This window comes from Mycobacterium sp. Aquia_213, from assembly GCF_026625985.1.
GTDB lineage: Bacteria > Actinomycetota > Actinomycetes > Mycobacteriales > Mycobacteriaceae > Mycobacterium.
The window spans coordinates 1135435-1250777 of sequence record NZ_CP113116.1; the positions used below are offsets into that span (position 1 = coordinate 1135435).

At 66.0% G+C, this 115343-nt stretch carries 106 protein-coding genes, 2 tRNA genes and 1 pseudogene (1 of these 109 running past the window's edge); 50 read left to right on the forward strand and 59 right to left on the reverse strand.

The window, feature by feature from the left end:
* On the forward strand, positions 1–188 hold the 3' portion of the coding sequence (locus LMQ14_RS05490; protein WP_267733791.1) for a quinone oxidoreductase family protein. 757 nt of this gene lie to the left of the window's left edge; only the last 188 of its 945 coding nucleotides appear in the window; its start codon lies off the left edge, out of view; its stop codon occupies positions 186–188.
* Between the two features lie 79 nt (positions 189–267).
* Positions 268–786, forward strand: coding sequence for a nitroreductase family deazaflavin-dependent oxidoreductase (locus LMQ14_RS05495; protein WP_267733792.1), 519 nt, complete (start codon positions 268–270; stop codon positions 784–786).
* A 22-nt stretch (positions 787–808) separates the two neighbouring features.
* Here LMQ14_RS05495 and LMQ14_RS05500 read toward each other — a convergent pair whose 3' ends face one another.
* Positions 809–1774: a GlxA family transcriptional regulator gene (locus LMQ14_RS05500; protein ID WP_267733793.1), complete on the reverse strand. Its 966-nt coding sequence runs from the start codon at positions 1772–1774 to the stop codon at positions 809–811.
* Between the two features lie 161 nt (positions 1775–1935).
* On the opposite strand from LMQ14_RS05500, the gene LMQ14_RS28145 reads away from it, so the two are divergent.
* From LMQ14_RS28145 to LMQ14_RS28270, 3 genes are all read left to right on the forward strand, one after another.
* A complete protein-coding gene (locus LMQ14_RS28145) occupies positions 1936–2904 on the forward strand; it encodes an AraC family transcriptional regulator (RefSeq protein ID WP_324291107.1) in 969 nt (322 codons plus the stop codon).
* Positions 2853–3683 carry an isocitrate lyase/PEP mutase family protein gene (locus LMQ14_RS05510; RefSeq protein WP_267733794.1) on the forward strand — a complete coding sequence of 277 codons (831 nt, stop codon included), beginning with the start codon at positions 2853–2855 and terminating at the stop codon, positions 3681–3683. Before LMQ14_RS28145 ends, LMQ14_RS05510 begins: the two co-directional genes overlap by 52 nt.
* Before the next feature lie 90 nt (positions 3684–3773).
* Positions 3774–4130, forward strand: coding sequence for a PaaI family thioesterase (locus LMQ14_RS28270; RefSeq protein ID WP_420714660.1), 357 nt, complete (start codon positions 3774–3776; stop codon positions 4128–4130).
* Positions 4131–4143: 13 nt separating this feature from the next.
* Here the strand turns inward: LMQ14_RS28270 and LMQ14_RS05520 are convergent, their stop codons facing one another.
* From LMQ14_RS05520 to LMQ14_RS05535, 4 genes are all read right to left on the reverse strand, one after another.
* Entirely contained in the window at positions 4144–5178 is a 1035-nt protein-coding gene (locus tag LMQ14_RS05520; protein WP_267733796.1) for a cation diffusion facilitator family transporter, read from the reverse strand.
* The gene (locus LMQ14_RS05525; protein ID WP_267733797.1) at positions 5175–5573 is read right to left on the reverse strand and encodes an ArsR/SmtB family transcription factor; all 399 of its coding nucleotides are present in this window, start codon (positions 5571–5573) and stop codon (positions 5175–5177) included. The genes LMQ14_RS05520 and LMQ14_RS05525 overlap by 4 nt, the downstream gene beginning before the upstream one ends.
* An 82-nt stretch (positions 5574–5655) precedes the next feature.
* A complete protein-coding gene (locus tag LMQ14_RS05530) occupies positions 5656–6501 on the reverse strand; it encodes a mycofactocin-coupled SDR family oxidoreductase (protein WP_267733798.1) in 846 nt (281 codons plus the stop codon).
* Complete coding sequence (locus tag LMQ14_RS05535; RefSeq protein ID WP_267733799.1) at positions 6498–8438, reverse strand: heavy metal translocating P-type ATPase; 1941 nt, start codon at positions 8436–8438, stop codon at positions 6498–6500. Before LMQ14_RS05535 ends, LMQ14_RS05530 begins: the two co-directional genes overlap by 4 nt.
* A gap of 94 nt (positions 8439–8532) precedes the next feature.
* Here LMQ14_RS05535 and LMQ14_RS05540 point away from each other — a divergent pair, with 94 nt between their 5' ends.
* Together LMQ14_RS05540 and LMQ14_RS05545 are read left to right on the forward strand one after the other, a co-directional pair.
* Complete coding sequence (locus tag LMQ14_RS05540; protein WP_267733800.1) at positions 8533–8886, forward strand: ArsR/SmtB family transcription factor; 354 nt, start codon at positions 8533–8535, stop codon at positions 8884–8886.
* 112 nt (positions 8887–8998) lie between these two features.
* Positions 8999–9250, forward strand: a complete 252-nt coding sequence (locus LMQ14_RS05545) for a hypothetical protein (RefSeq protein ID WP_267733801.1) — start codon at positions 8999–9001, stop codon at positions 9248–9250.
* Position 9251: 1 nt separating this feature from the next.
* On the opposite strand, the gene LMQ14_RS05550 is transcribed toward LMQ14_RS05545, so the two are convergent.
* On the reverse strand, positions 9252–9992 hold the full coding sequence (locus LMQ14_RS05550; RefSeq protein ID WP_267733802.1) for a class I SAM-dependent methyltransferase: 741 nt from the start codon (positions 9990–9992) through the stop codon (positions 9252–9254).
* Positions 9993–10111: 119 nt separating this feature from the next.
* On the opposite strand from LMQ14_RS05550, the gene LMQ14_RS05555 reads away from it, so the two are divergent.
* The 5 genes from LMQ14_RS05555 (at position 10112) to LMQ14_RS05575 (ending at position 14360) form a co-directional block, all read left to right on the forward strand.
* On the forward strand, positions 10112–11107 hold the full coding sequence (locus LMQ14_RS05555; RefSeq protein WP_267733803.1) for a permease: 996 nt from the start codon (positions 10112–10114) through the stop codon (positions 11105–11107).
* Positions 11104–11811 (forward strand): TIGR03943 family putative permease subunit, encoded by a 708-nt coding sequence (locus LMQ14_RS05560; RefSeq protein WP_267733804.1) that lies wholly within the window; start codon positions 11104–11106, stop codon positions 11809–11811. Before LMQ14_RS05555 ends, LMQ14_RS05560 begins: the two co-directional genes overlap by 4 nt.
* 215 nt (positions 11812–12026) lie before the next feature.
* Positions 12027–12977 (forward strand): GNAT family N-acetyltransferase, encoded by a 951-nt coding sequence (locus LMQ14_RS05565; protein WP_267735365.1) that lies wholly within the window; start codon positions 12027–12029, stop codon positions 12975–12977.
* 26 nt (positions 12978–13003) lie between these two features.
* Positions 13004–13672, forward strand: coding sequence for a DUF5642 family protein (locus tag LMQ14_RS05570; RefSeq protein WP_267733805.1), 669 nt, complete (start codon positions 13004–13006; stop codon positions 13670–13672).
* A gap of 28 nt (positions 13673–13700) precedes the next feature.
* On the forward strand, positions 13701–14360 hold the full coding sequence (locus tag LMQ14_RS05575; protein ID WP_267733806.1) for a DUF5642 family protein: 660 nt from the start codon (positions 13701–13703) through the stop codon (positions 14358–14360).
* Here the strand turns inward: LMQ14_RS05575 and LMQ14_RS05580 are convergent.
* The gene (locus tag LMQ14_RS05580) at positions 14357–14965 is read right to left on the reverse strand and encodes an alpha-ketoglutarate-dependent dioxygenase AlkB (RefSeq protein WP_267733807.1); all 609 of its coding nucleotides are present in this window, start codon (positions 14963–14965) and stop codon (positions 14357–14359) included. The genes LMQ14_RS05575 and LMQ14_RS05580 overlap by 4 nt on opposite strands.
* A 108-nt stretch (positions 14966–15073) precedes the next feature.
* Here LMQ14_RS05580 and arcA point away from each other — a divergent pair, with 108 nt between their 5' ends.
* Positions 15074–16285, forward strand: coding sequence for an arginine deiminase (arcA, locus tag LMQ14_RS05585; RefSeq protein WP_267733808.1), 1212 nt, complete (start codon positions 15074–15076; stop codon positions 16283–16285).
* Between the two features lie 55 nt (positions 16286–16340).
* On the opposite strand, the pseudogene LMQ14_RS05590 reads toward arcA, so the two are convergent.
* Together LMQ14_RS05590 and LMQ14_RS05595 are read right to left on the reverse strand one after the other, a co-directional pair.
* Positions 16341–17193: pseudogene (locus LMQ14_RS05590) on the reverse strand (endonuclease domain-containing protein).
* 100 nt (positions 17194–17293) lie between these two features.
* Complete coding sequence (locus LMQ14_RS05595; protein ID WP_267733809.1) at positions 17294–18850, reverse strand: dolichyl-phosphate-mannose--protein mannosyltransferase; 1557 nt, start codon at positions 18848–18850, stop codon at positions 17294–17296.
* Positions 18851–18875: 25 nt separating this feature from the next.
* Between LMQ14_RS05595 and rsmI the strand changes: the two genes are divergently transcribed.
* Together rsmI and LMQ14_RS05605 are read left to right on the forward strand one after the other, a co-directional pair.
* Complete coding sequence (rsmI, locus tag LMQ14_RS05600; RefSeq protein WP_267733810.1) at positions 18876–19715, forward strand: 16S rRNA (cytidine(1402)-2'-O)-methyltransferase; 840 nt, start codon at positions 18876–18878, stop codon at positions 19713–19715.
* A gap of 108 nt (positions 19716–19823) precedes the next feature.
* Positions 19824–20804, forward strand: a complete 981-nt coding sequence (locus LMQ14_RS05605; RefSeq protein WP_267733811.1) for an IS481 family transposase — start codon at positions 19824–19826, stop codon at positions 20802–20804.
* Here the strand turns inward: LMQ14_RS05605 and LMQ14_RS05610 are convergent.
* From LMQ14_RS05610 to LMQ14_RS05625, 4 genes are all read right to left on the reverse strand, one after another.
* Positions 20801–22051: an aminodeoxychorismate synthase component I gene (locus LMQ14_RS05610; protein ID WP_267733812.1), complete on the reverse strand. Its 1251-nt coding sequence runs from the start codon at positions 22049–22051 to the stop codon at positions 20801–20803. The two genes, LMQ14_RS05605 and LMQ14_RS05610, sit on opposite strands and share 4 nt — an antisense overlap.
* 50 nt (positions 22052–22101) lie before the next feature.
* On the reverse strand, positions 22102–22998 hold the full coding sequence (locus LMQ14_RS05615) for an RNA polymerase sigma-70 factor (protein ID WP_267733813.1): 897 nt from the start codon (positions 22996–22998) through the stop codon (positions 22102–22104).
* On the reverse strand, positions 22995–24164 hold the full coding sequence (locus tag LMQ14_RS05620) for an NAD(P)/FAD-dependent oxidoreductase (RefSeq protein WP_267733814.1): 1170 nt from the start codon (positions 24162–24164) through the stop codon (positions 22995–22997). The genes LMQ14_RS05615 and LMQ14_RS05620 overlap by 4 nt, the downstream gene beginning before the upstream one ends.
* 121 nt (positions 24165–24285) lie before the next feature.
* Positions 24286–25080 (reverse strand): FkbM family methyltransferase, encoded by a 795-nt coding sequence (locus LMQ14_RS05625; protein ID WP_267733815.1) that lies wholly within the window; start codon positions 25078–25080, stop codon positions 24286–24288.
* Positions 25081–25449: 369 nt separating this feature from the next.
* Here LMQ14_RS05625 and LMQ14_RS05630 point away from each other — a divergent pair, with 369 nt between their 5' ends.
* Genes LMQ14_RS05630 through LMQ14_RS05640 form a run of 3 tightly spaced genes read left to right on the forward strand, consistent with a single transcriptional unit; the run spans position 25450 to position 30089 of the window.
* Entirely contained in the window at positions 25450–27315 is a 1866-nt protein-coding gene (locus tag LMQ14_RS05630) for a putative bifunctional diguanylate cyclase/phosphodiesterase (RefSeq protein ID WP_324291131.1), read from the forward strand.
* A gap of 52 nt (positions 27316–27367) precedes the next feature.
* The gene (locus LMQ14_RS05635) at positions 27368–29014 is read left to right on the forward strand and encodes a hypothetical protein (protein WP_267735366.1); all 1647 of its coding nucleotides are present in this window, start codon (positions 27368–27370) and stop codon (positions 29012–29014) included.
* A gap of 31 nt (positions 29015–29045) precedes the next feature.
* Positions 29046–30089 carry a glycosyltransferase family 4 protein gene (locus LMQ14_RS05640; RefSeq protein WP_267735367.1) on the forward strand — a complete coding sequence of 348 codons (1044 nt, stop codon included), beginning with the start codon at positions 29046–29048 and terminating at the stop codon, positions 30087–30089.
* An 18-nt stretch (positions 30090–30107) separates the two neighbouring features.
* Here LMQ14_RS05640 and LMQ14_RS05645 read toward each other — a convergent pair whose 3' ends face one another.
* From LMQ14_RS05645 to LMQ14_RS05690, 10 genes are all read right to left on the reverse strand, one after another.
* Positions 30108–31028, reverse strand: a complete 921-nt coding sequence (locus LMQ14_RS05645) for a WecB/TagA/CpsF family glycosyltransferase (protein ID WP_267733817.1) — start codon at positions 31026–31028, stop codon at positions 30108–30110.
* 131 nt (positions 31029–31159) lie between these two features.
* On the reverse strand, positions 31160–32734 hold the full coding sequence (locus tag LMQ14_RS05650; RefSeq protein WP_267733818.1) for an O-antigen ligase family protein: 1575 nt from the start codon (positions 32732–32734) through the stop codon (positions 31160–31162).
* Complete coding sequence (locus LMQ14_RS05655) at positions 32731–34140, reverse strand: polysaccharide biosynthesis tyrosine autokinase (RefSeq protein ID WP_267733819.1); 1410 nt, start codon at positions 34138–34140, stop codon at positions 32731–32733. The genes LMQ14_RS05650 and LMQ14_RS05655 overlap by 4 nt, the downstream gene beginning before the upstream one ends.
* Before the next feature lie 38 nt (positions 34141–34178).
* Entirely contained in the window at positions 34179–36131 is a 1953-nt protein-coding gene (locus LMQ14_RS05660) for a hypothetical protein (protein ID WP_267733820.1), read from the reverse strand.
* Between the two features lie 217 nt (positions 36132–36348).
* Positions 36349–38364 carry a glycosyltransferase gene (locus LMQ14_RS05665; RefSeq protein ID WP_267733821.1) on the reverse strand — a complete coding sequence of 672 codons (2016 nt, stop codon included), beginning with the start codon at positions 38362–38364 and terminating at the stop codon, positions 36349–36351.
* A complete protein-coding gene (locus tag LMQ14_RS05670) occupies positions 38361–39824 on the reverse strand; it encodes an oligosaccharide flippase family protein (RefSeq protein ID WP_267733822.1) in 1464 nt (487 codons plus the stop codon). Before LMQ14_RS05670 ends, LMQ14_RS05665 begins: the two co-directional genes overlap by 4 nt.
* Positions 39825–39834: 10 nt before the next feature.
* Positions 39835–41340, reverse strand: a complete 1506-nt coding sequence (locus LMQ14_RS05675; protein WP_420714661.1) for a sugar transferase — start codon at positions 41338–41340, stop codon at positions 39835–39837.
* Positions 41337–42059, reverse strand: a complete 723-nt coding sequence (locus tag LMQ14_RS05680; RefSeq protein ID WP_267733823.1) for a dTDP-4-dehydrorhamnose 3,5-epimerase family protein — start codon at positions 42057–42059, stop codon at positions 41337–41339. Before LMQ14_RS05680 ends, LMQ14_RS05675 begins: the two co-directional genes overlap by 4 nt.
* 88 nt (positions 42060–42147) lie before the next feature.
* On the reverse strand, positions 42148–43335 hold the full coding sequence (locus tag LMQ14_RS05685; RefSeq protein ID WP_324291108.1) for a PPE family protein: 1188 nt from the start codon (positions 43333–43335) through the stop codon (positions 42148–42150).
* Positions 43332–43460, reverse strand: a complete 129-nt coding sequence (locus LMQ14_RS05690) for a hypothetical protein (RefSeq protein ID WP_267733824.1) — start codon at positions 43458–43460, stop codon at positions 43332–43334. The genes LMQ14_RS05685 and LMQ14_RS05690 overlap by 4 nt, the downstream gene beginning before the upstream one ends.
* 342 nt (positions 43461–43802) lie before the next feature.
* Here LMQ14_RS05690 and LMQ14_RS05695 point away from each other — a divergent pair, with 342 nt between their 5' ends.
* Both LMQ14_RS05695 and LMQ14_RS05700 read left to right on the forward strand, forming a co-directional pair.
* On the forward strand, positions 43803–44483 hold the full coding sequence (locus LMQ14_RS05695; protein ID WP_267733825.1) for a TetR/AcrR family transcriptional regulator: 681 nt from the start codon (positions 43803–43805) through the stop codon (positions 44481–44483).
* Between the two features lie 118 nt (positions 44484–44601).
* On the forward strand, positions 44602–45285 hold the full coding sequence (locus tag LMQ14_RS05700) for a TetR/AcrR family transcriptional regulator (RefSeq protein ID WP_267733826.1): 684 nt from the start codon (positions 44602–44604) through the stop codon (positions 45283–45285).
* Between the two features lie 57 nt (positions 45286–45342).
* Here LMQ14_RS05700 and LMQ14_RS05705 read toward each other — a convergent pair whose 3' ends face one another.
* A complete protein-coding gene (locus LMQ14_RS05705) occupies positions 45343–45708 on the reverse strand; it encodes a PAS domain-containing protein (protein WP_267733827.1) in 366 nt (121 codons plus the stop codon).
* Between the two features lie 135 nt (positions 45709–45843).
* Positions 45844–47400 (reverse strand): methionine--tRNA ligase, encoded by a 1557-nt coding sequence (gene metG / locus LMQ14_RS05710; protein ID WP_267733828.1) that lies wholly within the window; start codon positions 47398–47400, stop codon positions 45844–45846.
* An 18-nt stretch (positions 47401–47418) separates the two neighbouring features.
* On the opposite strand from metG, the gene LMQ14_RS05715 reads away from it, so the two are divergent.
* The 5 genes from LMQ14_RS05715 to LMQ14_RS05735 all read left to right on the forward strand — a co-directional run bounded on the left by LMQ14_RS05715 (position 47419) and on the right by LMQ14_RS05735 (position 53449).
* Entirely contained in the window at positions 47419–48279 is an 861-nt protein-coding gene (locus LMQ14_RS05715) for a TatD family hydrolase (protein WP_267733829.1), read from the forward strand.
* 143 nt (positions 48280–48422) lie between these two features.
* Positions 48423–49550: a resuscitation-promoting factor gene (locus tag LMQ14_RS05720; protein WP_267733830.1), complete on the forward strand. Its 1128-nt coding sequence runs from the start codon at positions 48423–48425 to the stop codon at positions 49548–49550.
* The gene (gene rsmA / locus LMQ14_RS05725; protein ID WP_267733831.1) at positions 49514–50446 is read left to right on the forward strand and encodes a 16S rRNA (adenine(1518)-N(6)/adenine(1519)-N(6))-dimethyltransferase RsmA; all 933 of its coding nucleotides are present in this window, start codon (positions 49514–49516) and stop codon (positions 50444–50446) included. The genes LMQ14_RS05720 and rsmA overlap by 37 nt, the downstream gene beginning before the upstream one ends.
* A gap of 72 nt (positions 50447–50518) precedes the next feature.
* On the forward strand, positions 50519–51472 hold the full coding sequence (locus LMQ14_RS05730) for a 4-(cytidine 5'-diphospho)-2-C-methyl-D-erythritol kinase (protein WP_267733832.1): 954 nt from the start codon (positions 50519–50521) through the stop codon (positions 51470–51472).
* A gap of 339 nt (positions 51473–51811) precedes the next feature.
* Positions 51812–53449, forward strand: coding sequence for a fatty acyl-AMP ligase (locus LMQ14_RS05735; protein ID WP_267733833.1), 1638 nt, complete (start codon positions 51812–51814; stop codon positions 53447–53449).
* A 4-nt stretch (positions 53450–53453) separates the two neighbouring features.
* Here the strand turns inward: LMQ14_RS05735 and pth are convergent, their stop codons facing one another.
* The 8 genes from pth to LMQ14_RS05775 all read right to left on the reverse strand — a co-directional run bounded on the left by pth (position 53454) and on the right by LMQ14_RS05775 (position 59743).
* A complete protein-coding gene (gene pth / locus LMQ14_RS05740) occupies positions 53454–54029 on the reverse strand; it encodes an aminoacyl-tRNA hydrolase (RefSeq protein WP_267733834.1) in 576 nt (191 codons plus the stop codon).
* A gap of 12 nt (positions 54030–54041) precedes the next feature.
* Positions 54042–54701, reverse strand: a complete 660-nt coding sequence (locus LMQ14_RS05745; RefSeq protein ID WP_267733835.1) for a 50S ribosomal protein L25/general stress protein Ctc — start codon at positions 54699–54701, stop codon at positions 54042–54044.
* 352 nt (positions 54702–55053) lie between these two features.
* Complete coding sequence (locus tag LMQ14_RS05750) at positions 55054–55923, reverse strand: oxidoreductase (RefSeq protein ID WP_267733836.1); 870 nt, start codon at positions 55921–55923, stop codon at positions 55054–55056.
* Between the two features lie 54 nt (positions 55924–55977).
* Positions 55978–56589, reverse strand: a complete 612-nt coding sequence (locus LMQ14_RS05755; protein WP_267735370.1) for an LpqN/LpqT family lipoprotein — start codon at positions 56587–56589, stop codon at positions 55978–55980.
* Positions 56590–56624: 35 nt separating this feature from the next.
* Complete coding sequence (gene arsC / locus LMQ14_RS05760) at positions 56625–56993, reverse strand: arsenate reductase (glutaredoxin) (protein ID WP_267733837.1); 369 nt, start codon at positions 56991–56993, stop codon at positions 56625–56627.
* Positions 56994–57974 (reverse strand): ribose-phosphate diphosphokinase, encoded by a 981-nt coding sequence (locus tag LMQ14_RS05765; protein WP_267733838.1) that lies wholly within the window; start codon positions 57972–57974, stop codon positions 56994–56996.
* A gap of 102 nt (positions 57975–58076) precedes the next feature.
* Positions 58077–59540 (reverse strand): bifunctional UDP-N-acetylglucosamine diphosphorylase/glucosamine-1-phosphate N-acetyltransferase GlmU, encoded by a 1464-nt coding sequence (glmU, locus tag LMQ14_RS05770; RefSeq protein WP_267733839.1) that lies wholly within the window; start codon positions 59538–59540, stop codon positions 58077–58079.
* Between the two features lie 131 nt (positions 59541–59671).
* Positions 59672–59743: transfer RNA gene (locus LMQ14_RS05775), tRNA-Gln, on the reverse strand.
* Positions 59744–59914: 171 nt separating this feature from the next.
* Between LMQ14_RS05775 and LMQ14_RS05780 the strand changes: the two genes are divergently transcribed.
* On the forward strand, positions 59915–60508 hold the full coding sequence (locus tag LMQ14_RS05780) for a TetR/AcrR family transcriptional regulator (protein ID WP_267735371.1): 594 nt from the start codon (positions 59915–59917) through the stop codon (positions 60506–60508).
* Positions 60509–60525: 17 nt separating this feature from the next.
* On the opposite strand, the gene lysA is transcribed toward LMQ14_RS05780, so the two are convergent.
* Complete coding sequence (gene lysA, locus LMQ14_RS05785; RefSeq protein ID WP_267733840.1) at positions 60526–61866, reverse strand: diaminopimelate decarboxylase; 1341 nt, start codon at positions 61864–61866, stop codon at positions 60526–60528.
* A 107-nt stretch (positions 61867–61973) separates the two neighbouring features.
* On the opposite strand from lysA, the gene mfd reads away from it, so the two are divergent.
* The 7 genes from mfd (at position 61974) to LMQ14_RS05820 (ending at position 71304) form a co-directional block, all read left to right on the forward strand.
* Positions 61974–65627, forward strand: a complete 3654-nt coding sequence (gene mfd, locus LMQ14_RS05790) for a transcription-repair coupling factor (RefSeq protein WP_267733841.1) — start codon at positions 61974–61976, stop codon at positions 65625–65627.
* Complete coding sequence (locus tag LMQ14_RS05795; RefSeq protein ID WP_267733842.1) at positions 65624–66781, forward strand: nucleoside triphosphate pyrophosphohydrolase; 1158 nt, start codon at positions 65624–65626, stop codon at positions 66779–66781. Before mfd ends, LMQ14_RS05795 begins: the two co-directional genes overlap by 4 nt.
* Before the next feature lie 269 nt (positions 66782–67050).
* The gene (locus LMQ14_RS05800; RefSeq protein WP_267733843.1) at positions 67051–67782 is read left to right on the forward strand and encodes a lytic transglycosylase domain-containing protein; all 732 of its coding nucleotides are present in this window, start codon (positions 67051–67053) and stop codon (positions 67780–67782) included.
* A 79-nt stretch (positions 67783–67861) separates the two neighbouring features.
* Positions 67862–69151: a phosphopyruvate hydratase gene (eno, locus tag LMQ14_RS05805; RefSeq protein WP_267733844.1), complete on the forward strand. Its 1290-nt coding sequence runs from the start codon at positions 67862–67864 to the stop codon at positions 69149–69151.
* A gap of 35 nt (positions 69152–69186) precedes the next feature.
* Positions 69187–69885 carry an FtsB family cell division protein gene (locus LMQ14_RS05810; protein ID WP_267733845.1) on the forward strand — a complete coding sequence of 233 codons (699 nt, stop codon included), beginning with the start codon at positions 69187–69189 and terminating at the stop codon, positions 69883–69885.
* Positions 69878–70369, forward strand: a complete 492-nt coding sequence (locus LMQ14_RS05815) for a DUF501 domain-containing protein (RefSeq protein ID WP_267733846.1) — start codon at positions 69878–69880, stop codon at positions 70367–70369. The genes LMQ14_RS05810 and LMQ14_RS05815 overlap by 8 nt, the downstream gene beginning before the upstream one ends.
* Complete coding sequence (locus LMQ14_RS05820; RefSeq protein WP_267733847.1) at positions 70360–71304, forward strand: Ppx/GppA phosphatase family protein; 945 nt, start codon at positions 70360–70362, stop codon at positions 71302–71304. The genes LMQ14_RS05815 and LMQ14_RS05820 overlap by 10 nt, the downstream gene beginning before the upstream one ends.
* A gap of 73 nt (positions 71305–71377) precedes the next feature.
* Here LMQ14_RS05820 and LMQ14_RS05825 read toward each other — a convergent pair whose 3' ends face one another.
* The 8 genes from LMQ14_RS05825 to LMQ14_RS05855 all read right to left on the reverse strand — a co-directional run bounded on the left by LMQ14_RS05825 (position 71378) and on the right by LMQ14_RS05855 (position 81408).
* Positions 71378–72058: a response regulator gene (locus LMQ14_RS05825; protein WP_267733848.1), complete on the reverse strand. Its 681-nt coding sequence runs from the start codon at positions 72056–72058 to the stop codon at positions 71378–71380.
* Positions 72055–74625 carry a sensor histidine kinase gene (locus LMQ14_RS05830; protein WP_267733849.1) on the reverse strand — a complete coding sequence of 857 codons (2571 nt, stop codon included), beginning with the start codon at positions 74623–74625 and terminating at the stop codon, positions 72055–72057. Before LMQ14_RS05830 ends, LMQ14_RS05825 begins: the two co-directional genes overlap by 4 nt.
* Before the next feature lie 12 nt (positions 74626–74637).
* On the reverse strand, positions 74638–75561 hold the full coding sequence (locus LMQ14_RS05835) for a potassium-transporting ATPase subunit C (protein WP_267733850.1): 924 nt from the start codon (positions 75559–75561) through the stop codon (positions 74638–74640).
* Between the two features lies 1 nt (position 75562).
* The gene (kdpB, locus tag LMQ14_RS05840; RefSeq protein ID WP_324291109.1) at positions 75563–77713 is read right to left on the reverse strand and encodes a potassium-transporting ATPase subunit KdpB; all 2151 of its coding nucleotides are present in this window, start codon (positions 77711–77713) and stop codon (positions 75563–75565) included.
* Positions 77713–79383 carry a potassium-transporting ATPase subunit KdpA gene (gene kdpA, locus LMQ14_RS05845; RefSeq protein WP_267733851.1) on the reverse strand — a complete coding sequence of 557 codons (1671 nt, stop codon included), beginning with the start codon at positions 79381–79383 and terminating at the stop codon, positions 77713–77715. The genes kdpB and kdpA (LMQ14_RS05845) overlap by 1 nt, the downstream gene beginning before the upstream one ends.
* Positions 79383–79472: a potassium-transporting ATPase subunit F gene (locus LMQ14_RS28150; RefSeq protein ID WP_324291110.1), complete on the reverse strand. Its 90-nt coding sequence runs from the start codon at positions 79470–79472 to the stop codon at positions 79383–79385. Before LMQ14_RS28150 ends, kdpA (LMQ14_RS05845) begins: the two co-directional genes overlap by 1 nt.
* A complete protein-coding gene (locus tag LMQ14_RS05850) occupies positions 79469–79597 on the reverse strand; it encodes a hypothetical protein (protein WP_267733852.1) in 129 nt (42 codons plus the stop codon). The genes LMQ14_RS28150 and LMQ14_RS05850 overlap by 4 nt, the downstream gene beginning before the upstream one ends.
* Positions 79598–79842: 245 nt before the next feature.
* On the reverse strand, positions 79843–81408 hold the full coding sequence (locus LMQ14_RS05855; protein ID WP_267733853.1) for a DUF2254 domain-containing protein: 1566 nt from the start codon (positions 81406–81408) through the stop codon (positions 79843–79845).
* Here LMQ14_RS05855 and LMQ14_RS28155 point away from each other — a divergent pair.
* A complete protein-coding gene (locus LMQ14_RS28155; protein WP_324291111.1) occupies positions 81398–81967 on the forward strand; it encodes a DUF6611 family protein in 570 nt (189 codons plus the stop codon). The two genes, LMQ14_RS05855 and LMQ14_RS28155, sit on opposite strands and share 11 nt — an antisense overlap.
* A gap of 119 nt (positions 81968–82086) precedes the next feature.
* Here LMQ14_RS28155 and kdpA (LMQ14_RS05865) read toward each other — a convergent pair whose 3' ends face one another.
* The 7 genes from kdpA (LMQ14_RS05865) to LMQ14_RS05895 all read right to left on the reverse strand — a co-directional run bounded on the left by kdpA (LMQ14_RS05865) (position 82087) and on the right by LMQ14_RS05895 (position 89438).
* Positions 82087–83727, reverse strand: a complete 1641-nt coding sequence (gene kdpA / locus LMQ14_RS05865; RefSeq protein WP_267733855.1) for a potassium-transporting ATPase subunit KdpA — start codon at positions 83725–83727, stop codon at positions 82087–82089.
* Between the two features lie 236 nt (positions 83728–83963).
* Positions 83964–85472 carry a sensor histidine kinase gene (locus LMQ14_RS05870; RefSeq protein ID WP_267733856.1) on the reverse strand — a complete coding sequence of 503 codons (1509 nt, stop codon included), beginning with the start codon at positions 85470–85472 and terminating at the stop codon, positions 83964–83966.
* Positions 85469–86242 (reverse strand): response regulator transcription factor, encoded by a 774-nt coding sequence (locus LMQ14_RS05875; protein WP_267733857.1) that lies wholly within the window; start codon positions 86240–86242, stop codon positions 85469–85471. The genes LMQ14_RS05870 and LMQ14_RS05875 overlap by 4 nt, the downstream gene beginning before the upstream one ends.
* A gap of 249 nt (positions 86243–86491) precedes the next feature.
* A complete protein-coding gene (locus LMQ14_RS05880) occupies positions 86492–86776 on the reverse strand; it encodes a WXG100 family type VII secretion target (RefSeq protein ID WP_066824871.1) in 285 nt (94 codons plus the stop codon).
* A 48-nt stretch (positions 86777–86824) separates the two neighbouring features.
* Positions 86825–87121, reverse strand: a complete 297-nt coding sequence (locus LMQ14_RS05885) for a WXG100 family type VII secretion target (RefSeq protein ID WP_096289820.1) — start codon at positions 87119–87121, stop codon at positions 86825–86827.
* A gap of 160 nt (positions 87122–87281) precedes the next feature.
* A complete protein-coding gene (locus tag LMQ14_RS05890; protein WP_267733858.1) occupies positions 87282–88439 on the reverse strand; it encodes a PPE family protein, SVP subgroup in 1158 nt (385 codons plus the stop codon).
* A 63-nt stretch (positions 88440–88502) separates the two neighbouring features.
* Positions 88503–89438: a PE family protein gene (locus LMQ14_RS05895; protein ID WP_267733859.1), complete on the reverse strand. Its 936-nt coding sequence runs from the start codon at positions 89436–89438 to the stop codon at positions 88503–88505.
* 359 nt (positions 89439–89797) lie between these two features.
* Between LMQ14_RS05895 and LMQ14_RS05900 the strand changes: the two genes are divergently transcribed.
* Positions 89798–89871: transfer RNA gene (locus tag LMQ14_RS05900), tRNA-Leu, on the forward strand.
* Between the two features lie 21 nt (positions 89872–89892).
* Here the strand turns inward: LMQ14_RS05900 and LMQ14_RS05905 are convergent.
* From LMQ14_RS05905 to LMQ14_RS05915, 3 genes are all read right to left on the reverse strand, one after another.
* Complete coding sequence (locus LMQ14_RS05905) at positions 89893–90876, reverse strand: class I SAM-dependent methyltransferase (protein ID WP_267733860.1); 984 nt, start codon at positions 90874–90876, stop codon at positions 89893–89895.
* A 68-nt stretch (positions 90877–90944) separates the two neighbouring features.
* A complete protein-coding gene (locus LMQ14_RS05910) occupies positions 90945–91274 on the reverse strand; it encodes a DUF732 domain-containing protein (protein ID WP_267733861.1) in 330 nt (109 codons plus the stop codon).
* 142 nt (positions 91275–91416) lie between these two features.
* On the reverse strand, positions 91417–92637 hold the full coding sequence (locus tag LMQ14_RS05915; protein WP_267733862.1) for a class I SAM-dependent methyltransferase: 1221 nt from the start codon (positions 92635–92637) through the stop codon (positions 91417–91419).
* Positions 92638–92733: 96 nt separating this feature from the next.
* Here LMQ14_RS05915 and LMQ14_RS05920 point away from each other — a divergent pair, with 96 nt between their 5' ends.
* From LMQ14_RS05920 to LMQ14_RS05975, 12 genes are all read left to right on the forward strand, one after another.
* The gene (locus tag LMQ14_RS05920) at positions 92734–93528 is read left to right on the forward strand and encodes a hypothetical protein (RefSeq protein ID WP_267733863.1); all 795 of its coding nucleotides are present in this window, start codon (positions 92734–92736) and stop codon (positions 93526–93528) included.
* Between the two features lie 61 nt (positions 93529–93589).
* Entirely contained in the window at positions 93590–95173 is a 1584-nt protein-coding gene (locus tag LMQ14_RS05925; RefSeq protein WP_267733864.1) for an esterase-like activity of phytase family protein, read from the forward strand.
* 102 nt (positions 95174–95275) lie between these two features.
* Positions 95276–96031: a dienelactone hydrolase family protein gene (locus LMQ14_RS05930; protein ID WP_267733865.1), complete on the forward strand. Its 756-nt coding sequence runs from the start codon at positions 95276–95278 to the stop codon at positions 96029–96031.
* 12 nt (positions 96032–96043) lie between these two features.
* Positions 96044–96316 (forward strand): DUF6295 family protein, encoded by a 273-nt coding sequence (locus LMQ14_RS05935; RefSeq protein ID WP_267733866.1) that lies wholly within the window; start codon positions 96044–96046, stop codon positions 96314–96316.
* A gap of 7 nt (positions 96317–96323) precedes the next feature.
* Positions 96324–97094, forward strand: a complete 771-nt coding sequence (locus LMQ14_RS05940; protein WP_267733867.1) for a DUF427 domain-containing protein — start codon at positions 96324–96326, stop codon at positions 97092–97094.
* Between the two features lie 384 nt (positions 97095–97478).
* A complete protein-coding gene (locus LMQ14_RS05945) occupies positions 97479–98894 on the forward strand; it encodes an ammonium transporter (RefSeq protein WP_267733868.1) in 1416 nt (471 codons plus the stop codon).
* Positions 98895–98898: 4 nt separating this feature from the next.
* On the forward strand, positions 98899–99237 hold the full coding sequence (locus tag LMQ14_RS05950; RefSeq protein ID WP_267733869.1) for a P-II family nitrogen regulator: 339 nt from the start codon (positions 98899–98901) through the stop codon (positions 99235–99237).
* A gap of 408 nt (positions 99238–99645) precedes the next feature.
* Positions 99646–100800, forward strand: coding sequence for a YncE family protein (locus tag LMQ14_RS05955; protein WP_420714662.1), 1155 nt, complete (start codon positions 99646–99648; stop codon positions 100798–100800).
* A 132-nt stretch (positions 100801–100932) separates the two neighbouring features.
* A complete protein-coding gene (locus tag LMQ14_RS05960; RefSeq protein WP_267733871.1) occupies positions 100933–102564 on the forward strand; it encodes a long-chain fatty acid--CoA ligase in 1632 nt (543 codons plus the stop codon).
* 41 nt (positions 102565–102605) lie between these two features.
* Complete coding sequence (locus LMQ14_RS05965) at positions 102606–103079, forward strand: SRPBCC family protein (protein WP_267733872.1); 474 nt, start codon at positions 102606–102608, stop codon at positions 103077–103079.
* A 31-nt stretch (positions 103080–103110) separates the two neighbouring features.
* Positions 103111–104001, forward strand: coding sequence for a class II glutamine amidotransferase (locus LMQ14_RS05970; protein WP_267733873.1), 891 nt, complete (start codon positions 103111–103113; stop codon positions 103999–104001).
* 1 nt (position 104002) lies between these two features.
* Complete coding sequence (locus tag LMQ14_RS05975) at positions 104003–104869, forward strand: patatin-like phospholipase family protein (protein WP_267733874.1); 867 nt, start codon at positions 104003–104005, stop codon at positions 104867–104869.
* Here LMQ14_RS05975 and LMQ14_RS05980 read toward each other — a convergent pair whose 3' ends face one another.
* From LMQ14_RS05980 to LMQ14_RS05990, 3 genes are all read right to left on the reverse strand, one after another.
* A complete protein-coding gene (locus LMQ14_RS05980; protein ID WP_267733875.1) occupies positions 104870–106234 on the reverse strand; it encodes an aminotransferase class I/II-fold pyridoxal phosphate-dependent enzyme in 1365 nt (454 codons plus the stop codon).
* 237 nt (positions 106235–106471) lie between these two features.
* Positions 106472–107500 carry a patatin-like phospholipase family protein gene (locus LMQ14_RS05985; protein ID WP_267733876.1) on the reverse strand — a complete coding sequence of 343 codons (1029 nt, stop codon included), beginning with the start codon at positions 107498–107500 and terminating at the stop codon, positions 106472–106474.
* Between the two features lie 102 nt (positions 107501–107602).
* Positions 107603–108001: a lipoprotein LpqV gene (locus tag LMQ14_RS05990; protein ID WP_267733877.1), complete on the reverse strand. Its 399-nt coding sequence runs from the start codon at positions 107999–108001 to the stop codon at positions 107603–107605.
* Between the two features lie 169 nt (positions 108002–108170).
* Between LMQ14_RS05990 and LMQ14_RS05995 the strand changes: the two genes are divergently transcribed.
* Positions 108171–108770, forward strand: a complete 600-nt coding sequence (locus LMQ14_RS05995; RefSeq protein WP_267733878.1) for a cysteine dioxygenase — start codon at positions 108171–108173, stop codon at positions 108768–108770.
* The gene (locus LMQ14_RS06000; protein ID WP_267733879.1) at positions 108767–109207 is read left to right on the forward strand and encodes a rhodanese-like domain-containing protein; all 441 of its coding nucleotides are present in this window, start codon (positions 108767–108769) and stop codon (positions 109205–109207) included. Before LMQ14_RS05995 ends, LMQ14_RS06000 begins: the two co-directional genes overlap by 4 nt.
* On the opposite strand, the gene LMQ14_RS06005 is transcribed toward LMQ14_RS06000, so the two are convergent.
* From LMQ14_RS06005 to LMQ14_RS06015, 3 genes are read right to left on the reverse strand one after another with little or no spacing between them, the layout of a single operon-like run.
* Complete coding sequence (locus LMQ14_RS06005; protein WP_267733880.1) at positions 109204–110994, reverse strand: alpha/beta hydrolase; 1791 nt, start codon at positions 110992–110994, stop codon at positions 109204–109206. The genes LMQ14_RS06000 and LMQ14_RS06005 overlap by 4 nt on opposite strands.
* A 10-nt stretch (positions 110995–111004) precedes the next feature.
* A complete protein-coding gene (locus LMQ14_RS06010; RefSeq protein ID WP_267733881.1) occupies positions 111005–111790 on the reverse strand; it encodes an enoyl-CoA hydratase in 786 nt (261 codons plus the stop codon).
* A gap of 12 nt (positions 111791–111802) precedes the next feature.
* Positions 111803–112852, reverse strand: a complete 1050-nt coding sequence (locus LMQ14_RS06015) for an enoyl-CoA hydratase/isomerase family protein (protein WP_267733882.1) — start codon at positions 112850–112852, stop codon at positions 111803–111805.
* A 250-nt stretch (positions 112853–113102) separates the two neighbouring features.
* On the opposite strand from LMQ14_RS06015, the gene LMQ14_RS06020 reads away from it, so the two are divergent.
* Positions 113103–113948: a Bax inhibitor-1/YccA family protein gene (locus LMQ14_RS06020; RefSeq protein WP_267733883.1), complete on the forward strand. Its 846-nt coding sequence runs from the start codon at positions 113103–113105 to the stop codon at positions 113946–113948.
* A 156-nt stretch (positions 113949–114104) separates the two neighbouring features.
* Here LMQ14_RS06020 and LMQ14_RS06025 read toward each other — a convergent pair whose 3' ends face one another.
* Entirely contained in the window at positions 114105–115322 is a 1218-nt protein-coding gene (locus LMQ14_RS06025) for an acetyl-CoA C-acetyltransferase (RefSeq protein WP_267733884.1), read from the reverse strand.
* Positions 115323–115343: the final 21 nt, after the last annotated feature.

A 115343-nucleotide genomic window follows, 5' to 3' on the forward strand; every position in this document is an offset into this window, starting at 1 on the left:
CAATGGCGGTGGGCTACTACACGCCTGAGGAAAACCACGCCGCTTGGCGCAACCTCTTGCAACTGCTGGCGCGCTCTGGGGCACGGCCACTGGTTGACCGCCTGTTCTCGTTCGAGCAGTTGCCCCAAGCCTTCGACCGCCTGTCCGACGGCCCAATGGGCAAGGTCGTGTTGCGGGTCAAACCCTGACGGTCTACCGGCGGCCGCGGCGGTGGATACCAAAGTTGTCGATAGCAGTTCAATTATCCCTTGCGTAGCGTCGAAGTACATGAATTCGAACGGCCCGCACGGGATCAAGGATTTCTCCGAATCCAACGCGCTCAATCGCTTCATCCGGTTCTTCGCAGGAACGAGGTTAGGGGCGGCGCTGTTTCGGCCAACCGCCCACCATCTCGATGAACTCGTATCGAAGCTCAGCCGCGGCAAGCTGAGCTTTGTCGGTCTCGCCTCCGGCCTGCCCGTTGTCATCCTGACCACCCTCGGCGCTAAGTCGAGAGAGCCGCGAACCGTTGCGGTCCTCGGCATTCCCTACGCCGACGGGTTGGGCCTCATCGCATCCAACTGGGGCGACTCCAAGCACCCCGGGTGGTACCACAACCTCAAAGCCAATCCCGAAGGCACGGTCACGGTCGGCGCCGAGACATGGACGGCCGTTGCGCGACAAGCGACATCCCGCGAACGTGACGAGATCTGGGCCAAAGGTGTTGTCTTCTATCCTGCTTGGAGCAAGTACGAGGATCGAACCGGGGGACGCCACATAGAGGCGTTCGTCCTGGCCCGCAAGTGAATCCGCTGCCCGGAAAGCACTTTTAGGAACCTAGAGAAGGTTCGGGGTATTGGCTGAACCGTTGACGGTAAGCAGACGGCGGGATCCCGCGTACCCGCAGAAAAGAGCGTCGCATCGAATTAACACTTCCGAAGCCGCAGTGACCGGCGATCTCCTCCAGCGAGTCGGTCGATTCTTCGAGCCGGCGTTGGGCGGCTTCGACACGGACGTGGTCGACATAGCGGGCCGGTGTCTGATCCACCTCGCGGGTGAAGACGCGCGCGAAGTGGCGCGGACTCATGTGTGCGCGTTCGGCGAGCATCTCGACCGACAGATCAGCGTCCAGATTTTCGACCACCCACGCCTGAAGCTCGCGCAGCGGCTCGCGGTCGGCGGTTTGGGCGGCCAGCGCGGTGCTGAACTGGGATTGGCCACCCGGGCGGCGCATAAACAACACAAACTCGCGCGCGATCGACATCGCGACCTCGTGACCGCGATCTTCTTCAACCAACGCCAGGGCCAGGTCCATGCCCGCGGTGACTCCGGCGGAGGTGTAGACATTGCCCGATCGGATGTAGATGGGATCGGGATCGACGACGACCGTCGGATAGCAGGCGCGCAGTTGGTCGCTGAAGCGCCAATGCGTGGTTGCGCGACGGCCTTCCAGCAGTCCGGCGGCCGCTAGCCCAAACGCTCCGGTGCAGATCGAGCTGACCCGGCGCGACTTCTTCGCTGCCCGCCGCAAATCGCGAACAAACACCGGGTCCTCGATGGCGTTGAAGATTCCGTAGCCCCCGGCCAGGATCAGGGTGTCGATCCGGCCGCGCAGATCACCGAGCGCCACGTCGGCCGACAGTCCCAGGCCTGACTCCGCGCTAAAGCGTCCCTGCTGTGGCGCGGCTACCTGGATCCGGTAGCCGCCGGCCTCCGCGAATACTTCGTAGGGCCCGGACAAGTCTAGGGAATGCACCCCTTCAAAGCCGACGACAACCACACGTCGATCGCTCATAGTTCACTGCTCCCTCTACCTAGTGATGGCAGAAACTGCTGTATATATGTCATAGCAGACATTACCGACATCTCATAAAGTTGGCGGTACGCCGACGGGACAACCACTGCACGCACCCTTCGCGCTTCGCTGGCTCTGGGGATCAAAGGGGTGTTTGCGTCATGCCTGAGTACGACGCTCGGCTCGTGTTGCATACGGGCACAGTCACGGTGTGGGATTGCGAATGTCCTGGTTTGTGTAGGGGTAAGGCAGCCGAAGAGCATTCGCCGGGAACTCGGATCGCCTTTCCGCACCGCGGCGTATACGTGCATTCGGTCGGGAGCAAAGATCATGTAGCGGACGCGAATCAGATGGTGGTCACCAACGCCGACGAGCCGTATCGAGTAAGTCATCCGGTTACCGGGGGAGACGCGACGCTGACGCTCGCTGTCGATCCGGCGACGCTGTTGGAAGTCACGCCGGCCGAATACCGGTCTCCGCGCGCACGGCCCGCGCTCAATCGGACCTCGTTCCATATCGACGCACGCACCCAAGCTCTAGCGGCGCACTTGCGTCAACGCTTGAAGCGAGGAACGATCGGCAGCCTGGAGGCGGAGAGTCTTGCACTGCATCTCATTCGACACGCGTTGGGAAATAACACATCTCATGGTGCTCGGCGCGGCAATCGTCGCCCGGAGGAGATCGCCGACCAGGTGAAGATGCTACTGTCCGCTGATCCGTGGCGGCGCTGGACATTGACCACGATTGCCGAAGAGGTCAGTGTCACACCGGTTTATCTCACCGATGCCTTTCGTCGAGTCGAGGGCGTCCCACTCTACCGTTACCATCTGCAGTTGCGACTTGCCCTCGCATTGACTGTGCTGGCGCAGTCCGACGACCTGATGACGCTCGCCATCGAACTCGGCTTTCATAGTCACAGCCACTTCAGTGCGGCGTTCAAGAAGGCATTCGGGCAGACTCCGTCAGAGTTCAAAAGGTCCATTGCCGGCCGACGCATCGCGACGGCCGGCGACCGGGGCGGCAATGCCAAAGTTATTGACAGCGCGCGGGTGTACCTGTCGCGTAGCGTTTGCGATGGATGGCACGAAGCAGCCGACATGAGTTCGCTTCCGGCGAGTATTGTTGCCTAGCACGCGATTCCGAGGAGAATGCGATGAATCAAAAGGACAAGGCGACACAATTTGCGGGCCTTCATGTGACTGGCGAACCGCTGTTGCTCTACAACGTCTGGGATGCCGGCAGTGCCGCCACACTGGCCAACGCTGGAGCGCGGGCAATCGCTACCAGCAGTTGGTCGGTCGCCGAGGCGCAGGGGTACCGAGACGGCGAAGACATCCCCGTCGACTTCTTCAACCGGATCATCGCGCGCATCGTTGCCTCGGTCGAGCTGCCGATTTCCGCGGACTTTGAAGGCGGATATACCGAAGACGACGATCAGTTGGCGGAGAACATCTCCGGGCTGCTGGATGTGGGCATCATTGGCATTAACTTCGAGGATCGCATCGTGAACGGATCGGGACTCTATTCCATCGACCGGCAAGCTGACCGCATCGCGGTGATTCGGAGGGCGGGAGAGCAGAAGGGCATCCCGCTGTTCATCAATGCCCGCACGGACCTGTTCCTTGGGCAGGGCAACGACCCAAAGGCGGTGACCGAGGAAGCTGTTGACCGCGCCAAGGCCTACGCCGCGGCCGGCGCGTCGGGATTCTTCATCCCGGGTCTTCAGGAGAAGCCACTGATCGCCCGCATCATCGATGGCGCACCGTTGCCGGTCAACGTGATGGTCATGGACGGGGTACCGCACAACTCGGAACTAGCCGAAATAGGCGTCGCGCGGATCAGTTACGGCAACGCCCCGTACGTCGACGTGTTGAGAGCGCTAGAACAGGACTTCGTCAAACTGCACTGAAATCGAACGACGGCGGACGGCTGCATTGGAATTGCGTTGGGAAAAAAGGAAAGAACCCTCGTAGATCAACCACTGCCCGGGTTGCCCGGCATGCTCGGCATCCGGATAACTCACCTCGATGCCGGCCGTGTCGAGGCCGCTTTGGACGCTACTGATTCTCATATGGTGCCGGGTGAAAGTCATGTCCATGCCGGCGCGGTAGTGGCGCTGGCCGACACTGCCTGTGGTTACGGGTGTCGTGCAGCGCTTTCCGGCAAAGCGGGCGGATTCATCACCCTCGAACTCAACTCCAATCATCTGAAGGCCGCAATGCCCGGTGATCAGCTCGGCTGTGTGGCCACGCCGGCGCATGTTGGTCGGCGGACCCAGATTTGGGACGCGGTTGTCACCGTCGGCGCCGGGACACGGCCGATCGCACTGTTCCGTTGTACGCAACTAGTGCTGTAGGGCTGGAAGCGATTTACGTGTGACTGTGTGATTCGGCGCGATCGCGATGTTCCTGGGCGGCGTTGGTACCGCCGGCGGGGTAGGCGTGGATCATCGCGGTGGTCAGCTTGGGTACGGCGTGAATCAGGTCGTGTTCGGATTCGTGCGCGATTTGGTGTGCGGCAGCCAAACTCAGTGCGGAGTCGATGTCGAGTTCGGCATCGGCGTGCAGCCGATGTCCAATCCAGCGCATCCGCACGCTGCGCACCGAGCGCACGCCCGGCCGGGCGGCCAGCGCGGCTTCGGCCGTATCGATGAGCTTCGGATCGACGCCGTCCATCAGCCGGCGGAACACATCTCGCACCGCGGTGCGCAGCACGGCCAAGATGGCCACCGTGATCGCCAACCCGATGATCGGATCGGCAAGGGGGAAGCCCAAAGCCACGCCGCCGGCGCCGATCAGGACTGCCAGGGAGGTAAAGCCATCGGTGCGCGCGTGCAGGCCGTCGGCGACGAGCGCGGCCGAGCCGATGCGGCGTCCGACCCGGATGCGGTAGAGGGCCACGCATTCGTTTCCGATGAACCCGAGAACTCCGGCGACCGCCACCCAGCCGACGTGCTCGATGGGCCGCGGATTGATCAGCCGCTCAATCGCCTCGTACCCGGCGATGATCGCCGACAGCACGATCATCGCGACCACGAACAGTCCGGCAAGGTCTTCCGCCCGGCCGAACCCGTAGGTGTAGCGGCGGGTTGCGGCCTTGGTGCTCAACGCAAATGCGATCCACAGCGGCACGGCGGTCAGGGCGTCGGAGAAGTTGTGGATGGTGTCGGCGGCCAGCGCGATGGAGCCGGAGAGGACCACGACGACGATCTGCGCGACGGCGGTCGCGCCCAGCACCAGCAGGCTGATCTTGACTGCGCGGATGCCGTCGGCGCTGGATTCCAGCTCGCTGTCAAAGCTGTCGGCGGCATCGTGGGAATGCGGCGCAAAAATCTCCTTGATCGCGTGCCGCAGTCCATTCGGGTGATCGTGCTCGTGTCCGTGGGAGTGGTTGTGATCGCTCATCGCGCGTTGGCCTTTCGAGGCCGCCGATCGGTCGTGATGCCGCGCACGTTCGGGTCGCCGCGGTGGTGGGACGGCACACCGGGACCGGCGTGCTCGGCATTGAACACCGCATCGATGACCAATTGGCGGACGTGTTCGTTTTCCAGGCTGTAGAAGATCGTGGTCCCGGCTCGGCGGGTGCGTACCAGCCGAGCCATGCGCAGCTTGGCGAGGTGCTGGGAGACCGACGGCGCGGGTTTGTCCACCTTTTCGGCCAGGTCGTTCACCGACGACTCACCCTCGGTGAGCGCCCACAACACGCGAATACGGGTGGAATCAGCCAACATTCGAAAGATCTCGACGATCAGGCCGACCTGATCCTCGGCGAGTGGCCCTGCAGTGTTATCTGCATTCATACGTAGATAATAGCCAATATGGCCGCGGTTTGCGACCGACCATGAGGCGACTGTCGACGGCGATATCAGATGCGATATCGCATCAGAACTTCGCGACGGCCCCCGCATCGACCGGCAATGCCGCTCCAGTGATGTACTGCGCCTCGTCGGAGGCGAGAAACAGCACCGCATTGCTGACCGCACGCGCCTCGATTACCGGCACCGGCAGCATGTGGAAGTGGCCGATCACCGCAGCCGTGTCGGCCATGGTGGGCTCGGCGAGGTCCGGCCGCAGCGTGCGGTGGAACTGCTCGTTGTCGATCATCGGTGTCAGCACGTTGCCGGGGTGGATCGAATTGACTCGAATCAACTGCGGCGCAAGCTCATTCGCGAGCGAATTCATCAAGCCGACTACGCCGTGCTTCGCCGAGGCGTAGTGCGCCATATACCCGCCGCCGCGCAGTCCCAACATGGAGCTCACCAAGATGATGGATCCGCCGCGACCGTCGGACATATGCGGCACCGCCACCTTGATGGTGTGCCAGACCCCGGTGAGATTGATATCGAGCATCGTCTGCCAGGCGGCTTCTTCGATCAGCGCGGCGGGCGCGGGACTGCCGCTGATGCCGGCATTGGCAATCACCACATCGGGCCGGCCCAACTGATCGATTCCCTGCTGCAACGCATCGCGCAGGCTCGCGAGGTCTCTGACATCGGCCTTGGCGGTCACGATGCGCCGGTCTAACTTCTCGACCAGTGCTGCGGTCTCGTCGAGATCGTCCTGGGTCGCGCCCGGATAGTTGACGCCCTCGATGTCGCCACACGTATCTATGGCGATGATGTCGGCGCCCTCCTCGGCGAGGCGGACGGCGTGTTCGCGGCCTTGCCCGCGCGCAGCACCCGTGATGAACGCGACCTTGCCGGCCACCCTGCCAACGGCGTTTGTCATGCTGGACACGATATCGCTGACCGCCACGCCCGCCCGCTCAGGAGTCGCAACCCGTTGAGCGCGACGATGATTGTCGAACCTTCGTGGCCGGCCACCCCCAGCGGTAGTGGCAGGTGTCCCAGCAAGTCCCAGACGACGAGTCCGGTGATGAAGGTCGCCGCGATGGCCAGATTGGCGATGACGACCCGACGCGCGCGACGGGCCAGCGCGACGACGGCCGGAACCGTGGCGAGTTCGTCTCGGACGGTGACCGCATCGGCGGTTTCCAAGGTGAGGTCGGCTCCGTTGCGGCCCATGGCGATTGAGGAATGCGCTGCGGCCATCGCGGGTGCGTCGTTGATGCCGTCGCCGACAAACAACACTCGGTGGCCGTCGGCCTGTAGCCGGCGCACGGCGTCAACCTTCTCATCGGGCAGCAGGTCGGCGCGCACATCCGCGATCCCGACCTGCGCGGCCAGATGCTCTGCTGCCGGGCGACTATCCCCGGTCAGCAGGGCCGGCGGCCTGGAGGTGAGCGCGGCGATCGCGCGGACCACCGCGTCGGTTCCCTCGCGCACCGTGTCATCGAGTCCGAGAACACCCGTTGGCGTTCCGTCGACGATCACGAGAACGGCGGTGCTGCCCTGGCGTTCGAGGTTGCTTGCCGCGACCGGATTGCTGTGAAATGCCCGAGGGCTCAGCACTTCGATCGTCCGCCCCGCTACACACGCGCGCACGCCACGGCCCGGGAGAGCCTGGAAATCGGTGGCTTCCGCAAAGACGAGTCCGCGTGCGCGGGCGGCAGCCACGACCGCGCGCCCCAGTGGATGCTCGCTGAATTGCTCTGCGCTGGCCGCTATCCGCAGCACATCGTCGTCGCAGTAGCGATCGTCGAGCGCCGCGATGCTGGTCAGTTGCGGTGTTCCGGTCGTCAGGGTGCCGGTCTTGTCGATGGTGACCGCGGTGATATCCGCAAGGCGCTCCATCGCGACCGCCGACTTGACCAGGACACCGCGGCGCCCGGCGTTGGCGATCGCCGAGAGCAGCGGCGGCATGGTCGCCAGCACCACCGCGCACGGCGACGCCACGATCATGAACGTCATCGCCCGAAGCAGCGTCGACTGTAGCTCCGCCCCGAGGAGCAGGGGCACCGCGAACAGGGCGAGGGTCGCCACGACTACGCCCACGGAATAGCGTTGCTCGACCTTCTCAATGAACAGTTGCGTCTTCGCCTTGCTGGCCGATGCCTGCGCGACCAGGGCAACGATGCGGGCGACGACGGTGTCGGACGGGTCCTTGGTGACGCGAATGCGAAGTGCCCCAGCGCCATTGAGGGTGCCGGCGAATACCTCGTCATCGGCGGCCTTGGCGACCGGCATCGACTCCCCGGTCACCGAGGATTGGTCGACGTCGGAGGCGCCACCGACGACGACACCGTCGGCGCCGACGCGCTCACCGGGGCGCACGCTGACCAGGTCATCGACGCGAAGGTCGGCCGCGTTGACCGATTCTTCGACCCCGTCGGCGTCGATGCGGACCGCGCGATCGGGCGCGAGGTCCAGCAGTCCCGTGACCGAATCCTCGGTGCGCTTGGTCGCCGCGTCTTCCAATGCGCCGGACGTGGCGAAAATGACGATCAGCAGCGCACCGTCAAAGATCTGGCCGATGCTCGCGGCGCCGATCGCGGCGACCACCATCAGCAGATCAACGTCGAGCGTGCGAGAACGTAACGCCTGCAAGCCTTCCCAGCCCGGTGACCAGCCGCCGGTGAGGTAGCACGCCAGGTAGAAAACCCACCAACTCCACGAAGGAGCGTCAAGTAACTGGGCCACGAGTCCGGCCACAAACAGGACCAGGGCGACGGTCGCCCACCGCACCGATGCGATCGACCAGAGACCCGAGACGCTCGATCGCCGTACCAATGGCGCGTGCGTCGGCTGCACGGTGGTGCACGTCATCGAAGCCCCTCCCTCGGCAACACAATCATCTATGTATACATGTAAAGCTCTACATGTGTCATATCAGTTGGTGGATGCGTGCTTCAATTGAGAGATGGGACACGGAGTCGACGGCAGGGTGACGCCACCGGCGACGCTCGACTCGGTGTCGGCCGTCAAGATCGCCGAGACGCTGCAAGCCCTGGCTTCGCCGAATCGGCTGATGATCCTGACGAGGCTGCGGCAATCGCCGTGCTCGGTCGGCGAGCTGTCGACGGCGGTTGGGATGGAACAACCGGCGGTGTCTCACCAGCTGCGGCTATTGCGCGCCCTCGGACTTGTCGCCGGTGACCGCAACGGCCGCAGCATCGTCTACCGCCTCTACGACAATCACGTCGCGCAACTGCTCGACGAGGCGGTTTACCACATCGAGCACCTGCGTCTCGGCGCGACCGATACGACGGCGTAGGCGGTCAAGGCCTCATGCGGCCGCGACGGGGTTGGAAAAATTTAGCTGAACATTTGATAAGACTGTGTTTCGGTGCGGGATTAGATACGGTGTCGGCTCTAATGTGATGGGGATGAGCATCGAGTACTACCTGCAGAAGGTCCCGGTCGAATCCGTTCAGCCGGGCTTCTCGCTGGCCATCGGGGGAGACGGCGACTACCGGCTGTTTCAGGTCGAATGCACGCAGATGTCGCACCGGGCCGGCTTGCCGATCATGTTCAGGCTCACCTCCGAGCCCGTCAGCGGTGGCGACCCCTGGGTCCTGGAGTGTGAAGAGGGCACGCCGGTCGTCCGGATTCTCGGCGTTGCCAAGGCGGCGTCCTAGCTCAGTCAGGCTTTGCCGCGACGACGAACTGCACCGCGCGCTGCGTCTGCTGCTCGATGTCGACGAGCCCGGCCGACGAGAACAGGTCGACGAAGTCGCGCCGGCCGAACATTGTGAGCCCGATGCTGCGCGCGGTCGCCGTCATCAGATACCGCACCGCCGCCGCCTCGGGGGCATAGCTGGTCAGGATCGCGATCCGGCCGCCAGGTTTGAGCACCCGCACCATCTCGCCGGCCACCCGGAACGGCTCGGGCATCAGGTACAGCGCACCGAAACAGCAAACGGCGTCGAAGGTTTCGTCGTCGAACGGCAACATGCGGGCATCTCCGCGGACATAGCAGGTTTGCGGCCCACTGTTGTCGGCGACGGCTCGCGTCAGCATCGACTCGGAGATATCGAATCCGACCGCCACGCCGCCGTCCGGCAGTTCGGCGGCCAGGGGAGCGGTGAAATTGCCTGGGCCACAAGCAACATCGAGCAACGCATGAGCGTTCGACAGACGCAGCGCCGACGCCGCGCGGCGCTGTTCGGCCCGATGCGTGAGCCCGCTGGCCGCGTAGAAGGCGGTCGGGCGCCACAGTCGTTCGTAGACGGTCGCGACGAACGGGCTGTTCATGGCGCGCTGTGCGACGGTCGGCACCGGCGCGCTGGTCGATTCGCCCAACACGTCGAGAAAACCGTGTCGCAGCTGGGCGGTCTGGCTGATGAGGCCGCGGGTCAACTCGACCGGATCCTGGCTCATTGTGTTCCGACGTTAGTGGACCCCACCGCCACGCCGGTGGCCCGGGTACCGGCGCCGGGCTCGTCACAGTGATAATCGTTTTCATCAATGGTCATCAGATTCCAGGCTGGGTGCGTTAGATGAGGGCCGAGAGTCAACCGCGTTTCGGGTCCATGGAAGTCCTGGTCTTCGGTTTGGTGGGGTTCGCGATCGCGGGGACGTGGCTGCGCACCGTCGTCGTGAACAGCGACGCATTGGCCACCGCCGGCACCGTGTTCTGCGGCGTCTTCGTCCAGGCCCTGCCCTTCCTGGGCCTTGGGGTGGTGGTCAGCGGATTGATCGCGGTGTTCCTGCCGCCGGAACGGCTGGTGCGCTGGCTGCCGCGACGGCCCGCGGCGGCGGTCGTCGTAGCCGGTGTGGCCGGGGCCGCGCTGCCCGGCTGCGAGTGCGGCTCGGTGCCGGTGGCGCGCCGGCTCTTCGGCGACGGCGGGGCGGCCGGAGCGGCGGCGTTGACGTTCATGCTCGCCGCACCCGCCATCAACCCCGTGGTGGTGGTCGCGACGGCCGTCGCGTTCCCGGGTCAGCCCAGGATGGTCATCGCCAGGGTGGCCGCGTCATTGCTGACCGCGGTGGTGATGGGCTGGGCGTGGTCGCGGTGGGGCCGCACCGAATGGATCACCCGCCGGCTCCCGGCGCACGAGTCCCACGGTCCCGAGACGCAGTCGAAGTGGCTGCTGTTCTGCGAAGTCGCCCGGCACGACTTCCTGCAGGCGGCGGCCTACCTCGTGGTGGGAGCCGCCGCGGCGGCGGCACTACACGTGCTGGTGCCGCCGTGGATCTTCGAAAACATTGGCGCGCATTTGGTTCTCGGCGTCGTAGCCATGGCCGTGCTGGCCGTCATCCTGGCGGTGTGCTCGGAAGCCGACGCGTTCGTCGCATCCAGCCTGACGATGGTTCCGCTGGTGCCGCGGCTGGTGTTCCTGGTGGTCGGGCCAGCCGTCGACGTCAAGCTGCTGGCGATGCAGTCCGGCATGTTCGGGCGGGCGTTCGCCACTCGCTTCGCCCCCGCGACACTAGTCGTGGCCACCGCGGTGGCCACCGGAGTCGGCGTGCTGCTGCTGGGCGGTCCTCGATGAAGCGCGAAACCGAGAACACGATCCTGCTGCTGGTCGGCCTGAGCGTCGGGCTGATCCTGGCCACCGGTGTCTTCACCCGCTACGTCAAGCCCTCGCTGATGCCGTGGCTGGTGCTCACCGCTGCGCTGCTGATCGGGCTCGCATTGGTGTCCATTGTCGGCGACGTCCGCCGCGGCGGACGTGATCCCGACGACGGGCATGCCCACCGCGGCGGTGTGGTGTGGCTGCTCGCGGTGCCCATCGTGGTGCTGTGCTTCGTGTCGCCCCCGGCGTTGCGGCCCCAGGCCGCGACCGGATCGGTGGCAAATGTCTCCAATGACGTTCTGCGCGTGGCATTTCCGCCGTTACCGGCGGGGCGGGCGCCGGAGGTCTCGCTGGCGGAGGTGGTGGTGCGGGCAGCCAACGACAGCACGGGGTCGCTGAACAACCGGCTGATCACGGTCACCGGCTTCGCCCTCAACGAACCCGGCGGCGTCGACCTTGCCCGCATCGTGATCATCTGTTGTGCCGCCGACGCCCAACTGGGCCGCATCCACCTGCGCGATCACGACGGCGCCGGTACCTTCCACTTCCCCGACAACACCTGGCTGCGGGTGGAAGGCGTGGTGACGCCCGCCGAGCGCAAACCCCATACGCCGCCGATCCCGACGTTGCGGGCCGTCTCGGTCACGCCCGTCCCCGCGCCGGCCAACCCCTACGCGTAACCGCACGTCCTTGCCGCGGCGGGGAGCCACCTCCTAACCTGAGCAACATCCGACCGTGTCCAGCCGTCCAGTCTGGGCGCGGTAAACCGCAACGCAGGCGGGCTGGTCATGGCAGGTCGATCATCGCGATTCGAGGGCCGGCGCCGGCACTGCGGGATTCGGGGGTTACCGCCGTGGCCGAACTGATCGGTGCGCGGGCGGAAGAACTTGCCGCGATGGATATCTTCGAGGGATGCGCCATCGACGACCTGGAGCCGTTGGCGGCCAGCCTGCAGCCGCTGCGCGCCGCGGCCGGACAGGTCCTGATGCAGCAGGGCGAGCAGGCCGTGTCATTCCTGCTCATCTCCTCGGGCACCGCCGAGATCAGACATGTCGGTGTCGACGGCGCGGTGTCCATCGGTGCGACGGCCGCCGGCGCGATCATCGGCGAGATCGCGCTGCTGCGCGACAGCCCCCGGATCGCGACCGTCACCACGCTGGAACCGTTGACCGGCTGGATCGGCGACAACGATGCGTTCACCCGGCTGGTGCACATCCCCGGCATCATGCCCCGCTTGCTGCGGATGGTGCGCCAGCGGCTGGCCGCGTTCGTCACGCCCATCCCGATCCGGATGCGTGACGGCACCCACCTGCTGCTGCGCCCGGTGCTGCCCGGTGACGACGTGCGGACCGTGCACGGCCATATCCAGTTCTCCAGCGAGACGCTGTACCGGCGATTCATGACGGCCCGGCTGCCGTCGCCGGCGCTGATGCATTATCTGTCCGAGGTCGACTACGTCGACCACTTCGTGTGGGTAGTGACCGACGGCGACGACCCGGTGGCCGATGCGCGCTTTGTCCGGGACGAAAACGATCCGACGGTCGCCGAGATCGCGTTCACCGTCGCCGACGCCTACCAGGGCCGGGGGATCGGGAGCTTCCTGATCGGTGCGCTGTCGATCGCCGCCAAGGTCGACGGAGTCGAAAGATTCTCCGCGCGAATGCTTTCCGACAATCTACCGATGCGTACGATCATGGATCGCTACGGCGCGATCTGGCAGCGTGAAGATATCGGGGTCATCACCACTGTCATCGATGTGCCGCGCCGGCGCGACCTGGGCATCAAGCGTGAGTTGGCCGACGAGATCAAACGCGTCGCCCGTCAGGTGATCGAGGCGCTCGGCTGATCCGGCGTCTCGTGATATGAACGGGCATGCGGCCGTTCTGGTTTGGTGCGCTGCTCGCGGTGCTGGTGGTCGCATGCTCCCATGCGCCCGCGCACCGGCCGTCCGCCACGCCGTCGCCGTCGGCGCATGGCACCGCCGTCAACCCCGCCAACATCAAGCGAGTCGTCCGCGACCTGCCACCCAACTACGAGGCCACCGCCGGCATCCCGAGCTCGACCTCGCCCCGGGTGATCTGGGGTCTCGACCCGGACGCGACATCCAAGCCCGCGCCGTGCGCCGCACTCGCCGACCCCGGCAAGGGGCGCGACCAATCGGCGCAGGGCGTGTCCGCCTCGGGTCCGGGCGGCATCATCAACGTCGCGGTGGTGGCTTTGCCAGACGCTGACCTGGACCAGGACGTCGTCGACGCCTGCGGCCAGTGGGCCATGACCGCCCAGCACACCACCGCCGACGTCCGGCTCACCGACCCTCCGCACATCGATGATGCGCAAACCGTCGGCATGGTCGTCGAGATCAAATCAGCTGTCGAGGCGGGAACTGAAATCGATTCGCGGGCATACACATTCATCGCCTATTTGGGCGGCTACTACGCCTTCACCACGGTGACCACCGATCCGGGCTCGGCCCTGCCGGCATTGCCACCACAATTCGCCGCGGATCTGCTCGTCAAAACGGTGTCCACGTTGCGCAGCTGAACGTCCGGCTTTGGGTAGATTAGCCACGGTGTCCAAGCTGGTATGCGCGATCGCAGCCGTGTGCGTGCTCGCCGGTTGTTCATCAAATGCCACTACCGCCTCGACAAGCGCCGACATCGCCAAGATCGTCGGAGTGAAGTCGAGCTTCGGGCCCGAGTTCAAAGTCACCGACATCTCCGAACGGGCGATCGATCCCAAGCTGCTGTCCGCCCGCAAGCTGCCCGAGGGGCTGAAGTTCGACCCCGCCAACTGCGCGAAGTTGGCGTCGGGACCCGACATGCCGCCGGACGTGCAGGGCAACATGGCCGCGGTGTCCGCCGAGGGGAGCGGCGACCGCTACGTCGTCATCGCGGTGGAGACCTCCAAACCGCTGCCCGTCAACGACCCGGGCAAGGACTGCACCAAGGTCGCGTTCTCCGGGACCGGGGTGCGCGGCGGTCTCGAGGTCATCGACGCACCGAACATCGACGGGGCACACACGTTCGGCGTGCACCGCGTCCTGCAAGCGCTGCTGGCCGGTGGTTCCCGTACCGGCGAGTTGTACGACTACTCCGCGCAATTCGGCGACTATCAGGTGATCGTGATTGCCAATCCGCTCGTCGTACCGGACCAGCCGGTCGCCAAGGTCGACACCCAGCGGGCCCGCGACCTGCTCGTCAAGGCGGTGGCCGCAATCCGCACGTCTTAGCGCACGTCGCGCGGCCGAAACTGGATGCTGACGCGCGGGCCCTTGCGCAACGAGGTCTTCGGGACCGCGTGCTCCCAGGTGCGCTGGCAGGTTCCGCCCATCACCAGCAGGTCGCCATGCGCCTGCGGCAGCCGCAGCGACGGCCCGCCCCCGCGCCGGCGCATCGCGAATGTCCGGGTGGCGCCGAGACTGATGATCGCCACCATGGTGTCCTCGGTGCTGCTGCGGCCGATCGTGTCGCCGTGCCAGGCGACACTGTCCGACCCGTCGCGGTAACAGCACAATCCGATCGTGGTGAAGGGTTCGCCGAGCTCGCCCGCGTAGATGTCGTTGAGCCGGCGCCGCAGCCGCGCCAGCATCGGGTGGGGCGGCTCCTCGACGGTCAGGTCGTGAAAACTCACCAGCCGCGGCACGTCGACCACTCGGTCGTACATTTGGCGGCGCTCGGCCCGCCACGGCACCGTGGATAGCAGCGCGTCGAGCAGGTCTTGCGCATCGGCAGGGTCGTCGCTGAGCCAACCGGCGCGGATCTCGATGAAGGCGCCGTCGCCGAGTTGTCGTCGCTGGGTGTGCTCGAACAGCGAGCCCTGTACCGCGGTCCCCACGCCGCACAGCTTATCGCACATTCGTTCGATTGATCCGGACTCGCCGGGCTACCAGCGCGCCCTCGGGTGTGACGCGACGGTGCTGTTTCGCGCGGCTACGGTTTAGTGGTGGGTGTGATCGAGCTCAGCACGAATTCCGAGGTGGGCGCCCTGCGGATTGCGATCCTGCACCGTCCCGGCGCCGAGTTGCGGCGACTCAACCCGCGCAATAACGACCAGCTGCTCTTCGACGGGCTGCCGTGGGTGGACCGCGCGCAGGACGAGCACGACCAGTTCGCCGAGTTGTTGCGTTCCCGGGGCGTGGAAGTACTACTGCTGTCGGACCTGCTGACCGAGGCGCTCAACCACAGCGGAGCCGCCCGGATGCAGGGAGTTGCCGCCGCCGTGGACGCGCGCCGGATCGGAGTGCCGCTGGCGCAAGAGCTTTCGGCCTACCTGCGTGGCCTCGACCCGGCCAGGCTGGCGCATATCTTGATGGCCGGCATGACGTTCAACGAGCTGCCGTCGGATACCCGGACCGACGTGTCGCTGGTGCTTCGCATGCACCACGGTGCGGATTTCGTGATCGAGCCCTTGCCGAACCTGGTGTTCACCCGGGACTCGTCGATCTGGATCGGCCCGCGCGTGGTGATCCCGTCGCTGGCGCTGCGGGCCCGAGTTCGCGAGACGTCGTTGACCGACATGATCTATGCCCACCACCCGCGGTTCACCGGGGTGCGGCGCGCCTACGAATCGCGCACCGCGCCCGTCGAGGGCGGTGACGTGCTGTTGCTGTCCCCGGGCGTCGTCGCGGTCGGGGTGGGGGAGCGGACCACGCCGGCGGGTGCGGAAGCGTTGGCGCGCAGCCTCTTTGACGACGACCTGGCGCACACGGTGCTTGCCGTGCCGATCGCCCAGCGGCGCGCGCAGATGCACCTGGACACGGTGTGCACGATGGTCGACACCGACACGGTCGTGATGTACGCGAACATCGTCGACAACCTTTCGGCGTTCACGATTCAGCGCACACCAGACGGCGTGAACATCGGCGACGAGACGCCGTTTCTGGAAGCTGCGGCCAAGGCGATGGGCATCGACAAGCTGCGCGTCATCGACACCGGTCTCGATCCCGTCGTCGCCGAACGCGAACAGTGGGACGACGGCAACAACACGTTGGCGTTGGCGCCCGGCGTCGTCGTCGCCTATGAGCGCAACGGGCAGACCAACACCCGCCTGCAGGACGCGGGCATCGAGGTCTTGACGATCGCGGGCTCCGAATTGGGCACCGGGCGCGGCGGTCCGCGGTGCATGTCCTGCCCGGTCGCGCGGGATCCGCTCTAGCTCTTTTTTCGCCGAGATTGCCGTCATGGTTGTGATCGGGCGAAAATCGCAGCCCTCACGGCAATCTCGACGCCGATCGGCGCGCAAGTGCTTCGCGGGTGCGCTCAATGATGACCTTCGGCCGGTCCTCGTTTATCACCCTGATCACTCGCCAACCGGCTCGTTCCAGCATCTCGGCACGGCGGATGTCTTTCACGTACTGCTGTCGATCGCTGCGATGGTGGTCGCCGTCGTATTCGAGGGCCACCATCGGCTTTTCCCAGCCCAGGTCAAGGTAGGCGACGAGATGGCCATCGGTGACTTTGAGCTGCGTGGCCGGCCTCGGCAGGCCGGCGTCGATGAGTAGGAGCCGCAGCCAGCTCTCTTTCGGCGATTGCGCGCCGCCGTCCATCAGGGCGAGAGTCTCTCTGCACTGGCGGACGCCTCTCGCGCCGGTGTGGCGACTGACCAACGCCGCTGCATCGGAGGCAGTGATGCCCGTAGCGCGTGAGAGTGCGTCGAGATTGGTAACTGCGACACCGCGTGGCAGATGCCGCGCCCCCCAAATCGAATGCCGTCCGCGCTGGCCCAGTCACCCGGAGTCCGCTCACTTCCACGATTTCATCCGACTCGATCCGTTCGCGGCGAACGATGATGCCTGGCGGTGGATGGTTGAACGACCCGACGAGTTCAACGGGTGCGAAATCGTCGATCCATTTGGCTCCGTGGAGCGCGGCGGCGGCACGGCCGGCGATGATTCCCGTACGGCCTGACCACAGCCAGGCAGCGTAGATGTTGTCCGACAGACATCTCGGCGCATCTTTCGCCAGGTACACATCGCGATGGATTTGCCGGTAGTTCCAACGCAATTGACCACGCGTGAGCTTGCCGCGCGCTATTGCTTCGCTTCCGAGAAAAACCCCCACCACGCGCTCATGATGCGGCCACTCACCGACAATTCGCCGAGATTGCAATCAGGGTCGCGGTCGGACGGAAATCACAGCCATAGCGGCAATCTCGACGCAAAAGCTAGCGCCAGCTGGGCAGCCAGATCTCCATGTCCCAGGTCTGCTGCGAGATGGGCAGACCGGTGAGCACCGGGAACAGCCAGGCGAAGTTGGTCACCACCAGGGCGACGTAGCTGGACACCACGATGAGTCCCAGCGTCCGGCGTTCTGAGGTCTGGTTCGGGCGATAGAGAATGTCGCCGCAGATCAGCGCGATGGCCATCACTAAGAACGGCGCCATGGTCGCCGCGTAGAAGAAGTACATCTGCCGGTCGATGTCGGCGAACCACGGCAGCCATCCGGCGCAGTAGCCGACGAGTACGACGGCGTAGCGCCAGTCGCGCCGGATGGCCGATCGCCACAAGGCGTACAACAGCACCGGCACCCCTAGCCACCACATCGCGGGCGTGCCGACCAGCATCTCCGCCTTGACGCACGACTGGGCCCCGCAGCCGGTGACGTTCTGCTGATCGATCGCATAGAGCACCGGCCGCAACGACATCGGCCAGCTCCACGGCTTGGATTCCCACGGGTGGTAGTTGCCCGCCGAATTGGTCAGGCCCGCATGGAATTCCAGCGCCTTCGCGCTGTAGTGCCACAGCGAGCGCAGCGCATCGGGGATGGGCAGCACCGATGAGGGACCGATCGTCTGGCCCACCTCGTGCCGGTCGATCGCGGTCTCCGACGCGAACCACGGCGCATAGCTGGCCAGGTACACCGCGATCGGGATGATGCCGATCGCGTAGGCCGTGGGGACCAGGTCGCGCCGCAGCGTTCCCAGCCAGGGCCTGTTCACCTGATACTGCCGCCGCGCGGCCACGTCGAACGCCAGCGACATCGCGCCGAAGAACACCACGAAGTAGAGGCCGGACCACTTTGTCCCGCAAGCCAATCCGAGCAGGACGCCGGCCAGAAACCGCCACCAGCGCACACCCAACCGCGGGCCCCACTCGGTTGCGGTGTTGCGGCCTTCGAGCAGCGCGACGTGCATTCGGCGGCGCACCTCGTCGCGGTCGACGATCAGCGCGCCGAATGCCGCGACCACGAAGAAAACGAGGATGCCGTCGAGCAGCGCGGTGCGGGAGGCGACGAAGCTGACGCCGTCGCAGATGCACAGCACCCCGGCGATCGCGCCCACCAGCGTGGAGCGGCTGATCCGGCGCACGATCCGCATCACCAGCGTCACCATCACCACACCAAGCAGCGCGCCGGTGAACCGCCAGCCCACCCCGTCGTAGCCGAAGATCGCCTCGCCGACCGCGATCAGCTGCTTGCCGACCGGTGGGTGCACCACCAGACCGAACCCGGGGTTGTCCTCCACGCCGTGGTTGTGCAGCGCCTGCCAGGCCTGCGGCGCGTAGTGCTTCTCGTCGAAGATGGGGGTGCCGGCGTCGGTCGGCGAGCCCAGGTTGACGAATCGGGTGATGGTCGCGAGCAGGGCGATGATGCCGGTGACCACCCAGCCGCGGATGGTGTCGACCGGCCCGAAATCCGCGACCGGAATCAACGGCCCCGGGCTGACGACGGGCACGACGCGCTCGTCCACCGTGACGGAGGCTTCGCTGGGCGGGGCAGACATCGGTGTCGATCGTAGGCTGTCCGTCATGTCCCACGGTCGCCTATTGCTCGGTGCGACCCCGCTGGGCCAGCCGTCGGATGCCTCGCCGCGGCTGATCAAGGCGCTGGGCGACGCCGACGTGGTGGCGGCCGAGGACACCCGGCGGGTGCGAACGCTGGCCAAAGCCCTCGGCGTTGCCATCACCGGCCGGGTGGTCAGCATGTTCGATCAGGTCGAGGCCACGCGGGTGCCCGCGCTGGTCGACGAGATCAAAGCCGGTGCGACGGTGCTGGTGGTCAGCGACGCGGGAATGCCGCTGATCAGCGACCCCGGCTACCGGATGGTCGTGGCGTGTGTCGAAGCCGGCGTCCCGGTGACCTGCTTGCCCGGGCCGTCCGCGGTGACGACCGCGCTGGCTGTTTCCGGTCTGCCGTCGGAGAAGTTCTGCTTCGAGGGATTCGCGCCGCGCAAGAGCGGGGCGCGCAAAACCTGGCTGGCCTCGCTGGCCGACGAGCGGCGCAGCTGCGTGTTCTTCGAGTCGCCGCGCCGGCTGGCGGCGTGTCTGGTCGATGCCGTGGAGCAGCTTGGCGGTGGCCGCCGGGCGGCGATCTGCCGGGAGCTGACCAAGGTGCACGAGGAAGTGGTGCGCGGGACGCTCGAGGAGTTGGCGGCCTGGGCGGCCGACGGCGTGCTGGGCGAGATCACGGTCGTGTTGGCCGGCGCGAGCCCGCCCGCCGACGTGGCGTCTCTGCTGGCTCAGGTGAAAGGCCTGGTTGCCGACGGGGTTCGAGTGAAGGATGCCTGCAACGAGGTGGCCGCGGCCCATCCGGGCGTGCGCTCGCGCCAGCTGTACGACGAGGTGCTGGCGGCGCGGCGCGACGACTAGCTGTACTGACCACGGACGTTGGTGACGGCGTGGCGTGGTGACATGACGAAGACCTCCGGGTGAAGTGCGAGCTGTCTAAGGAACGCACTGCTCACCTCGGAGGTCTTCGTGTCCCACCGTAATGCCCCTTTGTCAGAAACCGGTCGGCTGCGGCTGGCTCGTTGCGTCGTTGAGAACGGTTGGCCGTTGCGGCGGGCAGCCGAACGGTTCCAGGTATCGGCCACCACTGCAGCCCGGTGGGCTAGCCGCTACCGGGAATTGGGCGAGGCCGGGATGGCCGATCGCAGTTCACGACCCCACCGCAGTCCGCATCGGACGCCGCCACGCACCGAGCGGCGGATCATCAAGGTCCGCGTGATCCGCCGGTGGGGACCGGCTCGGATCGCTTACCTGCTGGGCCTGAACGTTTCGACGGTGCATCGGGTTTTGACCCGCTACGGGCTGGCCAAACTGTGCTGGCTGGACCGAGCTACCGGCCGGGTCATCAGACGCTACGAACATCGACGGCCCGGTGACCTCGTGCACCTTGATGTCAAGAAACTGGGCAAGATCCCTGATGGCGGTGGCTGGCGCATCCACGGGCGCAGCATCGGCAAACGAAACTCCCTGGCCCACACACCCATTCGTCGCAACAATCACCCCGTGATCGGCTATCACTACCTGCACACCGCTCTCGACGACCACTCCCGCCTGGCCTACACCGAATTGCTAGCCAATGAACGCAAAGAGACCGCGGCGGCCTTTTGGCTACGCGCCCAGGCCTGGTTCGCTGAAGCCGGCATTACCGTGAGCGCTGTTTTGACGGACCGCGGTGGGTGTTACCGCTCAACACCTTTTGCCCACGCCCTAGGACCAGTGACCCACAAATGGACTCGCCCCTACCGGCCACAGACGAACGGAAAAGTGGAGAGATACCACCGCACCCTGGCCGACGAATGGGCCTACGCCCGCCCCTACCGCACCGACACTGAACGCTGCGCCGCCTTCACCGACTGGCTCCACAACTACAATCACCACCGCGGCCACACCGCACTCGGCGGCCAACCACCCGCTAGCCGCGTACCTAACCTCTCAGGGCAGTACAACTAGCCGACCGACGCCGCGGGTGTCGTGCACGGCACCCCGACGACGGGGGCGGCTTTGTGCAGGCATTCCTCCCATTCGGCGTCGGGGTTCGAATCGGCGGTGATCCCGCCGCCGACGCCCAGCACCGCGGCGCCGGCGGCGTCGAACTCCACGGTGCGGATCGCGACGTTGAGCTCGCATCCGGCGATCGGTGACGCCAAACCGACTGTGCCGCAATATATTCCGCGATGAGGCGATTCCCACTGCGAAATCAATTGGCGGGCACGGTGTTTGGGGGTGCCGGTGACCGAGGCGGGCGGGAAGGCGGCGTCCAGCAGTGCTGACATGGGCAGCTCGACGGGCACCTGCGCCGACACCGTCGACACCAGATGCCACACCCCGGGCGCGCGGCGCACGACCAGCAGCTCGGGCACTTTGACCGTGCCGGTGACCGCCACTCGACCGAGGTCATTGCGCACCAGGTCGACGATCATGATGTTCTCGGCCACCTCTTTGGGCGAGGCGCGCAGCGCCGACGGCCAGGCGTCCAGCGGCAGGGTCCCCTTGATCGGGCTCGACATCACGACCGCGCCGTGGCGGCGCAGGAACAGTTCGGGCGACAGCGACGCGACCGCACCGAAGGGGCCGGCGACATAGGCCGCGCGCGCCGGCGACGTGCGCGCGATGCCGTCGACGAAGAAGTCCAGCGAGGACCCGGTGACCGTCCCGGTGAACCGGGTACACACGCACGCCTGGTAGACCTCGCCGGCGCGAATCGCCTCCAGGCAGGCCAGCACCGCGCCGCGGTGCGCCGCGCGGTCGGCGACGTCCCACTCGATCCGGCACTCGCGCGCCGGCCCCGGCGTCGCGGCCAGCGCGGCGGTCAGCCACCCGGGCATCGGTGCCCCGGACAGGCTCTCGTACCACCACTGTCCGTCCCGGTCGCGGCGCAGCACGCAGTCGGTCCAGCCGCCGGCGGCCTCGGGGATGCGATGCGGGCGCCCGTCGGCGCCGGCGTCCGGATACGACAGGTAACCGACCCAGCCGCCACCGACTACGGACTGCTCGGTCTGCGAGCCCAGCGCGACAGCGAACGCGTCGGCCGGATCCACCGGACGCACCGCCAGGCTCGGCGCGATGACCGCCAGCGCGCCGAACCACTCGCCGGTCAGCGCCGCCGGCGGTGGCAACCCGAGCCGGCGGGCGGCATCACCGATCGCGCGCAGCACACCGGGTGCCTCGCCGAGGTTGCCGAGCCGGTCAATTCGCACTGCCCTAGCTTGACAGAAGGGTGAATATTCGCACCCCAGACCTCCGGAGCTCAGCCGCGGCTGATGTCGCGCGCGGTCGCGAGGGCCGCCAGCTTGTCGGGGTTTCGCATCACGTAGAAGTTGGTGATCAAGGCGTCGGCGATCTCGAGTGTGACCACCATCGCGAGCTCGTCGTCGAGGTAGAACAACACCGCCGGGGCACTGTTGCAGGTCACCAGCTCGACGCGCATTCCGGTGCCGGCCTTGCGCACCAGCCCGGTGATGGCCCGGGCCACCTTGTCCGCGCCCACCACCGGCCGCCGGGCCGCGGACACCTTGCCGCCACTGTCGGCCATCCAGGTCGCATCCGGCGCGAGCATCGCCATCAGCGCCTCCACGTCGCCGCTGGCCGCGGTGGCCAGGAACTGGGCGGTGATCGCGGCGTTGCGCTCCGGGTCGACGTGGTCGAAGCGCTTGCGGCGCGCCCGGACGTGTTCGCGGGCCCGGTGGGCGACCTGGCGGACCGTCGGCGCCGGCTTGCCCACCGCGTCGGCGATCTCGCCGTAGTCGAAACCGAACACCTCGCGCAGCACGAACACCGCGCGCTCGTCGGGGCTCAGCGTCTCCAACAGCACCAGCATGGCCATCGAAACCGATTCCGCCAGAACGACATCGGTTGACGGATCCTGGTCGTCGAGCAGCAGCGGTTCGGGCAGCCACGGCCCCACGTACTCTTCGCGGCGACGGGCGCCGGCCCGCAACGCGTTGAGCGCCTGGCGGGTCACCAGCTGGGCCAGATACGACTTGGTGTCGTGCACCGTCGACAGGTCGACGTCCGCCCACCGCAGATAGCTGTCCTGCAATACGTCGTCGGACTCGGTGGCCGAGCCGAGAATTTCGTAGGCAATGGTGAACAGCAACGGGCGCAGCAGCGTGAACCGTTCCGCGTGCTCGCCGGTCGCGATCATTTGATCGCGACCTGCTCGTCGGCGGATTCGGTCGGCCGGCTGCCGCCCTTGAGCCAAAAGTACGAGCCCGGTTTGGCGGCCTCGCGCCGGATGGCCCACAGCGTGCCCCGGCAGATCCTTTCCTTGATCGCTGCGGTGGTTCGCCCGCCGAGGGACATGTTCACCGGGGTGTCGTCGGTGCGCGCGAACTGCAGGGTGCCGCGGGTGCGGCCGATGCTGATGCACTGGCCGACGAACGCCTGGTTGAGCGCCGCGGGGGTGTCCCCGGCAATGCGGGCGAGCACGGTTTCGGCGGCCTGGGCGCCCAACGGCTCGGCGGCCTGGCAGCTCATCCGCAACGGCTGACCCGACGGCGCGGCGGCGTCACCGGCGGCGACGATGCGATCGTCGTCGACGCTGGTCAGCGTCTCGTCGGTGAGCAGCCGGCCCCGCTCGTCGGTGCGCAACCCGCTGCGGGCGGCCAGATCCGGCACGGCGAACCCGGCCGTCCACACGGTCGCCCCGCTGGGCAGCACCGCGCCGTCGCTGAGCACCACGCTGTCCCAGCGGACCTCGCTGGCGGCGACGGATTCCAGGACGGTGACCTCGAGCTGGCGCAGCTGCTTGGCCACCGACCGCCGGCCCCGCTTGCTCAGCGACGTCCCGAGCGTGCCACCGCACACCAGGGTCACCGGGCGGCCCTGCTCGGCCAGCTCGGAGGCCGTTTCGATGCCGGTCAATCCACCGCCGACCACGGTGACGGGCGCGGCCATCGGCAGGTCGGCGAGCGCGTAGCGCAGCCGCTGCGCGCTTTCCAGGTCGGAGATCGAATGGGCGAACTCGGCGGCACCGGGCGTCGCGGGCACCGCGCCTGTGCTGCCGACGGCGTAGATCAGGTAGTCGTAGTCCAGCGCGGTGCCGGAGGTCAGCACCAGGCGCTGGGCAGCGGCGTCGATCCGCTCGACGGCGTCGACGACCAGCTGGATTCCGTCGCCCAGCAGCGATCCGTAGTCGGCGGTCGCGGCGCCGGTGTCGGCGACCAACTGGTGCAAGCGGATTCGCTCGACGAAGACCGGACGGGGATTCACCAGCGTGATCTCGAGGTCCGGTCGCTGCCGCAGGCGATTGGCCGCCAGGGTGCCGGCGTATCCGCCGCCGATGACCACGACGTGAGTGTTCTTAGTCATTGCTGTCTCCTACTCTCTTGGGACTTGTGCCCTTGAGACACCGCAGGACGGCCAGGCGTGACAGTTCGGCCCGTAATTGTGAGCTGCATCACCGGATGGGCCAATCGGGCGGAGCTGCCGCTCACACCCCGTTGGGCAGGAACACGAAGTTATTGACGTAGCCGCCGTCGGCTACCCAGCCGTCCTCGCCGCTGCTGATGCTGGCCGGGTTCTGATGGTGGGTGGGGTTGAATTCTTCGATCGGCCGCCGACTCCCGTCGAGATCGAAGTAGCCCGCGTAGCCGAGCCCGGCCAGCAGCTTGGTGATGTCGGCAACGGCATTGGGGTGATGACGTTCTTCGGCTTCCACCACCAGCGCCGGCTGGTTGCGCACGAGTGTGTCTGTGGCGCCGAGCAACACCGCCAGTTCGTGGCCCTCCACGTCGATCTTGATCAGGCCGACGCCGTCCAGGTGCAGATCGTCGAGGCGCTTGACCGGCACGTCGATGCTCTGGACGGCGCCGCCGTCCACGTCGCCCAGTACGTTGTCGGTGTCGATCGTGCTGCGCCCCGGCTCCGACTCGACCACTCGCATGGTCGTCACGCCAGGCTTGTCCGACAGCGCCACCGCTTCCACCTTGACCGGAACGCCGACCGCGTCGAACATCGACGTCAGATCGCGGGCCTGGGCGGGCCGTGGTTCGAACGAGATCACCGATCGCGACGTCGCGAGCATCCCGATCGTGAATTCGCCTACATCGGCCCCGATGTCCAAAGAGATGCGGTTGGGGTCACACAGCGACGCGACCAACCGCACGTCCGCGCGGGTTTCTCCCAGCTGTTGCAGAATGCGGTATTTCCGGCGCCAGAACAGGCGTGGTGCGACAGCCTTTACCGTCGGGGCGAGCCATTGTCTGGCCGAACGTGCGACGGGCATCTTCGGTGCCTCCAGCGGTGTGTTTCCCGGGGATCGCTAGCTCGGCAGAGCCGGATGCAGCTGGTCGCGAGCGGTGCGTTTCAAGAGTCACAGCGTAGTTGACGCCGCTGCGCGCGAACGTTTGCGGGACTCTCGTCCGGAGCGCGTTGAGGATGGCGTTGAGATCCCGCCTGGTCCGAGTGCTGCGTGTTAAGCTGCGCTAACGCCAATTCGTGGCCTGCCACCGGCCGAGATTTCAGCCAGACAAGCCGCGGATTATGGAGTTCGCCAGTGCGCATTTGGCGTGCATTGAAAGAGGCAAGCCTGAAGACGACCGCCTGCTTGGGCTAGGCGCCCAGCTGGGACATGAGCCCCGTATCGGAGGAGCCCGTGCCACGCAGCAGCCTGGACTTGGTCGTCACCTCCGTGGCAGCTCAGCTGATGGAGGCAACGGCGTCCACGGCGACTCAGGTAAGCGAAAAGGTCCTCGCGCAGCTGGTCGAGCAGTTCGGTCTTGACGCCAGTTTCCTGCGGCACCGCGACGAGATTTCCCGCGCCTCGGTGCTGATCGCGGAGTGGCCGCCGCGCATCGAGCTTCCGGATCCGGATCCGATGGCCGTTGCCCAAAAAAGCGAGGACGCCCTGCTCGCCCAATGCGAGCAAGGCAGGAAACCGGTGCTGATATCGCCCGGTCAGCCCCGCCGCTCCTGGTGGCGTCCGCTGGCGCGACCCCAGCAACCTGCGGCTCCCTCGGTGGCGGTGGCGCCCCTGGTATCGGGCGAGGTGACCACCGGTTTGCTCGGGTTCGTCAAATTCGGCGTCCGGAAATGGAAGCAAGCCGAGATCAATACGCTTGAGGTGGTCGCGGCCCTGTTCGCGCAGCTGCAAGCCCGTATCGCGGCGGAGGAGAAGCTTCGCTATCTGGCCGAGCATGACGATCTGACCGGTCTGTACAACCGTCGGGCGCTGGTCGCGCACTTGTCCGAACGGCTCGCTGTCGGAAAGCCGGGACCCGTTGCGGTGCTGTATCTCGACCTCGACCGGTTGAAGCCGATCAACGACTATTTGGGCCATACCGCGGGCGACTGGTTCATCAGGGTCTTCGCGCAACGCATTCAGGTCTGCGCCGGAAGTCAGGCCATGATCGCCCGGCTGGGTGGCGACGAGTTCGTCGTCGTGCCCGAGCAGTCGATGTCGCCGGAGACCGCGGAGTCGTTCGCCCGTCGCTTGTCGAAAATGCTCTGCGAGCGCCTGGCCATCGGCGGGCACATGATCAGCCGCACCGTGAGCATCGGACTGGCGGTCGGGATGCCGGAGCGCGACAACTGCACCGCCTTGTTGCGCCGCGCCGACGAAGCGGTGCTGACCGCCAAGCGCGCCGGCGGCAACCAGATCGCGGTTTTCACCGACGACATGTCGTTGAAAAGCGCCTTCCGCAACGACATTGAGTTGCATCTGCAGGGCGATATCGGCAACGAGGCGCTGCTGCTGCACTATCTGCCCGAGGTCGACTTGTGGACCGGCGCGGTGGTGGCCGCCGAGGCGCTGGTCCGCTGGCGGCACCCGATCTGGGGCCTGCTGCTGCCCGACGCCTTCATCGGGGTGGCCGAATCGACGAACCTGGCCGGCGAGCTGGGCCGCTGGGTGATGCGCACCGCCTGCGCGGAGTTCAGCCGGTGGCGTGCCAACGGCGTGGGGCAGGGCGCGGTCTTGCGCATCAATGTGTCACCCGTGCAGCTGATCACCCGCGGCTTCGTTCGCAGCGTCGCGGAGACGATCGAAGAGTTCGGCATCGACGCCGCATCGTTGTGCCTGGAGATCACCGAGCGCGCCGTCGTGCACGACATCGAAACCACCCGCAATACCCTCGCGGAGCTCAAAGAGGTCGGTGTGCAGTTGGCGATCGACGACTTCGGTACCGGTTATGCGGTGCTGTCGCACCTGAAGTCGCTGCCGGTCGACATGCTGAAGATCGATGCCGGATTCGTGCGCGACTTGGGGACCAACGCCGGCGACCTGGCCATCGTTCGCGCGATCATCGGGCTCGCCGAGGCATTCGGTCTGCAAGTCGTAGCCGAGGGAGTCGAGACACCCGCTGCCGCACTCACTTTGATGCAGCACGGGTGCCACCGCGCGCAAGGGTTCTTGTTGTCGAGACCCGTCCCCGGCGATGCGATGGAGGCATTGTTGTCGGCACGCTGGATGCCGATGCCATTCCTCGCCGATCGCGAGGCGCTGTCACTCGGCGTGATTTAACTCAAGAAAGAGAATGGTCGAAAAAATTAGCAAGAAAGCACTGGCTATTGCCATGTTCGCAATGTTGGTACTCAACGGCTGTGGCGGTCAGAAGCAGAGCGGTCCGATGAGCGCGATGGTCAGCCCGGCCATCCCGTCGAACACGCAGGAGATCCCCAACCCGCTGCGCGGCCAGTACGAAGACCTGTTGCAACCGCTTTTCCCACAAGGCAATCCGGCACAGCAGCGGTATCCGGCTTGGCCGGCGTCGAACGATGCGAGCCTGCGTGTTTCGTGGCGCCAGATCCAGCCCGTCGACCCGCACACGTTGCCACCCGATGCTCCCGACGATCGCAAGTACGATTTCAGTGCGATCGACGATGTGCTGGCCAAGCTGGGCGATCGCGGCATGCGGATGACGCTTCGGGTGATGGCCTACAGCTCGTGCTGCGACGACTCGTATCCGAACAACACGAACATCAGCGTTCCCGACTGGGTGCGCGCGCTGCCGGGCGCTACGACCAACTACCCCAATCCACCGACTGGTCCGGCGGCCGGGGTGATGCAGGTGGTGCCGAACTGGAACGATCCCAACTACTTAAGCGCATTTCAGGATCTGCTTGCTGCGCTCGGCAGGCGCTACGACCGTGATGAGCGGCTGAGTGTGTTCGAGTTTTCCGGCTACGGGGATTTCAGCGAGAACCACATCGCGTATTTGCGCGACGTGCTCGGCGCGCCGGGCCCCGACCCCGACAGCAGCGTCGCAAAGCTGGGCTATTACAGCCAGTTTCGTGATCAGAGCATCACCACCGCGTCGATCAAACAGCTGGTCGCCGCGAACGTGAACGCCTTTCCGCATACCCAATTGGTGACCGCGCCGGATAATCCGGAGATCGTGCGCGAACTGCTCGCCGACGACGTCACCAAGAAGCTGTCGGCGCCGGTCGGTATCCGCGCGGACTGTCTCGGTGTCTACTCGCCGTTGCCAACGTGGGCCGAGTCCAACGACTCGCAATACGTGCGGTCCAACGATGCGGTCGTCAATGCGATCAAGCAGCGCTTGTCCTCGGCGCTGCTGATCACCGAATGGTGCCAGCTGCCCAGCGGGACCAACCCCCGGACCTATTACGAAAAAGGTCTGCACGACGTTGTCAGATACCACGTGTCGATGACGTCGAGCTTCAATTTCCCTGACCGGGAATCGAATTCGGCAATGGACCCCAAGCTGTACGTGCTGTGGGCTCAGGCCAACGCGTCCGCCGGCTATCGGTATTCGGTCGAGGCCCGCTCCGGATCGCAATCGCAGCAGGGCAAGGTGGCGACCATCTTGGCGGTATGGACGAATTACGGAGCCGCGGCCGCCACCGAGAATTGGGTGCCGAGTTACAAGCTCGTGGATTTCACCGGAACCGTGGTGCGGACGATCCCGGCAACGGTCAACCTCAAATCGCTGGTGTCCGACGACACCAGCCAATCGCGCGAGCAGGCGGTGCCGACGTCGGCCACCGAGACGGTTCACGTCGACTTGGGTGGCTTGGCGCCGGGGCACTACACGGTGCGCGCATCCGTCGAGTGGCAGCAGCACAAGCCGGACGCGACGCACCTGGTGAACTATCCGCCCATGCAGCTGGCGCGCGATGGCCGGGACAACTCAGGGTTGTATCCGATTGCGACACTGGATGTTCCGCGCGACTCACTGATCTCCGACCTGGGTAAGTAGCGTGTCGAACTCCCCAGGCGCGGGCCTTCGGGTGCTGTGGCTTTCGCCCTGGATGCGGCCGTTGGCGCGCGTCCAGGCGGAGGCGTTGCAACGGCGCGGCGCCGACGTGTTGTTGGTGACCTGTGACCTGCACCCGGAGTCCGACACGCCCCGCGATTACGAGTTGGTGCTCGATCCGCGGTTTCGCACGCCGGCGACCTGGCCCGCGAGCGTCGCGGCATGGCGGCGCATTCGCAAGTTTCGGCCCGACGTCGTCGTCGCCGAGCTGGTTCGCGATCCACGGTGGATCGCGTTGGCCGGGCGGGTTCCGCGCGTTCAGCTGGTGCACGACGACCGTCCCCACGATGCGATCGAAGAACGGCCGGCGTACGAGCGCGCGGTATTCGACCGTTGGGGCGCCCACTCGGCGGCCACGGTTGCCTACAGCGACTATGTCGCGGCGGCCATCGCCGACCGGCATGACGTGCTCGGTACCCGCGTTCACGTGTTGCCACTGACCAGCGACCTCGATCCGGTTCTGGTTCCCCCGCTGGTGGATCCCGACGGACGCCGCGACTTCGTGATGATCGGGCGGCTGCACCCCTACAAGAACATCGAGCTGGTCCTCGACGCTTGGCATCAACACGTGGCCGGCGGCGGCTGGCGCGGTGACGACCTGGTGCTCATCGGTGACGGATCATTTGATCCGGGCACGCTGCCCGAACATGCACGGCGACGCACCGGCAGTTACCGCTATTCCGACATCGTTGCGACGCTGGCCGCCGCGAAGGGCTCGATCGCGCATTACCGGCGCGCTTCGCAGAGCGGGGTGCAGGTGCTGTCGATGCAGCTGGGCGTCACACCGATCGTGTCCATGGCGGGCGGCCTGCCCGAATACCAACCGCCGGGCTGCCCGGCGGTTGGTGTCGATGATGTCGCCGGGCTGGTTACCGCATTCGACGAGCTCGCCGATCCGGTCATCGCGGCGCAGCGCGGAGCGGCGGCGGCGGCTCACTACGCGCAGCGATGCACCGTCGACTGCGTTGCGGATCGCTTGTTGGGCGTGCTCACCGAGGCGGCGGGTAGTCGGCGCTGACCGAGACGCGCCGCGGGATCAGACCGCGATGTCGTTGAGGCCTAGTTCCAGCGGCTCGTCGAACGCCGGGACGTAGGTGTTGCGGATCCGGTTGATTCGGCTCAGGAACACCACATTGCCCGTGACGTACCGGTGAAACAGCCGCGTCGGCTCGTTCAGCAGGCGGAAGGCCCACTCCAGGTGAGCCCGGCGCATCCACATCGGGGCCCGCTTGGCCTTGCCGCCGATGAAGTCGATCAGCGCACCCGCATTGATGATCAGCGGGTTGTAGGTGACGTTGTCCTTCAGGTATGCGGCGACGAGTTCCTGCTTGGGCATGCCCATCCCGAGGACGATGATCCTCGGGCGGTGCTGCTCGACCAGTGCCAGGTACGTCGCCTCGTCCTGGAAACCGTCCTTGCTCACGATCACGTTGTGGCCGGCCTGGGTGAGCTGGTCGACCGCGGTGGACAGGTACGGGTCGGCGGTGCCCAGGATCCCGACCGTCTGGCCTTTGGCGCTGTCCAGCAGGCGCGGGATGAAGTCGGTGCCGTTCATGTTCAGCCCGGCGTCGATGTTCAACGCCTGGAAGAGCAACTGCATGCCGATGCCGTCACGCAAAATGACGTCCGACCGCAGCAGGGCGTCGGCAAACTCGGGGTGCCGGTTGCACAGGTTGAAGGCGTGCGCATTGACGAAAGAGATGATCCGACTGGTGGGGGAAGCGAGGCACTCCCGAATCAGGTCGTCGGCGTCGTCGTGGTCGTGGACCAGGGTGATGCTGTTGATGATTTCGGTCGTCACTTCGCGGTCGTGCGTGGTCGGTGCGACTTTCGCCGGCGCGAGGGGCGTGACCGCTGCAAACTGCGGCAGGGTGAGGGTTTCGCCGTACTGCCCAGCGGTGTCCTCGAGACGAATGACGTCGAGGATCGTGACGGGGGCCGAACTGAAAGCCTGCATAGAAGAGATAATACATGCCATAGGTATGCACTTACTACAGAAACAGACTGTGAGTTAGGTAATAACTTGCGACCTCGGTCAGAGAGGAATTCGCGTCGGGGCGGCGCAGTACCCGCGGTATGAAATCGGCGTCAGAGTGACCGTGAGGCGTGCTTGGGCGTCGCGGCAACCACGGCCGGGCCTCCTACCAGCAGCGGGATCGGCTCGGTTATCGCGCTGTCGGCGGCGGTGCCGTCATCAAGATCGGCGCTGACGGGTTCATCCGGCCGCCTACGCGCCACGTTGGCGAACCCCATCGCCGAACCGAGCACCATACCGAACACCACGGAATCGGGGGTGTCTTCGATGTTTGGACCGATAATGTTCAAAACCAGCAGGCCAGCGCTGACGGCACCGGCGATCTTCGCCGGCTTCGACGCGGTGCGCAGCGCCCGGATCACCGGCCGGAGTGCAAACCACGCGAACGCCGCCATGCCCACCGCCCCGGCCTTGACGAGCCACCACAGATAGAAGTTGTGTGCGTAGGTGGTGCCCAGCAGCACGGTGAAGCTGTCGAACCCGAACTGGTCGCTCCCCGAGCCCTCGTCTCCGAAGGGCAGTCGGTAGGCGTAGCCGATTCCATGGCCGAACACGGGTGCTTTGGCAATTTCACGGGTCAGGTCGGCGTTTTCGACCAGCCGGTACTTCGTCGAGTCGTCCACGGCGAGCGAACTGGCCTTAACGCCGCCGAGGACGCGGTAGCTGAAGCCGGCGAACTGATGGCCCAGCCATTCTCCGGCCTTCGAATGTTGCAGCAGGAACAGCGCCCCCGGCACCATGGCCGCCAACACGACCACGCTGGTGACGGCAAAGCTGGCCGAGCGCCGCAGCGCCTGCCAGCCCGGGTTGGCAAAGAACGCGACGACGGCGGCCACTGCGATCGCGATCAGGGTGCCGCGCGAAAAAGCCAGCAACGAAATGATCAATGAGGGCACGCCCATCGCGAAAAACGTCGCGGGCCTGACCCGGCCGAGCACCTGGGCGGCGACCAGCGCGGCCAGCACTGCGACGGCCGGCGCCGTGGTGGGGATGATCAAGCGGGTGACTGAGCCGCCGGTGGTCGACTCGCCGATGGTTTCAAAACGGCCGGTCAGGCGCAGCCCCAACGACGAGCTCACGATGGCCATCGCCGCCGAAACCCACAGCGTCAACACGAGCGTCTGCGTCGCCCCCTTGATGTAATTGCCGTAGACGATCAGCAGTGCCAGCAGGTACCCCGCGACCATCTCGAACAGGCAGGTCATTTCGTGGAGTATCGCCTCGGGGGAGTGCCCATCCGCGAACCCGACCCCGGTGAAAAACAGCACCGTCAACACGAAGATGCCCGGCGGTATGTAATCCGAGAACTGCGGTCGCACCAGTTGGATCAGGTACAAGATCGCTAATAACACCACGACGTGCCAGACGTAGATTGTCGTCGGGCCGACGACCTTGCCGATATACAAACCAATGGGCAGCGCGCCGAAGGTGTAGAACAACGCGATCCACACCATCGCCTCGGGTCGTGCCCAGTACACGACCAGGCTGAACATCGCGCCGACCAGCACGGCACCTTCGTACGGGTCACGAACCGAGGCCACACCGAAGGCGAAACACCCAAACAGGAACATCGCCACGACCACCGCGGCCAACACCAGGCGGTGGCGATATCGGAGGTACCGGATCACGCCGATCCGCCGAGCTTCGCCCGGTAGCTCCGGGCGGCAGCCCTGGTGTGGCGGGCGACTTTGGCGTCGGTCAGCACCGTGCCGATGACGCGGGCCCCGGCCGCGTTCAGCGCGGTCAAGGCGTCGGCAAGTTCTTCCTCGGTGGTGCGCCGCGCCCGGACTACCAACACCGTGGCGTGTACGGCGCCGGCCAGCATGCCCGAGTCGGCCGTCGCCAGCACCGGCGGGCCGTCGACTACCGTCCGGGTAAACGTGGCCGAGAGCTCCTGCATCACGTTGTCCAGCACCTCCGGTGGGTACGCGCTGCAGGGCAGGGTGTCCCGGCGGGCTGCGCGTGGCGCAAGCATGAACAGCTTGGCAATCGGGGTCGGCTTGACAACTTCGACCGCGATTTCGGGGTTGGCCAGTGCGCTGGCCAGTCCTTCGCCCGATTCGACCTTGAGCAAGCCGGCGATCACCGGCCGACGGGTGTCGCCCTCGACGAGCAGGACATCCTCGCCGGCTTCGGCGGATGCCTTCGCCAGGTTCAGCGCCGTGGTCGTGGTTCCCTCGCCGCCGAAGGGTGCCGTGACCACCAGCCGGCTTACTCCGGGTCCGGCCGCCCTGAGCAGACGTGCGCGCAGGCCTCGGACCGCATCGTCGAATGAGATGTCGGTGCCGAATCGTGGTGCGGTGCCGCGTTTTCCGGGCAGCTCGGCCAATGTCGGCAGCTTGGAAAGCCGTTCCAGCTTCTCGCGATCGCGAAAGGTGTGATCGGTGGCCTCGCGGGTCAACGCCACCCCGACGCCGAGGAGCACGCCGGCCACCAGCCCCAGCGCCATGTTGCGCGTTGGCACCGGGCTGATCGGGTGGCGCGATGCACGGGCCGGCTCGACCACCGTCGCCCTGGTCGGGATTGCCTCGATCGTCTGGGGTTGCGGCGCAGGTTGGCCGTCGGCGGTCGGCGGCGGCGGGAGCGTCCCTTTCGGATTCACGCCCAACGTCCCGACGACCTCGACGAACTCGTCGGCCATCCCCTTCGTCAGCGCCGCCGCCCGATTCGGATCGGTGTCGGTGACGGTGATGGTGAACATCAACGACTTCGGGATGTACTGGACATTGGTCTTGCTGACCAGGGCCTCGGCGCTGATCGGGAGGTCGTAATGCGCGACCGCGCGCTCTGCTATCGAGCGCCCTCCGGCAATCGCCGCGTACGACGGCAGCCGATCCTGTGCGGCTTGCGTGCCGTAGTACAGCTGGGACGGGTCGGTCTGACCGGGAAAGGAGATCAGCACGGTGGCCGACGACTCGTAGGCCTTCGTCTGGAACATCGTGATCGCCGCTGCGCCGGCGAGACAGGCCAGTAACGCGCCGACCAACAGCTTCCAGTGGACGGTCAGCGTCCGGGCAAAGGTGCGGAAATCCATCGGGTGATACCTCTCTATGCCCTACCAGGGCATACTTTTCAGACTGAGTTTCTGCGGGCCCGGTAGAACAGCACGCCGCCGCCGATAGCGGCAACCACCACCCAAACGCCGGCGACCCACCACACCCACGTGTAGTCGTCTTCCTGCGTCGACGGTTTCGCGGTGATGTCGCTGGGCGGATTGGCAACCGTGATCGGCTCAGTGCCCGGGACGGAGATGACCATTCGGCCGTCCAGCCCGAACCACCGGCCCGGCTCCGCGGCCAACCACCGCAGCAATTCGTCGAGTTGCCCGGGAGCCCCGTTGGAGGTCGCGATCAGGATCGAGCGGTGACCGTCGAACACGGTCTGCAGCGAGCCGAAGTGCACCGATGGATCGAGGGTCAGGGTGGTGGACTCGCCCCCGGCATCCAAGCCCTCGATCGTGATGCTGCCATTTTCTGCGTTGAAGGGCAGCGCGATCGTCTGGACCGGCCAGGCGCCCGCAGAGATCAGGACCGCCGGGTCATGGCTGTCGACCGCCTGCTTGAGGCTGGTCACCTTGGTCGGCAACGGCACCGCGCTCAGCTGTTGCAGGCCCACCGCGATCTGGACGGCGCGCACGGTGTCGTTGTATATGTCGTCGCTGACGCCGAATTCAATCCGCGGCATCAGCGACTGCGGCAGTGACGGAAAGCCTTTCGGGATGGGCGGATTGGCGCGACCGGTCTGGACCTCGGTCTTGGGGTCGATCTTCAGGGTGATCGGAAGATACTCGCCGCAATGTCCGGCGTCCCCGGTGGTGTGCACCTTGATCGAGAGGCTGGTGGCACGGGACAGCAGTCGATCCGGAATGTCCACCCAGTGATCGATCGTGCCGTTGGCCTCGGCCGGCCATCGGTTGATCGTCTGCCCGGCGACCGACGCGAGCACTTCACCGCCGAAATTGTTGGGCAGCGGTGTGTGCGAACCGAGCACGTGCACTCGGATGTGGTCGAGCGAATGGCCCCATCGGGTCTGTTCCAGGCTGATGCCGACATCGGGCCACAGGTCCTCCGCGCTGAGGTTGGTCTGATTCAGCTGTTCCAGCGTGGTGGTATCGGCGGCCAGCTTCTGCTTGTTGGGCAGCGGCCCGGCAACCGCGGTGGCGCCGTATGCGAACTTCACCGAAGGATCCGTCAGCAGGCGAGTCTGGTTGGTGAGGTCGTCACCGGTCCCCGAGATGACTAGTGCGGGAACGCCGGTGGTGCCCTGCAGCGCAAGGCCCTTGTCCGGACCCTCTCTGATGATGATCTGTCGTTCCAGGGGGAGCGACGGATCCACCGCGGTGCTCCCGCGGTCGTACAGGGCTTCGACGGCGATCTGCGGATTCTGCCCTCCGTAGCGATCTTCCAGCGCGGCGGCCAATTGCACCGCCGCGTCGGTCTCCTGCTGCGTCGGTTTCGGCGGTACGACGATGGTCAGCTTTCGGACCACCGGGGGCAGGAAGTCCGCGATGGTCTTCGGTGCGACTTCGCCGCCGGCAAACGTGATCGACCCGTTGACGAGCCGGATCGGCGTCAGGGGATCCCAGCAATAGTTTTCCAGCGGAAGCACCGTCGCGGTCAGGGTGAGGCTTACCGAGTTACCGGTGACCTTCGTTCCGGCCAGGGGAATGACCATCGGCGTCTGGTCCTTGGTCGGCAACTCCAACCGACTGATCGTGCGATCGTCCTGTGTCACCGTCAGATTGCCGAACCGGAGATTGACCGGTAATTCGAGCGTCGCGTTCAACGAGGCCGGGGTCAGTCCTTCGGGCACCGAAAGCGTCAGACCGGTGATCGAGAGCTCGCGGTGCGGATAGAACTCGATCGTGCTCTGCGCGCCCAGGTTCTGCAGCGGGATGGTCGGAGCCTCGATCAGGGCCCCGCCGACGCTGGGCGGCGGGTCCGCCATTGCCGGCGGCGCCACCAAGACAAGCATCGCGATGACCCCGGCAAGTGCTCCGAGCCGGCGCGGCAGGCTCCGTTTCATCGCTGCATTGTAGGCAGTCGAGTCACGCCGATTCGGCGCGATGTTATCGAGCCGCGGGGACGTGGGGGCAACGGGTCGTTGATGAGCGTCGCGGCCGGACTCCAGCTCGCGAATCTGCTTGTCGCTGATCTTAATTCCCTCCGGCTACGCGGTTGGCACAAGGCGAAACCGTCTTCATTTCCGTCGCTATCGATGAAAGGCGTTGCGGCACTTACGTTCATAGGATTGCGTCTATCGCGTCGAGGTAGGCATCGGTCATCGCTTCCACGGTGTAGTGCTTGCGCATGCGTTCGAAGCCCTGCATCCCCACCGCTTGCAGCGCGGCGGGGTCTGCCAGTATCTCGGCCAAGCGTTCTCGCCAGCCCTGCGCTGACGGCGGATCGACGAGGAAGCCGGCCTTTCCGAAATCCAGCATTTCCGGGACCGCGCAGACCGCCGACGCGGCCACCGGTATCGCCCGGGCCATCGCCTCGAGTATTGACAACGGGAACGCCTCTAAGCGGCTGGGCAGACACAACAGGTCGGCCTCGGCCAGCGCGTGCGCCGGACCGGGCGACCAGCCGCGCCACTGCACCCGGTCGCGCAGCGCGGCAGGAGTGCGGGCCTCGAGTTTCGCCCGATCCGGGCCGTCGCCGAATATCGATAGCGTCCACGGCAATTCCGTCAGGCCGCTGAGCGCTTCGACCAGCAGGTGGGGGTTCTTGTGCTCGACGATCCGCGACAGCACCACCAAATGCACCGGGGCATCGGCCGAGCGGATCCGTTGGCGCGGCTGGTCCTCCTGGGTGACGCCGTTGGGTGCCACGAAGCGCCGTCCGGTCAACCGATGGTGAGCGGCCAGCATTTCCCAATGTCGTTGCGCCAGAACAATAAAACCGTCCGCTCGGGACATTGCGGCGGCAAGTGGCCGCGAGTAGATCGGCCCGTCCTCCTCCGGCGGCGTGTGCGGGGCGACCAGCCAGCGCCGCTCGCGGCCGGCGGCCCGCCACAGCGTGCCAAACCCCGTCTCGGTGTTGGTGTCGCCGCTGATCAATACCGCCGGGCCATCGCGTAGGTCGACGGCCGGTGCCCACCACGGTTGGCGCACCACCCGCACGTTGTTCGGAATCTCCTCGATCATCGGGCCGAACCGTTGCACGCAGACGATGGTCACCGGGTAGCCGCGGCGAGCCAATTCGGCTGCCAGCAATGCCTTCTGCCGCTCGGCTCCGCCGTGCACCAGACGATTGGTGGCGATTACGATCTCCGGCAGACCGTGGCTCCAATGGTGCCGCGCCCTGCGGCGCGCGGCGCGCTTCGGGGGCTGTATACGATCCAAAAGCGTTGTCCCGACCAGGTATACATCCGCGTGGTGAACGCTGCGCTGGTGCTCGAGCACCAACGCGGTATTGGCCCGCAGCAAGTCGTGATCGCGGCGGTGTTCGTCGGCCGAGACGTCTCCGCCCGGCAATGCGTCGGCGCCGAGCGCACCGAAGTCGGCCACCGCACTACCGCGATCGAAGCCGAGTTCGTTGGCGAGCAGAATGCGCCAGCCCGCCGCGCGGGCGCGGGTTTGCCAGTCGACGTCCACCCCGTAGCCGAAGAACTCCTCGTCGAAGCCGCCGACGGTGTTCCAGGCCGCGCGGCTGATCGCTAGGCAGCCACCGTCGACATAGCCGTCGATGGTCTCGGATTCGTCGGGCTGGTGGGCATACCGGGGTGAAATCGCTGTTCCGCGTAGGGCATTCGAGTGGCCGGTGGCCGCCACCAGTGCGCGCAGCAGGGTGGGGCGGCGCATCGCGAGGTCCCACGGGACCCGCTCGGATGCGGCCGCGGCACCCGCCATCGGCGATACCGCCGCCACCCGCGGTTCTCGCAGTAACTCCCTGGTGCGCGTCAACGGTCCCCGCAGCTCTGCGGCGGGGTTCAAGAGCAGTAGATCGGCGTCGCCGGGCACCTGCTCGGCCAATGCGTTGAATGCCTCGCCGACGCCGAGGCTTGCCGACCCCAGCACCCAATGGACCGCCGGATGCCGGGCGGCCAGCTCCTCGCGACCGGGATATCCGGCACCGCTGTTCTCATAGACATAGACGGGCAGCTCGGGTAGCTGTGCGGCGACGCTGGTCAGACATCTCTCTACCAGGACGTGGTTCTTGTCGGTCACGATCAGCACCGCGAGCGGCCGCGCGGATGGCAGCGCGTGAGTGTCACCGACCGGGCGCTTCAGGTAGGCACGATCCCTTTGCCGGGTCATGCCGGCGCCGCTTTCCGGGTGAGCGATGTCAACATCGACCAGTTGACGGGCCCGATCGCCATGTTGACAGCCAGGTAGACGGCGGCCGCAATGGCGAGCACCAACACCACGTGGAGACCGGGGAGCAGCAGCACGACCGCGACACTGGCCGCCGTCGGCACGAGCACCCGCAGCAGGAACTTCACCGGCGCGCGGTAGCCGCACCGGCGTCGCAGCTGCCAGCTCGCGGCCGCCGTGCCGAACAGCTCCGTGCACACCAACGTCACCCCCGCACCGACGGCCCCGAACCGGCCGGCCAGCACGAGATTCAGCGCGATGTTGAGCACCAGCGTGACGACCCAGACCCGGAACAGGAACCGCTGTTGATGTGAGGCGAACAATCCCTGGCCGAGGGTGCTGGCGATGCACCGCAGCGCGGCCGCGGCCAGCAGCAGTGCCAGCGTCGGGGTTCCGCGAGCGACGAAGGCCTGGTCGCCGAGCAATCCGATCAGCGGCCCGGCCAGTAACCCGCCGACCACCGCGACCGGCACCATCAGGAAATACATCAGTTCGACGCTGCGGCGCAGGAAGTCGGCGAAAGCGCCGACATCGCGTGCGAACAGCTCCGTCGCGGTCGATAGCGACGACTTCAGGAAGAAAAGCGCCAACACCTCGGTGTTGAACGCGAGCGTGTAGGCCAACCCGTAGACGCCGACCTCGGATTGAGTGCTCAGCAAGGACAGGATGACGCCGTCGGCGCGCCAGTACACGAGGGCGACCACCATGACACCCATCAGCGGCAGGCTTTCCCGCATCAAATCAGCGGCCTCTCGCAGCGCGAAGATGGGGCGAAGCGAGATTTGTCGCGCCGCGGCCGTGCCTTGGATCAACAGTTGCAGGGCCGGCGGGATGAGCTGGACCACCGCGAACCAGACCACGTCCGCTCGGCTGGTCACCAGCCAGCAGACCGCGGCCAGCACGGCCAGCCGGCTGGCAACGTCGGAGATGGCCACCGCAGAGAACTTGACGGTGGCCATGAAGACCGGCTCGAACCGAGTGGTCATCGTCATCATCAGCAGCTGGCCGGACAGGACGACGAGCATCATGCGCACGTCGGCATCGTGATACACGAGCAGCCCGGTGCCTGCCGCCGCGACGGCCAGCGGCAGGCAATACAGCAGGGACAGGCCACTGTTGACCCGGACGAGCCGCTCCAGATCGCCCTGGCCGGACGTGACGCGTCGGACGATGACGGTTCCAATGCCGAGATCGGCCAGGCTGGACCACATCCCGATGAACACGACCGCGATCGTGAGCTGCCCATAGAGCCCGGGGCCCAGGTAGTGGGCAGTCATCGCCACCGAAACGACGGACGCCACCATCCCCAGTGCTCGGCAGACCAGCTGGATAGCGTAAGCGTGAGCGATCTGCGAGAGCGGCACCGTCGGCCCGACTACAGGGTCGACCACCGGTTCAGTCATCGCAGTGTCATCAGTAGGCCCCATCGCCTACCAGGACGACCTTGATCGTCTTAGCGACGATCATCAGGTCCCCTGCCATTGACCAGTTATCGACATAGGACAGATCCAACCGGACGGAATCTTCCCAGGAAAGGTCTGAACGGCCGCTGACTTGCCACAATCCGGTGACGCCCGGCTTCACCAGCAACCGGCGTTTGGCTTCGACGTCGTACATCTCCACCTCGCGTCGCAGCGGCGGCCGTGGTCCGACGACGCTCATGTCCTGCTTCAGCACATTGATGAATTGCGGCAACTCGTCGATGCTGAGCTTGCGCAGCACCCGCCCGACCGGTGTGATGCGGGGGTCCTGGCGAATCTTGAACAGCATGCCCCCGGCGCCCTCGTTGTGCGCCAGCAGCTGTGCGACCTGCCGGTCGGCGCCGTCCACCATGGTGCGGAATTTGAGCATCGTGAACGCCTTGCCCTCGAGGCCAATGCGTTCGGCCCGGTAAAAGACCGGTCCCTTGCTCGTCAGCTTGATTGCGATGGCGCAGGCGATCATGACCGGCGTCGTCGCTACGACGGCGGCCAGTGCGAAACAGAAGTCGAAGGCCCGTTTCTGAAAGCGGTTGGTCTCTTCGTATTGGGGCTTTTCCACGTGCAGCAGCGGGAAGCCCGCGTAGGGCCGCAGGGTCAATCGTGCGTTGGCGACGTCCATTACCCCGGGCGACACCACAAGGTCGATGTCCTTGGTTTCCAACTGCCACATCAGTTCTCGGATGCGCTGCACGCCCAAGTGCTCCGTGCGGGCCACCGCCACGGTGTCCGCACCGCAACCCTCGACGGCGGGCGCCGCATAGCTGTCGTCGCCGAGAACCGGGATCGCGTGGCCATGAACCTCGAGCGTCTCGCCGCGGGGCGCTCCATATCCCGGTATGCATACGCCGACCACGACGTAGCCGTTCTTCGGGTTGCGCTCCAGTTCGAGCGCCAGGTGCTGCACCCCGGACCGGTCTCCGATCGCCAATACCTTCGTCAGGTATTCGCCGTCGGCGCGCTTGCGGCCGACATACCGGCGCCACAGGTTGCGGCTCACCAGCAATCCCAGCGTGCCGACCGGAAGCGCGACCGCCAGGTAGCCGCGCGCCAGCTCGATCTTGGCGAGCAGCGTGATGATCGCGATGATCCCGAACGTCTGGAACGACGCGTGGGCGATGCGCCGGTACTCGTCGATTCCCGCGCCGATGACTCGCGTTGACCGCGTCTGAAATATTTCGAGCGACGATAGCCAAAGCGCCGCGAAGATCACCGAGAACATCGTCATAACCCCGCCGGCGTAACCGGAGGCGGATGGCGAGCCGCCGAACCGGACAAACTGTGCCAGGGTCACCGATCCGGCCACGATCGCCGCATCGGTGATGCGCACGCGGTTGGCATACTTGCGTTGCCAGCGACGGAGGTTGCGGCTGCCGGTCGTTGGCAAGGGAAGCGCGGGTGCGGGCGCGCTGCGAATCCGGGTGTGTTGCAAGGTGGTTATGCCGACCCGCTCTCTTGGTGATGCGGCCACACGTCAGTGCTGAACCTCGTTCCGGATGGCGTGGCGCACTCGCTGAGATGGACGGGCCGGCGTGCGGGGGCAATACGCGCCGGGACAGCGGACGAGTCATAGGTTGACCGTTCGGCCAGTAGCCGGTCGACGTCCATCATCACGATGACGTCGCCGTCGACGCTCTCCAGCTTCGGCCAGGTGGCGTCCGCTTCGGAAATGACGGTCACCGGCAGCGGCCATTCAATTCCGAATTCCGGTTCGTTGAACCGGAATCCCTCTTCGCCGGCAGCCGTAACGGAACCGCTGACCTGGCAGCTGACTTCGGTCTTGTCCCTCAGGGTCTGAAAGCCGTGGGCGACATACGGCGGTACGAACAGCGACCGGTGGTTGTCGGCGCTCAACTCGACCATGACGTGCTTGCCGTAGGTCGGCGACTCGGGTCGGACGTCCACGACGACGTCGGCAATTGCGCCGCGAGTGCAGCGAACCAGTTTGGCCTCGGCGTGCGGCGGCGCCTGACGATGCAAGCCCCGCACCGTGCCTCGGGTGTGGTTGAAGGAGATTTGCGTCTGCACGACATCGGCGATCAGCCCGATTTCGGCGAATTCCTGGGCGGAGAAGGACTGGGAGACGAAGCCGCGGTGGTCGGAGGTGGGCTCGATGTCGACGATCGTGACCCCCGCAATGCTGGTAGGCGTGTACTTCACTAACGTCTCCTTCCGGAATAGACGCGCTGGTAGGGGTCGGGTAGTCGTCTTTGCTGCGGAGGCCGTAGCCGCCGCACATTCGGTGTGGTTATCCGTATCCGGCCGACGGCGGCTGGGCCATGACGGTGGGCACCAGGCCGTATCGCGGACCGGGGGTGGGTCCCGAGCCGGAACCTGGCGGCCGTAATGGCACGCCGCCCAACATGCTTGGTGTGGAAGGCGCACCGCCGGCAACGGCGTTGGGTAGCCCCGAGAAGGCGCCCGGTGACGGCGGAACCACGCTGGTCCATCCCGGCGGTATCGACAACGGCCCCAACGAGTTAGCCGCGCCCATGCTGCCCAGCACGCCCGCGTTTCCGAGCCCAGCCGCGCCGGTCGCGGCCTCGGCTGCGCCCGTCGCTGCCGCCGCTCCGAGGTCGGTACCGACGGAAGCCGCGGCCATTCCCATCGACTGGCTGCTCTGCGCGATTCCGAAAAGGCTGGACAGCGCGTACAGCGGCGTGGGCAACGCCATGATCCAGATCGCCGCCACGTTGCTGATCAGGGAAATGTTGTCCGCGCTGAACAAGCTCCCCAATCCGGTGGACGAGTCTGCGACCAGACTTGACGACGCGAGTCCGGTCGGCGTCGACAGCGCCTCCAACGTCGGCGAAACGGTGGAAACCAGATTCTGCAAGGCGGATTGGGTGCCGGCCGACATGCCGGTGGCCTTGGCGACCGCGATCTCCTGCGCGGACACTCCGCTGTCGTCGGTCACGTTCGGCGCCGGGGTGAACGGCGTCACGTCGGTCGCGATCGCCGAATTCGCTGCGTACTGGTACATCGCCGAAGCGTCCTGCGCCCACATCTCGCCGTATTGGGCCTCGTTCATCGCGATCGCCGGCGAATTCTGGCCGAAGAAGTTGGTGGCGGTCAGCGAGGCGAGTTGGGTCCGATTGGCGAAGACCGCCGGTGGCGGGACGGTCATCGCGAAGGCGGCTTCATAGGCCTCCACGGCAAGCCGGGCCTGACCCGCGGACTCGGCGGCCCGCGCGGCCGCCCCGGTGGTCCATGCGACGTATGGCCCGAACGCGGATGCCATGGACAGTGAGGAAGGTCCCAGCCACCGTCCGGTGGTCAATCCCGCGATCACTGTTCGGTAGGAACTTGCCACGAAATGCAGTTCGGAAGCCAGGTTTTCCCAGGCAACCGCGGCGGCCGAGAGCGATAGCGGGCCGGGACCGGCATACATCCGCGTCGAGTTCACCTCGGGGGGCAAGGCGCCAAAATCGATCACTTCGAACCCGCGCTTGAGTCGACCGGGACCGCGGCGGCGGTGCGTGAGCTGGACAGGAATCCGTCGGCCGATGGTGTGCAGGCCAACGCGGCCCGGTATCCGGGTCGCATGGTGACCAGCGACATGTACTTCCCCCTTTGGCGGCCGACGTACCAAACTGACTCCCCCATAATAGCGCACAAACCATACTTTTAGTTCTCATCTAAGGTATGATCTTTACTACAGGTATCTAACGCTCCGGCTCGCGGACTCAAGGATGGGTCCTCCGGCGGCTGCTAACCTCAGTAGTGGCCAAATGTCGCTTGGGGCACTCGGTGAGTGTTCGCTCTGGACCGCGGAAGAAGCGAGGTGCGTGCCCTGCTTGACGGCATCGAAATCGTGGGGTCGATACACCACACGCACCCTGGACGCTGGCGTCGCCGGCTATCTGCGACGCGCGGGATCGCGAAGGTGAGTTCGCCGAACCGATGACTTCTCAATCCCACGATGGCCGCGCCGACGCGACGCGGCGACAGATTTTGCGAGCTGCCTCGCATCAGTTCGCGCGACGGCCCTACCACGACGTCGGTCTCGACGACATCCTCGCCGAAGCCGAACTGACCAAGGGGGCCATGTACTTCCATTTCAAGTCGAAGCACGCGTTGGCCGTCGCGATCATCGAAAGGCAGACCACCTCGGGCACCAGCGCCGTGCAAGATCTGATGAAGCGCGGACTTTCGGGCCTCGAGACCCTCATCGACTTCTCCTACCTCATTGCTGTCGGCGACATCACGACCGACGCCGTGCGGGCGGGCCTCAACCTCATCGAGTCGGTCGGACGGACGCAGGGACTGCAGGAGAAGTTGTTGGACAACTGGGTCAAAGCGTTGGCCGGCGTTGTCGAGCAAGCCATTGCCGAAGGCGACATCGATCCACGGAATGATCCGCATGATGTCGGACGCCTGTTGGTGTCCTTACATATGGGGCTGCGACAAACCAGCACTCTGGATCAACCGGAACGATTCCTGCTCGACGTGGAGAAGTGTTGGACCTTCATCCTGACCGGCATCCTGCAGCCGGACCGGTTCGAGTACTTCGGCCAATTCCTCAAGCGGCGTGCGACGCTCGCGATCAACGCTACTTCCACTGACACGGACTCGCCGCAATAGGAGTGGGGCGGGCTGGTCGATCGGTTTATGTGTAGCGGCTGTTAATCTGCTTGCGAGGCAATGTGAGACGGGATCAACAGAACCTGCGCAGCGACGACAGTCCGGAGGCATAACGGCAATGGCGCGCCAGGTTCGCTCCGAAGCGACTCGCCGAAAGATCCTCACCGCCGCAATCGAAGTTTTCGGCGAGGTCGGATATCCGGCCGCCGGATGGAGTGCGATCATCGAGCGCACCGGAATGACCAAGGGCGCCCTCTACCATCACTTCGATTCGAAAGAAATGTTGGCGTCAGCCATCATTGAAGAAGGCTCCGACCGGCTGCTCAGCGCTTTTCGGGGCGTGTGCGGGCCGTCATCGCCGGGGCTGGAGAACTTGCTGCACGGCACCTTTACGATCGTCAAAGTGCTGAGCTCAGACGAAATCGCCAGCGCGGCTGAGCATTTGATCGCTGCGCTGGGTGGGTTCAACCCGGCTGCCGGGCGTTTCTGCACGGACCTGGTTGCGCTGGTGGCAGCCGAGGCGCAACGGGCAATCTCCGAAGGAGACCTGCGCAACGACCAGGATCCGGCGGTGATCGGCGAGTCGATCGTCGGCGCCATCTTCGGAATGCGCTTGCTGTCCAACGCGATATCTGGGCCCGAGAGCAAACGGCCCATTGATGGCATCAAGCGTCTGACTCAGATCTGGGAGCTTCTTCTCCCCGGCATGGTCTCCGAAGCGTCGCAGGCTTACTTCGGGCAATTCCTTAGTCGCGAAGCAATGCGCCATGCGCGGGCCGACGCAACGACATTGGATAGCTAGCTAGCCTCAGGCATACATACCTTTGGTATCGATCAACGCTATTTTCAAACCCGCGGTTTAATGCTCTTCGTCCCATAACTGCTCGGTCAAATCTTGGAACGTCGCCAGGGCGAATCGGTCGTCGGCCCGCATTCCCACGGACTTGCTCATCAGCGCGCGCACGACCGAGCCGTCTTTGTGCGCCAGTTCGACGACCTCGTTCGCCAGGGCATGAACGACCGACAGCAGCGAGGATTCCGAGTCGGGGGCCTGGTGGAAAACCTCACCGAAGCGCAGCGCCAAGACCTCGTCCGACTCGTAGCCCACCATTTCCGCGAATGCGGTGTTGGTGAACAAGATCGCGCCGTCGTCGCCGACCGCCAGCACCGGGACCGGAATCCGCTCCAGCACCACCAGGGCAGGCAGCTGCTTCAACGTGGTCATCGGAGATTGATTGTGCTGGTGCCGATTCTGTCGTCGCTCCACAGCCCGATTATGGTCTATGCCAGAGGTCATGTTGGACATATTTCCTAACGCGTGCGCTGACGGCGGTTTGCTGCCACTTCTTTTCGCTGTTGCTTACTCGTCTTCGGAAGCTGGCTGATACCGGGGGAACACGCCGGTGGGGGCTGGCAATTCCGAGCCAGGGATTAGCCGCGCGGCGATCGCCGCAAACGTCCGCTGGTCGTCGGCCTGACCGAGCAGGTCCAGCAGCTTGCCCGCCGACTCCGGCATGACCGGCGCAACCAGCAGCGCCGCGATACGGACCGCCTCGCACGTCGTGTAGAGGACGGTGCGGAAGCGCACCTGATCCGCCTCGGATTCGCTCTTGCGCAACACCCATGGCTGCTGGGCCGAAAAGTATTTGTTCGCCTCGCCCAGCATCAGCCAGATCGCCTCGAGCGCCAAGTGCATCGCCTGCTCGTCGAAGCTGGCGCGCACCCGCTCCAACAACGCGTCGGCCGTCTTGAGCAGCTCGGCATCGGCGGCGGTGAATTCGCCGGGTTCGGGCATCACCCCGCCGAGATTTTTGGCGATCATCGACAACGACCGTTGCGCCAGGTTCCCCAACTCGTTGGCCAGATCGGTGTTGATCCGGTTGATGATGGCCTCTTCGCTGTAGCTGCCGTCCTGGCCGAACGGCACCTCGCGCAGCAGGAAATAGCGCAGCTGGTCCACGCCGAACGCGTCGACCAGCGCCACCGGGTCGATGGTGTTGCCCACTGACTTGCTCATCTTCTCGCCGCGGTTGTGCAAGAAACCGTGCGCGAAAACCCTTCGCGGAAGCTCGATTCCGGCCGACATCAAAAACGCCGGCCAGTAGACCGCATGGAACCTGATGATGTCCTTGCCGATCATGTGTAGATCGGCGGGCCAGTAGCGGCGGAACAGCTCCGAGTCCGTGTCGGGGAATCCGGCGCCGGTGAGGTAGTTGGTCAGCGCGTCGACCCAGACGTACATGACGTGGTCGGGGTGCTCGGGCACCTGCACGCCCCAGTCGAACGTGGTTCGCGAGATCGAGAAATCGGTCAGCCCACCGGAGACGAAGCTGACGACCTCGTTGCGCCGCACCTCGGGCCCGATGAAGTCGGGGTTGGCTTCGTAGTGGGCCAGCAGCTTGTCGGCGTACGCCGAGAGCCGGAAGAAGAAGGTCTGCTCCTTCTCGCTCCAGGTCACCGGTGCGCCGGTCTCGGTGGCGATGCGGGTGCCGTCGACCACCTCGGTCTCCGAGTCGCTGAAGTACCGCTCGTCGCGCACCGAATACCACCCGGAATAGGTAGCCAGATAGATGTCTCCGGCGGCCTCCATGCGCCGCCAGATCTCCTTGGACGCCTCGTGGTGGTCGGCGTCGGTGGTGCGGATAAAGCGGCTGAACGAGATGTTCAGCGCCTCCTGCATGCGTTGGAACACATCGGAATTGCGCCGGGCCAGCTCGGCGGTCGGCACGCCCGCGGCGGCCGCGGTTTCGGCGACCTTCTGGCCGTGCTCGTCGGTTCCGGTCAGGAAGCGCACGTCGAAACCGTCGAGCCGCTTGAAGCGGGCGATCGCGTCGGTCGCGATGTATTCGTAGGCGTGACCCACGTGCGGCGCACCGTTTGGATACGCGATCGCAGTGGTGACGTAATAGGGCCTCATCGAGATTCACCCTATTGTGTGCGCGTGAGCTCCAGCCGACCTGGTAAACGAGAAGCGCCGCCCGCCCCGGAGCCGCTGGCGCCGCTGATCGATGCGCACACTCACCTCGACGCATGCGGCGCCCGCGACGCCGCCGATGTGGTGGCCATCCTCGAGCGTGCCGCGGCGGTCGGAGTCGGCGCGGTCGTCACGATCGCCGACGATCTGGACTCGGCGCGCTGGGTGACCCGGGCGGCCGGCTGGGACCCGCGCGTGTACGCCGCCGTCGCGTTGCACCCGACGCGCGCGGACGCCCTCGACGACGACGCCCGCGCCGAGATCGAGCGGCTGGTGGCCGACCCCCGCGTGGTGGCCGTCGGGGAGACGGGCATGGATCTGTACTGGCCCGGCCGGTTGGACGGCTGCGCCGCGCCCGAGGTGCAGCGGGAGGCCTTCGCTTGGCATATCGACCTGGCCAAGCGGTGCGGCAAACCGCTGATGATTCACAACCGGGATGCCGACGCCGCGGTGCTCGACGTGCTGGACGCCGAGGGCGCGCCCGACGTCGTGATCTTCCACTGCTTTTCGTCGGACAGCGCAATGGCCCGCCGCTGCGTCGACGCCGGGTGGTTTATCAGCCTGTCCGGGACGGTGAGCTTCCGTAACGCTCGCGCGCTGCGCGAGGCCGTGCCGTTGATTCCGGCCGAACAGCTGCTGGTGGAAACTGATGCGCCCTTTTTGACACCGCATCCTTATCGTGGCGCACCCAATGAGCCCTATTGCCTTCCTTATACTGTTCGTGCGATCACGGAACTGCTCGATCGCCCGGCGGAAGAACTAGCCCGAATCACCACGAGCAATGCCGGGCGGGTCTACGGACTCGTCGAATCGGGCGGGTGATTTCCACAACACATTCGTGCCGGAGTTGCTCCAGGTTGACCGGTTCGTTACCGTCTTGTGATCGAATCGTTGGTTTATTGCACCGTTGTCGAATACTGCCGGGTAGGTCGTTAAGTGGTTGCTGAGGTCGGGGTAGAAGCGCGTTGACTGTACTGAGAAGACTTCATCAGACCCCATCACCGATGTTGCGGCTGGTAGCCGCAGGACTGCTGTTAGTACTCGCGTTCGCCGGCGGTTTCGCGGTCTCGGTATCCAAGACGGTGACGTTGACCGTCGACGGCATCGCGATGCGGGTGACGACGATGAAATCGCGCGTGCTCGACATCGTCGAAGAGAACGGCTACGTCGTCGATAAGCGCGACGATCTGTACCCCGCCGCTGATGTCCAGATTCACAATGCCGACAAGATCACGCTGCGGCGCAGCCGGCCGCTGCAGATCTCGCTGGACGGCAGCGACACCAAGCAGGTGTGGACGACGGCTTCCACCGTCGACGAGGCGCTGGCTCAGCTCGCGATGACCGACACCGCCCCCGCCGCCGCCTCGCGCGGCAGCCGGGTTCCGCTGGCCGGAATGGCCCTGCCGGTCGTCAGCGCCAAGACCGTCCAGATCAACGACGGCGGCACGATCCGCATGGTGCACCTGCCGGCGCCGAACGTCGCGGGCCTGCTGAATGCCGCCGGCGTGCCCCTGCAGGACAGCGACCAGGTGGCGCCCGCCGCGACCGCGCCGATCGTCGACGGCATGCAGATCCAGGTGACGCGTAACCGCATCGAGAAGGTCACCGAGCGAATCCCGTTGGCGCCCAACGCGCGCAAGGTCGAAGACCCCGACATGAACATGAGCCGCCAGGTTGTCGAAGACCCGGGTAGCCCGGGCACGCAGGACGTCACCTATGCGGTGGCGACGGTCAACGGCGTGGAGACCGGACGGCTGCCGATCGCGAACATCGTGATCGCGCCGGCCCGCGACTCCGTGGTGCGGGTGGGCACCAAACCCGGCACCGAGGTGCCCCCGGTGACCGACGGATCCATCTGGGATGCGATCGCGGGCTGCGAGGCCGGTGGAAACTGGGCGATCAACACCGGCAACGGCTATTACGGCGGCGTGCAATTCGACCAAAGCACCTGGGAGCGCAACGGCGGGTTGCGATTTGCCCCCCGTGCCGATCTCGCCAGCCGCGACGAGCAGATCACCGTCGCCGAGGTGACCAGGGAGCGCCAGGGTTGGGGCGCGTGGCCAGTGTGCAGCGGAAGAGCCGGTGCACACTGACGATCCAGCTGCTCGGACGCACCGATATCAGGCGGCTGGCCAAAGAACTTGAATTTCGGCCACGAAAATCGTTGGGCCAGAATTTCGTCCACGACGCCAACACGGTCCGGCGGATAGTTTCGATCTCCGGAATCGGTCGCGCGGATCATGTGCTGGAGGTCGGCCCGGGTCTCGGCTCGCTCACGCTGGCGCTGCTTGACCGCGGCGCCACGGTCACCGCCATCGAAATCGACCCGGTGCTCGCCGAGCGGCTCCCGCAGACCGTCAGCGAGCACTCACACAGCGAGATCCAGCGCCTGACGGTGTGCAACCGCGACGTGTTGAACCTCAGGCGAGACGAGCTGGCCTTTGCACATGGCCAAGCGCCGACCGCCGTCGTCGCCAATCTGCCCTACAACGTCGCCGTGCCGGCATTGCTGCATCTGCTCGCCGAATTTCCGTCCATCGCGACCCTCACCGTGATGGTGCAGGCAGAGGTCGCCGAGCGGCTTGCGGCCGAGCCGGGCGGCAAGGAGTACGGCGTGCCCAGCGTCAAGGCGCGTTTCTTCGGACGGGTCCGTCGGTGCGGCATGGTCTCGCCGACCGTGTTCTGGCCGGTGCCCCGCGTCTATTCCGGGCTGGTCCGCATCGACCGGTACGACGCGGCGCCGTGGCCCACCGATGACGCCTTCCGGCGCCAGGTATTCAAACTGATCGATATCGCGTTTGCCCAACGGCGCAAGACGTCTCGCAACGCGTTTCTGGAGTGGGCGGGCTCGGGCAACGAGTCGGCAAATCGATTGCTGGCGGCCAGCATTGATCCCGCCCGCCGCGGCGAGACGCTGTCCATCGACGACTTCGTGCGGCTGTTGCGTCGCTCCGGCGACCCGACACAATCGCAGGCCTCCGGCAGCTGACCCCGGCACCGTTGCGTGTAGAAGGCTGCCCGCAGCGATAGTCTGCTGCGGTGGCTGGCTGGGAGACCGAGGATGTCTAACGGCAACACCGCTGCGCAGTGGGTGCCCACCGGGTCAGTCACGGTTCGGGTGCCCGGCAAGGTCAACTTGTACCTGTCCGTCGGCGATCGCCGCGACGACGGCTATCACGAGCTGACGACGGTGTTTCAGGCCGTCTCGCTGCTCGACGAGCTGACGGTGCGCAATGCCGACGTCTTGTCGCTCGAGCTGGTCGGCGAGGGGGCCGACAAGCTGCCCACCGACGAACGCAACCTGGCCTGGCAGGCCGCCGAGCTAATGGCCGAACACGTCGGCCGCGCGCCCGACGTCTCGATCATGATCGACAAATCCATTCCGGTGGCCGGTGGTATGGCGGGTGGCAGCGCGGACGCCGCCGCGGTGCTGGTCGCGATCAATTCGCTGTGGGAACTCAACGTGCCGCGCCGCGATCTGCGCATGCTGGCCGCGCAGCTGGGCAGCGACGTGCCGTTCGCCCTGCACGGGGGCACGGCGCTGGGCACCGGGCGGGGCGAGGAGCTGGCCACGGTGCTGTCCCGGAACACCTTCCACTGGGTGCTGGCGTTCGCTTACGGCGAGCTGCTCACCCCGGCCGTGTTCGGCGAGCTTGACCGGATCCGGGAAACCGCGGACTCGCCGCGGCTCGCCGAGCCCGGGCCGGTGCTGGCCGCGTTGGCCGCCGGCGATCCCGAGCAGCTGGCGCCGCTGCTGGGCAATGAATTGCAGGACGCGGCGGTCAGCCTCAATCCGGCGCTGCGGCGCACGCTGCGCGCCGGCGAGGAGGCGGGTGCGCTGGCCGGCATCGTGTCCGGTTCGGGCCCGACGTGCGCGTTTCTGTGCACTTCAGCGGCCTCGGCGGTCGATATGGGCACGCAGCTGTCCGGGGCCGGTGTGTGCCGCACGGTGCGCGTCGCGAGCGGTCCGGTGCCCGGCGCCCGCGTGGTGCCGACGCCGATGACCGACGACTGAACATGCTGTGAAATCCGACTCAAATTGCCGAAATGGTGGGTTGTTACTTAAGAGGAGTTTAAGATAACTCGCGGTGACGACTATCGAGCAACTCGAGCATTCGGTCCGGCCGTCCGCCGGCAGTCGCGGTGGACGGCTTCTTGATCGACGCTGGCCGGGCTTACCGGTTCGGAGTCGTCGTGCCGATCGGGCAACCGGACACGGGGTTGCTGATCAATCACTATTCCGAGATCTAACCGCTTCCCAACTGTGCTCGCGCGCCTGCTGCAAAGTGTTGCCCGGCGAGCGGAACATGAAAATCCGGGTCTTGGGGATAACGCCGGAACCTAGGAGGTTTGCGTGAGCAGGTTTACCGAGAAGATGGTCCACAATGCCCACATTTCGAAGAAGGGCATGGTCACCGGTGATCCCCACGCACCTGTCCGGCACACCTGGGGCGAGGTCCACGAGCGCGCTCGCTGCATCGCGGGCGGCCTGGCCGCCGCCGGTATCGGGCTCGGCGACGCCGTCGGTGTGCTGGCCGGCTTCCCGGTAGAGATCGCCCCGACGGCGCAGGGCCTGTGGCTGCGCGGGGCCAGCCTGACCATGCTGCACCAGCCCACCCCACGCACCGACCTGGCCGTGTGGGCCGAGGACACCATGAACGTCATCGGCATGATCGAGGCCAAGGTCGTCATCGTCTCCGAGCCCTTCCTGGTCGCCATCCCGGTGCTGGAAGAAAAGGGCATCAAAGTCCTCACCGTCGCCGACCTGCTGGCGTCGGAACCGATCGACCCCGTCGAGGTCGGCGAGGACGACCTGGCGCTGATGCAGCTGACGTCCGGCTCGACCGGCTCGCCGAAGGCCGTCCAGATCACCCATCGCAACATCTACTCCAACGCCGAGGCCATGTTCATCGGCGCCCAGTACGACATCGACAAAGACGTGATGGTCAGCTGGCTGCCCTGCTTCCACGACATGGGCATGGTCGGCTTCCTCACCATCCCGATGTATTTCGGCGCCGAGCTGGTCAAGGTCACGCCGATGGACTTCCTGCGCGACGCGCTGCTGTGGGCCAAGCTGATCGACAAGTACAAGGGCACCATGACCGCGGCGCCCAACTTCGCGTATGCGCTGCTGGCCAAGCGGTTGCGCCGCAACGCCAAGCCCGGCGACTTCGACCTGTCGACCCTGCGCTTCGCGCTGTCCGGCGCCGAGCCGGTCGAGCCCGCCGACGTCGAGGACCTGCTCGACGCGGGCAAGCCGTTCGGCCTGCGGTCCTCGGCGATCCTGCCGGCTTACGGCATGGCCGAGACGACGCTGGCCGTGTCGTTCTCGGAGTGCAACGCCGGGCTCGTCGTCGACGAGGTGGACGCCGACCTGCTGGCCGCGCTGCGCCGGGCCGTGCCCGCGACCAAGGGCAACACCCGCCGGCTGGCCACGCTCGGCCCGCTGCTGAAGGACCTCGAGGCCCGCATCATCGACGAGCAGGGCAACGTGATGGCCCCGCGCGGTGTCGGCGTGATCGAGCTGCGCGGCGAGTCGCTGACGCCCGGCTACCTGACGATGGGTGGCTTCATCTCGGCCCAGGACGAGCACGGCTGGTACGACACCGGCGACCTCGGCTACATAGACGAGAACGGCCACATCGTGGTCTGCGGCCGCGTCAAGGACGTCATCATCATGGCCGGCCGCAACATCTACCCGACCGACATCGAGCGGGCTGCCTGCCGCGTCGACGGTGTTCGCCCCGGCTGCGCGGTGGCGGTCCGCCTGGACGCCGGCCACTCGCGCGAGACGTTCGCGGTCGCGGTCGAGTCCAACGCCTTCCAGGACCCGGCCGAGGTGCGCCGGATGGAACACGAGGTCGCCCGCGAGGTGCTCAAAGAGGTCGACATGCGTCCCCGCAACGTCGTGGTGCTCGGTCCCGGGACCATTCCGAAGACGCCGTCGGGCAAGCTGCGCCGGTCCAACTCGGTCACCCTGGTCACCAGGTAGCGCACTACCAGGCGTGCACGCGGTTCTGCGCGGGCTCTAGCCCCAGTTCGATCAGCAATTCGGTGGCGTCGGCCGCCTGCTCGCAGATCGTGGGAACCTCGGGCCGCTCGGCGGCGGTGAACGTCTCCAGCACGAACGCCGCCGGGTCTTTACGTCCGGGCGGACGCCCGATCCCGATGCGCACCCGCTGAAAATCCTTGGTGCCCAGCGCTGAGGCCACCGAACGCAGCCCGTTGTGGCCGCCTTCGCCGCCGCCGATCTTGAGCCGGATGCGACCGAAGTCGAGGTCAAGTTCATCGTGGATGACGATGATGTCGGCCGGCGCCACGGAGTAGAACTTGGCCAGCGGGCCGACCTGGCGGCCGGACTCGTTCATGTAGCAGCGCGGCTTGGCCACCAGCACCGAGTGCCCGGCGAGCCGGCCGCTGACCACTTCGGCGCCGGAGCGCTTGTGCACCTTGAACTTTGAGCCCAGTCGGGCGGCGAGCAGGTCGGCAACCAGGAACCCGAGGTTGTGCCGGGTACGGGCGTAGTTGTCTCCGGGATTGCCCAGGCCGACCACCAGGAGCGGTTCGGCCATGTCGGCGGCCGCCTACTCGGACTCTTCTTCGGAGGCCTCGGCTTCGCCGGCCTCGTCCTCGGCGGCTTCGGCGGCTTCGCCGGTCTCGCCCGCGCCCTCTTCCTCGAGGTCTTGGGCGGTGGGTGCGTTCACCACGTTGACGACGAGCATCTCGGGGTCGGAAATCAGGTTGACGCCCGACGGCAGCGTGATCTGTCCGGCGGTGAACTGAGTGCCGGGCGCGGCACCCTCGACCGACACGGTCAACTGCTCGGGAATCGACAGGGCCTCGGCCTCGATCTCGATGGTGCTGGTCTCCTGGGTGACCAGGGTGTCTGGCCCGGCCTCGCCCTCGATCACGACGGTGACCTCGACGTTGACCTTCTCGCCGCGACGCACGACCAGCAGGTCGGCGTGCTGAATGGTGCGGCGGATCGGGTGGATGTCGAGCACTTTGGTCAGCGCGAACTGCTCTTTGCCGGCGATATCCAGGGTCAGCACCGCGTTGGTGCCGGAGTGGCGCAGCACCGCCGCGAAGTCGCGCCCGGGCAGCTCGAGGTGCTGCGGGTCGGCGCCGTGACCGTACAGGACGGCGGGAATCTTGCCGTCGCGGCGGGCGCGCCGGGACGCGCCCTTGCCGGTCTCGGCTCGTACCGTGGCGGTGATTTGGTTGGCTGCAGATTTTTTAGCCATCGTGTCGCTCCTGTGTGCTCGTTACCCAAGTGTGAAGGCACGGCCAGGATCGCGACATTATGTCGGTCTCCGTCGATAACGGTGCTGGCTAGCCGCCTACCACCCTCGCCGTGACGCCCGGCAAGGTTAGCGCATCGGCACCTCAGAGCGGAAATTTGGAACCTCTCGCGGCTGGCGACCGTCACATCAGCCCCAGGGCCCTCTCGCCCGGGAACAGTCGATGTGCCCGCCTCCCAGCGACAAACCGAGTGACGCTGCAGCGGAAGCCCGTTGTCGCTCAGAGGCGGGCAAAACGTCACGCGATTCCAGATGAGGCGGGTGTGGCAGGTGGCCGCGTTGGTGCGGACTGGCCTCAGAGCGGAAATTTGGTGCCGGTGAGCTGCTCGGACAGGTCCCAGAGCGCGGTCGCGGTGGTCGGATCTTGCGCGTGCCGACTGCGGCTGACGGGTTGGGTTCGACCGATCCAGCCGAATTTCGGGCCGATGAACGTGTCGCCGGGCAGGTCCTGGGATGCGGCGTAGAGCGTTTGCTGGGCGCCGAAATCGGCGCTGGTGCCAACCACCCGGGTGGCGGCCAACATCAGCGCGTCGCCCAGCTTGCGGCCGGTGGCGCCTTGCAGGTTGGTGTGCGAGTAGCCGGGATGGGCCGCCACCGCACGCAGCGGTGAACCGGCCAACTTCAGGCGGCGCTGCAGCTCGCTGGTGAACAGCAGGTTGGCCAGCTTCGACTGGCTGTAGGCCAGCCAGGCCGAATACCGCTTGTTCTTCCAGTTGATGTCGTCGAAGTCGATCCGGCCGGGCCAGTGCGCCATCGACGACAGCGTCACCACCCGGTCGGTGAGCTTGGGGAGCAACAGGTTGGTCAGCGCGAAATGACCGAAGTGGTTGGTGCCCATCTGGCTCTCGAAGCCGTCGGCGGTCAGTGCGAACGGGGCGGCCATGATGCCGGCGTTGTTGATCAGCAGGTCGGCGCCGGCGATGCCGTCGGCGAATCGGTGTATCGACGCCAGGTCCTGTAGATCCAGCTGGCGCACCTTGACGTCGCCGGTCATGGAAGCGGCGGCGTCCTCGCCCTTGCTCGGGGTGCGCACGGCCAGGATGACTTGGGCGCCGGCGCGGGCCAGCTCGCGGGCGGTGATCGCACCCAGCCCGCTGTTGGCGCCGGTGATGATCGCGGTGCGCCCGGCGAATGACGGTAGATCGGCGGCGGTCCAGTCGGTCATGGCTGATAACCCTAGCCAACTGTCGCGCCGTCTCAATCAGGCCGCCACGCCTGATTACTTCGCCGCGACGACGAATCCGTGGATGATCGTGTCGACGTCGGTCGACTGTGCGGCGGCCTGGTCGGCCAGGCCGGTGATGGTCAACTGAACGAAGTAGCGCTGCTTGGCCGGCGGCGACCCGGTCGGCAGCACGATCCGGTTCCAGCTGTGCAGCCGGGTGCCGTTCTCGCTGTTGTAGCTGCCCTGGATCATCGACGAGGGGAACCCGTTGTACGGCGCCATCGAGGCGTCCAATTGCTTGAAGTTCTCGAACAATTGGGCATCGTCGTTGCCATGCTTGATGACTTGCGCCGGGTCGAAGTCGCCGCTGAGGGCGAACACCACGAGCCGCGCGGTCGGGTACTTCTTGTCCTTGGCCAGTATTACGGTCTCCGGCGCGATATGCGGATCGGTGAACGGCGCCCAGCCCGGCGGCGTCGGTATCGACACCTTCAGATCGGTCAGCGCGCTGGGCGCCACCTGGTGCCCGGTCACGCCGATGCTGTTCAGGTACTGCGACAGGGGGACAGGCTTCTCGACCGTCGTAGCGGCCGTGGTCGTAGAACTCGTCGTCCAGACCGACTGGTAATCAGGAGTTTTGGGTCCACAAGCAGTCGCGCACACCATCGACACGGCGATCGCGACAGCGGCTGCGAGCCGTCTCACAGAATCTCGTGGACCGCGTCGATCGGACGGGCCAGCCGGGTGCCCTTCGCCGTGACGACGAACGGGCGCTCGATCAGAATCGGATGCTCGGCCATCGCGTCGAGCTGGGGGCACCTCCCGCTTGCGGGGGATTGATCATCCGACGCGTCGGCCAGTTTGAGTTCGGTATACAGCGATTCACGCTTACGTACCGCGGTGCGCACATCGATACCTGCGTCGCGGATCATCTTCACCAGCTCGGCGCGCGCCGGCGGAGTCTTCAGGTACTGGATTACGGTGGGCTCTAAACCGTTGTCCCGCAACATATCCAACGTCTTGCGGGAGGTGCTGCACTTGGGGTTGTGGTAGATGACAGCTTCGGCCATCTAGGCGTCTCCATCGAATAGCCCTGTGACAGAGCCATTTTCGAAGACGGCGCGAATTGTGCTGGCCAGCAACGGCGCGATCGACAACACCGTGAGCTGAGGGAAGCGCTTCTCCTCGCCGATCGGCAGCGTGTTCGTGACGATCACCTCTCGCGCGCCACAGTTGGCCAGCCGCTCGGCGGCCGGCTCCGACAGCACACCGTGGGTCGCCGCGACGATCACGTCGGTCGCTCCATCTTGGAGCAGGAGCTTGACCGCGCCGGCAATCGTGCCGCCGGTGTCGATCATGTCGTCGATCAGCACGCAGGTGCGGCCCTCGACCTCACCGACGACGCGATTGGAGACGACCTGGTTGGGCACCCGCGGGTCCCGGGTCTTGTGAATGAAGGCCAGCGGGACGCCGCCCAACGAGTCGGCCCACTTCTCGGCGATGCGCACCCGGCCGGAGTCGGGGGAGACCACGACCATGTTGCCGTCGGGGTAGTTGTCCTTGATGTAGGTGGTCAGCAGGGTCTGGCCGCGCATGTGGTCGACGGGCCCGTCGAAGAAACCCTGGATCTGGTCGGTGTGCAGGTCGACGGTCACGATCCGGTCGGCCCCCGCGGTCTTGAGCAGGTCGGCGACCAGCCGGGCCGAGATCGGCTCGCGGCCCCGATGCTTCTTGTCCTGGCGCGCGTAGGGATAGAACGGCATGACGGCGGTGATCCGTTTGGCGCTGCCTCGCTTGAGCGCGTCGATCATGATCAGCTGTTCCATCAGCCAGTTGTTCACCGGCGCCGGATTCGATTGCAGGACGAAGGCGTCGCACCCGCGCACCGACTCGTGGAAGCGCACGAAGATCTCGCCGTTGGCGAACTCGCGCGCGGTCTGCGCGGTGACGTGAACGTCGAGTTCCTTGGCGACCTGCTCGGCCAGCTCGGGATGCGCCCGGCCGGAGAACAGCATCAGATTTTTGCGATTATCGGTCCAGTCGTGGCTCACCGTGCTGCCCCCGCCGTATCGGGATCGAAATGGAAGTGCTCATCGTACGTAGCGAATCGTACGGAACGATGGCCGGGTTGCCAGACACCAAATTCATGGTGTCTATTCGGATTCCGGCTGCGAAGCTTGCTGGGCGGCCTTGTCCGCGGCTTCCGCGGCGGCGCTGCCTGGACGTTTCCGTTGCACCCAGTTCTCGATGTTGCGTTGCGGGCCCGCGGAAACCGCCAGCGCCCCCGGCGGCACGTCGTCACGCAACACGGTGCCCGCCCCGGTGTAGGCCCCGTCACCGACGGTCACCGGTGCCACGAACATGGTGTCCGAACCGGTGCGGACATGCGAGCCGACGGTGGTGCGCCGCTTGGTCGTGCCGTCGTAGTTGACGAACACGCTGGACGCGCCGATGTTGCTGTGCTCGCCGATGTCGGCGTCGCCGACGTAGGTCAGATGCGGCACCTTGGTGCCGGTCCCGATGTTGGAGTTCTTGACCTCGACGAACGCACCCAGCTTGCCGTCGGCTCCCAGCACCGTGCCGGGCCGCAGGTAGGTGTACGGGCCGACCGTGGCGCCGCTACCGATCGCCGCCGACTCGCCGTGCGTCCGGATCACGGAGGCGCCGTCGGCGACGGTGACGTCGGCGAGTGTGGTGTCCGGTCCGACGACGCAGCCGCCGCCGATCTGGGTGCGGCCGAGCAGCTGGGTACCCGGGTGCACGACGGTGTCGCGACCGATCGTCACGTCGACGTCGATCCAGGTGGTGGCCGGATCGATCACGGTTACCCCGGCCATCTGGTGGGCGGCGACGATGCGGCGGTTGAGTTCGGCGCCGAGCTGGGCGAGCTGGACGCGGTTGTTCACGCCGGCCACCAGCGCGCTGTCGTCGACGTGCCGGGCATGCACGGGCCGGCCGTCGCCGCGCAGGATGGCGATGACGTCGGTGAGGTAGAGCTCCTGCTGGGCGTTGTTGGAGCTCAGCCGGCCCAGCGCCGACCGCAAAGCGGTGACGTCGAAGGCGTAGACGCCGGCATTGACCTCGCCGATCTTGCGCTGCGAGGCGGTCGCGTCGGCTTCCTCGACGATCGCCATCACTTCGTCGTCCTGGGTGCGCAGGATGCGGCCGTAGCCGAAGGGATCGTGCAGCGTGGTGGTCAGCACCGTCGCCGCGGCCGACATCGCGTTGTGCGTCGCGATCAGGTCGGCGAGAGTGTCGGAATCCAGCAGCGGGGTGTCGCCCGAGGTGATCACGACGACGCCGGCGTAGTCCTCCGGCAGCGCGGACAGGCCGCAGAGTGCGGCATGGCCGGTGCCGCGGGGACGGTCCTGCAGGGCGACGTCGATGGGACGGCCGAGAGTGTCGGCGAGGTCGGCGACGATCGGCGCGATGCGCTCGTGCTCATGGCCCAGCACCACGACCAGACGCTGTGGTGCCACCTTGGTGATCGCGTGCAGCGAATGCGACAACATGCTGCGGCCGGCCAGGGTGTGCAGCACCTTCGGGGTGTCCGAGCGCATCCGGGTGCCGGGCCCGGCCGCTAACACCAGGACCGCAGTGTCACCGCCAAACGACATCGACTCTCCTCGTGCTGTATCCCACGCGAGGCGGAACGCCGAAGCGCCGCCACGTCGTCAAGACTGTCATTTCACCTGCACCGGTGGCAAAAATCCTCTACCCCGTGCCCTGGTAAGACAAGCAACCGAAGCTCCGTCGCCAGGACTCGAACCTGAACTATCTGAACCAAAATCAGAGGTGCTGCCGATTACACCACGACGGACTGCAGATCTCGGCCGACGGCGGCTAACCGCCAACCGCGCCACCAAGACTTTAGACGGTGCGGAAGTCATTAGCGGCCCGCAGGGAAACCCGGGCAATTTCACCAGGCCAAACCGATACCCTGGTTGACGTGGCAGCCCCGGATAAAGAAGTCCGCGCGCCGCGCGCCCGGATGACCGGCAGCGAGCGCCGACACCAGCTGATCGGCATCGCGCGCTCGCTATTCGCCGAACGCGGCTACGAGGGCGCCTCGATCGAGGAGATCGCGCAGCGGGCCAACGTGTCCAAGCCGGTCGTCTACGAGCATTTCGGCGGCAAGGAGGGCCTGTACGCCGTCGTCGTCGACCGCGAGATGTCGGCGCTGCTGGACGGCATCACCTCGTCGCTGACCAACAACCGGTCCCGGGTGCGGGTCGAGCGCGTCGCGCTGGCATTGCTCACCTACGTCGAGGAACGCACCGACGGCTTCCGGATCATGATCCGCGACTCGCCGGCCTCGATCAGCGCCGGCACGTATTCCAGCCTGCTCAACGACGCCGTCAGCCAGGTCAGTTCGATCCTGGCCGGCGACTTCGCCCGCCGCGGCCTGGATCCGGACCTGGCGCCGCTGTACGCCCAGGCGTTGGTGGGCTCGGTGTCGATGACCGCGCAGTGGTGGCTCGACACCCGGGAGCCCAAGAAGGAGGTCGTGGCCGCGCACCTGGTCAACCTGATGTGGAACGGCCTGACTCATCTGGAATCCGACCCCCGACTGCAAGACGAATAGGCCCCGAGGGGCCGAATTCAACCGCAGTCGCGCGACAGCAGGTCGGCGACCGTCTCCCGGCGAATCAGTTGGCGGACCCGTCCGTCCTTGACGGCCACCAGCGGCGGCCGGCACACCATGTTGTAGTTCGACGCCATGCTGTGGTGATAGGAGCCGGTGCACGCCACGGCCAGCAGGTCGCCGGGATGCAGGTCCACCGGCAGCTCGATATCGCGGGCGATCTCGTCGCCCGCCTCACAGTGCCGGCCGGCGACCGTGACCCGCTGCTTGGGCCCCACGGAATGACGGTTGGCCAACGTGACCGTGTACTGCGCGCCGTACAACGACACCCGCGGGTTGTCGCTCATCCCGCCGTCGACCGCGACGAAGGTGCGCCCACCCGGCTGCGTCTTGACCGAGCAGACGCGATATAGCGTCACGCCGGCCCGGCCGCTGATGGCGCGACCGGGTTCCACCACCAGGGTCGGCCGCGGGAAGTGCTCGGCGGCGCAGGCCTCGTCCAGCGCGTCTTCGATGACGACGGCCAGGTCATCGATGTTGAGTTCGCGATCGCTCGGGATATAGGGGATGGCGTGGCCACCGCCGATGTTCAGCTCGGTGAGGATGACGCCGTGCCGGGCGCGGATATCGGCCATCGCGGCGATCATCCGGTGGATGGCCTCGCCGTACAGGGCGGGGTCGGTGACCTGCGAGCCGATATGGCAGTGCAGCCCGACCAGGTCGAGGATCGGGTGCGCCAGCACCCGCTTCACCGCCTCGGCGGCGTGGTCCTCGGCGAGGGTGAAGCCGAATTTCTGGTCGCTGATGCCGGTGGTGACCGCGCGGTGCCCGTGGATGTCGATGTCCGGGGTCACCCGGATCAGCACCGGCTGGCTCTTGCGGGCGCATCCCGCCAAGTAGGCGATCTCGATGCAGGAATCCAGCACGATGCGACCGACCCCGGCGTTAACCGCGTCCTGCAACTCGTCGGGTGATTTCGCGTTGCCGTGCATGATGATCCGGGCCGGGTCCACACCGCCGGCCAACGCGACGGCCAGCTCACCGGCCGAGCAGACGTCGACGCCCAGGCCTTCTTCGCGGGCCCAGCGTGCCACCGCCGTTGTCAGCAGCGACTTACCGGCGTAGACGATCTCGACGCCGCGCAACACCTTGCGGTAGCGACGGGCACGGTAGCGGAAGTCGGTTTCGTCGATGACGTAGGTGGGGGTGTGGAACTCGTCGGCGATGTCCGACAGGGGAATGTCGCCGATGCAGAGCCGGCCTTCCTCGTCGGAATGTGTAGTGACAGGCCAGATCGCGGGATCCAGCCGTCGGGGTGCCGCCCGACCAATGGAGGGCAGCATGTCAAGCAATGTCATGACTTCAAAGTGCGCCCGGCCAGCACCGGATGGCGCGATCCTTACGATCCTTTGACGGCCCCAGGGGCAAAATTGACGATGTTCGGCGCACCTAGAATGGGTGCATCATGACCGCACCGGGGCCTGCTCGCCCAGAAACCCCGATCGCGGGGCTCGTTGATCTAGCGCTGACGGCGCCCACCTTCCAGCAGCTCGTCGAGAACGCGTCTGCTCGGCCCGCCGAAATGAACCTGGTTGGCCCGGCCGGCGCCCGCTTGTTCGTGGCCAGCGCGCTGGCGCAGCAGGGTTCCCTGCTGGTGGTCACCGCCACCGGGCGCGAAGCCGACGACCTCGCCGCCGAACTGCGCGGCGTCTTCGGCACTGCGGTGGCCGTCTTCCCGTCCTGGGAGACGCTGCCGCATGAGCGGCTCTCGCCCGGCGTCGACACGGTGGGCACTCGCCTGATGGTGCTGCGCCGGCTGGCGTACCCCGACGACACCCGGCTGGGCCCGCCGCTACGGGTAGTGGTGACCGCGGCGCGCTCGCTGCTGCAGCCAATGGCCCCGCGGCTGGGCCATCAGGAGCCGGTCACCCTGCGCGCCGGTCAGGAGATCGGCTTCGAGGAAGTGATCGCCCGGCTGGTCGCGCTGGCCTACACCCGGGTCGACATGGTCGGCAGGCGCGGCGAATTCGCCGTGCGCGGCGGCATTCTCGACGTCTTCGCGCCCACCGCCGAACACCCGGTGCGCATCGAGTTCTGGGGCGACGAGGTCAGCGAGATGCGGATGTTCTCGGTCGCCGATCAGCGCTCGATCCCCGAGGTCGAGATCGAGACGCTCGTCGCAGTCGCCTGCCGCGAATTGCTGCTGACCGACGACGTGCGGGCTCGCGCCGCCGAGTTGGTCGCACAACACCCGACCGGCGAGAACGCGATCACCGGCAGCGTCTCCGAGATGCTGGCCAAGCTGGCCGAAGGCATCCCGGTCGACGGGATGGAGGCGCTGCTTCCCGTCCTGAAGCCCGACGACCACGCGCTGCTGGTCGAACAGCTGGCCGAGGGGACGCCGGTGTTGTTGTGTGACCCGGAAAAGGTGCGGACCAGGGCCGCCGATCTGATCAAGACCGGCCGTGAATTCCTGGAGGCGTCCTGGTCGGTGGCCGCGATGGGGACTGACGCTCCCGTCGATGTCGAGCAGCTGGGCGGGTCGGGCTTCGCGGAGTTGGACGACGTACAGGCCGCCGCGGACCGGTCCGGGCATCCGTGGTGGACGCTGAGCCAGCTGTCCGACGAGGCGGCGGTGGAGCTGGACGTCCGGGCGGCGCCGTCGGCGCGTGGACATCAGCACGACATCGAGGGCATCTTCGCGATGCTGCGCGCCCACGTCTTGACCGGCGGATACGGCGTGATCGTCGCGCCGGGCACCGGCACCGCACACCGTGTCGTGGAGCGGCTGGCCGAATCCGACACCCCGGCCGCGATGCTGGAATGCGGCGCGGCGCCCAAGCCCGGCGTTGTCGGGGTGCTCAAGGGTCCGCTGCATGGCGGCGTGGTCATACCGGGCGCCAACCTGGTCGTCATCACCGAAGCCGACCTGACCGGCAGCCGGGCCACTGCCGTCGACGGTAAGCGCCTGGCGGCCAAGCGGCGCAACACCGTCGACCCGCTGGCGCTGACCGCGGACGACCTGGTGGTGCACGACCAGCACGGCATCGGGCGGTTCGTGGAGATGGTCGAGCGCACCGTCGGCGGCGCCCGGCGCGAATACCTGGTGCTGGAATACGCCTCGAGTAAGCGGGGGCAACAGGCCGACAAGCTGTACGTCCCGATGGACTCGCTCGACCAGCTGTCCCGGTATGTCGGCGGTCAAGCACCGGCGCTGAGCCGGCTGGGCGGCAGCGATTGGACCAACACCAAGACCAAGGCGCGGCGCGCCGTGCGTGAGATCGCCGGCGAGCTGGTGTCGCTGTACGCCAAGCGGCAGGCCAGCGCGGGACACGCGTTCGCGCCGGACACCCCCTGGCAGGCCGAGATGGAAGACGCGTTCGGTTTCACCGAGACCGTCGACCAGCTGACCGCGATCACCGAGGTCAAGGCCGACATGGAAAAGCCGATCCCGATGGACCGGGTGATCTGTGGCGACGTCGGCTACGGCAAGACCGAGATCGCGGTGCGGGCGGCGTTCAAGGCGGTGCAGGACGGCAAGCAGGTCGCCGTCCTGGTGCCCACCACGCTGCTGGCCGACCAGCATCTGCAGACGTTCACCGACCGGATGGCCGGCTTCCCGGTGACGGTCAAGGGGCTGTCCCGGTTCACCGACACGACCGAGTCCCGCACCGTGATCGACGGCCTGGCCGACGGGTCGGTGGACGTCGTGATCGGCACGCACCGGCTGCTGCAGACCGGGGTGCGGTGGAAGGACCTGGGGCTGGTGGTGGTCGACGAGGAGCAGCGCTTCGGCGTCGAGCATAAGGAGCACATCAAGTCGCTGCGCACCCATGTCGACGTGCTGACCATGAGCGCCACGCCGATCCCGCGCACCCTGGAGATGAGCCTGGCCGGGATCCGCGAGATGTCGACGATCCTGACGCCGCCCGAGGAGCGCTATCCGGTGCTGACCTACGTCGGCCCGCAGGAGGAAAAGCAGATCGCCGCCGCGCTGCGCCGTGAGCTGCTGCGCGACGGGCAGGCCTTCTATGTGCACAACCGGGTCAGCTCCATCGACGCGACCGCTGCCCGGGTGCGCGAGCTGGTGCCCGAGGCGCGCGTCGTCGTCGCGCACGGGCAGATGCCCGAGGACCTGTTGGAACGCACCGTCGAGGGGTTCTGGAACCGCGAACACGACGTCCTGGTCTGCACCACGATCGTGGAGACCGGCCTGGACATCTCCAACGCGAACACCCTGATCGTGGAGCGCGCCGACACCTTCGGGCTCTCCCAGCTGCACCAGCTGCGGGGCCGGGTCGGCCGCAGCCGCGAACGGGGCTACGCCTACTTCCTCTATCCGCCGCAGGTGCCGCTGACCGAGACGGCCTACGACCGGTTGGCGACCATCGCGCAGAACAACGAACTGGGCGCCGGCATGGCGGTCGCGCTGAAGGACCTCGAGATCCGCGGCGCCGGCAACGTGCTGGGTGTCGAGCAGTCCGGGCACGTCGCCGGGGTGGGCTTCGACCTGTACGTGAGGTTGGTGGGCGAGGCCGTCGAGGCGTACCGGGCCGCGGCCGATGGCCAAACCGTCCTCAGCCCCGAAGAGCCCAAGGATGTGCGCATCGACCTTCCGGTGGACGCACACCTGCCACCGGACTACATCGCCAGTGACCGGCTCCGGCTGGAGGGTTATCGGCGCCTGGCCGGCGCGGCCGACGACGCGGCCGTCGACGCCGTCGTGGAGGAGCTCACCGATCGCTACGGGGCGTTGCCCGAACCGGCCCTGCGACTGGTGGCCGTGGCGCGCTTGCGGCTGCTGTGCCGCGCCTTCGGCATCACCGAAGTATCGGCCCCATCTGCGGCGACGGTGCGGCTGTCGCCGGTCACGCTGCTAGATTCTGCCCAGGTGCGGCTCAAGCGGATGTACCCGGCCGCTAACTACCGCGCCACGACGTCCACGGTGCAGGTTCCGATTCCGCGAGCCGGCGGCGTGGGCGCACCGCGGCTTCGCGATGTCGAGTTGGTGCAGATGGTGGCCAACTTGGTGACGGCCCTGCAAGGGAAACCGCAGCAAGAAATTGGTATAACGAGTGCACCCGCACCGACGTCGAGGGAGGAGCGGCAAGCGCGATGATCGTCGTCTTGTTCGACCCGCGCCGTCCGTCGCTGGTGCCGCTGCAGGCGATCGAGTACCTCACCGGCGAGATTCAATACACCGAGGAGATGCCCGTCGCGGTGCCCTGGTCGCTGTCCTCCGCGCGCCCGGTCGACACCGGGGACGACGCGCCGGTGTTGCTGTCGTCGGACCCCGACCACCCCGCGGTGACCGCGCGGTTGGCCGCGGGAGCCCGGTTGATCTCGGCGCCGGACACGCCGCGCGGTGAACGTCTGGTGGATGCCGTCGCGATGATGGACAAACTGCGCACCGCCGGACCGTGGGAAAGCGAGCAAACCCACGACTCGCTGCGCCGGTTCCTGCTCGAGGAGACCTACGAGCTGCTGGACGCGGTCCGCAGCGGCAATGCCGACCAGCTGTGCGAGGAACTCGGCGATGTGTTGCTGCAGGTCCTGTTCCACGCCCGGATCGCCGAGGAGGCGCGGCAATTCCCGTTCGACATCGACGACGTCGCCGCCACGCTGATGCGCAAGCTGGGCAATCGGGTGCCGGGAGTGCTTGCGGGCCAATCGATTTCGCTCGAAGAACAACTGGCTCAATGGGAAGAGCGTAAGGCTGCCGAGAAACCCCGCAATTCGGTGATGGATGACGTCCATACCGGTCAGCCGGCGTTAGCGTTGGCGCAGAAGGTGATTCAGCGCGCGCACGCGGCCGGGCTGCCCACCGACCTGATCCCCGACGAGATCACCGTGATCTCCGTATTGGCCGACGTCGATGCGGAAAACTTCTTGCGCACAGCGGTTTTGGAGTTCGTGGACACGGTCCGCGCGGTGGAGAGGTCGATAGCCGCCACACGCCGCGGGGACAGCGTGCCGGAAGAACTCGACGTGGCTCCGCTGGGCGAGGTCACCGAGGGGGAGTGGCGCGAGCACTGGCCATCCGACGTGGCCGACGACGTCGAGCCGGGGGAATCCGACGATTCCGGTGCGGCGGACGCGGTCGCCGAGGACGCCGACGCCGAGGACTCCGAAGACAACTCGGAAGACGATTCGGACGACGACGAGTCCGACGATGACGAGTCCGACGACGATGAACCCGAGGACGTCGGTGCGGCCGGCAAGGAGTCCAAGAGGTCCGGCAAAAACTCCAAGCGGGATCGAGACCGAGGCTGATCCCGATTTAGATCGCGCTCGCGGGTTTGCCGACCGGCGCTCGCCGCGATGTTTGCCGTTTTGCGTGGTCACGACAGGTAATGTGGCTCGTGAGTTGGTGAATCCCACTGGTCGGCATCGCTCGCGCTTTGCTAGCCACGGTAGGCAGCAGCTAATCGATACATTGGCTGAAACCGGGTGTGCCGGCTCGACGTAACCGGTCACGGCGAAAGGGCATGGGACGATAATCATTGGGTGACGTTGATGTAGGGGAAGTTGAGGGGAACGTGGTGTCGCCGAGGCGTTGGGTGCGCGCGGCCGCCGTGATCGGCGCGACCGCGATGCTTCTGGCGTCCAGCTGCACCTGGCAGCTCAGTCTCTTCATCCCCGCGGGCGTGCCGCCGCCGTTCGGAGATCCCGTACCGGCGGTGAACACCCATGCCAGCGGTCGGCCCGCGGACCAGTTACGAGCCTGGGCGCTGCCACGCGCAGCGGCCCTGGAGATCCCGGTCATCGCATTGGAGGCCTACGCGTATGCCGCCCGAGTCGCCGAGGTGGAAAACCCGAAGTGCCATATCGCCTGGACCACGCTGGCGGGCATCGGCCAGGTCGAAAGCCACCACGGCACCTACCGGGGCTCGACGCTGGCGCCGAATGGGGATGTGAGCCCACCCATCCGGGGTGTGCAGCTGGACGGCAGCGGCGGCAACCTGCGCATCGTCGACGCCGCGCAAGACACCACCGACAGTCAGCCCGCGGTAGCGCGCGCGATGGGCCCGATGCAATTCATCCCGGAGACGTGGCGCTTGTACGGGGTCGACGCCCACAACGACGGTCGGCTGAGCCCGGACAACATCGACGACGCTGCCCTGGCGGCGGCGGGTTACTTGTGTTGGCGCGGAAAGGATCTCGCGACGGCCCGGGGATGGGTCACCGCGCTGCGGGCCTACAACAACTCCGGCGTCTACGCGCGCGCCGTCCGCGACTGGGCGACCGCCTATGCGGCGGGTCACCCGCTGTAGCAGGATGAATCGCTGACCCAGGCTTTAGGCTAAAGGCCGGCCCGGAGCGCGCCATCAGCTACGACGCAAGGAGATCCTAGTGCCGATTATCGAGCAGGTCGGGGCCCGCGAGATCCTCGATTCCCGAGGTAACCCGACCGTCGAGGTCGAGATAGCCCTGATCGACGGAACCTTTGCCCGCGCGGCGGTGCCGTCCGGCGCGTCGACCGGGGAGCACGAGGCCGTCGAGCTGCGCGACGGCGGCGAGCGTTACGGCGGCAAGGGCGTGGACAAGGCGGTACAGGCCGTGCTCGACGAGATCGGCCCGGCCGTGATCGGGCTCAACGCCGACGACCAGCGCCTGGTCGACCAGGCGCTGGTGGATCTCGACGGCACCCCGGACAAGTCGCGGCTCGGTGCCAACTCGATTCTGGGTGTGTCGCTGGCCGTCGCCAAGGCGGCCGCCGATTCGGCCGAGCTGCCGCTGTTCCGCTACCTCGGCGGGCCGAACGCGCACATCCTGCCGGTGCCGATGATGAACATCCTCAACGGCGGCGCGCATGCCGACACCGGGGTCGATGTCCAGGAGTTCATGGTCGCGCCGATCGGCGCGCCGAGCTTCAAGGAGGCGCTGCGCTGGGGGGCCGAGGTTTACCACTCGCTGAAGTCGGTGCTCAAGAAGCAGGGCCTGAGCACCGGTCTCGGCGACGAGGGCGGTTTCGCGCCCGATGTGGCCGGCACCAAGGCGGCGCTCGACCTGATCCTGTCGGCCATCGAAGCGACGGGCTTCAAGGCGGGGACCGACGTGGCGCTGGCCCTCGATGTGGCTGCGACCGAATTCTTCACCGAGGGACAGGGTTACAGCTTCGAGAAGGAGACCCGCAGCGCCGAGCAGATGTCCGAGTTCTACGCGGGACTGCTGGACTCCTACCCGCTGGTCTCCCTCGAGGATCCGCTTTCCGAGGACGACTGGGACGGCTGGGTGGCGCTGACGACGGCCATCGGTGACCGAGTCCAGGTGGTCGGCGACGACCTGTTCGTCACCAACCCGGAGCGCCTGGAAGAAGGCATCGAACGCGGCGCCGCCAATGCGCTTCTGGTCAAGGTGAATCAAATCGGCACGCTGACCGAGACGCTGGACGCCGTCGCGCTGGCTCACCACAGCGGGTACCGCACGATGATGAGCCACCGCAGCGGCGAGACCGAGGACACCACGATCGCCGACCTGGCGGTCGCCGTCGGCAGCGGACAGATCAAGACCGGCGCGCCCGCCCGCAGCGAGCGGGTCGCCAAATACAACCAGCTGCTGCGCATCGAGGAAGCCCTCGGCGACGCGGCCCGCTATGCCGGCGATCTGGCCTTCCCGCGCTACGCACTGGATGTGAAATAGCTTGACAGTCAACGGGAAACGCGGCTAGGTCGACGATGCCCGACGCGAAACGCCCAGATCCGAAGCGCCGCTCCCCGGCATCGCGCCCGGGGAAAGCCGGCGATTCGGTTCGGCGCGGTCGGGCCGCCAAACCGTCGTCCAAGCCGTCGTCGCGCGCGTCGAAACTCGCGCAGAACGCCGCCGCTGCCCGGACGACGGCCGAGCACATCGTCGAACCCATCAAGCGGCAGATCGCCGAGTCCGTCGAACAACGGTCCGAGCAGCGGATGGGTTTCACCGCCCGGCGCGCGGCGGTGCTGGCCGCGGTGGTCTGCGTGCTGACGTTGACGATCGCGGGCCCGGTGCGTACTTATTTCGCGCAGCGCACCGAGATGTCTCAGCTGACGGCCAGCGAAGCCGCGCTGCGCCGTCAGATCGCCGACCTCGAGCAGAAGAAGGTCAAGCTCGGCGACCCGGCCTATATCGCGGCGCAGGCCCGCGAACGCCTGGGGTTCGTGATGCCCGGGGACACGCCGTTCCAGGTCCAGCTGCCGGCGGCCGCGGCGGCGTCTCCGCAGCCGGGCGCCGAGACGGCGAAACCGGCGAACAACGCGCCGTGGTACTCCTCGCTGTGGCATACCATCGCCGACGCCCCGCACCTGCCGCCCGCCAATGCCCCGGCCCCCCCGCCGGCCGAGCCCGGGCAGCCCGCCCCGCCGCCGGAATCACCGAAGCCCACGACTCCCGGTGGTTGATCGTGCCGACCTGGAAGCGGTGGCACGCCAGCTCGGTCGCGAGCCCCGCGGTGTGCTGGAAATCGCCTACCGATGCCCCAACGGCGAGCCCGGCGTGGTGAAGACCGCGCCGAAACTTCCTGACGGAACCCCGTTTCCGACGTTGTACTACCTGACGCATCCGGCGCTCACCGCGGCCGCGAGCAGGCTGGAGACGACCGGACTGATGCGGGAGATGACCGAGCGTTTGGGGACCGACGCCGAACTGGCCGCCGCCTATCGGCGGGCTCACGAGTCGTATCTGGCCGAGCGCGACGCGATCGAACCGCTCGGGACCACGTTCTCCGGCGGCGGCATGCCGGACCGGGTCAAGTGCCTGCACGTGCTGATCGCGCATTCGCTGGCCAAGGGGCCGGGGGTCAATCCTTTCGGTGACGAGGCGGTGGCGCTGCTTGCCGCCGAGCCGGCCATGGCCGGGGTGCTGGATGGTGAGTTGTGGCGCTGAGGGCGGCCGGTGTCGACTGTGGCACCAACTCGATTCGGTTGCTGATCGCCGACGTCTCGGACGGGCGGCTGCGCGACGTGCACCGCGAGACGCGGATCGTGCGCCTGGGCCAGGGCGTCGACGCCACGGGTCAGTTTGCGCCGGAGGCAATCGAGCGGACCAGGGCCGCGCTGGTCGACTACGCGGACCTGATGAGAACCCATGGCGTCGAGTGGGTTCGGATGGTTGCCACCTCGGCCGCCCGCGACGTCAGCAATCGCGATGTCTTCTTCGCGATGACGGCCGACGTGCTGGGCGGTGTGCTGCCCGGCGCGGTGGCCGAGGTGATTACCGGAGCCGAGGAGGCCGGGCTGTCCTTTCGCGGCGCGGTGGGCGAATTAGACAGCGCCCGTGGACCTTTCGTCGTCGTAGACTTGGGCGGCGGGTCAACCGAGATCGTGCTGGGCGTCGACCAGGTCGTGGCGAGCTACTCGGCCGACATCGGCTGCGTGCGCTTGACCGAGCGCTGCCTGCACTCCGACCCGCCGACACCTGAGGAAGTGGACGCGGCGCGTCAGTTCGTGCGCCAGCGGCTCGAGCCCGCGCTGCGCGCCGTGCCCGTTGAGGGAGCCCGGACCTGGGTCGGACTGGCCGGCACGATGACCACGTTGTCGGCGCTGGCACACAATATGACGACGTACGATGTTGCGGCCATTCACCTTTCGCGGGTCACCGGCGATGATTTGATGTCGGTGTGCGAGACGCTGATCGGCATGACGCGATCCCAGCGTTTGGCGCTGCCCCCGATGCACGAGGGCCGCGCCGATGTGATCGGCGGCGGCGCCATCGTGGTGCAGGAGCTGGCGCGTGAGTTGCGCGCCCGGGCAGGCATCGACGAGCTGACGGTCAGCGAGCACGACATCCTCGACGGCATCGTGCTGTCGATCGCGCACTAGCACCGTTGTGCGCCGGCGGTCGAGTGTGCGCTGATGTCGACCTGGTCGCACACTCGACGCCCTGGGTGCACACTCAGGCCTCGAAGCGGTAGCCCATACCCGATTCGGTCAGCAGGTGTTTGGGATGCGACGGGTCGTCTTCGAGTTTGCGCCGCAGCTGAGCGAGATATACACGCAGATAATGGGTTTCGGTGGCATACGCCGGGCCCCACACCTCTTTGAGTAATTCCTCGCGGCCGACCAGCTTGCCGCGATTGCGCACCAGCACCTCGAGCATGCCCCATTCGGTCGGGGTGAGGTGCACCTCGGCGCCGTTCTTGGTGACCTTCTTGGCGGCCAGGTCGACGGTGAAAGCATCGGTTTCGATCACCGGCTCGTCCATCTCGGAGGCGGCGGCATTACGGCGCACCGCGGCCCGCAGCCGAGCCAGAAACTCGTCCATCCCAAACGGTTTCGTGACATAGTCGTCGGCCCCGGCGTCCAGCGCCTCGACCTTGTCGGAGGAATCGGTGCGCGCGGACAATACGATCACCGGCGCCGTCAGCCACCCGCGTAGACCGGCGAGCACCTCGATACCCGAGATGTCGGGCAGCCCCAGATCGAGGATCACCACGTCGGGTTTGTGTTCGGCCGCGGCGCGCAGGGCGCCGGCACCGGTTGCGGCGGTGACGACCTCGTAGCCGCGCACCGACAAGTTGATACGCAGCGCACGCAGGATGTGCGGCTCGTCATCGATCACCAAGACCCGGGTCATCGGACCCCAATCGGTTGCGGCGGCGCGGCCAAGTCCACGACGACGGTGAGTCCACCCCCCGGCGTATCGCCGGCCGCGATGGTGCCTCCCATGGCTTCGACGAAGCCGCGCGCCACCGACATTCCCAGGCCCACGCCAGTGGTGTTGTCGTGATCGCCGAGCCGCTGGAAGGCTTCGAAGATCCCATCCTCGGCCCCCTTGGGGATTCCGGGACCTTCATCGATGACGTTGACCAGGACTCGATCACCCACCCTTCCCGCATTGACCCGAACTACGCAATTGGGTGCGTAGCGCAACGCGTTGTCTATCAGGTTAGCGAGAACCCGTTCGAGTAGGCCCGCGTCAGCCATCACCACCGCATCACCGACATCGACCTTGACGCGGTCAATCGCGGATCGATAAAAGCCGGTGGCGCCCTTGCCAATACTGACCAGCGCACGTTGCACAGTCTCCTCCAGATACACCGGGCTCAGATCCGGGCGCACCACGCCGGCGGCCAGACGCGAGGAGTCGAGCAGGTTGCCAACCAGCGCGGTGAGCTGGTCGATCGATTCCTCAATGGTGGCCAGCAATTCCGCGGTGTCTTCGGGGGAGAACGCGACGTCGTCGGCCCGCAAGCTGGAGACCGCGACCTTGGCCGCCGCCAGCGGTGTGCGCAGGTCATGGCTGACCGCCGAGAGCAGCGAGCGTCGCAGCTCGTCGGCCCGCCCGATCGCTTCGGCCCGGCTGGCTTCCTCTGCCAGTTGGCCCTGCCGGATCAGGCCCACGGCTTGCTTGGCGACCGCGGTGAGCACCCGGCGATCACGGGCGGACAGCTTCCTTCCCGCCATCAGCATCCAGAACTCGTCGTCGCCGACCTCGATCGCGGTATCGGCGGAATCGACTGTCACACAAGGATCTTTGCCCACGCAGGCGACGATGTAGCCCTTCCTGCCGGCGGCGCGGTCCTCCTCGTCGGGCTCGCGCACCATGCTGACCGCGCGCTGTGAGTAGGTCTCGCGCACCCGCTCGAGCAGCGTCTCCAGGTCGGCGCCACGCAGCACCGATCCCGCGAACAGCGTCAGCAGTTCGGCCTCTTGGGAGGCGCGTCGCGCTTCTCGGGTGCGTTTCGTGGCGCCGTCGACAAGGACCGCGACGGCAACGGCAATCAGCAACAGCACCAATTCGGTGATGGCGCTGTTGGGTTCGGCGATCGTGAAGCTGTGTCGCGGAGCGATCAGGTAGTAGTTCAGCAGGAGCCCGGACAGCACCGCCGAAAGAGCTGCCGGGGCAACGCCTCCCAGCAGTCCCACCAGCAGGACGCCCACGAAGAACAACGCGCTCTCGCCGCCGGTGTCCAGATAGGAGTCGAGCATGGTCACCGTGACGGCGCAGATTACCGACGGGACGATAAAAGCCGCGCACCACGACGCGACGCGCCGCTCTCGGGGCGCGAGTGCGCCTAGGTGAAAGCCGCGTTTGGATTCATCATGCGTGACGATGTGCACGTCGATCTTGCCCGATTGCTGGACAACGGTCGTGCCGATGCCCTCCTCGAATATCCGCGCCCACCGCGACCGGCGGGAAGTTCCGATGACCAACTGGGTCGCGTTCATCTCGCGGGCGAAGTCGAGCAGCGCCGTGGGTACATCGTCGCCGACGACGGTGTGCACCGAGGCGTCCAAGCTGCTAGCCAGCTCGCGAATCTTGGCCATCCGGGGCTCCGACAGACCCGCTAGCCCGTCACCGCGTATGACGTGCACTACCATCAGCTCGGCGCTGGATTTCGACGCGATTCGCGATGCTCGTCGCACCAGCGTTTCCGATTCCGGGCCACCGGTGACGGCCACGACGACCCGCTCGCGCGCCTCCCACATATCGGTGATCTTGTTCTCCGCGCGGTACTTAGCCAGCGCGGTGTCCACCTGATCGGCCAGCCATAGGAGCGCTAATTCCCTTAGCGCAGTGAGGTTTCCGCGGCGAAAGTAATTCGAGAGCGCAGCGTCGATCCGCTCCGGCGCATAGACGTTGCCGTGGGATAGCCTGCGCTGCAGCGCCTCCGGCGTGATGTCGATGAGCTCGACCTGGGCCGCCTGGCGGACGATCGAATCCGGTATCGTCTCTTGCTGTTCGATACCGGTGATTTGTGCGACGACGTCGTTGAGGCTCTCCAGGTGCTGGATGTTGACAGTGGAGATCACCGTGATGCCGGCATCGAGCAGCTCCTCGACGTCCTGCCACCTTTTGTGATTCTTGCTGCCGGGCGTGTTGGTGTGAGCTAGCTCGTCGACCAGGACCACCTGCGGATGCCTGGCCAGCACGGCCGGCACGTCGAGTTCGGGGAAACTGCCACCGCGATATTCGATATAGCGGGTGGGGATGACTTCGATGCCCTGCAGCATCTCAGCGGTTTTCGCTCGCCCATGGGTCTCGACGACGGCCGCCACCAGGTCGGTGCCGCGGTCCAAGCGGCGGTGCGCCTCGCCGAGCATCGCGTACGTCTTGCCGACCCCCGGTGCCGCACCAAGGTAAATGCGTAGCTCACCGCGTTTGGGATGGTGGTCGTGGACGCTCACGTCAACCATCATCCCCCTCTGTCATTAGCTCGATACCGGATATTTGCGGTCGAGTTGCAGATTGAGCTGCAGCACGTTGACCGTGGGTTCGCCGAGAAATCCCAGGGCACGGCCGTCGCGGTACGCGGCGAGGACCGCCCGAATCTGATCGGGGCTGACATGGCGAGCTTTGGCCACGCGGGCGATCTGGATATCGGCGTAGGCCGGCGAGATATTCGGGTCCAGACCGCTGCCGCTAGCGGTGACCGCGTCGGCGGGCACGGCCGGGCTGGCAGGTGCCGCCCCGCGGATGGGCACAATCTGGCCGAGCGAATAGTCCTCGCCGTACTTCGCGCATTCGACCCGAACGCCCTGGTAGCTGGTCAAGAACGGCGTCTGCGTCGTCTGGCATGGCTCGTTGATGCTGATCACCTGGGTCGGGTGACTGACGTTTCCGCGGGCGTCGCGGGAACCGATCACCGCGAGCACCGCACCCACGCCGCCGCCGGTGCAGAACGGACGCGAACCGTCCACACCCTCCAGCTGACCCACGGCGGCGCTGCGCGTGCACACCTGCGTCAGCAGGCCTGGCTTGAATCCGGCGTCCGAGGCGGACTTGCCGGCAGCCAGCTGTGCCGGATCGGCGGGTGTGTCGACGACGCTTTCCGGCCCAAGGTTGCTCGCGCTCGTCGAGGTCGGGTCGTAGCCGGTGCCGGCCGCCGAGGGGCGGCTCTGGAAGTACTGCGGCAGTGGGTTGCCGTCCTTGTCGGTGAACAGCTGACCGATCAGCTTGCTGCCGACCGGTTTGCCGTTGGCGGTCAGAATCGATCCTTCGGCTTTGTCGTGCAAGCCGGGGATCTGTGCGACCAGCCAGATGAGGACCGGATAGGCCAGTCCCGTGATGACGGTCATCACCAGCAGCGCACGGAAGGCCGCCCAGTGCACGCGGAGGAAATTCGAAAACTTCATGTCAGGACATCCCTGGGACGAATTGGATGATCAAGTCGATGAGCTTGATCCCGATGAATGGGGCGACGATGCCGCCAAGCCCGTAGATATATAGGTTGCGGCTCAACAGTTTTGACGCACTGCTCGGCGTGTAGCGCACACCCCGCAGCGACAACGGGATCAGGGCGACGATGACGACCGCGTTGAAAATCACCGCGGACAGGATCGCCGACTGTGGGCTGTGCAACCGCATCACGTTGATCAGATCCAGCCCGGGGAACAGTGCCACGAACATTGCCGGAATGATCGCGAAGTACTTCGCGATGTCGTTGGCGATCGAAAAGGTGGTCAGCGCTCCGCGGGTGATCAGCAACTGCTTACCGATCTCGACGATCTCGATGAGCTTGGTGGGGTCGGAGTCGAGATCGACCATGTTGCCGGCCTCTTTGGCGGCCGAGGTGCCGGTGTTCATCGCCACGCCCACATCGGCCTGAGCCAGAGCCGGCGCGTCATTGGTGCCGTCACCGGTCATCGCGACCAGTTTGCCGCCCGCTTGTTCGCGCTTGATCAGCGCGAGTTTGTCCTCGGGCGTCGCCTCGGCGAGGAAGTCGTCGACCCCGGCCTCGTCGGCAATTGCTTTGGCGGTCAATGGGTTATCGCCGGTGATCATCACCGTCCGGATACCCATCTTGCGCATCTCGTCGAAGCGCTCACGCATCCCTTGCTTGACGACGTCCTTGAGGTGGATTACTCCCAGCACGGCCGCCTCGCCGTCGCGGATTTCCCCGACGACCAGCGGGGTGCCGCCGCTGGCCGAGATACCGTCGACGATCTCGCCGAGTTGGTGTGATACCTCACCGCCGTTGCCGCGTACCCATTCCGCGACCGAATTGGCCGCGCCCTTGCGGAGCAGATGACCGTCCAGGTCGACGCCGGACATCCTTGTCGTGGCGGAGAATTCAACCCAGTGGGCATGTGCGAGCTCGCCGGGTGTGCGTGCGCGCAGCCCGAAGTGCTGTTTGGCGAACACGACGACCGAACGGCCTTCCGGCGTCTCGTCGGCCAGGCTGGACAGCTGCGCGGCATCGGCCAGCTGCTCATTGGTGACGCCGTCGACGGGGATGAAGGCGGCAGCTTGCCGGTTACCCAGCGTGATGGTGCCCGTCTTGTCGAGCAGCAGTGTGTTCACGTCGCCGGCGGCTTCCACCGCACGCCCGGACATCGCCAGCACGTTGCGTTGCACGAGCCGGTCCATGCCGGCGATGCCGATCGCGGACAGCAGTGCGCCGATCGTGGTCGGGATCAGGCAGACCAGCAGTGCCACCATCACGATTCCGGTGACGCCGTTTGTGTTGAGCGCCTCGGTGTTTGGCACACCCGGGTTGTTCATCTTGGAGTAGATCGCCAGCGGCTGCAGGGTCGCGACGGCAAAGACGAAGATGATTGTCAACGCGGCCAGCAGGATGTTCAGTGCGATCTCGTTGGGGGTCTTCTGCCGGTTGGCGCCCTCGACGAGCGCGATCATCCGGTCGATGAAGCTTTCCCCGGGTTTTTGGGTGATTTTCACGACGATCCGGTCGCTCAGCACGGTGGTGCCGCCGGTGACCGCCGAGCGGTCGCCGCCGGATTCGCGAATGACGGGCGCCGACTCGCCGGTGATCGCCGATTCATCCACCGACGCAATGCCTTCCACCACATCGCCGTCACCGGGTATCACCTGCCCGGCCTCCACGACGACAACGTCGCCTTGCTGCAGCAGCGGTGCGGCCACTTCTTCCTCGACACCCGGAGTGCCGGCTTGCCAATTCCTGAGCCGCCGGGCCACCGTGTCGCTCTTGGCCTTGCGCAGCGTTTCGGCCTGCGCCTTGCCGCGGCCCTCGGCCACCGCTTCCGCGAGATTGGCGAACAGCACGGTCAGCCAGAGCCAGATCACGGTCAACCACGCGAACCAGGTCGGGCTGACGATCGCCAGCACGGTGCTCCAGGCTGCGCCGATTTCGACGATGAACATCACCGGGTTGCGCCACAGTGTGCGCGGGTCGAGTTTGCGCAACGCATCCGGCGTTGACTTCCACAGCATCTTCGGGTCGAGCAAGCCGCCCTGCACCCGTTTCGTACTGACGGGGGTCGCGGCCTGCGTTTCGGCAGCCGAATCGGGGGTGATCACGGTCATCAGTGGATTCCTTCAGCGAGAGGCCCGAGCGCGAGCATGGGCAGGAAGGTGAGGGCAACGAGAATCAGCGTGACGCCGGCGACCATTCCGACGAACTGTGGCCGGTGGGTGGGCAGGGTGCCTGCCGATTCCGGCGTAGTGCCCTGCTTGGCCAGCGAGCCGGCCAGCGCGAGCACCAGCACGATGGGCAGGAACCTGCCGAACACCATGGCCAGCCCCAGGGCGGTGTTGTACCAGTCGGTATTGACGGTGATTCCGGCGAATGCCGACCCGTTGTTGTTGGCGGCGGAAGTGAAGGCGTACAGGACCTCTGACAGCCCATGCGGGCCGGTGTTCAGCATGCCTGCGCGTTCGCCCGGCAATGCCATCGCAATCGCGGTTCCAGTCAGCACGATCAGCGGTGTGACGAGGAAATAGCTTGCGGCCAACTTGATTTCGCGCGGGTTTATCTTCTTCCCGAGGTATTCAGGAGTGCGCCCGACCATCAGGCCCGCGACGAAGACTGTGATCACGGCCAGGATCAACATGCCGTACAGGCCAGATCCGGTGCCGCCGGGGGCGACCTCACCGAGCTGCATGTTGAACATCGTGATCATGCCGCCGAGGCTGGTGTAGGAGTCGTGGAACGAGTCGACCGCGCCAGTCGAGGTGAGCGTCGTCGCGTCGGCGAACACCGCCGAATCGGCGACGCCGAACCGCTGCTCGACTCCCTCCATAGCGGTTCCGACGGAGGTCGGCACGGTGCCATGATGCTGCAACTGGAACCACAGCATGAACGTCACGCTGATGAGAGCCAGCGAGGCCATCACCGAGGCGATCGCATAGCCCTGCTTCTTGCTGCCCACCATGCGCCCAAACGTGCGCGGCAGCGAGAAGCTGATCACCAGTAGCAGGAAGATTTCCAGCCAGTTCGTCCACGCATTCGGGTTCTCAAACGGGTGCGCGGAATTGGCGTTGTAGAAGCCGCCGCCGTTGGTGCCGAGCTCCTTGATGGCTTCCTGGCTGGCCACCGGGCCGCCGGTAATCGTCTGTTGGGTGCCGTTGAGGGTGTTCACCACCTGGTCGTGGAGGTGGAAGTTCTGGATCGCTCCTCCGGCGACCAGCACGATCGCGCCGATGATCGCGATCGGCAGCAGGATGCGCAGGGTGCCGCGCACCAGGTCGACCCAGAAGTTCCCCAGATCCCCGGTGCGTCTGCGGACGAATCCGCGCACCAACGCCACTGCCACTGCCATGCCGACGGCCGCCGAGACGAAGTTCTGCACCGCCAGCCCGGCCATCTGCACCAGATGCCCCTGCGTTGATTCGCCGGAGTAAGCCTGCCAGTTGGTGTTGGTGACGAAGCTGACAGCGGTGTTCCACGCCAGCGCCGGCGTCATCTTGGTGGCCGGATCGTGCAGATGCAACGGCAACTTGTCCTGCACGAGTTGGAACACGAACAGAAAGAGAATGCTGATCGACGAGAACGCCAACACACTTCGGGCGTAGGCACCCCACGTCTGCTCGGAGCGGGAATCGACACCGATCAGCCGGTAGATCAGGCGCTCGACGGAGGAATCCTTCTCGGCCGCGTACACCCGATACATGTAGTCGCCCAACGGCACATGTACCGCCACCAGTGCCGCGACGAGAAGGAGGAGGAAGATCAGTCCCGCTGCCGTTGTGCTCACTAGAACCTCTCCGGGAACAACAGGGCGCACCCCAGAAACAGGGCGAGAACGATGGAAAGTACCAAGCCGATTATGTTTTCGTAGCTCACAGCCGCTCGACCAACTTCTGCACCAGACCCAGCACGGCGAATACCGCCACCGTGAGCACGATGAATATCAACACGCCCATCTTGTCTCCGTTCCGCGCGACCGCGTGCATACGAAAAGACCTCATCGAGTTAGCCACAGCGCAGTCCTCGGAGGCAAGGTCAGCTTGAACCTAAGTGGCGCCAGTTCGGAAGGGCCTTTGGTTGACGCTTTCCTAACGGCGCGGCAGTGCACCTTTGCGTTTCTTTTACGCCACTATGTTCGAACCGGATGCCTTTGCTCAGGCGTGGGATCGCTTCCCCACGCGCCGTGTGGCCTCGCCCCGCTCGACCGCCGTCAGAGCGAACCGCCACGCGCGGTCCGTCGTACCAATCACGAATCGCGACAGAGCTTTTCGTGAATGCCCAGCAATGCGACGTAACGGCGTTCGACGTCGGCGCGGTCAGACTGTTCGGGAACCGATTCCACGTTCACACGCTGGATCATGGCTGCTTGATCCATTAGGACTTCGGCACGTTGCGGGTCGATCGTTTGTTCCATGATTGTCGTTAACGCATCGAGTTGGCGGATCAGCACCGCTGGCATGCCGCGGCCGGCCTGCCGGATCTTCTCGAACGATCGTTGCACCAGCCGCTCGTAGCTCACTTGATCGGAGATGACACGAATGACTCCGCGGCGGTCGCGATGAACTTGGGTCGGCGCCCAAATCGGTGCGATCTTGCACAAACAGTCGCCGAGCCAGTCGATGCACGTCAGTGCGGTGAAGGTGTCGTTGACGGCCGGCGATAGTGCGCGGATCGCGATCTCGACGAGCTGATCGACGCCGAAGGCGACGTCCTGGGTCAGCGTGCGATGCGGCCCGGTTGCCTGGGCCCGCGCCAGATAGTCGGCCACTTGCTCGGCGGCGCTCGCAGGCCACACGCTGGCCAGCTCACGGCCTTCAACCAGGAAATGTCCCGGGCGATATGGGAGCCGGATCACCGCGTCGGCTTGGGCGGCGACGCGGACCAGCGTCTGATGCCGGATGAATTGCAGATAGCCGCTCTTGGGCGTGGGTATGACGCTGCCGGCGGTTTCAATCCTGCCGAGCAGTTCATCGAGCGAAGGGCCTTCCGCAGGATTTCGCGTCGCGAATTTCGGTTGGTCCTCACTCTGTATCGCCACCGCACGCGCGAGATCTTTGGCGATACCGGCGATTACCTGCGGCAGCTGGATCTGGGTGGCGATGTGGTGAATGAAGTAGATCAGAACCATGACATCGATGAGAACCAGGCCGAAAGCAGTTGTGATCGAGATGTGGGGCACGAATTCGCCGCGATCTCCGAGTCCGATCGACACCAGCGTCACGATGCAATAAACGAACGTTGCCACGAACGCTCCCAGCGTGAGCTGGGTGCCGCGGTCGCGGATGAAGTTTCGCAGCATCCGCGGACCGAACTGCGTCGACGCGAGCGTCAAGGTCACGATTGTGATTGAAAAGACGATGCCGACGACGGTGATCACCGACGCGGCAATAGAGGTCAAAATCTGACGCGCGGCATCGGCCGTCCCGCTGATTACCCAACCCGGAGGCCGGAATTCACCCTGGTAAGCGGTCCGGTCCAACCACAGCGTCAGCCCGAAAAGGCCGATCGCTCCGAGTATCACCATCGCCGGGACCAACCACAAATTGGTCCGCAGCTCTTCTCGCCGCCACTCTGGCCACACCAGACGCGGGCTCGGCATCACATCACGCGCAGCCGCTGGCGAACGCACAGCGCAGCGTTCACTCCCACGGCGGTTATCTAACTGACCAGCCCCGATAAACGCAAATTCCAGCGCCGCCGGGTCGACTGTTCGAAAAAGTTCCGTAAATGTCTGCGCAACGCGCGTATGGATGCTGTTTGGACCAAAGCGCGCTCCGTGCGGAAGGCGTACATCTGGCTTTATGCACGACACGCGCGACCGAATTGCTCAACCCGCTACGGTCCCGACGACAAAAGCGGAACTTTCAACGCCGAGGTGGTGGTCGCGGCTGCTCGGCGGCGCCCACCCGTGGGGATCGTTTGTTGCCACGGTCGGCCGATATGGGGTTCAGCACTTTCGGTTGGTCATCTACCCGCCCGGAAGCAGCGTCGCCGATCGGCAGTTGGCTCAGCTATGGCGGGGATGGCCGATAAGTGGCGCCGCGCTCGGGTTGGTCGCGATGGTGCTGCTCGGCTACGTGGCCGCCTCGCCCGACACGGTGCTTGCGTTCGCCGTCGCCTGCTACGTAACCATCGGGGCTTTGCTTTTCCTGGCGGCCGGACCGACCCGCGTGCAAGTCAGGTCGCTGTCGATCGCCCTGATGCCCCAAGCTGCCGACGCTCGTGAACTACACGGGTATGTCGAAGGTCTAACGCTCGTCGCCATGCTGACCCGCGCCGACCGGTTGCTTAGGGCGGGTGCGATCTCATCGGGCGAGCATGAGGCGATTTGGCGGGAAGCCTACGAGCGTCTCGAGGCGATCCATGTCTGATGTGCTGTCGCAGATTTCCGACGCCGACGGCATTTCACGGCACCTTGCGGCGCACTCTCGGCGGGACCGCAGCCCGTTGTCACGGGGCCGCGTCATCAATGGGGATTGGTTGTAATCGCTTATCTCAGCACTGCGTCAGCCGCAGGGCCGAGCGCCAGCGCGGGCAGATACTCCAGCCCGACGATGATCAAGGTCGCTCCGACGATGAGGAAAACAAACGTCGGAGTATGCGTGCCAAGTGTTCCCGCGGTGATGACGCCGGCCCGCTGGGCCGCGAAGGTCCCGGCGATCGCGAGCACGACGATGATTGGCAAGAACCGGCCGATGGCCATTGCCAGGGCCAGGGCGATGTTGTACCAGATAGTGTTGCCGGAAAAGCCGGCGAAGGCGCTGCCGTTGTTGGCCGCGGCGCTCGTGAACGCGTATAGCACCTCAGAGAGCCCGTGGGGCCCTGCATTGAGCATGGCGGCGCGCTCACCGGGAAGCGCCATGGCCACCGCGGTTCCCGTAAGAACCACCGCGGGCAGCGTCAATATGTAGAAGCCGATGAGCTTCATGTGACGAGAATCTAGCCGCTGCTTGAGGTATTCCGGTGTCCGTCCGATCATCAGGCCGCCGAGGAACACTGCGAGCAGGGTCATCATCAGCAGGCCGTAAAGCCCGCTTCCCGCACCGCCGGGTGCGACTTCGCCAAGCATCATGTTCAGCATCAGCACCGCTCCGCCCACGCTCGCGTAACTGTCGTACGAGGAGTTGGCTGCACCGTCGCCGGTGGCGGTCGCCACCTGGCCGAACATGGCACTGCCCGGCACGCCGAAGCGGGCCTCGGTGCCTTCAGTCGCGGCTCCAACGGCGTGAATCACGGTGCCGTTTGTCACGACATCCGCAACGATGAGCGCGGCGGTGCCAATCGCGAATAATATTGCTGCTGAGGCAAATAGCGCCCAACCCTGTCTCTTGTCGCCGACCATCACCCCAAAAGTTCTGATGAATGAGACCGGAATCAGCAGCATCGCAACGACTTCCACGACGTTGGTCAGCGGTGTTGGATTCTCGAACGGGTGGGCGCTGTTGACATTGAAAGCGCCACCCCCGTCACCCGACATCAGTTTGATGGACTCCCAGGTGGCCACCGGGCCGCCGCGAAGGATCTGGCTGTTGCCCGCCAGCGTCGTGATGCCTTGTGCGCCATGCAAATTGTTGACCACCCCGAGCGTAAGCAGGAGCACCGTGACGAAGATCGACAGTGGAATCAGGATGCGCACGACAGTGCGCACCAGGTCGGCCCAGAAGTTGCCGATTTCCTCGCTCCGGTAGCGCGAAAGTCCTCGGATCAACACCACCGCGACACACATTCCGACAGCGCAGCTGGCGAACGCCTGGACGACTAGTCCGGCGAGCAACCCGACGTGGCCGAGTGTGGCTTCGCCGGAATAGTTCTGCCAACTGGTGTTGGTGACAAACGAGATTGCGGTGTTGAACGCCAGCGCGGGCGTCATGCCCTTGTGCCCCCACGGCTCGGGCAGCCGCGTCTGCACGAGCAGCAGTCCGTACAGGAACAGCACGCTGATGGCGGAGAACGCCAGAACAGATGTGCAATATTTCGTCCACCGCTGCTGGTCGTCTGGTTCTGCCCCAATGAGCCGGTAGCACAACTTTTCGAGACGCCAATGCCGGGCATCGGCATAGACCCTGGCCATGTAGTCGCCTAGAGGAACGTGCAGGATCACGACCAAGACGGCAACGGTCGCCGCCTGCATCCAGGCCGCCATTGGCCACTGGGATGGATTACCGATGGCACGCTCCTTAGTTCAGAGCCGGGCTCTCGGAGGAGAAGATACAGCGCGTGGTGGCCAAGAGATGCCGGCCTTTTACGCAATTCCTACGTCATCGTGGCCCTCGTTGACGACATCTTGATCGATTTTCGCGCCGGCGGTCACGGAAACATTCGTTTTCGAACGGACGCAAGGAGACTCGCGATCCGGCCGGTTAACCGCTACCCGGTGCCCGGACTATCGATCATCGGCAGCCGCACCCGGAAGACCGTTCGGCCGTTGGCGGATTCGGCACTGACCGAGCCGTGATGGGCCTTGACGATCGAACTGACGATGGCCAGGCCCAGTCCGATGCCGGACCCGTCGGACCGGGAGGTGTTCGCACGGACGAATCGCTCGAACAGCCGGGGGAGCAGATCCGCGTCGATGCCGGGTCCGTCATCAGCAACGGTCAGTTCGACATGCGGTGCGCTGGGATCGCTGCGGTGGCAGGTGATTGCGGTGGTCACCGTGACGCCGGGCGGCGTGTGTAACCCGGCATTGCTGTGCAGATTGCTAACCAGTTGATGCAGCCGGGCATGATCCCCGCGGACCCAGACCGGTTCCTCCGGCAGGTCTTTGAGCCAATGGTGCGTCGGCGCCGCGACCGCGGCGTCGTTCACCGCGTTGATGACCAGGTCGGCCAGGTCGACGTCTTCGTTCTGCAGGTCCTCACCCTCGCCCAGGCGCGAGAGCAGCAGCAGCTCCTCGACGAGCAAGGCCATCCGGCGTGCCTCGGACTCGATGCGTGCCAGGGCGTACTCGGTAGTCGGTGGTAACGCCGAACTGTCCTGGCGGGTCAGCTCGGCATAGCCCTGAATCGCCGCCAGCGGCGTTCTCAGCTCGTGGCTGGCGTCGGCGAGGAACTGCCGCATGCGCATGTCGGAATCGACACGATGCGCCAGCGCGCTATCTACGTTGTCCAGCAACCGATTCAGCGTGTGTCCGACGATCCCGACCTCGTTGTCGGGGTCGGTGTCCTCCTGCCGGACCCGGACGTGGATCCGGTGGTCGTCGCCAGTGAGTGGCATCGCGGCGACTTCCGCGGCGGTCGCTGCGACCCGGCGCAACGGCCGAAGTGTGTAGCCGACCACCCAGACGGTGAGCCCGGCGGTGATCACCAGGGCGGCCGCGATCAGCAGGCTGGTGGTGACGTATTTGCGGGCCATGATCTGGTCGGCCAGCTTCACCGACATCCCGACGATCAGCACGTCGGCTCCTTCGGTGCGGCTGTCGACGCGGTAGGCGCCCAGGCTGCCGAGCCGTACGGTACGAGGTGGCGCGTCGGCCCAGGGCAGCGATTCGATCGCGTGGATGACGTCGGGCGGGGCGGGTTTCGGTTGGTCCTCGGAGAACACCGCGGTGCCGATCACGGTGCCGTTGTGCACCACGGCGATCAGGTTGCCCGGTGTTTGCCCGGTGAATTCCAGCATCGCCTGGTCTATCGGTGGAGTGCCACGGTGCGCCGAGGTGTGCTCGCCGTTGCGGTATCGGGTGTATGAGTTGCTCAACGCATCGAGGGATTCGGCGACATCGGCGTCGCTGAGCGCGGTGACGTAGCCGCGCAGGCTGAGCACCGAGACCACGCCGACGGACACCAATACCACTGTGACAACACCCAATACGCCTATCAGCAATTGGCGGCGCAGCGACCGGGGCAACCAGAAAGGCGTGTTGCGCTGGTCCGTCATTCCAGCGGCCGCAGCATGTATCCAACACCTCGGACGGTGTGGATCATCGGCTCCCGGCCGGAGTCGATCTTCTTTCGCAGATACGAGATGTAGAGGTCGACGATGCTGGTGCGCCCGGCAAAGTCGTAATTCCAGACGCGGTCCAGGATTTCGGTGCGGCTCAGCGCGCGGCGCGGATTGCGCATCAGGAAACGCAGCAATTCGAACTCGGTCGACGACAGCGATATCGGCGTGCCGTCACGGGTGACTTCGCGGCTGGCGGTGTCCAGTCGAAGATCGCCAACCTTGAGCGCCTCGGCGGCCGGCGGGGACAACTGGCTGGACCGGCGCAGCAACCCGCGGAGTCGGGCGACCAGTTCCTCGAGGCTGAACGGCTTGGTCATGTAGTCATCGGCGCCCGCGGTGAGGCCGGTGACCCGGTCCATGACCGAATCGCGCGCGGTCAAAAACAGGGTGGGGGTATAGACATCGGATTCGCGGATCCGCTGCAGAATACGCAGGCCATCCATGTCGGGAAGCATGATGTCGAGGACCAGCACGTCGGGCGTGACCCGGTCGAACTTGGCCAGCGCTTCGCGTCCGTTGTGGGCGATCTCCACGACCCAGCCCTCGTAGTGCAGAGCCATTTTGACCAGATTGGTCAGCGCCGGCTCGTCGTCCACCAGCAAAACCCGGATCGGTGACCCGTCGGCACGGTAGATTCTGGGCAGCTGCCCAAGGATGGCTTGACGCGGTCGCTGGCTACCGGCGTATCCCGACATTACGGTCATGTTCTTGAATTCTCGCAAAGCACATATGCGGTTGTCACGGAGTTCATAGACTTCTCAAATCTTCCGAAGCCTCGGATCCGGTGCCGCGCGGACGTGGTCGCAAATATTGCTGTGCTCCAACGATTTTCGTTCGCGCAATGACGCGGGCACAAAATCAGGGTGACGAAAAGGGCGCCACGGCAGCTGGTCCCGCACATGCAACGGGGCCGCACACCAATCGGTGTGCGGCCCCGTTTGAAACGAGGGGTGTCAGGCCCAGCTGGACCCGACGGCGCTGTCAGTGCTGGCCATGTTGTTGCCCGCGGACTGCACCTTCTGCCCGTGCTGGTTGGCCTGCTCGTAGATCACCTGGAAGTTACGACCCAACTGGGTGATGAACTCCTGGCACGCCACCGAACCGGCGCCACCCCAGAAGTCACCGGCAGCCAGCACATCGCGAACGATGGCCTGGTGCTCGGCTTCCAACGAAGCGGCCTGGGCGCGGATGAGGGCGCCGTGCGCGTCCACATCTCCGAACTGGTAATTGATCGACATTGTCTGATTCCTCCCTTAAAAGTTTTGGGTTGCTTTGGTTTTTCGCGGCTACTGGCTGAGGATCTGCTGCGAGTGCTGCTCTTGCGTCTCGTAGTTGTTGGCGTCACGGATGAGCCCGTCACGCACGCCGTGGAGCATGTTGACAATGTTGTTGAACGCCTGGTTCATCTGACCCATCGTGTCGTAAGACGTCGCCTGAGCCTGACCACTCCAGCCCGCACCGGCGATGTTCATCGACGACGCCCACATCTTGCGAGCCTCATCCGACACCGTCTGCGCGTGCATCTCAAAACGGCCCGCCATCGCACGCATCGCGTGCGGGTCGGTCATAAAACGTGTTGCCATGTTGCCTTTCTCCTTTTTTCGGGTGACGCCTTCAATTTCGATTTGATGGAAGTTTTGGTGATTGGTCTGGGCGCGGTGGTAGCCGCGCAGCGGATAGATTACGGCCTAGCGGTTAACTGCCAGCCTCCAACGCGTGACATGTGACCCCTATTTTGGCCTGTCACACCACAACCTGTTTGGGCATGACGATCGGCTTGAAGCCGTACCGCGGCCCGGCGTAGGCGCCGGCGCCCTTGGCTCCCGCCACCATTCCGGGCATGCCGGGCGCACCCATGACCGAGGCTTCCTCGGTCGCGGCGGTCCAGCCCGAGCCCTCGAGCGGTGCGGTCGCTGCCGCCAGCTCTGTCGCCGGGGCAGCGTTCGCCGCCCAGCTGGCCGGCACCGAGAGACGGCTGACGGTGGACGCCCCACCGAGGCTCGCCCGCGCCGCGCTGCCCAAGCCACCCGCGCCCGCACCCGCCATCGGCGACACCGAGCTGACCACGGAGCCTTCGATGACGCCGCCGGCACCGGCGGGCACCACGTCGCTGACCGCGGCCGCGGGCACCGCGGCGCCGGCAAACACGTGGCCCAGCGAAACAGCCGTCGGGATGGTGATCATGCTGAACCACGCCGCGGTGTTGACCGCACCGTTGATCGCGTTGAAGACGGCCGGGGTGCCGAGGAAGCCATCGATCGACTGGAAGATGTTGTTGCTGGCAAAGGGCGGTCCGGTGATCTGTAGCGCGTCGGCCAATGACTGCAAATCCGCCGCCTGGAACAGGCTGTTGGCGTCCTCCAGGGCAGGACCCGCCGGGTCGACGGTCGACGCCAGCGGTGTCACCGGCTGCAAGATCCCCGCCGCCGCATCCGAGGCGGCCTGGTACGCGCTCATGGCGGTGGCGTCTTGCACCCACATTTCGTTGTACTCGACCTCCAACTCCATGAGCTGCGGGAGGCTGAACGGGACCGCCGCGAGTGCGGCGGCGAACTCCGCGCGGTTGGTGAAGACGAGCGCCGGGCTCACCACCCCGGCATACGCCGCCTCGAAAGCTGCCGCCGACGATGCGGCCGCGGAGCTCGCCTGCTCGAGGGCGGCCGCCGTGTCGGTCAGGTACGTCACGATCGGCTGTGCCGCGGTCGCGGCCGCGGACGACCCACCACCCGTCCATGCATCGGTCGTCAGCGTCGTGATGATCGATTCCCACGACGTTGCCGTGGTGCTCACCTCGGCGGCCAGGTTGGCGTACGCGGTTGCGGCGGCCATCAACGGTGCCGAGCCCGGGCCGGTCCACACGAGCGTCGAGGTGATCTCCGGAGGTAATGCTGCAAAGTCCATAACCATTTTTTGTGTCCGCTCCTCTAATCGGTTCGAATGTGTGAGTTGGGTCGGTGCCGCGGTCTAGACGGCCGTCAATTTCGGCATGACGATCGGCTTGACGCCGTAGCGCGGCGCACCGAAGCCGCTGGAGGCGCGTCCCGCGCCCGTGACCATGCCGGGCATGCCGGCCATGGGTGTGCCCGTGGCGGCCTGCGGCGCAGCGCCGGTCCAGCCCACGGTGTGCAGCGGCGTGGCGGTGGCGCCCACCACCGGGGTGACTTGACCGCCGACCCAACTCGGCGGCACGGCCAGGTTGCCGACCAGGGTGCCCTGGCCGAGGCCCGCGGTCACCGGCATCACGCCACCCATTCCGGCCATGCCGGCCGGCATGGGGGAAGTCGAGGCGGCGAGGTCCGCGGCGCCCGCGGCGGCGGCGGCGTCGCCGATCGTGTCGGCACCGGCGGGAAGCAGACCACCACCGGCCATACCGACCAGGTTCGATGCGGCCGAAGCCCAGTTGCCGGCACCGATGTTCAAGATGTTGGCACTGTTACCGGACAGGCCGAAGATCCCACCGAGCATCGTCGGGTTGGTGTAGTTACCGGTGCCACCGAGCAGGTATTGCAGCCAGTCGAGGGCGGTGCTGCCCGGGCCGGGAGCCTGGACTTGCGAAATCGGATCCGCCAGAAGGCTCATCTGCGACGGGTCGGCCGACTGCAGCAGGGCCTGGGAAGCGTTGGTCGCCTCGGCGTCGCTGTAGCTGTTGGAGCTCGTGCCCAGGTTGGTCGTGTACGTCTCCAGCTGGGTCTGAGCCTCGCCGGCGGTCGTCTGATACGAGGTGCCGAACGCCGAGAAAATCGCCGCTTGCTGAAGCGAAACCGAATCGGCGCCGGCCGGAGCGACGACCGTGGTCGCGGCCGCGGCGCCCGCGTTTTGAGCCGCCAGGTTGGCGTTGATCCCTTCCAGCTGACCCTGTGCGGCAAGCAACTCTTCAGTCACTGTTGTCAGGAATGACATCCATTGCTCCTCTGGTGTTCGAAACATGTCGACCCAATGTGCTGAGTCGACCCTGTGTGGTGGCGTACGAGCCCCTGTGTACTGGCGTAAGGCTAATTTCCCCACTGACCAACTTCCCGATCGAAAGGGCGTGGGTGACGGGCGTTTACGGCGTTTTAACGCCGACGCCGGCAGTTTTAACAAGGTCCTAGTGGCCGACATGGCCGTGTCATCTGCGGCTGAGGGCCGAACAGCGCTAAGGCGCGCGGCGCGCGGATCTTACGCGAAGTGTGGCTCGCGCGCACGCCCCGAACTCGGCCACATTCGGGTGGGACGCGGTGTCCCGGACCTCGATCCCGCGCGCTAGATTCGCCGCCGGGGCCCCCATAGCCCAATTGGCAGAGGCAGCGGACTTAAAATCCGCCCAGTGTCGGTTCGAGTCCGACTGGGGGCACGGTACGTCGGCCGGCGTTCGTCAGTCTCGATCGTCGGGGGGGATTCCCGCCATCCCGCCCTGGTAGTAGTCGATGATGTCGGCCTCGGTGATCGAGGTCTCGCTCCTGCGGCCGAGGAAGAACACGCTGCAGGCGCCGTCGATCGTGTGCCGCGGGTCGAGCATGCGGTCCGTCCAGCTGAGCCAGAAGAAGCAGAGCATCGCGAGCCTGCCGAGCCGGCGGGACCGAGTCAGGGCCCGGACGAAATAGTCGATCGACCATCGCAACGCGGTGCCCGCACCGGCCACACTCCCGGAGTCGATGCGTTCGAACCAGCGGAATAAGTAGCGCTGCCCGCTGTCGGTGAAACGCGTCAAGTCGTACGGGCCCTCGCAGATCTGCTGGATGAATGGCGAGTCGGCGTACACGATTCCCCGGCTACTCAGCACCCGGTGGATCTCCTTTGCCACCACCGTGGGCTCGAGCAGGTACTGCAGTACCGCCTGGATGACAACGCCATCGACGGAGCCGTCGGCCAGCGGGATCGCATGGCCGTCGCCGATGAACTGGACCGACGGGCTGGCGTAGATGTCGAAGGAGATGAGATCGACATCCGGATCCGCGTAGAGCTCCGCCAAGCCGTCGCCCTTCGAGCCGCCCCCGATCACCAGAATCCGGGGCCGCCGCCCGGTCGTGGCAGCGTCGGCCCGCAGCAGCTCCCGCATCCGAGCCACACTGGCGGCAGCGGTGGTGTTCGCCGGGTGTACCAGCGCGCGCAATGCGCGGTTGAGTCCCCACCGGCGGACGTTCGAAGCGCCCTCGGAAGCCCGCAACCGGCCGGCATCGACCACGCTGTGCTCGAAATCGACCAGGGCCGGTACCCCGGCCACGACCGGGAATGGCTCGTCGGCGTACCGACAGGATGCGTTGGCGCATCGCCACGAACCGGCTTCGGAGCGCACCGAGTGGGCGCAGCGCGGACAGATGAAAAGATTTTCGCGGACCATCGAGTCCAGGGCGAGCACAAGTTCACCTTAGCCCGCAGCCGTCCGGCGGAAGTGGGATTACGTCCCCGTGATTGCCGGTTGGCTGCCTACTCTTTGCTGCGGTTTCCCGGACAGTAGACGTTGATCGCCGTACCGATGATGCTGCCCGCGCCCGTGTTGCTCACCCCGAGCGCCTTCTTCACATCGTCGACGGTTTGGGCCATCGTGTCCCCGGCATCGAAGTCCTGACACACCGCGTGGCCGGCATTGATCATCATCTGGTCCTGGCCGGCGGGCCAGGACAGCCCACGCGCCTGCAGCGCGTGCAGGAACGTGTCATCTGCCCCGTCGGCGTTCGCGATCGGGGCGGCGGCGATGGCAACAAAACCGGTCACCACGGCAGCGATCGGGCCCGCCAACCATGCCGTGTTCTTCATTCGTCGACTCCTTGTTGTGCATCGTGCAGGACCAAAAGCCTAACTTCCTCGTGACATTATGTCTCGGCAACGGATTTACCGGTATCCGCCGGTGCCAAACTTCCTCCGGCTTTTGGCACGAGATACGGCTCAGCGCAACCCATTACGTTTCATGCTCACTCGCGCCGAGGGCCATCGCGAGGAAGTCCAGCCGCCACAGTTCCTGAAAAAGCTTGCGCGCGAAGTCCTCCGCCTCGCCGGTGCTGCCACCGCCGCGCTGCGCAACGCCGGCGGCGATCTCCCGGATGCTGCGACGGCCGTCGACGAGCTGCGCGAAGGGCAGCTGAGCCGGGCCGAGCCGCACCCGATAGCCGGGCCCCAGGAGGTCGGCTTCGGACAACTGGCACGCGGTGCGCGACATCGGGACGTAGTCAAGAGCCTGGTTGGTGCTGAAATCGATCGTGTACTGCTCTTTCGGACGGTCCGGACGACAGGCCAGGAAGAAATGTGTCGCATTCACGGTCTGCAGCCGTTCCATCACCGACCACAATTCGGGTTCGGCCAATTTCGCCAGATAGTTTCCGAATTTGCTTGCTGGCGTGAAGATTTCGTGCGGATAATACGGCGACTTGTGGAACCATCCCTGAAATGTGAGCCCCGCCGCGGCGACGAGATCGAGGCAGTCGTCGACGGTGTAGCTGCGCTGGCGACCGTGCAGGAAGGTATCGACGAGCGCGCCGTCGGTCTGTAGATCGCGGGCCACCGCCAAGTAACTTCGGACGGGATGATCCGCGGGCAGCACCGCGATGATGTCCTTGACCGCTTGGACCGACGCGTCGTCCTGGGACAGTCCTAGGTCACGAAAGACCGACTCGAGCAGGTCGACCCCGATCCGGCCGTATTTGGCGTACAGCATGACCCCCATCGCACCCTCGCGTCGCAGGCAGCTCGCCAGCGCCGTCATGCCGGTCAACGGATCGGCCATGTGATGCAGCACACCGGTGGACACGATCAGGTCGAAGTCGCGGCCCAGCGCCGACACCTCTTCGATCGGAAGTAAGCGCAATTCCAGGTTGTCCAGGCTGTGCTTGTCCTTCAGATACTGCTGATGGTCCAGTGCCGATTGGCTGACATCGATCGCCACGACTTTGGCGGCACGGTTGGTAAAGGCGAACACCGCGGCCTGGTTGGCGCCGCACCCCGCGATCAGAATGTCCAGGTCGGGCCGGTAGGCCCGGTCCGGCCACAACACCCGGTGCGCCCAGTACGGGTCGAACCACTCCCAGTTGTTCTTCGAGTAGGCCTCGAGGTCGTCAATGGGGGGCGGGTACTGCCACCGATCGTATTGCCGGGAGACCACGTCGTCGCGCGGATCGTCGTTCACTACAGACGCAATGTAATGGCTTTGCTGGGTTGCCGCACGACGCGATGCGGTGGTGCGCGCGATCGTAGAAGGCGGCAACTCATACACTGGCCCACCGTGGGCATGCTCTTTGGATTCGCGCCGTGGCTTATCTACTGGGTGCTGGTTGGCAACGTTCCTTTCAAGACCGCGGTGGTGGTCGCGCTTGCGATAGCCGTCGCCGCGTTTCTGATCGGGCGCGCACTGGGTAAGTCGGGCGGCACCCTGGAGATCGGGGCGGTAGCCACTTTCGCGGTGCTGACGGTTCTGACGTTCACGCTCAGCGAGACGTTCATGCGCCAGTGGATACAGCCGCTGAGTAGCTGCGGGATCTTCCTGGTGGCCCTCGTCGGGCAGCTGGTCGGCAAGTCGTTCGTGCGCGAATTCGCCGCGGCCGAGCAGCCTCCTGATGTGGTCAAGACCCCGCTGTTCGACCGGATCACCGACGTGTTGTCCTGGATCTGGATCGCCGCGTTCGCCGGCATGACGGTATCGTCCGCGATTCCGCCGGTCCTGGAGGAGTTCGGGGGACAAGCGGCCACCATCCTCGACACCAAGACCCCGCTGCTGTTCATCTGCTACTGGGTCATTCCGTACTCATTGCTGGGTGCGGCGGCGCTGGCGTCACGGTATGTCCCGGATCGGATGCTCGAAGGGATCGACGACCTCGCCCGGGAAACCTCGTTCGTCGCCTACGACGAAGCAACCATCGATGAGCTGTACTACCTTGCCCAGGAACACGCCAATCGCGAGGTCGGCCCGGGCAAGGAGGCGTACAACGTGAAGGTCGGGGGGATGGGAACCCCGCTGACCGGCGACGAGTCGCGCAAGTCGTGGCCCTCGTCGTACAAGGTGCGCGATAAGAAGGGTTAGCGCGACGGCTGCTCGCGTGACATTCACCAACGAGACAACTTCCACTTGTTAGGTCGATTGCATGGCATCCAAGAGGATCTGGCCAGTCGCTGCCGTCACCGTGCTCGTCACGGTGGCGGCCTGCTCGTCGGGCCATTCCGGGTCAGGCGCTAAGCCGGAGTTCAGCACGCCCGCCGGCAAGGCGCTGACCATCACCCCGGATCAGATGCTGGCCGCGACGGAGGGCGATACGCCGGTGGCGTACGCCAAGCCCGAGCACGGCACCATCACCTACGGCGCCAACGGCGCGATGATCTACACCCCGGATGCCGGGTTCACCGGCACCGACCAGCTCCACCTCACCAGCACCCCCAGCGTCAAGCTCTATACCGAGAACCTGCCGCCCCTGACCACCATCGGAGGTGTTGCCATCCAGGCCAACGCGCATGGTTCGGCAATCGCCCCGGTTCCCGGTAGCTCCAACGAGATTTACGGCCTGACCGACCGCGGTCCCAACGTTGCAGGGCGGACACCGAACGAAATCGTCTTTCCCATACCGGATTTCCACCCACAGATCGCCAAGCTGAAGCTCGACAACGGGGTGGCGTCGGTGGAGCGGATCATCACGCTGGCGGGCAAGGACGGGGTGCCCTTGGTCGGGCTGTCCCCCCCGCTGGCCAGCTTCGGGGAGTCCGCGGTCGACATCAACGGCGCGCCGTTACCGCCGTCCGATCACGGCCTGGACGGCGAAGGCTTGGTCGCCTTGCCCGACGGCACGTTCTGGGTTTCCGACGAATACGGCCCGTTCATCGTCCACTTCGACGCCAACGGCAAAGAGCTGGAACGCCTTTCGCCGTTCGACGGAACGCTGCCCAAGGAGCTGTCGCTGCGCAGCCCGAACCAGGGGCTGGAGGGCCTGACCCTGACCCCCGACGGCACGACGCTGGTCGCCGTCATGCAATCTGCGCTGCAGACTCCGGGACTGGTCGGTCCGTCGACCTCGGTCCCGATCACCCGCATCGTGACGATCAGACTCGGCAACCGCAGCGACGTGCACGAGTACCTCTACCCGCTGGCCAACCCACAGCAGACCAAGGTCGCGGTCTCGGAAATCACCGCGGTCAGCAACACCACGTTCCTGATCGACGAGCTGGACGGCGAGCCGCAGCCCAATGGCAATAAGAAGATCTACCTGGCCGACATCTCCGGAGCCACCGATGTCGGCCCCAGGGCGAAGGTGTCCGGGACGAGCTATCAGGCCGACCGCGGCGGCCTGCTGATCAACAATGTTCCGATCGAAACCTTTGTCGGGATCAGTGGGGTCGAGGCGGCCACCGACAAACTCAGCGGCGCCGGGATCACGGTCACCGGCAAGAAGCTCAAGCTTGATCTCACCGACCTGCTGGGTTCGCTCTCGGCCGCCGGCAGCTTCTTCGGTCACGCGAAGCTCGAAGGCATCATCACCCCGGACGGCGGAAAGACGCTATTCATTGCCAACGACAGCGATTTCGGGCTGGACGGGCTGGCTTCCACCACTCCGCCGTTTGCGCTCAAGCCCAAGTTGCAGCCCAACGGCGCTCAGGACAGCGGCGAGATTCTGACGGTCGACATGGGAAAGCTGCCCCCCACAATGGAAGCCGAGACGATCCCGATCAAGGTCGGCTGAGCCCCGAGCCGAAGTTCGGATACGTTGGTTTCCGGCGGGCGCACACCCCCGACAAGCCGCACGCGCTCCGCACTCGATTGCGGCCCAGCAAGGAGCATCTCGATGAATGCGGTCAGCCCTGATGCCATTCGCGCGGAGACGATCACCATCACCGGCCACGGCGGAGATGAGATCGAGGCCTATCGCGCGATGCCACTCGCCGACGGATCGCGAGGTGCAGTCGTCTGGATCCATCACATGCCCGGATACGACCGGGAAACCAAGGAGTTCGTTCGCCGGCTTGCGGTGAGCGGCTACCACACGGTGGCGCCGAACCTGTACTCCCGGGAGGCGCCGGGCGCCGCTCCCGACGACGCCGCCGCGGCGGTGCGCGCGGCGGGCGGAGTGCCCGATGAGCGCTTGGTCGGCGACGTCGCGGGCGCCGTCGAGCACCTGCGGTCGTTGCCCGGCGCCAATGGAAAGTTCGGCGTCATCGGTCACTGTTCGGGTGGGCGGCATGCCTACCTGGCCGCCTGCTCGCTGCCGTTCGACGCCGCGGTGGACTGCTATGGCGGCCGCGTCGTCGAGGATGTCCGGGAGGGAATGCCCAAGGCCATGAAACCGATCCTGCACCTGGCGCCGAACCTGAGCTGCCCGCTGCTGGGCCTGTTCGGGGCCGACGACGTGTTCCCGACGCCCGCCGGGGTGGCCGCGCTGGACGCCGAGCTGACCAAGCTGGACAAGCCGCACGAGTTCCACACCTACGACGGTGCGGGCCACGCGTTCTTCTCGGTCGATCGGCCTGCGTATCGGCCCGAGGCCGCGGTGGACGGCTGGCGCCGCATCGACGAGTTCTTCGCTACTCATCTGAAAGGCTAGGTGCAGCAAGCCATGTGCACACATCTCACCGAGCACGTCGAGATCGACGGCAGCGGCAAGGGCCCGGCGGGGTGGTTCGGCGCCCACCGTGCGACCGTCTACGTCGACCACGCCGTGCACGCGCCCTACACCCACACGGTCAATATCGACGTGATCAATCCGGAGCTCGGTCCGTCGGCGCGGGTCGCGCTGGAACTCACCGAGGAAAGTGCGCTGGCGTTGGCCGACGCCATCCACAAGGCGATCGCGAACGCGCCGGCCGGTCTCGCGTCCAAGGACCAGTAGGCGAGCCATGACGACCGAGCATGACTACCCTCAGACGGCCGCGGAGCGGGGCCGCGTCGAGCCCGTGCCGCGACGGGTCCGGGGTTTCCTGGGCGACGAGCTGGTCTTCGATACGACCGCGGCTCGCTATGTGTGGGAAATCCCTTATTACCCGGCGTATTACGTGCCGCTGGCCGATATACGGCCCGAGTTTCTGCGCGACGAAAACCACCCGCAGAAGGTGCAGTTCGGTCCGTCGCGGCTGCACTCCCTGGTCGGCGCCGGACAGACGCACGCGGCGGCCGCGCGGGTGTTCGATGCCGGCAGCGACAGCCCCGTCGCGGGCACGGTGCGCTTCGAATGGGATGCGTTGCGCTGGTTCGAGGAAGACGAGCCCATCTACGTGCACCCGCGCAACCCGTACTCCCGGGTCGACGCGCTGCGCTCGCACCGGCACATCCGGGTCGAGCTGGACGGCGTCGTGCTGGCCGACACCGGATCGCCGGTGCTGCTCTTCGAAACCGGTTTGCCGACAAGGTATTACATCGATCCCACCGACGTTTCCTTCGCACATCTCGAGCCCAGCCCAACTCAGACCCAATGCCCGTACAAGGGGGTGACCTCCGGCTACTGGTCGGTGCGCATCGGCGACACCGTGCATGCGGATCTCGCGTGGACGTATCACTTTCCGCTGCCGGCGGTCAGCCAGATCGCGGGCCTGGTGGCGTTCTACAACGAGAAACTCGACATCGCCGTCGACGGTGTGAGCCTCGCCCGACCCAACACGCAGTTCAGCTAGCCGCCGAGTGGGCTGGATCCGCCGTCCTTAGCCGCGGCGGCATCGCCTGATGCAAATGCAGAAGTCAACTCGGATTCGTAGCAAAGCAGCTAAGCTAATTAGCTAGTCGGTAGTGCCGGACTGCTTATTCGCAGCGATATTCCAGCCAAATTACAGGTGACCGCCAGTCATTTCTCAATTTGGTCACCCGCTGCCGGTCGAGTTGGGTTGAAATCGGCTTCCACCAGGGGCGATTGCCCGTGCTGAGCGTAATGAAATGAATATTTAAACCATTGAATACGCCACTGAAACATTCAGGTTCGACGCTTCCACCCGTTATGACGTGATACGCACGGCAGCTGATTCCAATGGGCCGGCTGGCTCGAATTGGGGTGTGTCTGAATCATGGTGCCCTATCCAGATTGGTTAAATCCCGGAGACAACGCCTGGCAGTTGGTGGCGGCGACCCTCGTCGGCCTGATGAGCCTTCCCGGCATCGCCGTCCTGTACGGCGGGATCGTCCAGAAGAAGTGGGCCGTCAACACCATGCTGATGGCCTTCACCGGCTTTTCGCTGGTGCTCGTCGTGTGGGTGCTGTGGGGCTTCAAGATGGGTTTTGGTCAGCCGCTGAAGCTCGGCCCCGGCATCCTGCGCGCGGCGATCGGAATCCCTCGTACGATCCTCGGCACCAACAACCAAGAGCAAGCCGTGATCCCGCTGCTGGACGGCACCATGCCGAAATTCCGCTTCTCGGAGACCACGCTGGCGTACTTCCAGTTCGTGTTCGCCGCCATTACTCCATTGCTGTTTCTGGGCAGCGTGATCGGTCGGATCAACTTCAAGGTGTGGCTGATCTTCGTGCCGCTGTGGTCGACGTTCGCCTACTCGGTCAACGCATTCCTGCTCTGGGGCGGCGGCTGGTGGTCGCAGGCAGGCGCCCTGGACTACAGCGGCGGGTACGTGATCCATCTCGCCGCCGGCACAACCGGATTCGTCGCTGCCGCGGTGATCGGTCCGAGGCTAGCGCGTGACCGGGAACGCGCTGTGCCGAACAACCTTCCGATGGCGGCGGTCGGTGCCGGCGTCCTGTGGTTGGGCTGGAATGGGTTCAACGGCGGGGACCCCTACTTCTCGGGCGCCGACGCATCGCTGGCGGTGATCAATACCAACCTCACCACCGCCGTGGCGCTACTCACCTGGGTGCTCTGGGACATCTTCGCGAGCAAGCAGCGCAAGCCGACGTTCCTCGGCGCCATTAACGGGATGATCACCGGGCTTGTCGCGATCACCCCGGCGGCCGGTTATGTCAACACCTTCGGCGCGATGATCATCGGTGTCGTCGCCTCGTCGCTCGTCTGGATGTCGTGGAATTGGCTTGGCAGGACAAGGCTGTTCCAGAAAGTCGATGACACCCTCGGCGTGTTCCATACCCACGGCGTGGCGGGTTTGGCGGGCGGCCTGCTCGTCGGGGTGCTCGCCGACCCCAAGGTCGTTGTGTACCTCGGTGGGGCCGGGGGGCAGGACGTGACCTACTCCGGTTGGCTGTGGGGGCATCACCCGAAGCAGGTATTGATCCAGGCGGGTGCCGCGGCCACGGTGATCGTCTGGGATGCACTCGTCACCTTCGTCATCTTGAAAGTCCTTGGGCTCTTCATGAAATTGCGGTTGCCCGACGAGGTCCTGGAAACGGGCGACATCGGAGTGCACGACGAGGAGGCCTACCCCGACGAAGCGCTCGTCACCGGACGCCGGGTCGATTCGCTCGTGGCATCTCGGGCGCAAGCGGTGGCCTCCGAGTCCGCTGAGCCAGTGGATGGTTGACGTCATGAAGCTGATCACCGCGATCGTCAAGCCGTTCACGATCAATGACGTCAGACATGCCGTTGAGTCCGCCGGCGTGCTTGGTTTGACCGTCACCGAGGTCCAGGGCTACGGCAGGCAACGCGGGCACACGGAGGTCTATCGCGGAGCCGAGTACGCGGTCGATTTCGTCCCCAAGGCCCGTGTCGAGGTGGTGGTCGACGACGAGGTTGTCCCCCGAGTCGTTGATGCCATCATCGGCGTCGCCCGCACCGGAAAGATCGGCGACGGCAAGGTCTGGGTTTCTCCGGTCGAGAGCGTGGTCCGTATCCGGACCGGCGAACGCGACCACAACGCGCTTTGAGCAACCAATTCCGCCGCCGACACGGTCAATTGAAAAGATGTGACATTTCCCTCTTTTTCCCGGTGAACCTAATAAATTCTTACCCTGCTTTTCACTCGATGTTTGCTACAAGGTTAGCTGTAGCCAACATTGATCAAGCTAAACAGCAGTAGCGTTGTTAGCTAGAGGGTGGCCGTGTATATACTCGGTAACTGTCACCTGAGCGGATCCTGAGGCCGCACGGTGATTTAGCCGACAGTGCCGATTTAGATGCTTTTGTGCCGAAATTCGGCCGGTAAAATTTCGTGCAGACCAGCGCATTTTTTGGGTGCTGAAGTGCGGTCATCCCGCAGCCGCCGGTGTCGCATCGTGAGTCAAGGCGACCGGCGCACGCGGATGGCCGACATCTATACCGAAGGCGGTTCGAACGTGAGCGAAACCAACGGCCGGGAGGCCGCCCGCGAGATCATCGAGGTTGACGCGACGTCGATAGCCCCGGTGGCCGTCGAGATTTCCGTCGACAACGGCCCGATCACCGGCATCGCGATCAGTCGTGACGGCAGCCGCCTGGTGGCGACCCACTACGGAGCCGACAGCGTCTCGGTGATCGACACCGACACCTTCCGGGTCGTCGACATGATCGACGGCGTCGACGAGCCGTTCGCGATTGCGATGGGCGGCGGCCGCGCCTACGTCAGCACGGTGTCGGCGGCCTACGACTCGATCCAGGTCATCGACGTGTCCACCAACACGGTGGTCGCGGCGCATCCGCTGGCGCTGAACGTGAGCGATCTGGCGGTCGATTCCGCCGGGCGGCAGGTGTACGCCAGCCGCAACGCAGCCGGTGTCGCCGACGTTGCCGTGCTGGACACCGCGACCGCAAAGGTCCACGCGATCAAGGTCGCGGACGCCGCCGCGGCGCCGGGGACCACCACGGAATGCGTGCGCGTCAGCCCCGACGGATCGCGGGCGTACGTGGGTGTCAACGGGCCGGCCGGCGGGCGGCTTGTCGTGCTCGGGACGAAAGCGCAGCCGGACGAGGCCGCGGGCCGGGCATCCTGGCGGAAGAAGCGCACCACGGTCCAGCAGACCGCGTTGCGGGTGATCGGAACCGTGGAGATCGGTTTGCCCGTCCGTGACGTCGCGGTGAGCCCCAACGGTGCGATCGCCTACGTGGCGAGCTCTGCGCCCGAGGTGGGAGTCGTGCTCGACGTGATCGACACCCGGACCAATAAGATCACCAACACGCGCAAGGTCGGCGAGATCGGCGGCATTCTGACCGGGATGACGCTGTCCGCCGACGGTGATCGCGTCTACCTGGTCAGCGATGACAACGTCACCGTGCTGTGCACGCTGACCCATGACGTCATCGCCACGCTCGGGGCGGGAACGCAGCCGTCGTGCGTGGTGGAAAGCCCGGATGGCAATCGCCTCTACATCGCCGGCTACTCGGGCACGGTCAGCGTCACGCCGATCGCGTCGGCCACCCCGCTGGCCATCGAGAGCGCCGCGGTCGATAGTGCGCTGTCGACGACCGGTTGGCTGGTGCCTGACCTGGTGCCGCACGAGCCCGTACTCGCCTGATTTTCGGCCGGTCCGGCCGTGGTACAACACGCTTTGTCAGGGGAATCGCGTTCCCATGATGTAGCGCGGCGATACCATTCGCCCGACCGACCATGAGGCGGTGCCGCGCCGAGACGGTAAGGCGGTAGCTCGATGGACAGCACGATGCAGGACTTTCCGTTGACCATTACCGCAATCATGCGGCACGGCTGCGGTGTCCACGGCGCGCGCACGGTGGCGACCGCGACCGGCGACGGCTACCGCCACACCACCTATCGCGAATTGGGTCAGCAGGCCGCCCAGCTGGCGAACGCGCTGCGCGGCCTGGGCGTGACCGGGGACCAGCGCGTCGCGACGTTCATGTGGAACAACGCCGAGCACCTCACGGCGTATCTCGCCGCCCCGTCGATGGGCGCGGTCCTGCACACCCTCAACATCCGGCTCTTCCCCGAGCAGATCGCCTACGTCGCCAACGAGGCCGAAGACCAGGTCGTGCTGGTGGATATGTCACTGGTCAAGCTGCTCGCCCCGGTACTGCCCGAACTCGAAACGGTGCACACCGTGATCGCGGTCGGTGACGGCGACATCGCCGCGCTGCAGGAGTCGGGTAAGACGGTATTGCGCTACGCGGAGTTACTCGAGGGCGAGTCGACCGAATTCGACTGGCCGCGCATCGACGAGAACTCCGCCGCCGCGATGTGCTACACGAGTGGCACCACGGGTAACCCGAAAGGTGTTGTCTACAGCCATCGTTCGAGCTTCCTGCACACGATGGGCACGTGCAGCACCAACGGGATCGGAGTGGGGGCGTGCGACCGGGTACTGCCCATCGTGCCGATGTTTCACGCCAATGCGTGGGGACTGCCGTATGCGGCGTTGATGGCGGGCGCCGACCTGGTGCTCCCCGATTGCCATCCGGACGCCCGGTCGGTGATCGACATGATCGAGAAGCTGCGGCCCACCCTGGCCGGCGCGGTGCCGACCATCTGGAACGACGTGATGCACTTCCTCGAAAAAGACCCCGACCACGACATCTCGTCGCTGCGACTGGTGGCGTGCGGCGGCTCGGCGGTGCCCGTGTCCATGATGCGCACCTTCGAAGACAAGTACAACGTCCAGATCCGGCAGTTGTGGGGCATGACCGAAACGTCGCCGCTGGCCACCATGGCCTGGCCACCGCCAGGCACCCCGGACGACCGGCACTGGGCCTACCGAGCGACCGTGGGCCAGCCGATCTGCGGCGTGGAGATGCGCACCGTCGACGACGACGGCACGGTGCTGCCCAACGACGGCCAGGCCGTCGGGGAGGTGGAAGTCCGTGGCCCGTGGATCACCGGCGCCTACTACCTCGGGCGCGACGACTCTAAATTCGACTCGGGCTGGTTGCGCACCGGCGATGTCGGGCGCATCGACGAGGAGGGCTTCCTCACCCTGACCGACCGCGCCAAGGACGTGATCAAATCCGGCGGCGAGTGGATCTCCTCGGTCGAGTTGGAGAACTGCCTGATCGGTCACCCGGACGTGCTGGAGGCGGCCGTCGTCGGAGTTCCCGACGAACGCTGGCAGGAACGCCCGCTTGCCGTCGTCGTCCTCAACGAAGGTGCGTCGGTCAGCGCCGCCGAGTTGCGAATGTTCCTCTCGGACAAGGTCGTTCGTTGGTGGCTGCCCGAGCGGTGGGCGTTTGCCGACGAGATTCCGCGCACCAGCGTCGGCAAGTACGACAAGAAGACCATCCGATCCCGGCACGCGGACAACGCGTACCAGGTCACCGAGGCGCGCGACTGAATCGGGTGCCCACTTGAGCACCGACGGAAAGGCTTGAGCCCATGGCACATTCGCGTGTTGTCTCCGAGTCGCTGGTGATACCGGTTCCGGTCGAACAGGCCTTTCACCGCACGCTGCCGGTGCCGCTTACGGAGGTCTTCAGCCGCCGGCACGGGCTGTTTCCGCCGATCAAGGAGGTGCGCGAGCAGACCGGTGCGTGGGACGCCGCGGGCCAGGCCCGCACCGTGGTGATGGCCGGCGGTGGCAGCACGCGCGAAGAACTCACCAGTGTTGACCCGCCGCGATCGTTCGGCTACCGACTCGGCGACGTCACCGGCCCGATGGCGCTGCTGGTCGACCATGTGCTGGGCGAGTGGACCTTCACCCCGGCCGCCGGCGGCACCGAGGTCACCTGGCGCTGGGACATTCACCCGCGCTCGGCGCTGACCGCGTTGGCGCTCCCGGTGTTCGGCCGGATGTGGCAGGGCTACGCGCGCCAGGCGCTGCGCGATCTGTCGGGGATCCTGACGCGCTGAGGGCGCAACCGTATTCGGTACCGTCGAGCCCATGTGTCGACTCTTTGGCCTGCACGCCGGGACGCACGCTTGCACCGCGACCTTCTGGCTGCTGGACGCGCCGGACAGTCTGTCCGAGCAGAGCCGGCGCAATCCGGACGGCACCGGCCTGGGTGTCTTCGAAGCGAATGGCCAACCGCGGCTGTACAAGGAGCCGATAGCGGCGTGGCAGGACGCGGCGTTCGCCACCGAAGCACACCGCAAGACCGGCACGACGTTCATCGCCCATGTGCGCTACGCGACGACCGGATCGCTCGACGTCCGCAACACCCACCCCTTCCTGCAGGACGGCCGGATCTTCGCGCACAACGGCGTGCTCGAGGGACTGGAGATTCTCGACGAGCGGCTGCGCGAGGTCGGCGCCGACGAACTGGTGCTCGGTCAAACCGATTCGGAACGGGTGTTCGCGTTGATGACCGCCGCGATCCGCGCGGCCGGTGGCGACGTCTCGGCCGGCATCGCCGACGCGATGACCTGGCTTGCGGAGAACGTGCCGATCTATGCGGTCAACGTGCTGCTCTGCACGGCCACGGACATGTGGGCGATGCGCTACCCGGCAACCCACCAGCTCTGCCTGCTGGACCGGCGCGACGAGTCCGCGCAAACGCCCGACCCGGAGTTTGATTTGCGCTCCAAGCGAATACACGCCCAGTCCGACGTGCTGTGCACGCGACCGTCGGTGGTGCTGGCCACCGAACCGATGGACGACGACAAGCGCTGGCGGCTGTTGCACCCCGGCGAGCTGGTACACGTCGACGGCTCCCTGCAGATCAACCGAACGATGATCCTGCCGGACCCGCCCCGGCACCTGCTGCGTCGGGAGGATCTGAGCGTGCCGGTCGAAGACGCGCAGCACGCGCTGCCCAACACCCGGAAGTTGTGACATGACGAGACGCGCACTTGTGCTGGCCGGCGGAGGAATAGCCGGAATCGCTTGGGAGACAGGTGTTTTGCACGGCATTGCCGACGAGTCGCCGGCCGCGGCGCGGCTGCTGCTGGATTCGGAGGTGCTGGTCGGAACGTCGGCGGGTTCGGCGGTCGCGGCCCAGATCGGCAGCGGCAGCACGCTGGAAGCGCTGTTCGATCGCCAAATCGCCGAGACGTCAGGCGAAATCGATTCCGGTGTCGACTTCGAGACCATCACTGAGCTGTTCCTGGCCGCCCTCGGCGAGCCGTACGACGACTCGCTGGGCCGGACGCGTCAGCAGATGCAGCGGATCGGCGCCGTCGCCCTGGACACCAAGACCGTTTCCGAACCCGTCCGTCGCCAGGTGATCGCGCAGCGGCTACCGTCGCACGACTGGCCGCACCGCGTGCTGCGCATCACCGCGATCGACACGGCCACCGGCGAATTGGTGGTCTTCGACTCCGAATCGCAGGTGGAGCTCGTCGATGCAGTGGCGGCCAGTTGCGCGGTGCCGGGGGCGTGGCCGCCGGTGACGGTCGGGGGCCGGCGGTACATGGACGGTGGGGTGGCCAGCTCGGTGAACCTCGATGTCGCCCGCGACTGCGACGCGGCCGTGGTGCTGGTGCCCGCGGCGGCCGACGCTCCATCGCCGTTCGGCGGCGGGCCGGCCGCCGAGATCGCGGCGTTTCACGGCACGGTATTCGGGGTGTTCGCCGACTCCGAGTCGTTGAAAGCATTCGGGCCCAACCTGTTAGACCCGCGCTGTCGCGTCAGCTCGGCCGTGGCCGGACGAGAACAGGGCCGCCGCGAAGCGCGCGCCGTCGCCCGGTTCTTGGGTGTCTGATCAGCTCGCGAAGTCTTCGAACACCGGGACGGCCTGCAGTCCGTTCAGCTCGCGGCGCGCGGCGCGGTAACCCTCGGCGATCTTGTCGACGGCGCCGGCGATGTCACATTCTCTGTGGTTGGCCATCACCTGCAGCCGGAAGCGCGCCTGCCCGCTGGCCACGGCCGGGTACTCAACGAGGTTGGCTACCAACCCGTTTCGATGCAGCTGCCGGCTGACCAATCGGGCCACGCTTTCGCTGCCCATCTTGACGCACACGATCGGTGAGGGCTCGCCGTAGACATCGAAGCCCGCGTCGGCCAGGCGCGCCCGTAGCTGCAGGATGTTGGTCATGCACTTGCGCCTGAGCTCCGCGCCTTCCGGGCTGTCGACGATGTCGAAGGCCTTTCCCACGATGGCAGCCTGGATCGGGGACAGGGCGTTGGAGAAGGTGTTCGGCGAGGAGTAGTAGCGCAGGTATTCCGTCACCCGGCGATGCTTGGTGGCGACGAATCCTCCATTGGAGGCAAAGGTTTTGGAGAACGATCCCATCACGAGGTCGACCTTGCCCATCATGCCCTGCAGGCCGATATGGCCGCGGCCGTCGGGGCCGATCGAGCCCAGATCGTGTGCGACATCGACCACCAGCGTCGCCTTGAATTCGCGTGCCAGGTCTTGCAGTTGAGCGATGTCCGGGGTGTCCGAGTTCATCGAGAACAGCGACTCGGTCACGACCATGATGCCGTTGTCGCGGTCCTGCGATCGAATCGCTTCCAGCGTCGTGCGAGCGTCGGCGATGTCGTTGTGCTTGAACAGATGCACGTTGCGCGTCGCGGCGGCGGCGCCCTCCTGCAGGCAGGCGTGCGCGAGCCGGTCCATGACGATGTGGTCGTCGGGCCGCACCAGCCCCTTGACCACCCCGTAGCCGGCCGCCCATCCGGTGGAGAACAGGCTGACGTACTCGGCGTCGAGGAAATCCGCGATCTTGTGCTCCAGCGCGAGTGACACCGACGTGTTGCCCACCAGAGCCGGGGAACCGGCGCTGTGGACTCCGTAGTCGTCGATCGCGGCCCACGCCGCGGCTTTGATTTCGGGGTGGCCGGAGAGCGAAAGATAGTCCTGCGAAGCGAAATTCACGCCCGACATGGTCCGGCCGCCGTCGTCGTGCACGGTGGCGTGGCGCCGTGGGCCGGCCTCGGTGGCCCGGCCGAATGGCCACAGGCCGTGCTCGCGCCGGCAGTCCTGCCATTGGTAGAAGCCGTCGACCCGCGCAATGATGTCGTCGCCGCGCAGCGCGCGGAAGTCCTGCATGCTGCCGTCCAGCGCCGCCGGGTCAGTTGCCTCGACAACCGATACCGGTTCGGGGATGCCCGTAGTGAGAGTCACTGCGCTCCTTGGGATTTGATCTTGACGACCGGCGAGGGTGCGGTGCGCTCAGATTACTGGGCTCGTGTTGAATAGCTTGTGAATCGCGCAGTAATTGACTTTTAACAGTGCCGGTCGCAGGTCTGAAAGCTCTAGGAGTCGGTCAAAAGTCCCACGCGGCGGCGGCGGGACGCTAAGATGCCACAACCACGGTCCGGGCGGGGGAGTTACCAACCGCCCCAACGGCTCTCGTTGCGATCAGCCCTCGATCGCGGGCGGTTCCTCGGAAACACGTTCGAGCGAATCCAGGGCCTGGTCGGCCAGTAGCCTGCCGACGTCGATCACCTCGGCTGCCCGGTGAAAATCCAGGCTGCGGCACGTCGAACGGGGTACCTCGATCAACAGATCCGGTGGGTAGGCCGACAGCATGTGGCGGGTGAGTGCCGACTGGGCGATGTCGAAGGCCCGGTACATCACCTCAAAGCTGCCCAGTTTCGGCACTCCGGGCGCCTCCACGAGTTCGTCGGCGTCCTCGCCCGGGTCCTCCGCGTCGGTATCCGCGGCGAATCGGCTCAACACGGCTCGCGCGGTGGGCCGGTCGAGCAGCGACCGCACGGCCGACGTGTCGAGCAGCGCAGTAGTGCTGCGCACCATGCGGTTCAGCAACTCGACGGTGGCGCCGGGCTCGGGTTCTCGTTTCGCGATCACCTCGCTGCCGCTGACGCCCACGGCGATCGTCAGGTCGGCGTTGACCGCGGCGAGCGGGGCCATCGGCAGCGGATCGAGGATGCCGCCGTCGGCGAGCAGCCGTCCGCCGACTTCGTGCGGAGGGATCACCCCCGGAATCGCGATGGATGCCCGGATCGCCTCGTCGAGCGGACCGTGCTGAAACCACACCGACTTGCCGGCCAGCAGGTCGGTTGCGACCGCGGTGAAGGGGATCGGTAGTTCCTCGATGGTGACCGGCCCGAGGATGTCGCGCACCGCCTCCAGGATTTTCTCGGCCCGCATCACCCCCGCCGCGCTGATCGACGGGTCAAGCAGCCGCAGGATGGTGCGTTGGTTCAGCGACTTCGCCCAGTCGGCGAACTCGTCGAGTCGCCCGGCGGCCTGCAGTCCGCCAATCATCGCGCCCATCGACGAGCCGGTGATCCCGACGATCTCGAAACCGCGCGCATGCAGCGCCTCGATCACCCCGATGTGGGCGTAGCCCCGGGCGCCACCGCTCCCGAGTGCGACGGCGACCCGGGGACGTGATGCTCGACGCTCGACGGCTTCGCCAGACACCCCTACATTTTGCGTGCCGCACCGGTCGCTCGCCGGGGCGGGCGGCACTTTTTTCATCCGTGATCGCAATTGCGCAGGAGTTCGAAGCGCAGCCCTCGGAAGCTACCCGCATTCGTCGTTGGCGGCCGCCCGCGCGGCGGTGATCACCGCCGCCTGCCGGGCCGGCGTCAGGTCCGCCCACCTGGTGTTCCAGCTGCCCGCGGTGGCCGTCGGCGAGGTCTGGACCATCGCCAAATAGGGCTCGAACTGCGATTCCCCGGTCTTGGGCCGCGCCTCCATCCACACTTTTGCGGCATGACAGGCCTGGTAGTACTCCTCTTCGGTCGACTCCGCGGGGACATCGACCTTGGTCGTCACCCCGGCGGGGGACAGGCCGATCACCCCCGGCGGTGCCGACGTCGGGAGCTGCCGGCCGGGCGACGACTGCGCGGACGACGATGTGATCTGCCCCGCGGGGGCCCCGCCCGACGAGCACCCCGCGACCGAAAGCGGAACGATCACACCAGCCGCCACAACGACTGCGCCCCATGGCCGGGGGCGATGACTGCACCAGCGCACGGCGTTCAATCTATGCAACACTGGCGCCGTGATGGAGCGCTTCGGATTTTGGGAGTGTTGTCGGCCCTAACGCGCCGCCCTTGCCCAATCCGATCCCTTGTGGAGCTCTCCCATGTCAGTGCCTGTCGCCAATTCCGTTGCGTTGCGTTCACCGACCATCGCGTCGCCCTCCGCGGGGCCGACGCGGCTGCGGGTTCCCGACCTGCTGCACGCCACCGACCAAGCCGCCGACGATGTGCTCAGCGGCCGGTGCGACCACCTGCTGCCCGCCGGCGGTGTACCGGACTCCAAGCGCTGGTTCACCCGCATCCACGGCGACGACGAACTCGACGTCTGGCTGATCAGCTGGGTTCCCGGTCACGCCACCGAATTGCACGACCACGGTGGGTCGCTGGGCGCGTTGACGGTGGTGTCCGGGTCGCTCAACGAATTCCGTTGGGACGGAAGGAAATTACGTCGCCGTCGGCTCGATGCCGGTGATCAGGCCGGTTTTCCGCTGGGCTGGGTGCACGACGTGGTGTGGGCGCGCAGGCCTGTTCCCAGCCCGCTCCCGGGTACCGTCACTCCGATCAAGTCACCGGTTGCGCCGACGCTGAGCGTGCACGCGTATTCGCCGCCGCTGAGCGCGATGTCGTACTACGAGGTCACCGAGAACACCCGGTTGCGACGCCAGCGCACCGAACTGACCGACCAACCGGAGGGGACGCAATGAGCCGTATCGATGTGGTCTTGAGATCGGCGCGACGCCGTTTTCGCCGGCTTCCAGCCGCCGAGGTGCCCGATGCACTGCGGCGCGGGGCGGTGCTCGTCGACATCCGGCCGCAGGCACAGCGATTCCGCGAGGGCGAGGTGCCGGGCGCGCTGGTGATCGAACGCAATGTGCTGGAATGGCGTTGCGACCCGACCAGCGACGCCCGCCTGCCGGAAGCCGTCGGCGACGACGTCGAGTGGGTGATCCTGTGTTCGGAGGGCTACACGTCCAGCCTGGCGGCAGCCGCGCTGCTCGACATCGGCCTGCTCCGGGCCACCGACGTCGTCGGCGGCTTTCACGCGCTGGCCGGCGCCGGGGTGCTCGCCGAGTTGGCCGGCGAGCCCGTCGATGCGGCAGCGCTGGCGAATACCGGCGCGAGCGGCCGTCGCTGGCTTTAATCGTTGGCGTGCAACAGCGGTCGCAGCCGCTCGGTCTTCTCCGGTGTCCACCCGGGCGGTGACAACACCGCGGCCCAGCCGTTGGCGACGTCGGCGACGTAGCGGTGGCCATGCCCGTCGGGCACATCCACCGCGACTGCCATATCCGCCGACACCTGCAGGAACGTCACCACCGGGATCCAATTCGTCTGCGGCAGTACGTCATAGCCTCGCCGTTCGCGCAGCCAATCCGGTTCGCTGAACAGCAGATCCGGTGTCCACCAGGCGATCGGGTCGGAGGCGTGCTGTAAATACACCACCCGCGGCGCCCCCCACGGATCCTTGGGGCGGTCCAAATTTGTTGGGCGAGCGATGAATCGGACGTTGAGGCCGTCGTTGTAGATGGGCAGCCATTCGGGCGAACCGCCGTCTCGGGTCGCGGTCAGGTCCGTCCAGATGGTGTTGTTGAACGTCGGCCCGCTGAACAGGGCGCCGTCGGTGCGGGCCACGACGTTGTTGAGGCTCATAAACGGCGCCTCCCCGCCGAACGAGCCCAGGCTCTCGCCGAACACCACCAGCTTCGGGCGGTGTCCCTCGGGCAGTTGCCGGATCAGTTTGTCGACGGCCTCGAACAGCGCCTGGCCGGCGTGCCGGGCGTTCTCCTTGTCCACCAGAAACGACAGCCAGCTCGGCAAGAATGAGTACTGCATGCTGACGATTGCGGTGTTGCCGTTGTACATGTACTCCAGCGCCGACGCCTCGGCTTCGTTGATCCAGCCGGTCCCGGTAGTCGTTGCGACCGCGACGATCTCGCGCTGTAAGCCGCCTTCGCGTTGCAGTTCGCGCGCCGCCAGCTCGGCGGTCGCGGTGATGCCGTCGGCGGACTTCAGGCCGGCATAGGCGCGGATCGGTTCGGTGGCCGGGGCTCCGCTGAAACGGGTCAGCTCTTCGGTTGACGGGCCGCCGTTGACGAAGATGCGGCCCTGGTGGCCCAGCGATTCCCACGAGACCAGCGACTGCGGACCGCCGGATCGTTGCGGGGTTTTCGGCGGCACGATCTCGGGATTCATCTCATTGTTGACCGAGGCGAAGGTGTTGTTCAGGGTGCGCATCGTGAACTTGACGACCACACCGTTGAGCAGCGTGATCGTCAGCACCACCAGCGCCACCACCACGATGGTGGCCGAGACGCGAAACGGCGCGATCCGATCGAGTTTTCCCACCAGGAAACTGACCAATATGCGGATGGCCTGGCCGATTTCGACGACCGTGAACAGCACGATGAACGACAGGATCGCGGTCAGCGGGTAGTCGTACCACTGCAGATGCGGGACACCCATCAGGTTGCGCACGTCGTCTTGCCACACGTGAAACCAGATGGCCATCAGCACCTGGCCGACGACGGCGACCGGGATCAGCACTTTCCACGCCCAGCGCGGTGGCGGCGGGGAGGACTCCTTGGAGCGCATGTAGCGGACCAGCCAGACCGAGAAGACGCCCAACCCGTAGCCGATGGCGCCGGAGAACCCGCTGACCAGCGCCTGGAACAGCGGGCCGCGGGGTAGTAGCGACGGCGTCAACGAGAACCAGATGAAGATCAGGCCGACCGTGGTGCCGGTGAAGGTGTAGTGGCGAACCCAGAACGGCTTGGTGGCGATCTCCACGAGGTCGTCGGCGCCGGCGTTTTCCGGTTCCGCTTCGGGTTTGGTGGCGACGCCCGTCGGTGGGGCGTCTTGCGAGCCCGCGAGTTTGTCTGCGCCGACGGCTGATTCGTCGTCGGTGCCGGTCACAGAACCAGGCTCACTCACTTCGGGGATCTTACCGATGCGTGAAGTTGGGAGCCCGCTTTTCGACGAATGCCGCCATCCCTTCGGACTGATCCTCCGTCGCGAAAGTCGAATGGAACAGCCGGCGCTCGTAGAGAAGTCCCTCGGCCAGGGTGGACTCGAAGGCGCGGTTGACGGCCTCTTTGGCCATCCGGGATGCCGAGAGCGACATCTGCGAAATCGTGGTGGCGACTGCTTTGGCCTCGCTGAGCAGATCGTCGGCCGGCACCACCCGTGACACCAGGCCGCTGCGTTCGGCTTCCTCGGCGCCGATGGTGCGCCCGGTGAGGATCAGGTCCATCGCCTTGGCCTTGCCGATGGCGCGGGTGAGCCGCTGCGATCCGCCCATCCCCGGCAGCACACCGAGTTTGATCTCGGGCTGGCCGAACTTCGCGGTGTCGGCGGCGATCAGCAGATCGCACATCATCGCGAGCTCGCAGCCACCGCCGAGCGCGTATCCGGCCACCGCCGCGATCGTCGGGGTGCGCACGGCGGCCAGCTTGCCCCAGGTGGCGAAGAAGTCGGAGCCGAACGCGTCGGCGAACGTCAAGGCCGCCATCTCCTTGATGTCGGCCCCGGCGGCGAAGGCCTTGCCGCCCGAACCGGTGATGATGATCGCCCCGATGCCCGGGTCGCTGTCGAATGCAATTGCCGCACTGGTGACTTCGTTCATCACCTGGCTGTTGAGCGCGTTGAGCGCCTGCGGCCGGTTCAGCGTGATGGTCCCGACTCGCTCGTCGCGCTCGGTCAGGATGGTTTCGTACGTTGTGTCGCTCACCAATTCGCCTTTCTAGAAATTCAAGTCGTCGTCGACCGGCGCGAAGTACGCGTCGATGTCGGCCGCGGAGACCGCGGCGAAGTTCGCCGGCGACCATTTCGGGTTGCGATCTTTGTCGATGAGCTGTGCGCGAATGCCTTCCACCAGATCGTGGGAGCGCGCCGACGCCGACGACACTCGATAGTCTTGGACCAGAACATCTTCCAGCGTTTCCATCTTCGCGGCCCGACGCACCGCCTGGAGCGTGACCGATACCGCGATCGGGGAGCGGGTCTCGATCAGGTTGGCGGCCTCTTGCGCCGGCTCGGCGTCATGCTCGCGCAGCGCCGCGATGATGTCCTCCACCGTGTCGCCGGAAAAGCACTCGTCGATCCAATCACTTTGTGCGACAAGATCACTGGGCGGCGGCTCGACGGCATGGGCGGCCAGTGCCGCCTCGATGCCGTCGTCGACGATCGCTTGGCTGAACGCGTCGAGCTTGTCGTGCGCGACGTAATGGTCGGCGAATCCCAACGCGATCGCGTCGGCTCCGGAGAACGGGGCTCCGGTCAGGGCGGCATACATTCCGAGCGCCCCCGGCGCCCGGGACAGCAGGAATGCTCCGCCGACGTCGGGGATGAACCCGATACCGACCTCTGGCATTGCCACCTTTGAGGTTTCGGTCACCACGCGGACACTGCCGTGCGCGCTGACGCCAACCCCGCCGCCCATCACGATCCCGTCCATCAACGACACGTACGGCTTGGCGAACCGGCCGATCTGACCGTTCAGCAGATACTCGTCGCGCCAGAACTTTCGCGTCTCGACGCCGTCCTTGCGGGCGCTGTGATAGACCGCGACCACGTCGCCGCCGGCGCACAACCCGCGCTCGCCGGCCCCGGAGAGCACCACCGCGCGCACCGCATCGTCGTTTTCCCAGCGTGCCAGCAGCGGGCTCAGCACGTCGACCATCGTCTGATTGAGCGAGTTGATTGCCTTGGGGCGGTTGAGCGTGATCAGGCCGACGCCATTGTCGACACGGGCCAAAATCTCGTCGGATTCCTCAGTCGCGCCTTCGGTCACGCCCCAGCCTCTCGTCGTCGCAATGTGTGCCCAGAGTGTCGTCGCGATGACTTCTGGGCCTTGACCAGCAATCTAGATCGTGACAACCGGCGCAATGCCCGCGGGTAAGGATTATGTTTGAGTCGGCGACAGTCACGCAGCGCGGATATACCCTGAACACACCGGTTCCGTTGGGAACTTGGCAAGCCGACTGATCGTTGAGCAAGTGTTCGCACGGCTCGAAGCCACAGTCTTAAGAGAGGAACCGACGGTGCGGGAGACCAGCAACCCGGTATTTCGTTCGCTGCCCAAGCAGAGCGGCGGATATGCGCAATTCGGCACTGGCGCGGCCCAGATGCAGCAGGGGTACCACCAAGCTGACCCCTACGCGGCTCCATACCAGCAGGCCAAGGCCACCCGTCCGGTGACCATCGACGACGTCGTCACCAAGACGGGCATCACGCTGGGCCTGTTGACCGTGACGGCGATCGTCTCCTACTTCCTGGTGGCGAGCAATCTCGCCCTGGCGATGCCGCTGACCCTGGTTGGGGCGCTGGGCGGTTTCGTGCTGGTGATGATCGCGACGTTCGGCCGCAAGCAGGACAACCCGGCGATCGTGCTCAGCTACGCCGTCCTCGAGGGCCTGTTCCTCGGCGCGGTGTCGTTCGTTTTCGCCAACTTGACGGTGTCGCACGTCAGTGCCGGCGCGCTGATTTTGCAGGCTGTGCTGGGCACCCTAGGGGTGTTCTTCGGCATGCTCGTCGTCTACAAGACCGGCGCCATCCGGGTGACTCCCAAGTTCACCCGCTGGGTGGTCGGCGCGCTGTTCGGCGCAGTGGCGTTGATGCTCGGCAACTTCGTGCTGGCCATGTTCGGCGTCGGCGGCGGTGCGGGTCTCGGCCTGCGCAGCGGTGGACCGATCGCGATCCTGTTCTCGCTGGTGATGATCGGTATCGCGGCGTTCAGCTTCCTGATCGACTTCGACGCGGCCGACCAGATGATCCGCGCCGGAGCCCCCGAGAAGGCGGCCTGGGGCATCGCGCTCGGCCTGACCGTGACGCTGGTCTGGCTGTACCTCGAGATCCTGCGTCTGCTCAGTTATCTGCAGAACGATTAGCTTTATCCACGGAAAAAGCCGGCACGCCCACGGGCGTGCCGGCTTTTGTCTGCTCCAGGGCGGTCCCAAGAAGCGTCGAGTGTGCAGCTACGCCGCCCTGGACGCACACTCACCGCCCTGGACGCACACTCAACGCCCTGGACGCACAGCGACGAGCTAGTTGAGCCGCTCGAGCACCATCGCCATGCCCTGGCCGCCGCCGACGCACATGGTCTCCAGACCGAACGTCTTGTCGTACGTCTGCAGGTTGTTGATCAGCGTCGCGGCGATGCGGGCGCCGGTCATCCCGAACGGGTGGCCCAGCGCGATCGCGCCACCGGAGACGTTCAGCTTCTCCTCGTCCATGCCCAGCTCGCGGGCCGAGCCCAGCACCTGGACCGCGAAGGCCTCGTTGATCTCGTAGAGGTCGATGTCGCTGATCGACATGCCGGCCCGCGCCAGCGCCTTCTTGGACGCCTCGATCGGGCCCAGGCCCATGATCTCCGGCGAGAGGCCGCTGACGCCGGTCGACACGATGCGGGCCAGCGGCGTCAGGCCCAACTCCTTGGCCTTGGTGTCGCTCATGATCACCAGCGCCGCCGCGCCGTCGTTGAGCGGGCAGGCGTTGCCCGCGGTCACCGTGCCGTTGGGCCGAAAGACCGGCTTGAGCTCGCTGATCTTCTCGTACGTGGTGCCGGGCCGCGGGCCGTCGTCGGTGCTCACCGTGGTGCCGTCGGGCAGTTTCACCGGCGTGATCTCCCGCTCGAAGAACCCGCTCTTGATCGCTTCCTCGGCGCGGTTCTGGCTGCGTACGCCCCAGTGATCCTGGTCTTCGCGGCTGACGCCGGTCAGCAGTGCGACGTTCTCCGCCGTCTGCCCCATCGCGATGTAGACGTCGGGCAGGTTGTCGTCGGAACGGGGGTCGTGCCACTCGTCGGCGCCACCGGCCGCGGCAGTGGAGCGCTCCTGCGCCTCGTTGAACAGCTCATTCTTGGTGTCCGGCCATGAGTCGGCGCTGCCCTTGGCGAAGCGGGACACGGTCTCCACACCCGCCGAGATGAACACGTCGCCCTCGCCCGCCTTGATCGCGTGGAACGCCATCCGGCTGGTCTGCAGCGACGACGAGCAATACCGGTTGACCGTGGTGCCGGGCAGGAAGTCGTAGCCCAGTTCAACGGCAACCACGCGTGCCAAGTTGAATCCGGCCTCACCGCCGGGCTGGCCGCAACCCAGGATCAGGTCGTCGATCTGGTGCGGGTTGAGCGCGGGGACCTTGTCGAGTGCGGCGCGCACCATCTGGGCGGCCAGGTCGTCGGGCCGCATGCTGACCAGCGACCCCTTCATGGCGCGCCCGATCGGCGAGCGGGCGGCGGAGACGATGACGGCTTCGGGCATGACAGTTCCCTCCAAGATGCG

What these genes read in the sequence shown, in the direction of transcription:
- LMQ14_RS05495 (WP_267733792.1), top strand. Translation starts at nt 268, where the DNA reads ATGAATTCGAACGGCCCGCACGGGATCAAGGATTTCTCCGAATCCAAC.
- LMQ14_RS05500 (WP_267733793.1), bottom strand. Translation starts at nt 1,774, where the DNA reads ATGAGCGATCGACGTGTGGTTGTCGTCGGCTTTGAAGGGGTGCATTCC.
- LMQ14_RS28145 (WP_324291107.1), top strand. Translation starts at nt 1,936, where the DNA reads ATGCCTGAGTACGACGCTCGGCTCGTGTTGCATACGGGCACAGTCACG.
- LMQ14_RS05510 (WP_267733794.1), top strand. Translation starts at nt 2,853, where the DNA reads ATGGCACGAAGCAGCCGACATGAGTTCGCTTCCGGCGAGTATTGTTGC.
- LMQ14_RS28270 (WP_420714660.1), top strand. Translation starts at nt 3,774, where the DNA reads ATGCTCGGCATCCGGATAACTCACCTCGATGCCGGCCGTGTCGAGGCC.
- LMQ14_RS05520 (WP_267733796.1), bottom strand. Translation starts at nt 5,178, where the DNA reads ATGAGCGATCACAACCACTCCCACGGACACGAGCACGATCACCCGAAT.
- LMQ14_RS05525 (WP_267733797.1), bottom strand. Translation starts at nt 5,573, where the DNA reads ATGAATGCAGATAACACTGCAGGGCCACTCGCCGAGGATCAGGTCGGC.
- LMQ14_RS05530 (WP_267733798.1), bottom strand. Translation starts at nt 6,501, where the DNA reads ATGACAAACGCCGTTGGCAGGGTGGCCGGCAAGGTCGCGTTCATCACG.
- LMQ14_RS05535 (WP_267733799.1), bottom strand. Translation starts at nt 8,438, where the DNA reads ATGACGTGCACCACCGTGCAGCCGACGCACGCGCCATTGGTACGGCGA.
- LMQ14_RS05540 (WP_267733800.1), top strand. Translation starts at nt 8,533, where the DNA reads ATGGGACACGGAGTCGACGGCAGGGTGACGCCACCGGCGACGCTCGAC.
- LMQ14_RS05545 (WP_267733801.1), top strand. Translation starts at nt 8,999, where the DNA reads ATGAGCATCGAGTACTACCTGCAGAAGGTCCCGGTCGAATCCGTTCAG.
- LMQ14_RS05550 (WP_267733802.1), bottom strand. Translation starts at nt 9,992, where the DNA reads ATGAGCCAGGATCCGGTCGAGTTGACCCGCGGCCTCATCAGCCAGACC.
- LMQ14_RS05555 (WP_267733803.1), top strand. Translation starts at nt 10,112, where the DNA reads ATGAGGGCCGAGAGTCAACCGCGTTTCGGGTCCATGGAAGTCCTGGTC.
- LMQ14_RS05560 (WP_267733804.1), top strand. Translation starts at nt 11,104, where the DNA reads ATGAAGCGCGAAACCGAGAACACGATCCTGCTGCTGGTCGGCCTGAGC.
- LMQ14_RS05565 (WP_267735365.1), top strand. Translation starts at nt 12,027, where the DNA reads ATGGATATCTTCGAGGGATGCGCCATCGACGACCTGGAGCCGTTGGCG.
- LMQ14_RS05570 (WP_267733805.1), top strand. Translation starts at nt 13,004, where the DNA reads ATGCGGCCGTTCTGGTTTGGTGCGCTGCTCGCGGTGCTGGTGGTCGCA.
- LMQ14_RS05595 (WP_267733809.1), bottom strand. Translation starts at nt 18,850, where the DNA reads ATGTCTGCCCCGCCCAGCGAAGCCTCCGTCACGGTGGACGAGCGCGTC.
- rsmI (WP_267733810.1), top strand. Translation starts at nt 18,876, where the DNA reads ATGTCCCACGGTCGCCTATTGCTCGGTGCGACCCCGCTGGGCCAGCCG.
- LMQ14_RS05615 (WP_267733813.1), bottom strand. Translation starts at nt 22,998, where the DNA reads ATGATCGCGACCGGCGAGCACGCGGAACGGTTCACGCTGCTGCGCCCG.
- LMQ14_RS05620 (WP_267733814.1), bottom strand. Translation starts at nt 24,164, where the DNA reads ATGACTAAGAACACTCACGTCGTGGTCATCGGCGGCGGATACGCCGGC.
- LMQ14_RS05625 (WP_267733815.1), bottom strand. Translation starts at nt 25,080, where the DNA reads ATGCCCGTCGCACGTTCGGCCAGACAATGGCTCGCCCCGACGGTAAAG.
- LMQ14_RS05635 (WP_267735366.1), top strand. Translation starts at nt 27,368, where the DNA reads ATGTTCGCAATGTTGGTACTCAACGGCTGTGGCGGTCAGAAGCAGAGC.
- LMQ14_RS05645 (WP_267733817.1), bottom strand. Translation starts at nt 31,028, where the DNA reads ATGCAGGCTTTCAGTTCGGCCCCCGTCACGATCCTCGACGTCATTCGT.
- LMQ14_RS05655 (WP_267733819.1), bottom strand. Translation starts at nt 34,140, where the DNA reads ATGGATTTCCGCACCTTTGCCCGGACGCTGACCGTCCACTGGAAGCTG.
- LMQ14_RS05660 (WP_267733820.1), bottom strand. Translation starts at nt 36,131, where the DNA reads ATGAAACGGAGCCTGCCGCGCCGGCTCGGAGCACTTGCCGGGGTCATC.
- LMQ14_RS05665 (WP_267733821.1), bottom strand. Translation starts at nt 38,364, where the DNA reads ATGACCCGGCAAAGGGATCGTGCCTACCTGAAGCGCCCGGTCGGTGAC.
- LMQ14_RS05670 (WP_267733822.1), bottom strand. Translation starts at nt 39,824, where the DNA reads ATGACTGAACCGGTGGTCGACCCTGTAGTCGGGCCGACGGTGCCGCTC.
- LMQ14_RS05690 (WP_267733824.1), bottom strand. Translation starts at nt 43,460, where the DNA reads ATGTCGCTGGTCACCATGCGACCCGGATACCGGGCCGCGTTGGCCTGC.
- LMQ14_RS05695 (WP_267733825.1), top strand. Translation starts at nt 43,803, where the DNA reads ATGACTTCTCAATCCCACGATGGCCGCGCCGACGCGACGCGGCGACAG.
- LMQ14_RS05700 (WP_267733826.1), top strand. Translation starts at nt 44,602, where the DNA reads ATGGCGCGCCAGGTTCGCTCCGAAGCGACTCGCCGAAAGATCCTCACC.
- LMQ14_RS05705 (WP_267733827.1), bottom strand. Translation starts at nt 45,708, where the DNA reads ATGACCACGTTGAAGCAGCTGCCTGCCCTGGTGGTGCTGGAGCGGATT.
- metG (WP_267733828.1), bottom strand. Translation starts at nt 47,400, where the DNA reads ATGAGGCCCTATTACGTCACCACTGCGATCGCGTATCCAAACGGTGCG.
- LMQ14_RS05730 (WP_267733832.1), top strand. Translation starts at nt 50,519, where the DNA reads ATGTCTAACGGCAACACCGCTGCGCAGTGGGTGCCCACCGGGTCAGTC.
- pth (WP_267733834.1), bottom strand. Translation starts at nt 54,029, where the DNA reads ATGGCCGAACCGCTCCTGGTGGTCGGCCTGGGCAATCCCGGAGACAAC.
- LMQ14_RS05745 (WP_267733835.1), bottom strand. Translation starts at nt 54,701, where the DNA reads ATGGCTAAAAAATCTGCAGCCAACCAAATCACCGCCACGGTACGAGCC.
- LMQ14_RS05750 (WP_267733836.1), bottom strand. Translation starts at nt 55,923, where the DNA reads ATGACCGACTGGACCGCCGCCGATCTACCGTCATTCGCCGGGCGCACC.
- LMQ14_RS05755 (WP_267735370.1), bottom strand. Translation starts at nt 56,589, where the DNA reads ATGGTGTGCGCGACTGCTTGTGGACCCAAAACTCCTGATTACCAGTCG.
- arsC (WP_267733837.1), bottom strand. Translation starts at nt 56,993, where the DNA reads ATGGCCGAAGCTGTCATCTACCACAACCCCAAGTGCAGCACCTCCCGC.
- glmU (WP_267733839.1), bottom strand. Translation starts at nt 59,540, where the DNA reads ATGTCGTTTGGCGGTGACACTGCGGTCCTGGTGTTAGCGGCCGGGCCC.
- LMQ14_RS05780 (WP_267735371.1), top strand. Translation starts at nt 59,915, where the DNA reads ATGACCGGCAGCGAGCGCCGACACCAGCTGATCGGCATCGCGCGCTCG.
- lysA (WP_267733840.1), bottom strand. Translation starts at nt 61,866, where the DNA reads ATGACATTGCTTGACATGCTGCCCTCCATTGGTCGGGCGGCACCCCGA.
- mfd (WP_267733841.1), top strand. Translation starts at nt 61,974, where the DNA reads ATGACCGCACCGGGGCCTGCTCGCCCAGAAACCCCGATCGCGGGGCTC.
- LMQ14_RS05795 (WP_267733842.1), top strand. Translation starts at nt 65,624, where the DNA reads ATGATCGTCGTCTTGTTCGACCCGCGCCGTCCGTCGCTGGTGCCGCTG.
- LMQ14_RS05810 (WP_267733845.1), top strand. Translation starts at nt 69,187, where the DNA reads ATGCCCGACGCGAAACGCCCAGATCCGAAGCGCCGCTCCCCGGCATCG.
- LMQ14_RS05825 (WP_267733848.1), bottom strand. Translation starts at nt 72,058, where the DNA reads ATGACCCGGGTCTTGGTGATCGATGACGAGCCGCACATCCTGCGTGCG.
- LMQ14_RS05830 (WP_267733849.1), bottom strand. Translation starts at nt 74,625, where the DNA reads ATGATGGTTGACGTGAGCGTCCACGACCACCATCCCAAACGCGGTGAG.
- LMQ14_RS05835 (WP_267733850.1), bottom strand. Translation starts at nt 75,561, where the DNA reads ATGAAGTTTTCGAATTTCCTCCGCGTGCACTGGGCGGCCTTCCGTGCG.
- kdpB (WP_324291109.1), bottom strand. Translation starts at nt 77,713, where the DNA reads ATGACCGTGATCACCCCCGATTCGGCTGCCGAAACGCAGGCCGCGACC.
- LMQ14_RS05850 (WP_267733852.1), bottom strand. Translation starts at nt 79,597, where the DNA reads ATGAGGTCTTTTCGTATGCACGCGGTCGCGCGGAACGGAGACAAGATG.
- LMQ14_RS28155 (WP_324291111.1), top strand. Translation starts at nt 81,398, where the DNA reads ATGCACGACACGCGCGACCGAATTGCTCAACCCGCTACGGTCCCGACG.
- kdpA (WP_267733855.1), bottom strand. Translation starts at nt 83,727, where the DNA reads ATGCAGGCGGCGACCGTTGCCGTCTTGGTCGTGATCCTGCACGTTCCT.
- LMQ14_RS05870 (WP_267733856.1), bottom strand. Translation starts at nt 85,472, where the DNA reads ATGACGGACCAGCGCAACACGCCTTTCTGGTTGCCCCGGTCGCTGCGC.
- LMQ14_RS05875 (WP_267733857.1), bottom strand. Translation starts at nt 86,242, where the DNA reads ATGACCGTAATGTCGGGATACGCCGGTAGCCAGCGACCGCGTCAAGCC.
- LMQ14_RS05880 (WP_066824871.1), bottom strand. Translation starts at nt 86,776, where the DNA reads ATGTCGATCAATTACCAGTTCGGAGATGTGGACGCGCACGGCGCCCTC.
- LMQ14_RS05885 (WP_096289820.1), bottom strand. Translation starts at nt 87,121, where the DNA reads ATGGCAACACGTTTTATGACCGACCCGCACGCGATGCGTGCGATGGCG.
- LMQ14_RS05890 (WP_267733858.1), bottom strand. Translation starts at nt 88,439, where the DNA reads ATGGACTTTGCAGCATTACCTCCGGAGATCACCTCGACGCTCGTGTGG.
- LMQ14_RS05895 (WP_267733859.1), bottom strand. Translation starts at nt 89,438, where the DNA reads ATGTCATTCCTGACAACAGTGACTGAAGAGTTGCTTGCCGCACAGGGT.
- LMQ14_RS05910 (WP_267733861.1), bottom strand. Translation starts at nt 91,274, where the DNA reads ATGAAGAACACGGCATGGTTGGCGGGCCCGATCGCTGCCGTGGTGACC.
- LMQ14_RS05925 (WP_267733864.1), top strand. Translation starts at nt 93,590, where the DNA reads ATGGCATCCAAGAGGATCTGGCCAGTCGCTGCCGTCACCGTGCTCGTC.
- LMQ14_RS05930 (WP_267733865.1), top strand. Translation starts at nt 95,276, where the DNA reads ATGAATGCGGTCAGCCCTGATGCCATTCGCGCGGAGACGATCACCATC.
- LMQ14_RS05935 (WP_267733866.1), top strand. Translation starts at nt 96,044, where the DNA reads ATGTGCACACATCTCACCGAGCACGTCGAGATCGACGGCAGCGGCAAG.
- LMQ14_RS05940 (WP_267733867.1), top strand. Translation starts at nt 96,324, where the DNA reads ATGACGACCGAGCATGACTACCCTCAGACGGCCGCGGAGCGGGGCCGC.
- LMQ14_RS05945 (WP_267733868.1), top strand. Translation starts at nt 97,479, where the DNA reads ATGGTGCCCTATCCAGATTGGTTAAATCCCGGAGACAACGCCTGGCAG.
- LMQ14_RS05950 (WP_267733869.1), top strand. Translation starts at nt 98,899, where the DNA reads ATGAAGCTGATCACCGCGATCGTCAAGCCGTTCACGATCAATGACGTC.
- LMQ14_RS05960 (WP_267733871.1), top strand. Translation starts at nt 100,933, where the DNA reads ATGGACAGCACGATGCAGGACTTTCCGTTGACCATTACCGCAATCATG.
- LMQ14_RS05965 (WP_267733872.1), top strand. Translation starts at nt 102,606, where the DNA reads ATGGCACATTCGCGTGTTGTCTCCGAGTCGCTGGTGATACCGGTTCCG.
- LMQ14_RS05970 (WP_267733873.1), top strand. Translation starts at nt 103,111, where the DNA reads ATGTGTCGACTCTTTGGCCTGCACGCCGGGACGCACGCTTGCACCGCG.
- LMQ14_RS05975 (WP_267733874.1), top strand. Translation starts at nt 104,003, where the DNA reads ATGACGAGACGCGCACTTGTGCTGGCCGGCGGAGGAATAGCCGGAATC.
- LMQ14_RS05995 (WP_267733878.1), top strand. Translation starts at nt 108,171, where the DNA reads ATGTCAGTGCCTGTCGCCAATTCCGTTGCGTTGCGTTCACCGACCATC.
- LMQ14_RS06000 (WP_267733879.1), top strand. Translation starts at nt 108,767, where the DNA reads ATGAGCCGTATCGATGTGGTCTTGAGATCGGCGCGACGCCGTTTTCGC.
- LMQ14_RS06025 (WP_267733884.1), bottom strand. Translation starts at nt 115,322, where the DNA reads ATGCCCGAAGCCGTCATCGTCTCCGCCGCCCGCTCGCCGATCGGGCGC.